This window comes from Rhodococcus artemisiae (genome assembly GCF_036327795.1).
Classification (GTDB): Bacteria; Actinomycetota; Actinomycetes; order Mycobacteriales; family Mycobacteriaceae; genus Rhodococcus; species Rhodococcus artemisiae.
In genome coordinates, this window is sequence record NZ_JAUTXY010000009.1 from 56,729 (window position 1) to 172,071 (window position 115,343).

105 protein-coding genes, 2 tRNA genes and 1 riboswitch (1 of these 108 cut by a window edge) are annotated in these 115,343 nt (G+C 65.8%); of the genes, 28 read left to right on the forward strand and 79 right to left on the reverse strand.

All coding sequences use genetic code 11. The annotated features are described in order from the left end of the window. The first annotated feature begins 21 nt into the window (after positions 1 to 21). A complete protein-coding gene (gene coaA / locus Q7514_RS18945; protein ID WP_330134820.1) occupies positions 22 to 954 on the forward strand; it encodes a type I pantothenate kinase in 933 nt (310 codons plus the stop codon). 33 nt (positions 955 to 987) lie between these two features. Here coaA and Q7514_RS18950 read toward each other — a convergent pair whose 3' ends face one another. Further along, positions 988 to 1,755 (reverse strand): isoprenyl transferase, encoded by a 768-nt coding sequence (locus Q7514_RS18950; protein WP_330134821.1) that lies wholly within the window; start codon positions 1,753 to 1,755, stop codon positions 988 to 990. A 156-nt stretch (positions 1,756 to 1,911) separates the two neighbouring features. On the opposite strand from Q7514_RS18950, the gene trhA reads away from it, so the two are divergent. Together trhA and Q7514_RS18960 are read left to right on the forward strand one after the other, a co-directional pair. Beyond that, positions 1,912 to 2,577 carry a PAQR family membrane homeostasis protein TrhA gene (trhA, locus tag Q7514_RS18955; RefSeq protein ID WP_330134822.1) on the forward strand — a complete coding sequence of 222 codons (666 nt, stop codon included), beginning with the start codon at positions 1,912 to 1,914 and terminating at the stop codon, positions 2,575 to 2,577. A 65-nt stretch (positions 2,578 to 2,642) separates the two neighbouring features. Beyond that, the gene (locus Q7514_RS18960) at positions 2,643 to 3,560 is read left to right on the forward strand and encodes a mechanosensitive ion channel family protein (protein WP_330134823.1); all 918 of its coding nucleotides are present in this window, start codon (positions 2,643 to 2,645) and stop codon (positions 3,558 to 3,560) included. Here the strand turns inward: Q7514_RS18960 and Q7514_RS18965 are convergent. Then, on the reverse strand, positions 3,557 to 5,656 hold the full coding sequence (locus Q7514_RS18965) for an ABC transporter permease (RefSeq protein WP_330134824.1): 2,100 nt from the start codon (positions 5,654 to 5,656) through the stop codon (positions 3,557 to 3,559). The genes Q7514_RS18960 and Q7514_RS18965 overlap by 4 nt on opposite strands. Before the next feature lie 142 nt (positions 5,657 to 5,798). Between Q7514_RS18965 and Q7514_RS18970 the strand changes: the two genes are divergently transcribed. Then, the gene (locus Q7514_RS18970; RefSeq protein ID WP_330134825.1) at positions 5,799 to 6,461 is read left to right on the forward strand and encodes a TetR/AcrR family transcriptional regulator; all 663 of its coding nucleotides are present in this window, start codon (positions 5,799 to 5,801) and stop codon (positions 6,459 to 6,461) included. Positions 6,462 to 6,491: 30 nt separating this feature from the next. Here Q7514_RS18970 and Q7514_RS18975 read toward each other — a convergent pair whose 3' ends face one another. From Q7514_RS18975 to mca, 3 genes are read right to left on the reverse strand one after another with little or no spacing between them, the layout of a single operon-like run. Then, positions 6,492 to 8,486 (reverse strand): thioredoxin domain-containing protein, encoded by a 1,995-nt coding sequence (locus Q7514_RS18975; protein ID WP_330134826.1) that lies wholly within the window; start codon positions 8,484 to 8,486, stop codon positions 6,492 to 6,494. A 19-nt stretch (positions 8,487 to 8,505) separates the two neighbouring features. Beyond that, complete coding sequence (locus Q7514_RS18980) at positions 8,506 to 8,823, reverse strand: hypothetical protein (RefSeq protein WP_330134827.1); 318 nt, start codon at positions 8,821 to 8,823, stop codon at positions 8,506 to 8,508. Beyond that, positions 8,820 to 9,698 (reverse strand): mycothiol conjugate amidase Mca, encoded by an 879-nt coding sequence (gene mca / locus Q7514_RS18985; RefSeq protein ID WP_330134828.1) that lies wholly within the window; start codon positions 9,696 to 9,698, stop codon positions 8,820 to 8,822. Before mca ends, Q7514_RS18980 begins: the two co-directional genes overlap by 4 nt. A gap of 157 nt (positions 9,699 to 9,855) precedes the next feature. On the opposite strand from mca, the gene Q7514_RS18990 reads away from it, so the two are divergent. Continuing rightward, positions 9,856 to 10,287, forward strand: coding sequence for a DUF4307 domain-containing protein (locus tag Q7514_RS18990; protein ID WP_330134829.1), 432 nt, complete (start codon positions 9,856 to 9,858; stop codon positions 10,285 to 10,287). 227 nt (positions 10,288 to 10,514) lie between these two features. Beyond that, a complete protein-coding gene (greA, locus tag Q7514_RS18995; protein WP_132471639.1) occupies positions 10,515 to 11,009 on the forward strand; it encodes a transcription elongation factor GreA in 495 nt (164 codons plus the stop codon). Positions 11,010 to 11,075: 66 nt separating this feature from the next. Here the strand turns inward: greA and Q7514_RS19000 are convergent, their stop codons facing one another. The 6 genes from Q7514_RS19000 to Q7514_RS19025 all read right to left on the reverse strand — a co-directional run bounded on the left by Q7514_RS19000 (position 11,076) and on the right by Q7514_RS19025 (position 19,487). Next, entirely contained in the window at positions 11,076 to 12,419 is a 1,344-nt protein-coding gene (locus Q7514_RS19000) for a C40 family peptidase (protein WP_330134830.1), read from the reverse strand. Between the two features lie 150 nt (positions 12,420 to 12,569). Then, positions 12,570 to 14,492 carry an SEC-C domain-containing protein gene (locus tag Q7514_RS19005; RefSeq protein ID WP_330134831.1) on the reverse strand — a complete coding sequence of 641 codons (1,923 nt, stop codon included), beginning with the start codon at positions 14,490 to 14,492 and terminating at the stop codon, positions 12,570 to 12,572. 29 nt (positions 14,493 to 14,521) lie between these two features. After that, a complete protein-coding gene (locus Q7514_RS19010) occupies positions 14,522 to 15,379 on the reverse strand; it encodes a siderophore-interacting protein (RefSeq protein WP_330134832.1) in 858 nt (285 codons plus the stop codon). After that, positions 15,369 to 16,004, reverse strand: a complete 636-nt coding sequence (locus Q7514_RS19015; RefSeq protein WP_330134833.1) for a TetR/AcrR family transcriptional regulator — start codon at positions 16,002 to 16,004, stop codon at positions 15,369 to 15,371. The genes Q7514_RS19010 and Q7514_RS19015 overlap by 11 nt, the downstream gene beginning before the upstream one ends. A gap of 13 nt (positions 16,005 to 16,017) precedes the next feature. After that, positions 16,018 to 17,763, reverse strand: coding sequence for an ABC transporter ATP-binding protein (locus tag Q7514_RS19020; RefSeq protein WP_330134834.1), 1,746 nt, complete (start codon positions 17,761 to 17,763; stop codon positions 16,018 to 16,020). Further along, positions 17,760 to 19,487, reverse strand: a complete 1,728-nt coding sequence (locus Q7514_RS19025) for an ABC transporter ATP-binding protein (RefSeq protein ID WP_330134835.1) — start codon at positions 19,485 to 19,487, stop codon at positions 17,760 to 17,762. Before Q7514_RS19025 ends, Q7514_RS19020 begins: the two co-directional genes overlap by 4 nt. 120 nt (positions 19,488 to 19,607) lie before the next feature. Here Q7514_RS19025 and Q7514_RS19030 point away from each other — a divergent pair, with 120 nt between their 5' ends. Next, entirely contained in the window at positions 19,608 to 20,603 is a 996-nt protein-coding gene (locus tag Q7514_RS19030; RefSeq protein ID WP_330134836.1) for an ABC transporter substrate-binding protein, read from the forward strand. Positions 20,604 to 20,676: 73 nt separating this feature from the next. Here the strand turns inward: Q7514_RS19030 and ilvA are convergent, their stop codons facing one another. The 11 genes from ilvA to Q7514_RS19085 form a co-directional block, all read right to left on the reverse strand. Next, positions 20,677 to 21,900 carry a threonine ammonia-lyase gene (gene ilvA / locus Q7514_RS19035; protein WP_330134837.1) on the reverse strand — a complete coding sequence of 408 codons (1,224 nt, stop codon included), beginning with the start codon at positions 21,898 to 21,900 and terminating at the stop codon, positions 20,677 to 20,679. Between the two features lie 50 nt (positions 21,901 to 21,950). Further along, positions 21,951 to 22,871, reverse strand: coding sequence for an LLM class flavin-dependent oxidoreductase (locus tag Q7514_RS19040; RefSeq protein WP_330134838.1), 921 nt, complete (start codon positions 22,869 to 22,871; stop codon positions 21,951 to 21,953). Positions 22,872 to 22,975: 104 nt separating this feature from the next. Next, positions 22,976 to 24,124, reverse strand: a complete 1,149-nt coding sequence (locus tag Q7514_RS19045; protein ID WP_330134839.1) for an RNA-guided endonuclease InsQ/TnpB family protein — start codon at positions 24,122 to 24,124, stop codon at positions 22,976 to 22,978. Positions 24,125 to 24,234: 110 nt separating this feature from the next. Further along, positions 24,235 to 24,990, reverse strand: a complete 756-nt coding sequence (locus Q7514_RS19050; RefSeq protein ID WP_330134840.1) for an ABC transporter ATP-binding protein — start codon at positions 24,988 to 24,990, stop codon at positions 24,235 to 24,237. A gap of 7 nt (positions 24,991 to 24,997) precedes the next feature. After that, on the reverse strand, positions 24,998 to 26,035 hold the full coding sequence (locus tag Q7514_RS19055) for a FecCD family ABC transporter permease (protein WP_330134841.1): 1,038 nt from the start codon (positions 26,033 to 26,035) through the stop codon (positions 24,998 to 25,000). After that, positions 26,032 to 27,060 carry an ABC transporter substrate-binding protein gene (locus tag Q7514_RS19060; RefSeq protein ID WP_330134842.1) on the reverse strand — a complete coding sequence of 343 codons (1,029 nt, stop codon included), beginning with the start codon at positions 27,058 to 27,060 and terminating at the stop codon, positions 26,032 to 26,034. Before Q7514_RS19060 ends, Q7514_RS19055 begins: the two co-directional genes overlap by 4 nt. A 27-nt stretch (positions 27,061 to 27,087) precedes the next feature. Then, a riboswitch (cobalamin riboswitch) is annotated at positions 27,088 to 27,212 on the reverse strand. Between the two features lie 112 nt (positions 27,213 to 27,324). Beyond that, a complete protein-coding gene (locus tag Q7514_RS19065) occupies positions 27,325 to 28,476 on the reverse strand; it encodes a cystathionine gamma-synthase (protein WP_330134843.1) in 1,152 nt (383 codons plus the stop codon). Between the two features lie 12 nt (positions 28,477 to 28,488). After that, positions 28,489 to 29,874, reverse strand: coding sequence for a cystathionine beta-synthase (locus Q7514_RS19070; RefSeq protein WP_330134844.1), 1,386 nt, complete (start codon positions 29,872 to 29,874; stop codon positions 28,489 to 28,491). Positions 29,875 to 30,004: 130 nt separating this feature from the next. Next, on the reverse strand, positions 30,005 to 30,856 hold the full coding sequence (locus tag Q7514_RS19075; RefSeq protein ID WP_054719427.1) for a Bax inhibitor-1/YccA family protein: 852 nt from the start codon (positions 30,854 to 30,856) through the stop codon (positions 30,005 to 30,007). 160 nt (positions 30,857 to 31,016) lie between these two features. Beyond that, positions 31,017 to 32,147, reverse strand: coding sequence for a class I SAM-dependent methyltransferase (locus tag Q7514_RS19080; protein WP_330134845.1), 1,131 nt, complete (start codon positions 32,145 to 32,147; stop codon positions 31,017 to 31,019). Beyond that, positions 32,138 to 32,500, reverse strand: coding sequence for a hypothetical protein (locus tag Q7514_RS19085; RefSeq protein WP_330134846.1), 363 nt, complete (start codon positions 32,498 to 32,500; stop codon positions 32,138 to 32,140). Before Q7514_RS19085 ends, Q7514_RS19080 begins: the two co-directional genes overlap by 10 nt. Before the next feature lie 160 nt (positions 32,501 to 32,660). Between Q7514_RS19085 and Q7514_RS19090 the strand changes: the two genes are divergently transcribed. Together Q7514_RS19090 and Q7514_RS19095 are read left to right on the forward strand one after the other, a co-directional pair. Further along, positions 32,661 to 36,158 (forward strand): protein kinase domain-containing protein, encoded by a 3,498-nt coding sequence (locus tag Q7514_RS19090; protein ID WP_330134847.1) that lies wholly within the window; start codon positions 32,661 to 32,663, stop codon positions 36,156 to 36,158. 18 nt (positions 36,159 to 36,176) lie between these two features. Continuing rightward, entirely contained in the window at positions 36,177 to 37,190 is a 1,014-nt protein-coding gene (locus Q7514_RS19095; protein WP_330134848.1) for a magnesium transporter CorA family protein, read from the forward strand. 16 nt (positions 37,191 to 37,206) lie between these two features. On the opposite strand, the gene Q7514_RS19100 is transcribed toward Q7514_RS19095, so the two are convergent. Next, on the reverse strand, positions 37,207 to 37,368 hold the full coding sequence (locus Q7514_RS19100) for a hypothetical protein (RefSeq protein ID WP_330134849.1): 162 nt from the start codon (positions 37,366 to 37,368) through the stop codon (positions 37,207 to 37,209). Between the two features lie 132 nt (positions 37,369 to 37,500). Here Q7514_RS19100 and Q7514_RS19105 point away from each other — a divergent pair, with 132 nt between their 5' ends. Continuing rightward, on the forward strand, positions 37,501 to 37,698 hold the full coding sequence (locus tag Q7514_RS19105; protein WP_054714554.1) for a CsbD family protein: 198 nt from the start codon (positions 37,501 to 37,503) through the stop codon (positions 37,696 to 37,698). 68 nt (positions 37,699 to 37,766) lie between these two features. On the opposite strand, the gene Q7514_RS19110 is transcribed toward Q7514_RS19105, so the two are convergent. Together Q7514_RS19110 and Q7514_RS19115 are read right to left on the reverse strand one after the other, a co-directional pair. Then, a complete protein-coding gene (locus Q7514_RS19110) occupies positions 37,767 to 37,961 on the reverse strand; it encodes a hypothetical protein (RefSeq protein WP_330134850.1) in 195 nt (64 codons plus the stop codon). A 50-nt stretch (positions 37,962 to 38,011) separates the two neighbouring features. Continuing rightward, entirely contained in the window at positions 38,012 to 39,472 is a 1,461-nt protein-coding gene (locus Q7514_RS19115; protein WP_330134851.1) for a SulP family inorganic anion transporter, read from the reverse strand. A 217-nt stretch (positions 39,473 to 39,689) separates the two neighbouring features. Between Q7514_RS19115 and Q7514_RS19120 the strand changes: the two genes are divergently transcribed. Continuing rightward, positions 39,690 to 39,836, forward strand: a complete 147-nt coding sequence (locus Q7514_RS19120; RefSeq protein WP_330134853.1) for a hypothetical protein — start codon at positions 39,690 to 39,692, stop codon at positions 39,834 to 39,836. Between the two features lie 5 nt (positions 39,837 to 39,841). On the opposite strand, the gene Q7514_RS19125 is transcribed toward Q7514_RS19120, so the two are convergent. Further along, the gene (locus tag Q7514_RS19125) at positions 39,842 to 39,976 is read right to left on the reverse strand and encodes a hypothetical protein (RefSeq protein ID WP_330134854.1); all 135 of its coding nucleotides are present in this window, start codon (positions 39,974 to 39,976) and stop codon (positions 39,842 to 39,844) included. A 710-nt stretch (positions 39,977 to 40,686) separates the two neighbouring features. On the opposite strand from Q7514_RS19125, the gene Q7514_RS19130 reads away from it, so the two are divergent. Next, complete coding sequence (locus Q7514_RS19130; protein ID WP_330134855.1) at positions 40,687 to 41,493, forward strand: replication protein; 807 nt, start codon at positions 40,687 to 40,689, stop codon at positions 41,491 to 41,493. 169 nt (positions 41,494 to 41,662) lie between these two features. On the opposite strand, the gene Q7514_RS19135 is transcribed toward Q7514_RS19130, so the two are convergent. Beyond that, on the reverse strand, positions 41,663 to 42,019 hold the full coding sequence (locus Q7514_RS19135; protein WP_330134856.1) for a MerR family transcriptional regulator: 357 nt from the start codon (positions 42,017 to 42,019) through the stop codon (positions 41,663 to 41,665). Between the two features lie 55 nt (positions 42,020 to 42,074). Between Q7514_RS19135 and Q7514_RS19140 the strand changes: the two genes are divergently transcribed. Continuing rightward, positions 42,075 to 43,313, forward strand: coding sequence for an MFS transporter (locus tag Q7514_RS19140; protein WP_330134857.1), 1,239 nt, complete (start codon positions 42,075 to 42,077; stop codon positions 43,311 to 43,313). 94 nt (positions 43,314 to 43,407) lie between these two features. On the opposite strand, the gene Q7514_RS19145 is transcribed toward Q7514_RS19140, so the two are convergent. Genes Q7514_RS19145 through Q7514_RS19155 form a run of 3 tightly spaced genes read right to left on the reverse strand, consistent with a single transcriptional unit; the run spans position 43,408 to position 46,953 of the window. Continuing rightward, positions 43,408 to 44,964 carry an AMP-binding protein gene (locus Q7514_RS19145; RefSeq protein WP_330134858.1) on the reverse strand — a complete coding sequence of 519 codons (1,557 nt, stop codon included), beginning with the start codon at positions 44,962 to 44,964 and terminating at the stop codon, positions 43,408 to 43,410. Positions 44,965 to 44,992: 28 nt separating this feature from the next. Next, on the reverse strand, positions 44,993 to 46,141 hold the full coding sequence (locus tag Q7514_RS19150) for a DUF5938 domain-containing protein (protein ID WP_330134859.1): 1,149 nt from the start codon (positions 46,139 to 46,141) through the stop codon (positions 44,993 to 44,995). Positions 46,142 to 46,152: 11 nt separating this feature from the next. Next, on the reverse strand, positions 46,153 to 46,953 hold the full coding sequence (locus tag Q7514_RS19155) for an SDR family NAD(P)-dependent oxidoreductase (protein ID WP_330134860.1): 801 nt from the start codon (positions 46,951 to 46,953) through the stop codon (positions 46,153 to 46,155). Between the two features lie 212 nt (positions 46,954 to 47,165). Here Q7514_RS19155 and Q7514_RS19160 point away from each other — a divergent pair, with 212 nt between their 5' ends. After that, positions 47,166 to 47,840, forward strand: a complete 675-nt coding sequence (locus Q7514_RS19160) for a TetR/AcrR family transcriptional regulator (protein ID WP_330134861.1) — start codon at positions 47,166 to 47,168, stop codon at positions 47,838 to 47,840. Positions 47,841 to 47,911: 71 nt separating this feature from the next. Here the strand turns inward: Q7514_RS19160 and Q7514_RS19165 are convergent, their stop codons facing one another. The 35 genes from Q7514_RS19165 to Q7514_RS19335 all read right to left on the reverse strand — a co-directional run bounded on the left by Q7514_RS19165 (position 47,912) and on the right by Q7514_RS19335 (position 84,905). Continuing rightward, on the reverse strand, positions 47,912 to 48,424 hold the full coding sequence (locus tag Q7514_RS19165; protein ID WP_330134862.1) for a nitroreductase/quinone reductase family protein: 513 nt from the start codon (positions 48,422 to 48,424) through the stop codon (positions 47,912 to 47,914). Positions 48,425 to 48,628: 204 nt separating this feature from the next. Then, positions 48,629 to 48,705: transfer RNA gene (locus Q7514_RS19170), tRNA-Leu, on the reverse strand. 98 nt (positions 48,706 to 48,803) lie between these two features. Then, positions 48,804 to 49,994: a lipase family protein gene (locus Q7514_RS19175; RefSeq protein ID WP_330134863.1), complete on the reverse strand. Its 1,191-nt coding sequence runs from the start codon at positions 49,992 to 49,994 to the stop codon at positions 48,804 to 48,806. Positions 49,995 to 50,103: 109 nt separating this feature from the next. Further along, a complete protein-coding gene (locus Q7514_RS19180; RefSeq protein ID WP_330134864.1) occupies positions 50,104 to 51,057 on the reverse strand; it encodes a Ppx/GppA phosphatase family protein in 954 nt (317 codons plus the stop codon). Then, positions 51,054 to 51,581: a DUF501 domain-containing protein gene (locus Q7514_RS19185; protein ID WP_330134865.1), complete on the reverse strand. Its 528-nt coding sequence runs from the start codon at positions 51,579 to 51,581 to the stop codon at positions 51,054 to 51,056. The genes Q7514_RS19180 and Q7514_RS19185 overlap by 4 nt, the downstream gene beginning before the upstream one ends. Then, positions 51,578 to 52,279, reverse strand: a complete 702-nt coding sequence (locus tag Q7514_RS19190) for an FtsB family cell division protein (protein ID WP_330134866.1) — start codon at positions 52,277 to 52,279, stop codon at positions 51,578 to 51,580. The genes Q7514_RS19185 and Q7514_RS19190 overlap by 4 nt, the downstream gene beginning before the upstream one ends. Positions 52,280 to 52,287: 8 nt before the next feature. Further along, a complete protein-coding gene (gene eno / locus Q7514_RS19195; RefSeq protein ID WP_330134867.1) occupies positions 52,288 to 53,574 on the reverse strand; it encodes a phosphopyruvate hydratase in 1,287 nt (428 codons plus the stop codon). A gap of 183 nt (positions 53,575 to 53,757) precedes the next feature. After that, positions 53,758 to 54,519, reverse strand: a complete 762-nt coding sequence (locus Q7514_RS19200) for a lytic transglycosylase domain-containing protein (protein WP_330134868.1) — start codon at positions 54,517 to 54,519, stop codon at positions 53,758 to 53,760. A 105-nt stretch (positions 54,520 to 54,624) separates the two neighbouring features. Further along, positions 54,625 to 55,632 carry a UDP-glucose 4-epimerase GalE gene (gene galE, locus Q7514_RS19205; RefSeq protein WP_330134869.1) on the reverse strand — a complete coding sequence of 336 codons (1,008 nt, stop codon included), beginning with the start codon at positions 55,630 to 55,632 and terminating at the stop codon, positions 54,625 to 54,627. A 72-nt stretch (positions 55,633 to 55,704) separates the two neighbouring features. Further along, complete coding sequence (locus Q7514_RS19210; protein WP_330134870.1) at positions 55,705 to 57,072, reverse strand: sugar transferase; 1,368 nt, start codon at positions 57,070 to 57,072, stop codon at positions 55,705 to 55,707. Between the two features lie 186 nt (positions 57,073 to 57,258). Continuing rightward, positions 57,259 to 59,166 (reverse strand): putative bifunctional diguanylate cyclase/phosphodiesterase, encoded by a 1,908-nt coding sequence (locus tag Q7514_RS19215; protein ID WP_330134871.1) that lies wholly within the window; start codon positions 59,164 to 59,166, stop codon positions 57,259 to 57,261. 12 nt (positions 59,167 to 59,178) lie between these two features. Continuing rightward, a complete protein-coding gene (locus tag Q7514_RS19220) occupies positions 59,179 to 61,359 on the reverse strand; it encodes an Rv1355c family protein (RefSeq protein ID WP_330134872.1) in 2,181 nt (726 codons plus the stop codon). After that, positions 61,356 to 62,177, reverse strand: coding sequence for a hypothetical protein (locus Q7514_RS19225; protein ID WP_330134873.1), 822 nt, complete (start codon positions 62,175 to 62,177; stop codon positions 61,356 to 61,358). The genes Q7514_RS19220 and Q7514_RS19225 overlap by 4 nt, the downstream gene beginning before the upstream one ends. Before the next feature lie 59 nt (positions 62,178 to 62,236). Then, the gene (locus tag Q7514_RS19230) at positions 62,237 to 62,662 is read right to left on the reverse strand and encodes a hypothetical protein (RefSeq protein WP_330134874.1); all 426 of its coding nucleotides are present in this window, start codon (positions 62,660 to 62,662) and stop codon (positions 62,237 to 62,239) included. Then, on the reverse strand, positions 62,659 to 63,123 hold the full coding sequence (locus Q7514_RS19235) for a GyrI-like domain-containing protein (RefSeq protein WP_330134875.1): 465 nt from the start codon (positions 63,121 to 63,123) through the stop codon (positions 62,659 to 62,661). The genes Q7514_RS19230 and Q7514_RS19235 overlap by 4 nt, the downstream gene beginning before the upstream one ends. A gap of 198 nt (positions 63,124 to 63,321) precedes the next feature. After that, positions 63,322 to 64,599: a glycoside hydrolase family protein gene (locus Q7514_RS19240; protein ID WP_330134876.1), complete on the reverse strand. Its 1,278-nt coding sequence runs from the start codon at positions 64,597 to 64,599 to the stop codon at positions 63,322 to 63,324. A gap of 102 nt (positions 64,600 to 64,701) precedes the next feature. Beyond that, a complete protein-coding gene (locus Q7514_RS19245) occupies positions 64,702 to 64,863 on the reverse strand; it encodes a hypothetical protein (protein WP_330134877.1) in 162 nt (53 codons plus the stop codon). 43 nt (positions 64,864 to 64,906) lie between these two features. Then, positions 64,907 to 65,755: a hypothetical protein gene (locus Q7514_RS19250; RefSeq protein ID WP_330134878.1), complete on the reverse strand. Its 849-nt coding sequence runs from the start codon at positions 65,753 to 65,755 to the stop codon at positions 64,907 to 64,909. Further along, positions 65,752 to 67,179, reverse strand: coding sequence for a KamA family radical SAM protein (locus tag Q7514_RS19255; RefSeq protein WP_330134879.1), 1,428 nt, complete (start codon positions 67,177 to 67,179; stop codon positions 65,752 to 65,754). The genes Q7514_RS19250 and Q7514_RS19255 overlap by 4 nt, the downstream gene beginning before the upstream one ends. Next, entirely contained in the window at positions 67,176 to 68,564 is a 1,389-nt protein-coding gene (locus tag Q7514_RS19260) for a flavin monoamine oxidase family protein (protein WP_330134880.1), read from the reverse strand. The genes Q7514_RS19255 and Q7514_RS19260 overlap by 4 nt, the downstream gene beginning before the upstream one ends. After that, positions 68,561 to 68,782 (reverse strand): acyl carrier protein, encoded by a 222-nt coding sequence (locus tag Q7514_RS19265; RefSeq protein WP_330134881.1) that lies wholly within the window; start codon positions 68,780 to 68,782, stop codon positions 68,561 to 68,563. Before Q7514_RS19265 ends, Q7514_RS19260 begins: the two co-directional genes overlap by 4 nt. Next, entirely contained in the window at positions 68,779 to 70,356 is a 1,578-nt protein-coding gene (locus Q7514_RS19270; RefSeq protein WP_330134882.1) for an AMP-binding protein, read from the reverse strand. Before Q7514_RS19270 ends, Q7514_RS19265 begins: the two co-directional genes overlap by 4 nt. A gap of 53 nt (positions 70,357 to 70,409) precedes the next feature. Next, complete coding sequence (locus Q7514_RS19275; protein ID WP_330134883.1) at positions 70,410 to 72,545, reverse strand: hypothetical protein; 2,136 nt, start codon at positions 72,543 to 72,545, stop codon at positions 70,410 to 70,412. After that, the gene (locus Q7514_RS19280) at positions 72,536 to 73,936 is read right to left on the reverse strand and encodes a polysaccharide biosynthesis protein (RefSeq protein ID WP_330134884.1); all 1,401 of its coding nucleotides are present in this window, start codon (positions 73,934 to 73,936) and stop codon (positions 72,536 to 72,538) included. Before Q7514_RS19280 ends, Q7514_RS19275 begins: the two co-directional genes overlap by 10 nt. Then, positions 73,929 to 74,738, reverse strand: a complete 810-nt coding sequence (locus Q7514_RS19285; RefSeq protein WP_330134885.1) for a polysaccharide deacetylase family protein — start codon at positions 74,736 to 74,738, stop codon at positions 73,929 to 73,931. Before Q7514_RS19285 ends, Q7514_RS19280 begins: the two co-directional genes overlap by 8 nt. Continuing rightward, positions 74,735 to 75,703: a glycosyltransferase family 2 protein gene (locus tag Q7514_RS19290; protein ID WP_330134886.1), complete on the reverse strand. Its 969-nt coding sequence runs from the start codon at positions 75,701 to 75,703 to the stop codon at positions 74,735 to 74,737. Before Q7514_RS19290 ends, Q7514_RS19285 begins: the two co-directional genes overlap by 4 nt. Further along, a complete protein-coding gene (locus Q7514_RS19295; protein ID WP_330134887.1) occupies positions 75,700 to 76,116 on the reverse strand; it encodes a hypothetical protein in 417 nt (138 codons plus the stop codon). Before Q7514_RS19295 ends, Q7514_RS19290 begins: the two co-directional genes overlap by 4 nt. Next, a complete protein-coding gene (locus Q7514_RS19300) occupies positions 76,106 to 76,912 on the reverse strand; it encodes an NAD-dependent epimerase/dehydratase family protein (protein ID WP_330134888.1) in 807 nt (268 codons plus the stop codon). The genes Q7514_RS19295 and Q7514_RS19300 overlap by 11 nt, the downstream gene beginning before the upstream one ends. Positions 76,913 to 76,915: 3 nt before the next feature. Then, positions 76,916 to 77,824, reverse strand: coding sequence for a glycosyltransferase family 2 protein (locus tag Q7514_RS19305; RefSeq protein ID WP_330134889.1), 909 nt, complete (start codon positions 77,822 to 77,824; stop codon positions 76,916 to 76,918). Positions 77,825 to 78,045: 221 nt separating this feature from the next. Next, positions 78,046 to 78,708: a MazG family protein gene (locus Q7514_RS19310; protein ID WP_330134890.1), complete on the reverse strand. Its 663-nt coding sequence runs from the start codon at positions 78,706 to 78,708 to the stop codon at positions 78,046 to 78,048. Between the two features lie 7 nt (positions 78,709 to 78,715). Then, on the reverse strand, positions 78,716 to 82,372 hold the full coding sequence (gene mfd, locus Q7514_RS19315; protein ID WP_330134891.1) for a transcription-repair coupling factor: 3,657 nt from the start codon (positions 82,370 to 82,372) through the stop codon (positions 78,716 to 78,718). A 94-nt stretch (positions 82,373 to 82,466) separates the two neighbouring features. Beyond that, positions 82,467 to 83,105, reverse strand: coding sequence for a PIN domain-containing protein (locus Q7514_RS19320; protein WP_330134892.1), 639 nt, complete (start codon positions 83,103 to 83,105; stop codon positions 82,467 to 82,469). A 23-nt stretch (positions 83,106 to 83,128) separates the two neighbouring features. Further along, the gene (locus Q7514_RS19325; RefSeq protein ID WP_330134893.1) at positions 83,129 to 83,458 is read right to left on the reverse strand and encodes a helix-turn-helix domain-containing protein; all 330 of its coding nucleotides are present in this window, start codon (positions 83,456 to 83,458) and stop codon (positions 83,129 to 83,131) included. 9 nt (positions 83,459 to 83,467) lie between these two features. After that, on the reverse strand, positions 83,468 to 84,106 hold the full coding sequence (locus Q7514_RS19330; RefSeq protein ID WP_330134894.1) for a ScbR family autoregulator-binding transcription factor: 639 nt from the start codon (positions 84,104 to 84,106) through the stop codon (positions 83,468 to 83,470). Between the two features lie 205 nt (positions 84,107 to 84,311). Further along, complete coding sequence (locus Q7514_RS19335) at positions 84,312 to 84,905, reverse strand: TetR/AcrR family transcriptional regulator (RefSeq protein WP_054715858.1); 594 nt, start codon at positions 84,903 to 84,905, stop codon at positions 84,312 to 84,314. Between the two features lie 211 nt (positions 84,906 to 85,116). Between Q7514_RS19335 and Q7514_RS19340 the strand changes: the two genes are divergently transcribed. The 5 genes from Q7514_RS19340 to Q7514_RS19360 all read left to right on the forward strand — a co-directional run bounded on the left by Q7514_RS19340 (position 85,117) and on the right by Q7514_RS19360 (position 89,264). Beyond that, positions 85,117 to 85,188: transfer RNA gene (locus tag Q7514_RS19340), tRNA-Gln, on the forward strand. Positions 85,189 to 85,269: 81 nt separating this feature from the next. After that, on the forward strand, positions 85,270 to 86,748 hold the full coding sequence (glmU, locus tag Q7514_RS19345; protein WP_330134895.1) for a bifunctional UDP-N-acetylglucosamine diphosphorylase/glucosamine-1-phosphate N-acetyltransferase GlmU: 1,479 nt from the start codon (positions 85,270 to 85,272) through the stop codon (positions 86,746 to 86,748). Further along, positions 86,745 to 87,722: a ribose-phosphate diphosphokinase gene (locus Q7514_RS19350; RefSeq protein ID WP_330134896.1), complete on the forward strand. Its 978-nt coding sequence runs from the start codon at positions 86,745 to 86,747 to the stop codon at positions 87,720 to 87,722. Before glmU ends, Q7514_RS19350 begins: the two co-directional genes overlap by 4 nt. A 72-nt stretch (positions 87,723 to 87,794) precedes the next feature. Next, a complete protein-coding gene (locus Q7514_RS19355; protein WP_330134897.1) occupies positions 87,795 to 88,424 on the forward strand; it encodes a DUF2461 domain-containing protein in 630 nt (209 codons plus the stop codon). Between the two features lie 183 nt (positions 88,425 to 88,607). Beyond that, positions 88,608 to 89,264 carry a hypothetical protein gene (locus Q7514_RS19360; RefSeq protein WP_330134898.1) on the forward strand — a complete coding sequence of 219 codons (657 nt, stop codon included), beginning with the start codon at positions 88,608 to 88,610 and terminating at the stop codon, positions 89,262 to 89,264. Between the two features lie 168 nt (positions 89,265 to 89,432). Here Q7514_RS19360 and Q7514_RS19365 read toward each other — a convergent pair whose 3' ends face one another. The 3 genes from Q7514_RS19365 to Q7514_RS19375 all read right to left on the reverse strand — a co-directional run bounded on the left by Q7514_RS19365 (position 89,433) and on the right by Q7514_RS19375 (position 93,289). Beyond that, complete coding sequence (locus Q7514_RS19365; RefSeq protein WP_330134899.1) at positions 89,433 to 90,497, reverse strand: hypothetical protein; 1,065 nt, start codon at positions 90,495 to 90,497, stop codon at positions 89,433 to 89,435. Between the two features lie 161 nt (positions 90,498 to 90,658). Continuing rightward, positions 90,659 to 91,603 carry an alpha/beta hydrolase gene (locus Q7514_RS19370; RefSeq protein WP_330134900.1) on the reverse strand — a complete coding sequence of 315 codons (945 nt, stop codon included), beginning with the start codon at positions 91,601 to 91,603 and terminating at the stop codon, positions 90,659 to 90,661. Positions 91,604 to 91,639: 36 nt separating this feature from the next. Continuing rightward, a complete protein-coding gene (locus Q7514_RS19375; protein ID WP_330134901.1) occupies positions 91,640 to 93,289 on the reverse strand; it encodes a flavin-containing monooxygenase in 1,650 nt (549 codons plus the stop codon). 209 nt (positions 93,290 to 93,498) lie between these two features. Here Q7514_RS19375 and Q7514_RS19380 point away from each other — a divergent pair, with 209 nt between their 5' ends. Continuing rightward, positions 93,499 to 95,769 (forward strand): ATP-binding protein, encoded by a 2,271-nt coding sequence (locus Q7514_RS19380; protein ID WP_330134902.1) that lies wholly within the window; start codon positions 93,499 to 93,501, stop codon positions 95,767 to 95,769. Here Q7514_RS19380 and Q7514_RS19385 read toward each other — a convergent pair. Continuing rightward, complete coding sequence (locus Q7514_RS19385) at positions 95,720 to 96,946, reverse strand: MFS transporter (RefSeq protein ID WP_330134903.1); 1,227 nt, start codon at positions 96,944 to 96,946, stop codon at positions 95,720 to 95,722. The two genes, Q7514_RS19380 and Q7514_RS19385, sit on opposite strands and share 50 nt — an antisense overlap. Before the next feature lie 254 nt (positions 96,947 to 97,200). Here Q7514_RS19385 and Q7514_RS19390 point away from each other — a divergent pair, with 254 nt between their 5' ends. Further along, on the forward strand, positions 97,201 to 98,034 hold the full coding sequence (locus Q7514_RS19390; RefSeq protein WP_330134904.1) for an AraC family transcriptional regulator: 834 nt from the start codon (positions 97,201 to 97,203) through the stop codon (positions 98,032 to 98,034). Between the two features lie 12 nt (positions 98,035 to 98,046). On the opposite strand, the gene Q7514_RS19395 is transcribed toward Q7514_RS19390, so the two are convergent. After that, positions 98,047 to 98,466 carry a cupin domain-containing protein gene (locus Q7514_RS19395; RefSeq protein ID WP_330134905.1) on the reverse strand — a complete coding sequence of 140 codons (420 nt, stop codon included), beginning with the start codon at positions 98,464 to 98,466 and terminating at the stop codon, positions 98,047 to 98,049. 176 nt (positions 98,467 to 98,642) lie between these two features. On the opposite strand from Q7514_RS19395, the gene Q7514_RS19400 reads away from it, so the two are divergent. Continuing rightward, complete coding sequence (locus Q7514_RS19400; protein WP_330134906.1) at positions 98,643 to 99,317, forward strand: hypothetical protein; 675 nt, start codon at positions 98,643 to 98,645, stop codon at positions 99,315 to 99,317. Between the two features lie 2 nt (positions 99,318 to 99,319). Continuing rightward, on the forward strand, positions 99,320 to 101,092 hold the full coding sequence (locus Q7514_RS19405) for a GMC family oxidoreductase N-terminal domain-containing protein (RefSeq protein ID WP_330135025.1): 1,773 nt from the start codon (positions 99,320 to 99,322) through the stop codon (positions 101,090 to 101,092). Positions 101,093 to 101,119: 27 nt separating this feature from the next. On the opposite strand, the gene egtD is transcribed toward Q7514_RS19405, so the two are convergent. The 4 genes from egtD to egtA are packed head-to-tail and all read right to left on the reverse strand — an operon-like array spanning position 101,120 to position 105,351. After that, entirely contained in the window at positions 101,120 to 102,076 is a 957-nt protein-coding gene (egtD, locus tag Q7514_RS19410; protein WP_330134907.1) for an L-histidine N(alpha)-methyltransferase, read from the reverse strand. Further along, complete coding sequence (gene egtC / locus Q7514_RS19415) at positions 102,073 to 102,822, reverse strand: ergothioneine biosynthesis protein EgtC (protein WP_330134908.1); 750 nt, start codon at positions 102,820 to 102,822, stop codon at positions 102,073 to 102,075. The genes egtD and egtC overlap by 4 nt, the downstream gene beginning before the upstream one ends. After that, the gene (egtB, locus tag Q7514_RS19420) at positions 102,815 to 104,122 is read right to left on the reverse strand and encodes an ergothioneine biosynthesis protein EgtB (RefSeq protein WP_330135026.1); all 1,308 of its coding nucleotides are present in this window, start codon (positions 104,120 to 104,122) and stop codon (positions 102,815 to 102,817) included. Before egtB ends, egtC begins: the two co-directional genes overlap by 8 nt. Positions 104,123 to 104,124: 2 nt before the next feature. Beyond that, positions 104,125 to 105,351, reverse strand: a complete 1,227-nt coding sequence (gene egtA, locus Q7514_RS19425) for an ergothioneine biosynthesis glutamate--cysteine ligase EgtA (protein ID WP_330135027.1) — start codon at positions 105,349 to 105,351, stop codon at positions 104,125 to 104,127. Positions 105,352 to 105,506: 155 nt separating this feature from the next. Between egtA and Q7514_RS19430 the strand changes: the two genes are divergently transcribed. The 3 genes from Q7514_RS19430 (at position 105,507) to pth (ending at position 108,267) form a co-directional block, all read left to right on the forward strand. Further along, the gene (locus Q7514_RS19430; protein ID WP_330134909.1) at positions 105,507 to 106,733 is read left to right on the forward strand and encodes an aminotransferase class V-fold PLP-dependent enzyme; all 1,227 of its coding nucleotides are present in this window, start codon (positions 105,507 to 105,509) and stop codon (positions 106,731 to 106,733) included. Positions 106,734 to 106,945: 212 nt separating this feature from the next. Continuing rightward, positions 106,946 to 107,548, forward strand: coding sequence for a 50S ribosomal protein L25/general stress protein Ctc (locus Q7514_RS19435; protein WP_054715479.1), 603 nt, complete (start codon positions 106,946 to 106,948; stop codon positions 107,546 to 107,548). A 146-nt stretch (positions 107,549 to 107,694) separates the two neighbouring features. Further along, the gene (gene pth / locus Q7514_RS19440) at positions 107,695 to 108,267 is read left to right on the forward strand and encodes an aminoacyl-tRNA hydrolase (RefSeq protein ID WP_330134910.1); all 573 of its coding nucleotides are present in this window, start codon (positions 107,695 to 107,697) and stop codon (positions 108,265 to 108,267) included. 6 nt (positions 108,268 to 108,273) lie between these two features. Here pth and Q7514_RS19445 read toward each other — a convergent pair whose 3' ends face one another. After that, positions 108,274 to 109,908, reverse strand: a complete 1,635-nt coding sequence (locus tag Q7514_RS19445; protein WP_330134911.1) for a fatty acyl-AMP ligase — start codon at positions 109,906 to 109,908, stop codon at positions 108,274 to 108,276. A gap of 205 nt (positions 109,909 to 110,113) precedes the next feature. On the opposite strand from Q7514_RS19445, the gene Q7514_RS19450 reads away from it, so the two are divergent. Both Q7514_RS19450 and Q7514_RS19455 read left to right on the forward strand, forming a co-directional pair. Beyond that, the gene (locus Q7514_RS19450; protein WP_330134912.1) at positions 110,114 to 111,808 is read left to right on the forward strand and encodes a peptide chain release factor 3; all 1,695 of its coding nucleotides are present in this window, start codon (positions 110,114 to 110,116) and stop codon (positions 111,806 to 111,808) included. 105 nt (positions 111,809 to 111,913) lie between these two features. Beyond that, the gene (locus tag Q7514_RS19455; RefSeq protein ID WP_330134913.1) at positions 111,914 to 112,534 is read left to right on the forward strand and encodes a hypothetical protein; all 621 of its coding nucleotides are present in this window, start codon (positions 111,914 to 111,916) and stop codon (positions 112,532 to 112,534) included. Between the two features lie 41 nt (positions 112,535 to 112,575). Here the strand turns inward: Q7514_RS19455 and Q7514_RS19460 are convergent, their stop codons facing one another. From Q7514_RS19460 to Q7514_RS19475, 4 genes are all read right to left on the reverse strand, one after another. Then, entirely contained in the window at positions 112,576 to 113,613 is a 1,038-nt protein-coding gene (locus tag Q7514_RS19460; protein ID WP_330134914.1) for an enoyl-CoA hydratase/isomerase family protein, read from the reverse strand. A 60-nt stretch (positions 113,614 to 113,673) separates the two neighbouring features. Then, positions 113,674 to 114,108, reverse strand: a complete 435-nt coding sequence (locus Q7514_RS19465; protein WP_330134915.1) for a VOC family protein — start codon at positions 114,106 to 114,108, stop codon at positions 113,674 to 113,676. 40 nt (positions 114,109 to 114,148) lie between these two features. Continuing rightward, positions 114,149 to 114,634 carry a nuclear transport factor 2 family protein gene (locus Q7514_RS19470; RefSeq protein ID WP_054715495.1) on the reverse strand — a complete coding sequence of 162 codons (486 nt, stop codon included), beginning with the start codon at positions 114,632 to 114,634 and terminating at the stop codon, positions 114,149 to 114,151. Between the two features lie 91 nt (positions 114,635 to 114,725). Beyond that, on the reverse strand, positions 114,726 to 115,343 hold the 3' portion of the coding sequence (locus Q7514_RS19475) for a TetR/AcrR family transcriptional regulator (protein ID WP_330134916.1). 33 nt of this gene lie beyond the right edge of the window; 618 of the gene's 651 nt are visible here — the last part of the coding sequence; the start codon falls outside the window, past its right edge; its stop codon occupies positions 114,726 to 114,728.

Consider the following 115,343-nt stretch of genomic DNA (forward strand, 5'->3'; position numbering starts at 1 on the left):
CGTCGTCGGAGGGACGTGCCGATGGCGCGTCTGAGCGAACCCAGCCCGTACGTCGAGTTCGACCGCAAGCAGTGGCGGACCCTGCGCAAGTCCACACCGCTCGTCCTCACCGAGGACGAACTCGTGGGGCTACGCGGGCTCGGTGAGCAGATCGACCTCGCCGAAGTCGCCGAGGTGTACCTGCCTCTCGCTCGTCTGATCCACCTTCAGGTCGCAGCACGGCAACGCCTGTTCGCAGCGACAGCGACCTTCCTCGGGGAGAAACACCCCGACCGCCAAGTGCCGTTCGTGATCGGTGTCGCGGGTTCGGTCGCCGTAGGCAAATCCACCACCGCGCGCGTGCTTCAAGCGCTGCTGGCGCGATGGGAGCACCATCCCCGCGTCGATCTCGTGACCACCGATGGATTCCTGTATCCGTCGAAGGAACTGATCCGCCGGAACATCATGCACCGGAAGGGATTCCCGGAAAGCTACGACCGGCGCAAACTGCTGCGTTTCGTCACCGAGGTGAAGTCGGGCTCCGAAGAGGTTGCAGCCCCGCTCTATTCACACATCTCGTACGACGTCATCCCCGGCCAGTACCACGTGGTACGGCAGCCGGACATCCTCATCATCGAGGGCCTCAACGTCCTGCAGACCGGCCCCCGCCTGATGGTGTCCGACCTGTTCGACTTCTCGATCTACGTCGACGCCCGCATCGAGGACATCGAGAAGTGGTATGTCGACAGGTTTCTCGCCCTGCGGAAGACGTCGTTCTCGAACCCCGACGCACATTTCCATCACTACGCGGGACTGTCCGATCGCGATGCGGTGAGCGCCGCGAAAGAACTGTGGCACTCGATCAACCTGCCGAACCTGGTGGAGAACATCCTGCCGACCAGGCCGCGCGCGACACTCGTGCTGCGTAAAGACGCCAACCATTCCATCAACAGACTTCGGCTCCGTAAGATCTGACCGACCCGGTCGTGCAGGATCCGACCGCTCCGGTCAGACCCCGAATCGGCGGTGCCTGGCCGCGAAGTCGCGGAGGGCGCGTAGGAAGTCGACACGCCGGAACTCGGGCCAGTACGCCTCGGTGAACCAGATCTCCGAGTACGCACTCTGCCACAGCAGGAAACCCGAGAGGCGCTGTTCACCGGAGGTGCGGATCACGAGATCCGGATCGGGCTGCCCCGAGGTGTAGAGATGGGAGTCGACGCCGTCGACGGTGACCGCGTCGATGAGATCATCACCCGACAGTCCGTCGGCCTGCTTCTTCCGCAGCAGCGCCTGCACCGCGTCGACGATCTCCTGCCGACCGCCGTATCCGACAGCGACGTTGACGTGCGTGCCGGTACGACCCGCGGTCCCGGCTGCGGCCTCACGCAACCGGGTTGCGTGATCGTCCGGCAGCAGTTCGGGAGTGCCGACGATCTTCACACTCCAGTTCTGATCCGGCGCCGAAATCTCTTCGACGACATCGGCGATGATCTCGAGGAGCGCATCGAGTTCCTCTGGGTCGCGACGGAGATTCTCGGTGGAGAGCAGATAGATCGTCGCGGTCTCGATGCCCGCGGCGTCGCACCAGCTCAGCAATTCGGCGATCTTGCGGGCACCCATGCGATGTCCGTGAGCGACGTCTGTGAACCCGTTCTCTCGCGCCCATCGGCGGTTTCCGTCGCACATCACCGCGACGTGTCGCGGATGTCGAGCGCCTTCGAGCTCCCGAAGCAACCGCCGCTCGTAGAGCCCGTACAGCACGCCACTGAGCCTCACCGCGTCATCACCACGTGAGTCACATTACGCCCACGAGTTGCCGCGGTTGCGTCGGTGGGCAACAACACTCGCGCGCTCCGCACACCTCCCGGTAGCGTGACTCCAACAAACCTACGCATCCGTAGGTTACTGACCGGTCGGGAAGGATCCGCAGGAATGACGGTCTTCGGAATCGACGAACTGCCCGTCAAACCCCGCATGCGCGGGTGGATCCACCTCTGGGCATTCGGGGCAGCGGTGGTCGCGGGAATCGTCCTGGTGGGCGTCGCCGCGGTGATGAATCCCGCTGCAACGTGGCCGACCGCGATCTACAGCATCACGGTGTGCGGTGTCTTCGGCGTCAGCGCCCTCTACCACCGCGTACATTGGTCCGATCCCCGACACCGGATATGGATGAAACGCGCCGATCATTCGATGATCTTCGTGTTCATCGCGGGCAGCTACACGCCGTTCGCGACGCTCGCACTGCCGCCCGAGACCGGACGCACCCTCCTGGCGATCGTGTGGACGGGAGCAGCGGGCGGTGTCGCGTTGAAGATGCTGTGGCCGACCGCTCCGCGATGGGTGGGCGTACCCCTCTACCTTCTGCTCGGTTGGGCGATCGTTCCCGTGGCCGGCGACCTCGTGTCCGAAGCGGGCGTCGCCCCGATGGTCCTGCTCCTCGTGGGCGGGTTGTTCTACAGCGCCGGAGCGATCCTCTACGCGACGAAATGGCCGAATCCGTGGCCGTCGACGTTCGGACACCACGAGTTCTTCCACGCTGCCACCGTCATCGCAGCGTTGTGCCATGCAATTGCGGTCTGGCTTGTCGTGTTCGCCTGAATCGTGGGATAGGACTCATCACACCTCGCCCCGCCGATGGTCACAGTTCGGTAACCTCGCGGGCAATGTCTATCTCGCTTCTCGCCTTCGAACTGACCGAAACGAATCGCGAGTGGCTGATCCACAAGCCGCTCTCGATCGTGAGTTACGTGGTCGTGGCAGTGGTCCTCAGATTCGTGCTGCACAAACTGATCGACCGAATGACACTGCCGCGCGATCCCGGCCTGCCGCCCAAGCGGTCGATTCTGCGTCCCCTGCAGGATCGCGCCGGAAAGCCCCTGGGCGATCCGGCCGCCCGCGAGCGACGCGCTCAGCGAGCACAGACCATCGGCTCCGTTTTCAAGTCGGGCGTGTCGATCATTCTGCTGACCTGGGTCGTCCTGCAGACCCTCGACACGCTCGGCTTCAACGTCGCACCGTTCATCGCGTCGGCCGGTATCGCAGGTGTCGCGCTCGGTTTCGGTGCCCAGAATCTCGTCCGGGATTTCATCTCCGGCATGTTCATGCTGCTCGAAGACCAATACGGAGTCGGCGACGTGGTCGATGTGGGCGACGCGATCGGCACGGTCGAATCCGTCGGCCTCCGCGTGACCACCATCCGCGACATCGACGGCACATTGTGGTACTGCCGCAACGGAGAGATCCTGCGCGTCGGGAACATGAGCCAAGGCCACGCGGTCGCGGTCGTCGATGTGCCGGTTGCGCCTACCGCAAACGTCGACCGCGCCCAGCAGGTCGCCTTCAGGGCGGTGCTGGACACGGTCGAACGTGAGGATATTGCGCCGTTCGTTCTCGAGAAGCCCGAGCTGCTCGGCGTGAACTCGGTGACCGCAGGTGCGGTGACCCTGCGCATGACGGTCCGAGTGCGCGCCGGCAAGCAGTGGGCGGTCCGGCGCGCGCTCACAGGAGCAGTACTCGAAGCGTTCGACTCCAGTGGCATCGAGTCCCCGTCGCTGATGCTCGCGCCGGTCGCCGGCTCCTAGGAGACCTCGACCGATTCCTCGGCGGTCTCCGTGGTCCTACGGCCACGAACGGTGTCGATCGCGATCACGCACAGAAGCGAGACGACACCCCAGATCACGAACGTCACCAGGTGTCCACCGACGCTGTCCGCGCCGAAGTAGACGATCGATCGGATGGATTCGACCGCCGCGGGCATCGGGAGAACGTCGTGCAGCACGCGGAAGATCTCGGGACTCATGTAGACCGACATCGCACCGTTCGATGCCGGTACCCCCAGGAACATCAGGACCGCGACGGCGGGGATGACGGCGAGCATGCCGAACAACCGGGTGAGGAACGTAGCGAACATCGACGTCGTGAAGATCGCCAGGACCCCGGTACCGAACAGCTGCAGGAAGTGCCCGTCGACAGCGCCGGTGAGCGGATCTGCGATCAGCCACACGACCAGCGACATGAACACCGAGAACCCGGCAGCGATCGGCAGCAGTGATTTCAGTCGCATGGCCGCCGGAGCGGCACTGTTGCCCACGACAGCGAGCATGAATCCGGACATGATCCAGCCCATCGCGACATACATCGCGACCGTGCCCATGGTGTCGGACCCCGGTAGCGGCGCGATGTCCTCCGTGGCGAGCGGAACCTGCTGGCCTTCGGCAACCTGCTGGAACGTCATCGAGACCACCTGCTGCTGGCTCATACCGGCAGACTGGTTCGTGATCAACGTCGCGGAGGGCGAATCGGCCGACGGCAACACGTAGGCGGCGACAACGCTGCGGTCTCGGACTGCGGCACGCGCTTCGTCGACGGACGCCGACGCACCGAAGTCGAACAGGCCGTCCATATTCTGCTCGAGACCTGTGACCGCTTGTTCTGCGACCTCCTCGGTGCCTGCCACCACCGTCACGGGCATCTCACGTGGGGCCGGCTTGTACATCGCACCGAGCATGATCGAGAACATCATCACGACCATCGCGAGCGGGAAAGCTCCGAGCGTGACGTATCGGACCCAGTTACGCTGCGGACGCGGGCCTGCGGTGAGCGAGGCGACTGTGATCTCGGGAGCGCCGGCATCCGGATTACGCTTGCGCTGGAGCGCATCGACACCGAATATCGCAGCAACAGCGAGAATCGCGCCGACGACCAGCACGAGTACATGTGAACCGAGCCCGACACCGTCGAAGTAGAGGACGGAGCGGAGCGCCTCACCGGTCGCCGGTGTGGGCAGGAAAGCGTGCAGTTTCACGTACAGCGACGGCAACGTGTAGATCGACATGCCCATGTTCGACGCGGGAACACCGAGCACCATGATGAAGAGCATCCCGACGATCACGGCCATCGGACCGAAGATCCGGGTGAGGAACAGCTGGACCGACCCTACGGCGAACACGGCAAGCCAGGAGATCCCCAGCACTGCTGCGGTATGACCTTCGATCGCTCCGAGTACGGGGTCGGCAACGAACCACACGAGCGCCGCGATCAGCGCGGACCAGCCGGCCAGGAGCGGAAACGCGCGACGTTTACGGAGCAGCTCGGGCGAATTGGACAGGGTGATACTCCACGGCATGTAGCCCGCGAGCATCAAGCCTGTTGCCATGAACATTGCAGCGAGGCCGGCGGTGTCGTGGTCGGGCAGCGGTGCGAGATCCTCTGCAACCAGGTCGAGACCCTGACCGAGCACTTGCGGTGCAAGCAGGCCGGTGACGGTGGACGACTGGGAGGCCCCTGCCGCACTCGCGGTGTAGACCGTGGCGGTTCCGGCGTCCGACAGCGACACGGCGCCGGCAACTTCACGATCGAAGACGAGATCACGCGCCTGTGCGTCGGTAGCAACGATCCGGACGTCGACGGCGTCGGGATCGGCGCCCTCGAGTGCGCGAGCGAAGTGCTCGGCCTGCTGGCTCGTGCCGGTCACCGCGATCGGGACGTTGTGCGGGGACGGGGCGTGCATCGCGAAGAGGTACCCCGTGATCATCATCCCCACCATGATGAACGGCATCACGAACATTGCGACGATGCGGCCGATCTGCTCTTTACGGGCGCGAGCCGGGTCGATTTCGGCGGACTCACCGTCGCCGGGCGGCCCACTGGCGGGTTGCTCGAGGGTTGTTGTGGACATCGGCGTACTCCTCGAATTTCTACGTTGCTTGACTTAAAAATGTTACGCTACGTGTCTTAAATCCTCCAAGATGCAAGACTGGTGACGTTCGTCCCACAACGCCGGAGGACGTGGGAACCACAAGGAAGAGACGGAAGCGGACATGGGCAGTTACGGCGATCGAGTTCGGCAAGCTCTACTCGATTCCGCGGAAGAGCTCTTCGCGCAACACGGCATCGACGCCATATCGAACCGTCGCATCGCGGAGCACGCCGGCAACTCCAATCACTCCGCGGTGAACTACCATTTCGGCAGCCGCGACGAACTGATCCGCGCCATGATGCTGCGCTTCAGCGAGGACACCCACGCGCGTCGGCAGGAACTCGTCGCGATACTCGGCCCGGAGCCCGGGCTGCGCGACCTGCTGAGCTGCCTGATCGTCCCCTTCACCGAACAACTGGCGTCGATGCCCGTCCCGAGCTGGCGCGCACGCTTCCTGAGGCAGATGCGGGCCGTTCCATCGATGACCGAAGCCGTGGCCGCGACCATCACGTCCGATCCCACTGTGGAGGACCTCATCTTCCGCACCCGCGCGCTGCTCACCGAGTGCCCACCTTCGGTACTCAGCGGCCGGTCCTGGATTCTCGGTCGGATCGTCACCGACAGCTGCGCGGACTACGAGGAGCGGCTCGACCGCATCGGCGACGAACCCAACTGGACGGGCTTCGCGAATTTCCTCATCGACGCGGCTGCGGGACTGCTCTCGGCGCCGGTGACCAGCGAAGGCGACTTCCTCGGAGCCCGCGCCACGCAGACCTGGGCTTGACGACCGCCACGCAGACCCCGGCTTGACGACTCAGGTTGTGGCCAGCACCTCACTCAGATCCGTCGCCGACGTGACCGGCCGATCGCACACGAACCCACGGCAGACATAGGCGGCGGGCGCTCCGTCGACCAGAGGCCGGTCGATGAAGAGGGCAGACGACTCCGGTGCACCGCCGACGACGAGCGATCCGCCCGGGGCCTCACGTCGCGCCACCTCGAGCAACTCTCCCCCGCCCACGACGGCCACCTGAAGCGGCCCGCGCACAGCGGCCTCGGCGACGGTGAGCCAGTGCCCCGACGCGCGCGGGGCCCGCTCGAGCAGGAGCGACGCGGCGCTCAACGAGGCATGGGCGGCCTCCGCGTAGCGGGCCCCGTCGTCTACCACCGCGGCCAACGTGAGCATCGCTTCGGTGATCAATGCCGCACCGGACGGAGTCGCACCATCGACGGGGTCGCGCGGCCGCGCCACGAGCTGTTGGGCATCGTGAGCGGTATCGAACCAGCTTCCCGGCCTGTCCGGATCGGCGAAGTGGGTCAGCGCGGTGTCCGCCAGCTGTCTGGCGGGGTCGAGCCAGCGCGCCTCGCCGGTGGCCTGGTACAGCGCGAGAAGCGCGGTGATCAGGGCTCCGTGGTCCTCGAGCACACCGGCGGGCGCACCCACCGATCCACCGAGCGACGCACGCCGCAGTCGACCGTCCACCAGGTGTGAACTCAACAGCGCGCGAGCGCACGCCGCGGCGGCATCGACCCAGTCCGGCCGTCCCGACGCAAGACCGGACTCGACGAGACCGGTGATCGCCAGTGCGTTCCAGGCGGTGACGACCTTGTCGTCACGACCCGGCTGCGGCCTGGCCAGCCGTGCCGCGAACAACCGGGAACACACGGAGTCGAAGTGCTCGGACTCGTCCGGGTCGGCGGGCAACTGCAGGACAGAGGTTCCGGCCTCGAATGTCCCGGCGTCGGTGACGACGAACAGCTCCGCAGCCCACAGACCGTCCTCGCTTCCGAGAACGTCGACGAGCTGCTGCGGCGTCCACGCGTAGGTCAGCCCTTCGACTCCGTCGGTGTCGGCATCGAGCGCCGACGCGAAACACCCTTCGTCGGTGCGCAGGTCGCGGAGCAGGAATTCGACGATGCCTTCCGTCACGCGACGCGGCACGGGCTCATCAGTGATCCGGGCGAGGTGCGCGTACGCGCGCAGGAGCAGCGCGTTGTCGTAGAGCATCTTCTCGAAATGGGGTACTACCCAACCCGAATCGACACTGTAACGGGCGAATCCACCACCGAGCTGGTCGTGGATGCCGCCGCGCGCCATGGCCTCTGCAGTGCGTTCGACGAGCCGCAGCGTCTCTGCTGCACCCGTACGTTCGTACCCGCGAAGCAGACCTTCGAGCAGGTTCGACGGCGGGAACTTCGGTGCGCCGCCGAAACCGCCGTGCACCTTGTCCTCGTCGTCCGCGACCGTTGCACCCGCCGCGTCGAGAAGCTCCGGGTCTACCGTGCGAGTGCCCGGGGGAAGGCCGCCGCTGCTGCGCGCGAGTTCGGCGACGATCGCGGCCGCAGCCTTGTCGACGTCGTCGCGGCGGTTGCGCCACGTGTCGGTGATCGCGCCGAGCAATTGGGTGAACGACGGCATCCCACCGCGCGGCGCGCTCGGGTAGTAGGTGCCGCAGTAGAAGGGTTCTCCGGCGGGGGTGAGGAAGCAGGTCATCGGCCACCCGCCCTGCCCGGTCATCGCGACCGTCGCGTTCATGTACACCGCGTCGATGTCGGGGCGTTCCTCCCGGTCGACCTTGATACACACGAAATCCGCGTTCATCACCGCCGCGGTGGCATCATCCTCGAACGACTCGTGCGCCATGACATGGCACCAATGGCATGCCGCGTAGCCGATGGACAGGAGGATCGGCACGTCCCGGTCGCGGGCCTCGGCAAGCGCGTCGTCGCCCCATTCCTGCCAGTGCACGGGGTTCTCGGCGTGCTGCCGCAAGTACGGGCTGAGGGATTCGGCAAGCCTGTTCGCCATTCCCCCACGTTACGTGCGGTCAGTTCTTTCCGGGGGCGCTGCGACGCCCGTTCTTCTCCACCTCGTCGGTCTCTCCAGAAGTCTCGTCGGACTTCGTGATGTTCACCGTGGTGGCGCCGCGATCGGTACCTTCGTCTACTGCCTGGTCGGCCTCGGGGCTGCTCGTATCGAACGTCTCGGGGAGGTTGCTCAGGCGCTTGTTCATATTCCAGATGAGCAGAGCGATGGCGGCGAGCAGCACCAGCACAATGGCCAGTCCGACCGGCGATGCCTTGCCGAACTCGGGGCCGGCGGGTTCCTGCGCAAGAACCTCGACTGCCAGCGTGCCTAACGTCATCTCACCTGTCCGTCCTCGATACCCGCGAACAGATCCGACTCGGGGATCGTCGTGGTGACGCGGGTCTTTGCCAACTCGAACTCCTCGGTCGGCCACACCTTCTGCTGTATGTCCAGCGGCACCGCGAAGAACGACCCGTTCGGATCGATCTGAGTGGCGTGTGCCCGAAGCGCGTCGTCGCGATTCGGGAAGTAGTCACCACAGGTTATCTGGGTGGTGACCCGTGCCATGAGATCGCCCTGCTCGGTGCGCCAGCGGCTGAGCCACTCTTCCATCGGGAACGGTTCACCGCGGCGTTCGTACTCGTCGCGGAACAATTCGATGCGCTTGCGGATGAAGCCGTGCGAGTAGTAGACCTTCTGCACTTCCCACGGCTCGCCGAGCTCGGGGTGATAGTTCGGATCGGCTGCCGCCTCGTACGCCGCCATCGACACCTCGTGGCAACGGATGTGATCGGGGTGCGGGTAGCCGCCGTTCTCGTCGTACGTGGTCATGACGTGGGGACGGAACTCCCGGATGACCTCGACGAGCTTGCGCGTGGGCTCGTCGAGCGGTACCACCGCGAAGCACCCATCGGGCAGCGGCGGCTTGGGGTCGCCCTCCGGAAGGCCGGAGTCTATGAAACCGAGCCAGCGATGCTGCACACCGAGGTGACGCGCCGCCGCCGCCATCTCCTCGCGACGAACCTCGGGCATGCGATCCCGGATGCCGGGCACGTCCATCGCAGGATTGAGGATGTCTCCTCGTTCGCCACCCGTGAGTGTCACGACGAGCACGTCGTTCCCCTCCGCCGCGTAGCGGGCCGTGGTGGCGGCACCCTTGCTCGACTCGTCATCGGGATGGGCATGCACGGCCATGAGCCGTAGTCCGCTCACGTGTTTCCTCCACCTCACCGTCGAATACATCTCGGGACCGGACAGCTACCGCCGGTGCGGGCCGTTCGGATCCCTCCCCTATAGTTCCACCTGACAACTCCCCCGTCAGCCGTGGCCCCACGGGAGCACCCGAACTTCGGCCTTGGCACGAAAGAAAATGATGACCGACACCGCAGAACAACCCCGCCGCAGCGCGAGATATCCGTCGAAAGCACGGACGGCTCGCGGTAAGAAGTGGGGGTTCACCGCCCTCGGCGTCATCGCGGGAATCGGCCTCGGGGTCGTGATGTTCCAGCAGTTCGGGCCCGCTGAGATCGAATACGAAGTGGTCGCGTTCGAGGTCATCGACGACGACACCCTCGACATCAAGCTGTCGGTCACGCGCCAGGACCCGTCACAGGAAGCTGTGTGCATTGTCCGTGCGCGATCGCGGGACGGCAGCGAAACCGGGCGGCGGGAAGTCCTCGTGCCGGCGTCGGACGCATCGACGGTGGTTCTGGATTCGACGGTCAAGACATCACAGCGGCCCGGCATGGGCGACGGGTACGGCTGCAGCTTCAACGTTCCGGAATACTTGCGCGCGCCCTGATCACAATGCCGTTACGCTGCGATTTCCGCGTGTAACCCGGATCTGGTGCTAGAATATGCGGATACACGGTTCCACCCATTGGGGCCGTGTATTGCTGCATCAGAGACAGTACGGCCCCGTTCGCCGCATTCCAGGGGGGAACGACGAGGGTCGTGCTGTTGCGGTCGTTGCGTATGCACGACTTGTCCACGGAGCCGGGGGCTCCAACCCGAAGGAAGTGATCGATGATGACCGAGACCCAGGTGACCTGGCTGACACAGGAGTCCCACGACCGTCTCAAGGCGGAACTGGACCAGCTCATCGCCAATCGTCCCGTCATCGCGGCCGAGATCAACGAGCGGCGTGAAGAAGGTGACCTCAAGGAAAACGGCGGTTACCACGCCGCCCGCGAAGAACAGGGTCAGCAGGAAGCACGCATCCGTCAGCTGCAAGAGCTGCTGAGCGCCGCGAAGGTCGGCGTCGCACCCACGCAGTCCGGTGTCGCGCTGCCCGGCTCGGTCGTCACGGTGTACTACGACGGCGACGAATCCGACAAGGAAACGTTCCTCATCGCGACCCGCGAAGAAGGCGCGCGCAACAGCGAACTCGAGACCTATTCGCCCAGCTCCCCGCTCGGCAAGGCCCTCATCGAGGCCAAGGTGGGCGAGACACGCGAGTACGCGCTGCCGAACGGCAAGACGATGAAGGTGACGCTGGTCTCCGCAGAGCCGTACCACGGCTGATCCCGACGTATACGCAGCGAGGTCCGGCCGGAATTTTCCGGCCGGACCTCGCTGCGTTCGCACTCGTCAGATGATCCGACGCGCCTTCATGTCGGGGAAGACCGTGCCGACCCGCACTACATCACCGGTGGTCGGTGCATGCACCATCTGGCCGCCGCCGATGTAGATCGCAACGTGGCCGGGCCCGCCGGCCTGCCAGTTACCGAACAGGAGGTCGCCCGGTCGGGCGTGCTCGAGCGGAATCTCGGTGCCCACATGCCACTGGGTTTCCGAGGTGCGGGGCAGGGTGATCCCTGTCGCCGCGTGCACCGCGTACGACGTCAGACCCGAGCAGTCGAAACCGCCGCCGGACGGCCCGTTGATGTTGCCGCCGCCCCAGACGTACGGAAGGCCCAGGAACTTGAAGGCGAGGTCGACGACGCGGTTGCCGACATCACTCGCACCACCGAGACCGAGGCCGAAGAAGGGCGACAGCAGTCGGGAGAACGCTGCCTCGGTAGCCCGGATCTTTGCGACGTACGGCTTGGTCTGGTTCTCGTAGTCGGGTGACCCGGACGGCATACCACCGGACCGGCGGACCGCACCCGCACCGGCGTTGTACGCCGCGATCGTCAGATCCAACGTGTCGCCCTGGACGAGGCCGCGCTTCTTCCAGTCGTCGATCTGCTTGTAGTTGTCGCACAGCAGGTTGCCGGACGCCATGACGGGATCTGCGATGCCCAGGATGTCGACCTTGCCGTCGCCGTCGGCGTCCTTACCGTACTCGCGCCACGTGCCGGGCATGAACTGCCCCGGTCCCTTCGCACCGACCGGCGATACGGGTGCCGTGGCTCCGAAACGGAAGCCGTTCTCGGCCGAGTACAGGGCCGCGAGGACGGGCGCAGTGATTCCGTCGCAGATTTCACCGGCCTTGCGCAGCCACGGAGCGAACACCGCGATCGCGCCGATGGGCGCCAGGCCCGTGCCGGGCAGGATCGCCGGAATCGACGGGAGCGTGACGCCACCGATCGTGGCGGTGGGTTGCGGGCCGAGCATCGGAGCCTGGGGTACCGGTGCGACGCCGAACGCATTCGGCCTCGATTGGGGTGCTGCCGGCGCGATCGCAGATTCCGGCCCGGACTCCGGCGGATGAAGCGCTTCGAGCGCCTCCTCGGGCAGGTGTGGCTCGATTGCCGCTGCGACCGAGTCGGTGGTGTCGGCGACTACCTGCTTGGCCTGGTCCTGCACCTGCTCGGGTAACGACGCGACAAAATCCTCGACCTGCTTGTCGGTTTCGGGGGCACCCGCCTCGAACGACTCGATCGCAGACGTCACCTGATCTTGTATCTCTGCTGGTATGTCCGCTCCCTGCACGAGCGCACTCGCTGCCGTGGCCACTGCCACGATGACCGCAGACGGGTCTACCGACATACGCAACCCCCACATCCCTCTTCGAACGACCCCAACCGTACTTGTGATACCGATCACGAGCACGGCTTCTGCTACTTGATATCACATATATTTAGGAACACGTTCTAGTTGTGCGCCGAGTGAGGTCGGTGTGACTGGAGGTACTCCCCGTTATCCGTCCGTTGCCTGCGCGGATAGGGAGAAATCGGTCAGCAACTCCACAAGCACGACGCCGGCGTACACGTCGACTTGCCCACTGTCACCGATCAGTCGGACGATCGCGTCGCTCTGCTCCTGAGTAACAGGTGTGGCAGCCCCCAGAATCCGCCAGGTGTCCGCGACCGGAACGACCCGCGCACACAACAGGCCGCCGACAGGGACGTCCTCGCCCACCTCAGGAGCGGTCAGGTTCCGCCGCTCGCCCGTTCGTATGTCGCGCAGCGTCAGCCCCTCCCCTACCCGGACGGCCTCGACCTCATGTACCGACCGCTCCACCGGCAGCCACCGCGCAAGAAGTTCACGTTCGTCGTCGGGCAGCAGGTGCCCACGCGCCTCCGCGAACTCGGCCAGCCCGCCGCCTTCACCGAGCATCACGTCGTCGAGCAACGGATCGGACAGCGCCTCGAACAGGTCGTCGTCGTTGTCGCTGTAGCCGCTGCGAGCCTCCGCAAGAGCGAAGCGATGGTCCCGCCACGAGACCTGCGTCATCTGCATGCAGGCCTTGAAGTACAGCCAGGGCGCGCGATCCTCCAGCGTGTACTCGGCCTTCCCGAGATGGCACGCCTTGTACTTACGACCCGACCCGCACCAGCACCGATCGTTGCGGCCCAGATCGGGGCGCTCGATGGGCTGGAAGGTCTCCAGCACCGCATACAGCGGGTGATCCGGGCCGTCGATGGACCGGCCCAGCAACGACAGCGCCCGGACCGCGTCCCCGCTGTCGGAGAGATACCGGGCGAGATCTTCGAGCGCCGGATCGAACTCCGAGTCCAGGTCCGTGGAACGCTCGAAGTAACGCGCCGCATCATCGACGCGAGCAGCGGTCTCCGCGGCCTTGCCCGCGATCCAGAACGCCGCCGCGGCAACCTTCCGCGGGCCGTGGTCCTTCATCCACAACGCGGCCCGTTCGATCGACGCCGGATCGATGGCCTGCTCGAGGAGTTCGTCGACGACCGTCATCGCCACATCGGTGTCGGCCAACGCCGCGAAGAGTCCGGACTTACCCTCCGCGAACCGCGACTCGAGGTCACTGTCGTCCCCGTCACTGATCGCATCGACCAGCGACGCGAACAGCACGACCCCCGGCACAGCCTCGACCGGGACACCGACCTGCTCGGCGTAGGAATCGACCGCGCTCCGCGCGAGATATCCCGCGAAATCGAACCCGGGCGGTGCCACGAGGCCGCCGGACACCTCGAGTCCCGCCGTCTCGATCTGTTCCGACAACGGCAGGGAGGGAACGGTGAACGCAGTGGGTACCTCGAACATCGCCGAGAACACCGACGACTCGAGGTACGCCGGGTCGCCCGACGCGAGCGACTCCCCCAGCACCGCGGCCAACTCGGGAACGGTGTCGGTCTCGGCAGTCGCCGGAGCGATCATCAATCCTGTCTCCGTCACGGTCGCGGAAACGAGGTCGCCGGGCGACAATTCGGCGAAGGCACCACGGGGAAACACGAGCGCCTCGTTGCCGAACGGTGCGAGGTCGGCGATGCCGCGATCCTCCAGCCGATCGGGTTCTCGGTCGATCTCGACGAGGTCGTAGTCCTCGTCGCCGGTCACGAACACGAGCAGCGGATGGATCTCGTCTACGGGGAGCACAGCGGACGCCACCTCGGCTTCGGTGAGCCGATGCGTCAGGACACGGCCTCCGAGGAGCTCGTCGAATGCGGCGTATCGGCCGTCGCTCAGGTACACCAGCATCGGATGATCGGGCAACTCATCGATGGGCAGGATCAGATCGTCCGCGGCGTCACCCGATGCGAGTCGCTCCCTGATCTCGTCGAGCGTGAGCGGGCCGTGCTCCCGAAGCAGGGGAAGCACGGCGGCGATCAGTGCATCGTCGGCGGCGAGGTCGTAGTCGAAGTCGGTCACGCGTGCGATCGTACGGGCCGGAAGCCCGGTCAGTCGTCTTCCTCGATCACCTCATGGTGATCGTGATCCGCCTTGCCCAGACGCCAGTACCCGTCGACCTTCGCGCGGCCCCGTGCAAGCCCCAGTTCGCGGGTGAGATACGAACGGATCGGCTTGATCGATCCCGCCTCGCCCGCCACCCACGCGAACATCTCCCCGTCCGGGAACTCGCACGCGCGGACCGCGTCGGCGAGCAGTGTCGTCGTGCCCGGTTCCGCCGAGCCGCGATGCAGGTACGTGAGCTCGACCTCTTCACGTCCCGGCGCAGTGAGTTCGGAGTGCTCGTCGGCGACTTCGGCGAAGGCCACCACTCTCGCGTCCGAGGGCAGCTCTTCGATCCACCTGCAGAGCGCAGGAAGTGCGGTCTCATCAGCCGCCAGCAGATACCAGTCGTACCCCGTCGGATAGATGTGCGAACCACGTGGTCCGAGCACACCGACCTCGTCTCCCGGCGCGGCCTTCGACGCCCAGGCGCCCGCGATTCCGTGGGAGTGGAGAACGAAGTCCAGTGTCAGCTCAAGCGATTCACGATCGAACGCACGGACGGTGTAGTCGCGGGCCACGGGTCGCGGCCCCTCTGACGGAAGACGCATCCCGTCCGGACCGATCTCGGGCATCGCGATGCGCCCGGTCGCGGCATCCGGAAAGAACAGCTTCACGTGGTCATCTGGAGCCATCGTCACGTATGGAAAGCCCTCCAACGCGGCACCTCCCACGACAATGCGACGCATCGTCCGCGAGAGATCCTCCACACGGACAACCTTCAGGATCCGCGGAGTCAGGTCATGCATGATCAGTTCGATCTCACCGCGCCCTTCGGTCACGGCCGGTCCGGAATCAGCGCTCATCGATCGTCCTCTCGTAGTGGACTGCGAATCCGTCCAGCAGGATCCGCAGCTGTCGGTCGAAATGATGTCGTGGTCGCGACAACCTGTCCTGTTCGACGGCACGCATCTCGGGTCCGAGAACTCCCAGGCGTGCGTCCAAGGCCTGTACCGCGCCCGGCCGCCGCTGGAATGCAAGCAGCAGGCCGTAATCCGCGGCGGCGGCGACGATGGCTGCGACGACTCCGCGTGCGTCTGCGAGGTCGAAACCGGCGTCAGCGACACGGAGCGCCACCCACTCGTTGCGGTGTACCGATGCAATGACAGGCCGCCCTGTTCTGGGCCAGGCCGCGAACAGTTCGGGATGTCCCTCGTACAGACGCCAGCGAACGTCGCACTCCTGCTCGAGCAGAGTGCGCCAGCCTCGGTCAGGATCCGGTCGTGGCGTCTCGGCGATGAGAAGTTCGAGGGCTCCGATAACGATATCGTCCTTGCTCTCGACATGCCGGTAGAGCGCCGCCGCCGAGCACCCCAACTGCTCGGCGATCCCGGTGATGGTGATCTCTCGCGGGGTCGCCAGCGCAGCACGCAGGATCACCTCGCGCGACAATCGGGCCTTCGGCCCTGGTTTGCGGGACGGAAACATCATCGCGTCGACACCGTCATTCCGGGGTTCCGGTGGTGACGATCGGCCGGTGCCTACGCGCAAGAGTCGCCTCGAAACCAGCGTAGCGTCCGCCGGCCGCCATCAGCTCGTCATGACTCCCGGCCTCAGTCACCTCACCGTGCTCGAGGAAGACGATGCGGTCGGCGTTCACGATGGTATGCAGACGATGGGCGATGACGAGAACCGTGCGATCGCGGCATAATTCGCTGAGAGCAGCAAGTATCGCCGCCTCGTTCTCGCGATCGAGTGCGGACGTCGGCTCGTCGAGGACGACGATCGGAGCACCGCGCAGGAATGCACGCGCGATCGAGACACGTTGTCGCTCACCACCGGACAGGGATGATCCGTGATCACCGACGCGGGTGTTCCACCCGTCGGGCAGCCGCTCGACGATGTCGTCGACCCGTGCCAGCCGGGCCGCACGTTCGAAGTCAGCGTCCGATGCACCGGGATCGGCAATGCCGATATTCTCCCGGATGGTGCCGTCGAACAGGTACACATCCTGGAATACGAGCGACACGCGCGCCATCAGGTCCGCCGTCGCCATCTCTCGAACGTCGACGCCCCCGACACGCACAGAGCCTGCTTCGACGTCCCAGAATCGCGCGACCAACCGCGCCAACGTAGTTTTCCCCGATCCCGAGGGCCCCACGACAGCGCACGTGGTGCCGGCAGGGACGTCGAACCCGACCCCGCGCAGCACCGCACGCCCCGACATGTACGAGAAGGAAACGTCATCGAATGCGAGGGAGTTGTCGTGCCCGGCCGGGACGGGGGCAGCAGGTTCGGGCAACGCAGGTACCCGGAGCAGGTCGCCCGCGTCAGCGAGGATCCCCTCTGCTTCACGGATGACACTTCCGGTCCGACCGAGCGCCGCGACAGCATCGACCAGCAGCGCCGCGAACAGGACCGCGCACACGGCAGATGCCACGGCGAGACTCTCGCCGTCGGCCCGTTGGAGAGCCACCACCAGAACACCGGAGAAGAACACACCCGTGCCGATCGCGAACAGCACGGCACCGACGATCGCACCACGAAAATACTTGGCCGCACCCTGGCGCACCTGGTCGATCGCAGACAACAGATCGGTATCGGCGTCACCCACCCGCCCGTATCCGCGTAGCACAGACTGGTTCTGCGCGAACTCGACGATCTTGCCGTTGATGTCCTCGGCGGCGCGTTCCTGGGCGGTTGTGGCGCTGCGCAACAACCGGATCGCGAGTAGGTACAGCCCCACGAGCAGCACGAGTCCGGCCGCTCCGGCGGCGGCAGTGGGCCGGTCGATCCACGCGAGCACGAACCACAGCGATGCGCCGAGCGCCATGGCGCGCAGATTGATTGCCATCACGCCATTGACCGTCAGTGTCAGTGCGTCGCCCGCATCGGTGACGATTCGCGTCAGGCGGTCCTGGTTCGCGGCACCGAACCACCCCAGCGGCAATGTGGTGGCGTGGTCGGCGATACGCCTCTGCAGCGCGGCCACGGACTCCGAGGTGTCGCGACGCCGCCGGGTGGTCACGACGTCCTGTGCCACCGTTGCCGTAGCGACGATCACCACCAGCAGTGCGGTCCACAACCACACGCGGGGAAAGTTGTCGGCGAACAGGTCGGTGATCAACGGCACCAACATCGCGAGCCCGACTGCCTCCAGTACCGCGACAGCGCCGGTCGCCACGAACGTGCGGCGCAATCGCACGACTGCTGCGGGGCCGATGGCCCGGCCGAGAGCGGTGAGCATCATCCTGCAGCCCCCGTCGTCGCGACGCCCGGTCGCCACATGTTCGCGTATCGCCCGCCTCGGTTCATCAGCTCGGTGTGAGTGCCGCGCTCGACGATGCGACCGGACTCCATCACCACGATCGCGTCGGCATTCACGACGGTCTCCAATCGATGGGCCACCATCAGCACGGTCTTGTCTCGGCTCAGTGCTGCGATCGCGTCCTGGACGAGGGATTCGGATTCGGGATCCGCCGCCGACGTCGCCTCGTCGAGAACGAGAACCGGCGGATCGGCGAGGATCGCCCGCGCGATCGAGATGCGCTGGGCCTCGCCCCCGGAGAACGAGACGTGTTCTCCTATGACTGCGTCGTATCCGAGCGGCTCTTCCAGGATCCGGTCGTGGATACGCGCCGCGCGCGCCGCCGCTCGGACCCGCTCGTCGCTCGCCGTCGGATCCGCGAGGCGGATGTTGTCGGCCACTGTTCGTCGCAGCATTCGCACATCCTGGAAGACGAATCCGATCAGCCGGTAGAGCTCGGCAGGATCCAACCGGCGGATGTCGACCCCGTCGACCGTGATCGCGCCTCCGGTGACGTCCCAGAATCGTGGCAGCAGGCGGGTCAACGTCGATTTCCCCGACCCGGAGGGGCCTACCACCGCGGTCACCGTACCGGGGGCCAGCTCGAGGTCTAGCTCGTCGATAACCGTTCTGCCCCTGTTATATTCGAATGTGACGCCGGCAAACCGGATGGTGATGTCGCGACGTGCGGCAAGTGTCCGATCTCCCGTCGGGAGTTCCGGGGTCGCGAACGCGCGGTCCAGCGACTCGGCGAGGGCACGACTGCGACTCACCAGCGTCCGCAACGTCGGCACAAGCCACACAGCGCGCGACACGATCCAGCACATCAGCAGGAAGGGGATGAGATCTGCCGGCACCAGCAGGTCGGTTGCGACGAAGACCACGCCCCACACCGTCGTCCAGACCAGGATGAACGACCACGACGAAAGGGTCAGCGGAAGGCGCCCCCGCCTGTCTCGGGCACGTTCGGTCGCGAGGTAGGAGCGGGTGTGCTGGTCGATGGCATCGACGAATCTGTCGTCAGCGAGGCGACTGCCCGAGAACACCTTCCAGACGGCCATGCCCTGGCCGAGTTCGGTTGCGCGCTCGCTCAACCCCCGAGCGGTGCGACGGTATTCCCGTTCGAGGTCGTTGGCTACCGGCGGGCGGTGGACCAGGAGTACAGAAGCGATGACCACCGGCAGGGCGATCACGATCGTGAACAGCGGGTCGATCCAGGCGAGATAGGAGATCGCGAGGATCGAGACGGCGGCGAACCGGGGTGCGAGCGGAATCGCTTCACCGATCAGCCCGGTCAGAGCGGCCACGTCGCTGCTCACGAGCTTGCGTAGTCCACCGCCGGTGACGCCGCCGAACCAGCCGAGTGGCACCCGCGCGAGATGATCGACCAGGTTCCGCCGTATCCGGTACTGGATGTCGCGACTCGCGCCGAAGCTGAGCGAGAACGAGCAACTGTGAACGAGCGGCGTCACCACCAGGGCCACCACCGCGGCCCACACCCAACCCCAGGGGACAACTCCGCCGCGGAGCAATTCCCGCGTCACCTCGGTTATCGCGATGAACGGAAGCACCGTTCCGATCGCACAGAACACCTGCAGCGCACCGGAGATCAAGAGGCGAACGCGTACCGGATACAACAGGTTCCGAAGGCCTGATCCCGCAGCCATTGGTTGCATGCACCTTCCCCGAACGACATTGATTAGGTTAACCTTAGCCAATTGCGAAACGTTTTCGCAATTACGCGCGTACATACGGTGCCGCGTTATCTTGTCCCCACGAGAGGTCCCATGTTCGCCACACGTTCACGCCGCAGATTCGGAGTCGGTGCACTGGTCGCCGCGGCAAGCCTGGCCATGATCCTGACCGGATGCAGCTCGCCCGAACCGGCCGAGACCGCACCGACGGAGGCTGCCGTCCGCACGGTGACCGACGGCTCCGGCGAGGTGGAAATCCCCGTCGACGTCGAGCGCATCGTCACCATCCATCACATCGCGACGCAGCCTTTGATCAACCTCGGTGTCGTCCCAGTCGGGCGCGGCGCCGTGGATGAAACGTCCGTCACCCCGGAAACCTGGGAACAGATCGAGGATGTCCCGGTGGTATCCAACGGGTCGGAACCCGACATCGAGCAGATCGCCACCCTCGAGCCGGACCTGATCATCGCCCACAACCGCATCGAGGACAGCGATCTGGCCCCGCTGCGCGAGATCGCGCCCGTCCTGGTGCTCGACATCGCCGGACCCGGTCGCGCCGACTGGCAAGGACGCGTCGAACTCGTCGCGCAGGCCCTCGGTAAGGAGGACACCTACGAACAGCTCGTCACCGACTTCGACGAGCGCACCGCACGTATCGCCGAAACACACCGCGCCGTCCTCGACACCGAGACCTTCGCGCTGCTCGGCTCCTGGAATGCGGGCACCTTCCACACCTACAGCAGCGAGAGCATCTGGGGAAGTGTGTTCACCAAGGCCGGCGCGCGCATCGCGCCCGCAGAGGAAGCCGTCGCAGGCGCGGAATCGGACGGTGAGGCCGAACTGAGCGTCGAGCAGCTTCCGGTCGTGCTCGACGGCACAGTACTGCTCCACGTGACGAACCTTCGCGGGGAACCGAATGCAGAACTCGAGGCCGTCATGGCCGAACCACTGTTCCAGGCGGTACCAGCGGTCGTCGCCGGCACCGTGCTCCCCGGCGGCAAGGACACCGTGGGCGGTTTCGAGGACGCGAACTACAACCTCGACCTGTTCGAGCAGGCGCTCACGACACTCGAGTCCCAGCAGGGTTGAGCTGCCGCCGAGCGCAGCACTGCGTCGACGGCGCTCGTTCGGCCCGGTCGTCCTCCGCGACGGCCGGGCCGGCCTATTCGATCTCCACCACGTACCCGGCATCGCGCAATGCATCGAGTACCTCGCTGCGGTGTTGCGCACCACGGGTTTCCATCGTCAACGCGACCTGCACCTCGTCGAGCGCAAGCTGCCCTGCCGTACGCGAATGCACGACGTCGACGACGCTGGCATCGGAGTCCCCCACCACGCTCAACAATCCGACCAGAGCACCTGGGCGATCCGGAATCGACACGCGCACAGCGAGGTATCGACCTCCTGCTCGTAGCCCATGCCCGATCACATGAGTCAAAACCAAGGGGTCGATGTTGCCGCCGGAGAGGATCGCGGCGACCGGACCGTCGAACTCCAGCCCAGCGGTGGACAGCGCAGCGACCGCAGCGGCACCGGCAGGCTCGACGATGAGCTTGGATCGTTCCATGCACAGCACCAGCGCCCGGGCAAGGGCATCATCGCTGACGGTGACGACCCTGTCGACGTGGTCCTGCACGAGCGGAAACGGCACGGAACCAGGCATTCCCACAGCAATGCCGTCGGCGACGGTGGACGTGTTCCGCGCTCGTTCGGGGTGCCCCGCGCGCAACGACCCGGGCCACGCGGCCGCGCCGTCGGCCTGCACACCGATCACCCGGACCTCCGGCCGAGTGGCAGCGAGCGCCGCTGCCACTCCGGCCAGCAGACCGCCACCGCCGGTCGGGACAACCACAGCGCTCACATCGGGGAGTTGTTCGGCGATCTCGAGCCCGACAGTGCCCTGTCCGGCCACGACATCCTCGTGGTCGTAGGGGTGGATGAACACTGCACCCGTGTCGGCCGCGAACTCCTGGGCCGCCACCAGCGCGTCGTCGATCGTCTGGCCGGCGAAGTGGACGTCGGCGCCGTAGGCACGGGTCGCGGCGACCTTCGGCAGAGCAGCGCCGACAGGCATGAACACCGTCGAGGCGATGCCGAGTCCGGTCGCCGCCCACGCGACTCCTTGCGCGTGATTCCCCGCGCTCGCCGCAACGACACCGCGCGCACGTTCGTCGGCTGCAAGTCTCGCGATCCGGTTGTACGCACCCCGCGGTTTGAACGAGCCGGTGTGCTGGAGGTTCTCGCATTTGAACCACACCGGGACGCCGGTACGTTCGGAGAGCACACGCGACGGCAACACCGGTGTTCTCCGCATGACGGGCGCGAGCACTTCCGCGGCCGCACGGATCTCCGGTTCTCCTAACCGCACCTGATCGAATGCACCCATCGCCCCAGGGTAAGGGACACGCTGCGCGAAGTCGCGATAGCGCGCTCCCCTCAGGACACGTGTGGCCGCACCGCATCGGCAAACTGTTCGAGACCGGCGACCTGCACGTGATACGGCAACGCCAGTGGGCGCGTGTGGATCAGCACGTGGTCGGCGAGTGGTAGGCCGGGATCGTCCGAGAACATCGCGATGAACGACTCGGCAGTGCCCACCACGGAGGCGCGAGGATCGTATGGTCGTCCCGCCGCCGAACGCGCCTGCTGTTCGAGCACCCGCAACTGTTCCACTCGTGCATCGTCGGGAGCGACGACGCACGGACGGGACAATGCCACGCGTCCGGACGCTCCCGACGCCTCGCGGTAACGTGCGATGAGTCCCGCGACGCGCGCATCCTCGTAGCCGACACCGCGCTCGTCGACATTGCGGCGACCGGCGACGAGCCCGAGCCCGCGACGTGCGGTGTGGTCGATGCCCGCTTCGCTGCCCGTGGTCACCCAGAGCCGCTCGGCGAACCCGGTGGTCTCGGGAACCACCGCACACCTCACCTCCTGAACACCGAGACCCGAGGTGGCACCGTGCAGTACCGCGTCGACCACATTCCAGTACCGGTCGTGGCGGGTGTCGTGATCGATGCCCCATATCTGTGATGTTGTCGGCGCCGACCCGCTGCCCAATCCCAACTGCAGCCTTCCCCCGGACAAGGCGTCGAGGACGGCGGCATCTTCGAGCAGCCGTCGGGGATCTTCGAATCCTGCGGCGATCGAGGCCGTTCCGAGCGCGATCGTCGTGGTTTCCCGGGCGATTGCCGCGAGCAGTACGAGCGGGCTGGGGACCGCCCCGCCCTGGTCACCGAAACGGTGCTGCGCGACCCAGAACGACTCGAACCCCAACTCCTCTGCGAGGCGTGCCAACCGGATCGCGTCGTCGATACTCCGGGCCGGAGACACATCCGTGTCGACGTGCGTGAGCACTCCCCATTGCTTGACGTCCTCCCGGCCGTGAACAACCCGAGATTCCTACCAGCGCCCGCTCGGCGCTTTCGGTGGGTTCCTGTTTCACAGGGACATACCTTCCGCTAGGCGGCAGGATTTACAGTCCCTCCGCAGGCGTTTCGCCTCTCCGCCCGTCCGGCGGCGAGGATGTTCTCGGCTGCATTCAGATCCCGGTCGTGGACCACACCGCACGCCGTGCAGGTCCACTCCCGCACCGACAACGGTTTCGGACCGTCCGACCCGCCGCACACCGAGCACAGTTGCGACGACGGGAACCACCGGTCCACCCGCTGGAAGGTCCGCCCATAGCGGGCGGCCTTCTCCTCGAGCAACCGGGTGAACATCCCCCACCCGGCATCGTGCACCGACTTCGCCAACCGCGTCCGCCCCAGGCCCGCGACACACAGATTCTCGACATACACCGCTTGGTTCTCGCGGACGATCGTCGTGGAGTGCTTGTGTGCCCAATCCTTGCGGGCGTCGGCCACCTTCGCGTGAGCTTTGGCGACCTCGAGGCGGGCCTTGGCCCGGTTCTTCGAACCCTTCTCCTTTCGGGACAGATTCTGCTGCGCCTTGCGGAGTCTGCGTTCGGCACGTCGGAAGAACCTCGGCGACTCGATCACCTTTCCATCGGACAGGACCGCGAACGTGGTGAGCCCGAGATCGATCCCCACCTCGGAGTCGAGTTCGGGCATCGGTTCGTCGGTGGTCTCCACCACGAACGACACGAAGTACCGACCCGCCGAATCCCTGATGACCGTGACGCTGCTCGGCTCGGACGGCAACTCCCGTGACCACGCCACCTTCAGCTCGCCGACCTTCGCGATATACAACGTGCCGTTCGAACGCAGCGAGAACCCGTTGCGGGTGAGCCGGACCGTCTGCCGGTTGTCCTTGCGGGACCGGAAGCGAGGCGCCCCGACCTTGCGGCCCTTCCGCTTCCCCGACAGAGAATCGAACCAGTTCCGATACGCGCGCCGCGCGTCCTGACAGGCTTGGACCAGCACCACCGACGCCACCTCGGCCAGCCATGCCCGCTGCGGGGTCTTCTTCGCTGCGGTGACCACCCACCGCTGCACGTCGGTGTCCGAGACCCTCACTCCCGCTGCGTACGCGTCCTGCCGGGCGCGCAGTGCATCGTTGAATACCACCCGTGCGCATCCGAACGAGCGGGCCAGCATGTCCTGCTGGCCTGGCGTCGGATACACGCGGTATTGGTATCGCAGTTGCACGCCCGCACCGTACAAGCAAGCACCGACACACACCGGTCGAGAGATCGGCTGTCCCGGCCGTGAACGGCCGGGCTTGCGCCGAAGATAGTGCGGTCATGGCAACACCTCTCTCACAGCGGCACCACCATCGGACTGTCGTCGCGCGGATGCCGCAGGATCTCGGCGTCCACGCCGTAGATCTCGGACAACAGCGCCGGTGTCACGATCTCCTCGGGTGTACCGATGCCCCACAGCCGCCCCGCGCTCATCACCGCGATGCGATCACAGAATCGGGCGGCAAGATCGAGATCGTGCAGCGCGACGAGCGCGGTCTGTGCCCGATCCCGGATCACTCGCATCAAGGCAAGCCGGTGGCGCAGATCGAGATGGTTGGTCGGTTCGTCGAACAACAGCACGGACGGCTCCCCTGCGAGGGCCTGCGCGACCAGGACACGTTGCCGCTCCCCACCCGACAGCCGAGCAAAATCCCGGTCGGCGTGGTCACTCATGTCGACAGCGTCGAGCGCTGCGATCACAAGCATCGCGTCGGTCTCGTTGTCTGCGTCGAACATTCCCTTGTGCGCCGCGCGGCCGAGAAGGACGACATCTGCGACCGTGAGCGGGAAGTCGGACGGAGTGGTCTGCGCGACGACCCCTGTTGTGCGACCGACGAATCGCACCGGACTCCGCCACACATCGCGCCCACCGAGGTGGACTGAGCCCGACGCGGGACGAAGAGCGCGATACGCGGTACGCAGCAGCGTCGATTTTCCGCTGCCGTTCGGACCCACCAGGGCAACGACCTCACCCGGAGCGACGTCGAAACTCACGTCGTCGACCAACACTCGCCCACCCGCGCGTACGGTGATGTTCTCGAATCTCAGCATCGATTCCTCACCGCCGTGATGTGCGGCGCAACAGCCAGACGAAGTACGGTCCGCCCACGAGTGCCGTGATGATGCCTACAGGAAGCTCCCGCGGAATCATCACGGTCCGGGCCACCAGGTCGGCACCGATCGCGAACGCGGCTCCGACCACGAGAGCGACGGGCAGCATCCGCCGGTGATCCGAACCGACCAGCATGCGCGCGATGTGCGGAATCATCAGGCCCACGAACCCGACCACTCCGCTCACCGCGACCAGGATCCCGGTCAGCAGCGTCGACAGCACGATCAACCCGAATCTCATTCGCCCGACATCGACGCCGAGCGCGGTCGCGCTCTCGTCTCCGGTGAGCAGCACATTGAGGCTTCGGCTGAGCGGCATCAGGGCGAGGCAAGCGAGAGCCACCCCGACGACGGGAAGGGCCAACGTGTCCCAGCGGGCAGCACCGAACCCACCGAGTGTCCACTGTAGGACCTGCCCGGCAAGACTCTGATCGGGCGAGGTCAGCACCATCAGCGATGTCAGTGCGCTCAGCACGGAGGATACGGCGACACCGGCAAGGACCAGACGGACGGGATCGAGCGGTCCGCGTCCCCGCGCCACCAGGAGCACGATCACCATCGCAGCGAGCGCCCCGAGAAACGCCGCGATCGGAAGCAGCACGGCCCGGCCGCCCAATCCGAATCTCAGGACCGCCACGGCTCCGACAGCCGCACCCGCCGACACACCGAGAATGCCGGGTCCTGCCAGCGGGTTACGGACGACCGCCTGGATCGTGGCACCGACGAGCGCGAGACCTGCGCCGACGCAGCCTGCAAGCAGAACTCGGGGCAGGCGGGTATCGGCGATGATCAGATCCTGGGATCTGGTCCAATCGGGGGAGATCACGGAGGGACCGAAGATCCGATGCCCGATGATGCGCCACGCCGTCGTCGCATCCACTCCGACCGACCCCGCCAGTACACCTACGGTGGCCGCAACGAGCAGGACGACGAGCGACACGGCGAGCACTACCCGGAAGCGGGCGCGCTGAGCCTGCCCGATCACCCGAACGAGGCAGGGTGGAACTGGCGTGCGAGATGTTCGACGCCGTCGATGGAATACGGGCCCGGCTGGAGTTGCGACAGCGTGATCGTCGGGAATGCCTCGTTGCGGATCGCTGTGGTGGCCGAAATCGCCGGTACCGCCATCAGGTCCGCGATCTTCGTCGTCACCGACGGTGACTGGTACTGCGGTGTGGTGCCTTCTTCACGTACCAGGATCACGTCGGGATTCCGTTCCGCGACCTGCTCCCACGACACGCTCATCCATCGCTCGGGGACGTCTCCGAAGATGTTGACGCCGCCCGCGGCTTCTATCAACGCGGTGGCCATGCTGTTCGCACCCGTCGTCGACGCCGTGTCGGTGCCGGACGCGTACAGGAACACTGTCACCGGTTCCTCATCGCCCACCCGCGACCGCACGTCGTCGAGTCGGGCACGGAGTTCGGCAACCGAGTCTTCCGCACGATCGGGGACGCGGAATATCTCTCCGATGGTGGTGATCTCGGCGAAGATATCGTCGATTTCCACCGGACCCGTGGCGCAGCCTTCAGGGTTCAGGTGGGTGTCGATGCCGACATCGCCGAGTTGTTCGCGGGTATGACCCGTCTTCTCGCTGAAACCGTCGGGGTAACCCGAATAGACGAAATCCGGGTCTGCGTCGATGAGCTGTTCCATGGTGGGCTGCTCGGACGAGAGGATCGGCACCTGCCCGTAGGCGTCGGTGTACTCCGGTGCGATCTCGCGTCCCCGCATGTACGCGGTGCCGACCATGCGGTCTTCGAGTCCCAGCTCGAGCATGGTCTCGGTGGCATTGGAGGTCAGCGTGACCGCGTGTTCCGGCGCCGCGGTGTACTCGGTGGTGATTCCGCAGTTGTCGAGATCGACGTACAGCTCCCCCGCTTCTTGCGCGCTGCCGGTGTCGTCGACCGCCTGACCGCACGCGGACACCACGAGAACGACTCCCGCAGTCATTGTGGAGGCCATCAGCCGGCGCATGCGGGCGCGCCGGTACCCCAGAGATGTGTGCACGTCGTTCCTTTCCGAGGTCACGCGCCTCGAAATCAGGAACGGACAGCTGGGCGCTCTGGCTTTCGGCAGAATGTGCTCTGCTGATCACAGTGGCGGGACCGCGCCGGGTTCACACCGGCTTCCCCCGTAACGCTGTCCGTTTCGGCTTGGTACCTCGGCAGCCTAACTCACCTGGCACCGACCGGATCCGGTCGGTGCGGCTCCACTCATGCGCGTGGCTCCCGGAGTTCTTCCGGGAGCCACGGCTGTATTCGACGGGTGGGACTACCCCAGTGCCTGCTCGATGTCGGCGAGGAGGTCGGCGGCATCCTCGATGCCGACGGACAGCCGCACGAGATCGTCCGGCACCTCGAGGGCCGAGCCCGCCGTCGACGCGTGGGTCATGGCGCCGGGGTGCTCGATGAGCGACTCGACGCCACCGAGCGACTCGGCAAGAGTGAAGATCTCCGTGCGCTTGCAGAAGTCGAGCGCAGCCTGGCGCCCGCCGGCGAGGCGCACCGAGATCATGCCGCCGAACCGGCGCATCTGCTTCGCGGCGGCCTCGTGGCCCGGGTGCGAGTCGAGACCGGGGTACAGGACCTGGGTGACGGCCTTGTGCCCGGAGAGCGCATCGACGATCTTCTCGGCGTTGTCGCTGTGCCGTTCCATGCGCACCGCGAGGGTCTTGATGCCTCGCAGGGTGAGAAAGGCGTCGAACGGCCCCGGGACCGCGCCTGCACCGTTCTGCAGGAATGCGAACGCGGTGTCGAGTTCTTCCTCGTCGGTCACCAGTGCGCCACCGACGACGTCGGAGTGTCCGCCGATGTATTTGGTGGTCGAGTGCAGCACGACATCCGCGCCGAGCGACAGCGGCTGCTGCAGGTACGGCGACGCGAACGTGTTGTCGACGACGAGCTTCGCGTCACCGGTATGCGCGATGTCGGCGAGTGCAGCGATATCGCCGATGTTGAGCAGCGGGTTGGTGGGGGTCTCGATCCATACGAGCTTGGTGTTCGGGCGCAGGGCCGCGCGCACCTCGTCGAGGTCGTTGACCGCGGCGGGCGTGTACTCGATGCCCCACTGCGTGAAGACCTTGTCGATGAGCCGGAACGTACCGCCGTAGGCGTCGTTGGGGATCACGAGGTGGTCGCCGGGCCTCAGCGCCGACCGCAGCAGGCAGTCGGTGGCGGCCATACCCGAACCGAACGCGCGCCCGAAGGTGCCGCCTTCGAGCGCCGCGAGGTTCGCTTCGAGGGGACGGCGGGTGGGGTTGCCCGTGCGCGCGTACTCGAAGCCGTTGCGCATCTCACCGACGCCGTCCTGGGCGAACGTCGACGACGCGTAGATCGGCACGTTGACCGCGCCGGTCTGCGGGTCGGGCTCGAAGCCTGCATGGATTGCGCGGGTAGCGAAGCCGTGCTGTGTGTTGTCTGTCATCTGAAATCTGTCCTATCGGCCTTCGGAGATGAAACCAAGCAGATCGTGGCGGGTGATGACGCCGACGGGCTTGCCGTCGTCGATCACCATGAGCGCGTCGGTGTCGCCGAACGCCTTCGTCGCGGAGGAGATCGATTCGCCGACACCGATGTTGGGCAGCGGCGGGCTCATGTGCTTCTCGACGGAGTCAGCGAGGTTGGCGCGTCCTTCGAAGACGGCGCTGAGCAGCTCGCGTTCGCTGACCGAACCGGCGACCTCACCGGCGGTGACAGGCGGCTCGGCACCGACCACAGGCATCTGCGAGACGCCGTATTCGCGAAGGATCTCGATCGCGTCGCGCACGGTTTCCGACGGGTGGGTGTGCACGAGTGCCGGCAGGTCGCCGGTCTTGCCGCGCAGCACGTCGCCGACGATGGAGTCGTCGGGCTTGCCGTCGAGCGGGGCGCGCAGGAAGCCGTAGGACGCCATCCACTTGTCGTTGAAGATCTTCGACAGGTACCCGCGACCACCGTCGGGCAGCAGGACCACGACGACGGCGTCGGGGCCTTCACGCTCGGCGACCTCGAGAGCCGCGACCATGGCCATTCCGCACGACCCACCGACGAGCAGGCCTTCCTCGCGGGCGAGGCGACGGGTCATCTCGAACGAATCGGCATCGGAGACGGCGATGATCTCGTCGGGGATGGCGGGGTCGTATGCGGCCGGCCAGAAGTCCTCGCCGACACCTTCGACGAGGTACGGGCGACCGGTACCGCCGGAATACACGGAGCCTTCCGGGTCGGCGCCGACGACCTTGACCTTGCCGCCCGACACCTCCTTGAGATAGCGGCCGGTTCCGCTGATGGTGCCGCCGGTACCGACACCTGCGACGAAGTGTGTGATCTTGCCGTCGGTGTCGTTCCAGATCTCGGGGCCGGTGGTCTCGTAGTGGCTCTCGGGACCGCCGGGGTTGGAATACTGGTTCGGCTTCCAGCCACCGGGGAGTTCACGGGCAAGCCGGTCGGAGACGCTGTAGTAGCTGTCGGGGTGCTCCGGCGGCACCGCGGTCGGGCACACGACCACTTCGGCGCCGTAGGCCTTGAGCACGTTGCGCTTGTCTTCGCTGACCTTGTCGGGGCAGACGAACACACACTTGTATCCGCGCTGCTGGGCGACGAGGGCCAGGCCGATGCCGGTGTTCCCGGAGGTCGGCTCGACGATCGTGCCGCCGGGCTTCAGTTCGCCCGAGGCCTCGGCCGCGTCGATCATCTTGACGGCGATGCGGTCTTTCGAGCTACCGCCGGGGTTGAGGTACTCGATCTTCGCTGCCACCAGCGCCGATCCGGGTTTGACCACCGAGTTGAGTTTGACCAGGGGGGTATTGCCGATGAGGTCGACGACAGAATCCGCGATGCGCATACCACCATGTTCTCAGACCGCGGTTGCTCGGGGCGTGGTACCCGTCCCGTATCAGGCGAAACGACCGGCCGGGCCGGACACCACAACGGCCGGACCACCCTGCGGATGGCCCGGCCGTGTGTGCTGGGAACTAGTCGCTCTGGAAGTAGCTGAGCAGTCGAAGGATCTCGACGTACAGCCAGACCAGGGTGACGGTGAGACCGAACGCCACACCCCACGCGGCCTTCTCCGGCGCCTGGGCGCGGATCAGCTGATCGGCTGCGTCGAAGTCCAGCAGGAAGCTGAACGCGGCGATGCCGATGCACACGAGGCTGAAGATGATGGCGAGAGCGCCACCGTCGCGCAGGCCGAGTCCGCCGTCGATGAAGAAGCCCGCGACCAGATTGCCGAGCGCGAGAATCAGGACACCGACGAGAGCGCCGACGATCATGCGGGTCAGCCGCGGGGTGACGCGGATCGCGCCCGTGCGGTAGACGATGAGCATGCCGAAGAACACACCGAACGTGCCGAGGACCGCCTGTGCGATCAGTGTCGAGCCACCGGCACCGCCGAACGTGATGTCGGTGAACATGAACGACAGCGCGCCGAGGAAGAAGCCTTCCGCGACGGCGTAGGCCAGGACGATGGCCGGGTTGTCCATCTTGCGGCCGAACGTCGCGACGAGGACGAGGGCGAGCCCGATCAGGCCGCCACCGATCACGAAGGGCAGCGCCAGGCCGGTATTGGAGTTGACGAGGACGTATGAGATCAGCGCCGTGACGGCGAGCACGCCGAGCGTGATGCCGGTCTTGGTGACGACATCGTCGATCGTCATGGACCGCTGATCGGTGGGGCGCGCCCACGGATCGGCAGGTGCATGCTGAGGCTGCCCGAATTGCTGGGTGGCCTGAGCGGCGCCCGCTGTCGCAGTGCCGAATGAGGCGTATCCGCCGCCCTCTTGCTTGGGCAGGTTGCGGAACACCGGATTACTGGTGGTGCGCACCGTGCACTTCCCTTCTGATGGTTCGCTTCTGTCCGTTGAACCTGGTTGTCCGTTGAACGAGGCAGCCGCGGCGATAGTTCCCGTCGCGGAGCGGACCGTCTTCGAGCCGCCGAGCGGACCCGCCTTCGATGCCGCGAAGCGACCCCGGACAAACCGGACTCTACCGGGTGCGGACCGATCGGGTCACGGTGAACTTACGGTTGCGACCTGCAACTGTCGTCCTACCGACCAGTTGTTGCAGGTTGCGGTGGTAGCCGAGATTGGAGTTGTGCACGGTCCACAGTTCGCCGCCGTCCCGGAGGATGCGGGCTGCCGCCTCGAACATCTTGACCGCCACCCCGGTGTGCACCGCAGCACCGACATGAAACGGCGGATTGCACACCACGACGTCGACCGAGGCCTCGGGAAGTGAGCCGGCGACGTCGTCGCGCAAGGTCTCGATGCGGTCGGCCAGACCGTTGGCGGCCGCAGTCGCAGAGGCCGACGCGACCGCCGCGGCAGAGTGGTCGGTTGCGATGACCCGCGCCGACGGGCGGTGTCGGGCCAGTTCTGCGGCGAGAATTCCGGAGCCGCATCCGAGGTCCACCGCGACATCGATGTCCCGCGGTGTCTGCCGCAGGAAGTCGAGAAGGTATCGAGTACCGATGTCGAGGCGCGGACCGGCAAAGACGGCCCCGTGCGCGACCACTGTCAGATCGAGGTCGGACAGCGTCTCGGTGACCGGATAGCTCGGCTCACCGGGAATCGGCTCTCGGGCCGTGAGCACCCTCGACTTCTGTCGGCCTCGTGACGCACGGACCTCACCGAACGAACGTCCGAGGACGTCGTTCATCGCCACGGTGATGTGCTTGTCCCGGCCACCTGCGAACACGGTCACGTCGGGCGACGCGTGCCGGGCGACGGCCTCCGCCATCTCGGTGAGAGCGCTCAGCGAGCGCGGCAACTGCATGAGTACCACCTGAGCCCCGGCGAGGAGCTCCGCGTCGAGGCCGTGGGACGTGAAGCGATCCGACAGCCCTTCCCGGTCGGCGTTCGCGGCCAATGCGCGTTCGGCGACGATCGAATCCTGATGAACGCGCATTCCGGACGCATCGTGTCGCGCAGCGGCGCCGAGGGTGAGCGCGCCGAAGTGGTCGTCGATCACGACGACGGATCCGTCGGGCGCGGCCACGAGCGCGGAGTCCGCCTCGTCGAGAATCAGGCGGTCCGCCGCGTCGACGGCAAGCAGATTGGGCGCTTCCACATCGGGGAAGCGCCGCAACCTGTCGAACAACTCGCTGTTTATGAGCACTGCCCCTTACCGGCGTCCTCGATGGCCTGGAGTGTGTCGGCCTGTTCTTCCTCACTCAGGTTCTCCCATTCCGGGAGCTGCTGCTGAGCTTCGGCGACTGCGGCCGCGGCCACCGTGCGATCCTGGCCCCATTCCTCGAGCTCGTCGAGGTACGGGAGCATTGCCGCGCAGTTGTCCTCGTAGCTGTCGCCGAGGTTCACCGCGGGGCTACTCGGAGTGCCGGACTCGGCCGATGCGGAGGTGCTCGTGGTGGTGGTGTCCTCGGTCGAGTCGGATGACTCTTCCGAGGATCCGCACGCCGCCGCAAGCAGGACCACGCCCGCACCGAGCAGCGCCGCGAGAGTCTTCTTCATGTGTGTGTCCACTTCTCGTCGCAGTGTCGTTTTAGTCCGGGTCGTCGGCTTCGTCGACGCGCCCCGGCGGCACAAAGGTAATCGAGGCCGGTGGAGCGATCGGCGCCGGGCGTGCACCCAGCGGGACTATCCTGGAGAAACACCTGAACGAGGCAGCACGATGACCGAAAACGACCCACTCGCCACCCGAGCCGCGCCGGTCCTCACCGCGAACGAGGCCGACACCGTTCGGGCACTCATTGCTGCCGGATTCACCGACCCGGAGGAGATCGGGCGAGGCGGTTTCGGTGTGGTCTACCGATGCCGTCAGGAGTCGCTCGACCGGACCGTCGCGGTGAAGGTTCTCAGCACCACCCTCGACCCCGACAACCTCGATCGGTTCCTACGCGAGCAACGCGCGATGGGCCGGTTGTCCGGTCATCCGCACATCGTCACCGTGCTGCAGGCAGGCACCGGAGACACGGGCCTGCCGTACCTGGTGATGCACTACCACCCGCACGACTCGCTCGAGGCACGGATCCGCCGGCACGGTCCGCTGGAATGGCCCGAGGCGATCGGTATCGGGATCAAGGTCGCGGGAGCGCTCGAAACCGCGCACCGCAACGACGTACTGCACCGCGACGTGAAGCCCGGCAACATCCTCATCACCGAATACGGCGAGCCGCAACTCACCGATTTCGGCATCGCACGGGTCGGTGGGGGGTTTCGCACGTCCTCCGGAGCCATCACCGGATCGCCGGCGTTCACAGCCCCCGAGATCCTGCGCGGCGACACTCCCGCCGCCGCAGCCGATGTGTACGGGCTCGCGGCCACACTCTTCTGTGCGATCACCGGCCACGCCGCCTACGAGCGTCGGGAGGGCGAGAAGGTCGTTGCCCAATTCCTTCGGATCACGTCGGAGCCCATCCCGGATCTCCGGGGCGGAGGGCTCCCCGATTCCCTGTGCGAAGTGCTCGAACGCGCCATGTCGACCGATCCGGCGGCGCGTCCCCAGTCAGCCATGGAGTTCGGTGAGGAGCTTCGGCAACTCGAAAGCAGCTTCGGTTTGCCCGTCGATGACATGGCATTACCCGAGGACGCTCCCCACAGGTCGGCTCACGACACGCTGTCCTCGACCGCCTCGACAACCGCTTCAGGAAGTCTCCCGTCGACATCGTTCACATCGCCGTCGACTTCCCCTGCAACTCGCTTCCGACCCCCGGCCGCGAACCGGCCACTCATCGACCGCAGCCGGCTGATCGATCTGCTGCGGGCAGGCCAGCGGCGCCGCCTCACCGCGATCCACGCACCCACCGGTTTCGGTAAATCGACTCTCGCGGCGCAGTGGCGCGACGTACTCGCGGACGACGGTGTGGAGGTCGCGTGGCTCGCCGTGGACAGCGACGACAACAACGTCCTGTGGTTCCTCACCCACCTCGTCGAAGCCGTCAAACAGGTCCGACCGCAACTCGGCCGCCAACTCGCACAGATCCTGGAATCACGCGGCGACGACGCCGAACGCTACGTCCTGAGCACCTTGATCGATGATCTGCACCGCGCCGGTGTCCACATGACGCTGATGATCGACGACTGGCATCGCGTGACCTCGTCCGAGACGATCGCTGCACTGGACTTTCTTCTCGAACGCGGATGTCACCACCTCCAGATCGTCGTCACCAGCCGCACGCAGGCGGGACTGCCGCTGAGCCGCATGCGGATGCGCGACGAACTCGTCGAACTCGATTCGAGCATCCTGCGTTTCGACATGGACGAGTCCGATTCGTTCCTCCGCGAGATCGGGGGGCTACACCTCGATCGCGAGGACGTGCAGGATCTCAACAAATCCACCGAAGGATGGGCAGCAGCACTGCAACTCGCGTCGTTGTCGTTGCGCGACAGCGAGGATCCGACGGGAATGATCGAGAACATCACCGGACGACACCACGCGATCGGCGAATTCCTCGCCGACAACGTCCTTTCCACACTCGAGCCCGAGATCTACGAGTTCCTGCTGTCCACGTCGATCACAGAATCCATCAGCGGCAGCCTTGCTTCGACCCTCACCGGGAATCCACGAGCGCAGGCCATGCTCGAGGAGATCGAACAGCGCGATCTGTTCCTTCGGCACATCGACGACGAACGGGTGTGGTTCCGATACCACCACCTGTTCGTCGATTTCCTCCGCCGACGTCTCGAGCGCGACCACCCCGAGGTGATCTCGAACCTGCACCGTAAGGCTGCCGCGTGGTTCGAGCGACACCACATGCTGCGCGAAGCGGTCGATCACGCACTGGCCGCCGACGACACACAGTTCGCGGTGGACCTGGTCGCCACCGACGGCATGTACCTGATGGAACACGGCCGAATGACGATGCTGCTGACGCTCATCGAGAAACTCCCGCCCCGTGCGGTATCGGACGATCCACGTCTCCAGCTGTCGTTGTCCTGGGCAAACGGTGCACTGCAACGAGCCGGCAAGGCCAGGGTTGCGCTGAGCGCTGCACGCGATGCGCTCGGACGGAGCACGCTACCTTCGGGTGAAACTGCAGAGCTTCGTATCGAAGCGGATGTCGCCGAAGCCGCGATCCTCATGAACGCCGACCATGTTGCGGACATCGACCGGCTCATCGAGCCGTGTCTGGCGGCCGCCGACACGCTGCGTCCGTGGGTCGTGGCCGCCGCCGCCGTCTTCGCGACCTACACGTCCATTTTCCGCTTCGACTTCGTCGGTGCAGCACGGTGGCAGGAATGGGCCGAACCGTATTACCGGGGCACCCAGGGGCCATTCGCCGGAATCTACGGGCGATGCCTCGCTGGGATCGCCGCAAGTGAACTACTCGATGTGGCGACCGCGGAGAAACACTTTCGTACGGCACTGCGCATCGCACGCCGAAGCGGCGGTGTGCACTCCCACGGCGGCCGTCTCGCTGCCGCGATGCTCGGAGAACTGCTCTACGAGCAGGGACGGCTCACCGATGCCGAAGCGCTCTTCGACGAAAGTGCTCAGCTCGGGATCGAAGGTGGCATTGCCGATTTCATGATCGCGCGGTTCGCCACTGCCGCTCGGCTGAAGGTGGCGCGCGGCGATCGCGCAGCCGCCGTCGCCCTGCTGGACGAAGGCCAGCGTGCCGCAGTCACCCACAACCTTCGGCGGCTGCGCGCCCGCGTCGACAACGAACGTGTGAGGCTGGGCCTGCCCACGGCGCCACGTGAACCCCGGAAAATGCCCGCGACCGATGCGCCCGATCCCGACGGCGTCACCGAGGTGACCGCACAAGTCGAGGACGCCACCGCGATCCGCCTGTTGTACAGCAGTGGAGACCCCGATTCCATTGCGCAGGCCGTCGAGTGGGCTCGGCTGTGGCACCGGCGCACCGCAATCAACGGACGACGCCGTGCACACCTGCAGGCCGCCCGGCTCCTCACCGCATGCCTGCACGCTCATGGAAGCCTCGAGGAGGCAGAACAGATACTCGCGCCGGCCGTCGAGATCTGCGGCGACCGCGGGATGCTCCGGTACCTCGTCGACGGCGGAGCGCACGTCGTCGACGTGCTCGCGTCGCTCCGCGACAGGTTGCGTGAGGATCGATGGCCGAAGGACTGGCCCGTCGTCGACGCAGCGTTCCTCGACGAGATGCTGCGACTCACCGAAACCGGAGAAACCAGCACCGAGCTCTGAATACGGCACACTTCGAGCATGGCCAGTCTCCCCGGAGGTGTACGTACCCGATTGTGGCGCGACGGTCTGCTCGTCGCAGACGATTTCCCCCTCGACGACGTGTCCGAGCACCTGACGGACGATCGAGCGCTGGTGTGGGTCGACCTGTGCGACCCCGGACACGAGCAGCTGAGTGCGCTGGCCGCCGAGCTGACGTTGGACGAGCATGCGGTCGAGGACGCCATTGCACGCGGCGAACGCACCAAGACCGCCCGCTACCCCACCCACACGTTCCTCACCGTCTACGCGACTCACCTCGAACGGCCCTCCGGCGCAGTCGGGGGAATCGAGTCACGCTTACGCACCACGCGGGTGTCGGCGTTCGTGCTGCCACGCGGGGTCGTGACAGTGCGCCGCGGAGGACCGTTCGACCTCGACGAGGTCGTGAGCCGATGGGACGATCACGCCGATCTCATTCAGTACGGAACCGGCGCACTCCTCCACGGGTTGCTCGATGTGATCGTGGACGGCCAATTCGACACCATCCAGGCCCTCGACGATGCGATCGAGACCATCGAGGACGGGCTGTTCGGCGATACGGCCCCGACCCGCGCGACCCAGCACCGCATCTACCGACTCCGGAAGGAGCTGGTCCAGCTCAGACGTGTCGTGCTTCCGATGCGCGAGGTCGTCACCGCGATCATGCGGCACCGCGCCGACCACGGCAACAATGCAGAGCTCGACGGCTGGTACACCGATCTGTACGACCACGTGATCCGGGCGACGGAATGGACCGAATCATTACGCGACATGGTGACCACGGTGTTCGAGACCAATCTGTCGCTGCAGGACGCCCGCCTGAACACCGTCATGAAGAAACTCACCGGATGGGCTGCGATCATCGCCGTGCCCACTGCTGTCACCGGGTGGTACGGCATGAACGTTCCGTATCCGGGGTTCGGCCACGGGTGGGGTGTGCTCGTGAGCAGTGTCGTCATCGCGGGATCGGCGGGCTTGCTCTACCTGGTGTTCAAACGACGCGACTGGCTCTGACCGATGCAGCGCGCGTTCAGATCAGCGCGAGAATCAACACAACGATCAGCACCACCACGAGGAGCGCTGCGATCACCCATGTCACGGAGTTTCGGCGAGCGCCGGAATCACTACCGACGAGTTCGGGGTCCGCGTCGGGTGCGCCGCCGATCGGATCGTCTTCGCTCGGTTGAGACATGTCACCTCCTGCATCCCGCGGGTACTCAGGCAGTCTCGCACGCGCACGCCCGACGGGTGGATGTTTGCGCTCCGGCTGGTCGGGTATGCGGAGACGGCACGAAGATTCCATCGGCAATCACGAGGAGGATCGATGGCCGACTTCATCGACAAGGCCAAGCACAAGGTAGAAGAAGCGACCGGCAAGGCCAAGGAAAAGACAGGCAAGGCCACCGACGACCGCGACCTCGAGGCCGAAGGCAAGGGCGATCAGGCGTCGAGCGGCCTCAAGCAGGCCGGCGACAAGGTCTCCGACGCTGTGGACGACGTGAAGAACGCGTTCAAGAAGTGAAGTAGCGAGAGTCCCCATACGACGGTAGGTGCCAGGGATTCCCGGCACCTACCGTCGTGTCGGCCCGCCTAATCCGAAGTACCCTCGGTGCTGTCGAAGAAGTGCCAGGTGCCGTCGTTCTCGTGCTGCGCTTCCATTCGCCAGCCGAGCTCGGTGTTGTCGGCCCGCACGTCCACGAACCACGCGTGCGCGTCGTCGGCGCTTGCGATGTCCTTCGTGTCCACTACATCACCATGGGGATCGATCACTCTGTACGTTGCCATGTCGTCGGGCTTCCCGGCGGGGGCGACGACCAAACCTCGTACTGCCCGGGTCAGGTGCCGAGGCGCCCGGAGAGCAACTCCACGCGATGCAGGCTTGCCCCGTCGAGACCGACGATCTGCGCGGTCTTCCCCCTCTCCGAGTACTTCTGGAGCACCGAGTCGAAGGTCGCGACCGTCGACGCGTCCCACACTTCGGCCCCGGTGAGGTCGATGACGACGCGGTCCGGGTCGTGGGCGTAATCGAACTGGTAGACGAGGTCGTTACTCGACGCCCAGAACAGCTGACCCGACACCTTGTAGGTGCGCACGCCGTCGGCGGCGTCGACCGCCTCCACCCGCGTCATGTGCGCGACCCGGCGCGCAAACGCCACCATCGCGGTGAGTACGCCCGCGACGACGCCGACGGCGAGGTTGTCGGTGACCAGGGTTCCGATCACCGTCACGAGCATGACCAGCGTTTCGCTGATCGGCATCAGCTTCAGGGTGCGCGGGGTGATGCTGTGCCAATCGAACGTGGTCACGGCGATCACGATCATCACCGCCACGAGCGCTGCCATCGGGATCGCACCGACCACATCACCCACCGTGACGCACAGCAGAAGCAGGAACAGGCCCGCGCAGAACGTCGAGATGCGGGTCCGGGCACGTCCTTCCTTGACGTTGATCATGGTCTGGCCGATCATCGCGCAGCCCCCCATTCCGCCGAACAGGGCTGCGGCACCGTTCGCGACACCCTGGCCCCACGCTTCACGGGTCTTGTCGGAATGGGTGTCGGTGATGTCGTCGACGAGCTTCGCCGTCATCAGAGACTCCATCAACCCCACCAGCGCCAGGCCGACCGCGTACGGCGCGATGATCCCGAGAGTCTCGACTGTGAACGGCACGTCCGGGATCATCCATACGGGGAAGCCCCCGGGCAGCTCGCCCTGGTCGGCGACGTCCGGAACATCCACGCCGAACAGCACCACGATGCCGGTCAGCACGATGATCGCGATCAGTGCGGCCGGGACAGCTGTGGTGAGCTTCGGGATGAACACCACCATCGCGATACCGAACGCAACCAGCGGGTACACGAGCCACGGCACATCGAACAGATGCCCGAGCTGCGCGCTGAAGATGAGGATCGCCAACGCGTTGACGAAGCCGATCATCACCGAACGCGGAATGAAACGCATCAGTCGCGCGACACCGACCAATGCCAGCACGATCTGCAACGCGCCCGCCAGCCAGACCGCGGCGATCAAGTAGTCGAGCCCGTGCGACGCCACCAGTGGGGCGATGACCAGGGCCGTCGCGCCCGCAGCCGCCGACACCATCGCCGGGCGTCCGCCCACGAACGCGATCGTGATGGCCATGACGCACGATGTGTACAGCGCCACCTTCGGGTCGACGCCCGCGATCACCGCGAACGAGACCACCTCGGGAATCAGCGCCAGGGAAGTGACCAGCCCGGCGAGGATTTCGGTGGTCAACCTCCGAGGCGAGCGGAGAGTCGAAAGGACGGTATTCACCGCTGAAGTCTAGGCACGCCCGCCGTGGCGTCGCGCGTCACCGCGGTGCCGGGTGTAGAGTTGGACCATCGACCGGTTCGCGACATCCGGACATCTTCCCCGATACGGACCTCGATGATCATCCCCCGAGCTGCACGCTCCTGGTTCTGCGTACCCCGCACCCGCGTGTACCTCGTCAACACCTGTAGTGATCGAAGCAGTACCCGAAAGGACCCATATGAGCCAGAGCACCGAAGACACCGGCCCGCTGTTCCTGCAGCCGGTCAATCCGAACCAGCCCGAGCCCGAAGTAGTGGAGGCCGAGCACCAGACTTCACCCGAGCCGTTCGACTACACGTCGATCTTCTCCTCGCGCGGAGCCTGAACCACCTATCTCCTCGCAAACTCGGCGAGTGCCTCCGAAACCGCTTCGAGGCGCCCGTCGTTCCGCTCGCCGGCTGCGGTGAGTACGTCGATGTGGTTGTAGCCCGACAACACGACCGGCACGTCGTCCGGATGTTCCACCGGCAGTGCGATACCTCCGCTGCCCTGCAGCGTGAGAATCGGATGCCGCGCGACCCCGTCCCTGTGGATGTGATGCGTCGCGAACGACCCCGCCGACGACAGGGCCAGATCCGACGGCAGCGGGGGGCGATGCTTTCGAATGCCCCCGCCCCCTCGAGAATTCCGGGCTGAGCGACGAAGCTGGGGCCGGCGTCCGACGAATTGACCGGCCCGTCGGCCGATCTCCAGCGAAGGTAGGACAGGCGATCGCACTGTTCCGGTCGCGGGCCGACGTACCCCGGCAGCGGCGCGGGAATCGTGACCGCCGAGCCGATCACCTCGCCGGCGAGCGGCGCTGTGGAGGTGTACGCCGTCTCGGTTCTGCCGTCCCGAGCGGAGGCATGTGGGGAGATGCCGGCGGCGAATGCCGTTGCAGTCGCGAGAACCACCCGGATTGCACTGCTGCCCATCGCCGCCCGTCGCCATACGGCGGCACAAGCAAGGCCCGCAGACAGAAACACCAGTTCGGGAGGCTGCTTCCGTCCGCAGACGTTGTGGTTGTGCGGTACGGATTCCAATGCCGCCCCGATCAGCGAATCCACGCACTCTGCGATGTTCCGTAGACATCGCGTGCGACGCTGTGCCAAGATCATCGCCACAAATAAAAAGGTGCCCGCCGCGAGCTTGGACCCTCGCGACGGGCGTCGTCCGACTTACCAAAGGAGTCGAACGTGGCACAGCTTACCCATGCCCGATTACAGGGCGGAATCAGACGTGGCCCACGCCTGGCCGACAATTTCACTGTCCTCTCCAACACCGTCATCAACGACGACCGGCTGAGTTTTCGCGCCAGGGGCCTGCTCATCATGTTGCTCAGCAAACCTGCCGATTGGCACATCCGCTCCGAGTCGATCGCCCGCCACTCCCCCAGGGAAGGCCGCGACGCCATCCGCACCGCGATGCGCGAACTCGCCGAGATCGGGTATCTGGTCATGGAGAAGTTCCAGGACGAGCGTGGCCGGTGGATCACGATCCAGACGATCTACGAGGAACCTCGCCGCGAAACCCCCGTTCCGCCGAGGCCTGGGAAACCGCCCGCCGGAACCGCCGACATCGGAAAGCCAGTCTCTCTTACAAGTACTCGGAAACCAAGGACCGAAACGAACAACGACGTGGTGGCGTCGTCGACTCGTCCTGAAACAGACGACGACCGCGTCCTCGACGCCCTCGAAGCCGCCACGATCTCCGCGGGCCTGATGGCCTCGTTCACCAGGATCAAACCGCCGCAGCGATGCGAAATCCTCGCCCTGGCGGCCCTGCACGGTGTCGACGCTCTCGCATCGGCCGCGAGAATCGCTCACCGACCGGCGAATCCGACGATGCATGTGCACGGGTGGCTGCGCCTGTGGCGCGCACTGCCCGCACCCCGGATGCCTTTGCCTCCCAGGTGCGGGCTGTGCGACGAGTACGGCTGGCTCGACGATGACGAACACGGACGCGCTGTCCGGTGCGGTTGTCGCGTGCCGGTTGCCGCTTGACTCACGCCACGCTGACGACACCACCGCACGACGTGGTCGGAATGCTCCACAGCGGAATGCTGTTGACGGCACTCACTGGGCACACGTACCCGCTCCGCAGACACGAACAACGGTTCGACAGAGTGTTCGTGTCTGATCTGGTCGCGGGTGTCGTCGCGGTGGAATTGATTCAGGTTTCGCCACTTTCGTCGACAAGGTGCGCGAGTGCAGCACGACTGGTACTCAGGCATGCGATCTTCGCGTCGAGGTCGACTATCTGCTCGCGAATCATGTCCGCCAGGACGGCATCACAACTCGGACCCCAGCCCACGGCACCACTCTGCTTGTCGAGGACGATTTTGATGAACCGCGTCGGCACGCCGGAACGGACCAGGGACCGAACCATCTCGGCCGTGTACACGTCCTCCTCCGAGTACTGCCGATACCCGTTGCCGGCACGGACGGGTGCGAGCAAACCCTGGGTTTCGTAGTACCGCAGCATCCGCGTGGGCACACCTGTGCGTTCGGAGAGGTCGCCGATCTTCATGCGCGCACCTTTCGCTCTTGACATTCACATTGATGTCAATGTTTACCGTCCTCCAATGACCGAGACAACGCAACACTCGACAAGAACTCCGGGCCGCACGAGCCCAGCCGGCGTCATTGCCGTACTCACCCTCGCAACGCTGGCGACCGTCACGGTGGAACTGGCGCCGTCCGGTCTGCTGCCGCACATGAGCACCGATCTCGGGGTGCCGCTCGGCGCCGTCGGCCTCCTGGTCACCGTGTGGGCGCTGACCATCGCGCTCGGAAGCATTCCCCTGGTCCGGGCCACTTCACGCATACCTCGGCGGACTCTGCTGTCGGCCGCCCTTACGGTGACCGCCGTCGCGAACGCCGCCACGGCACTCGCACCGAACTTCCCCGTCGCGTTTCTCGGGCGTCTGGTTGCCGCAGGCGCACACGGCCTCTTCTGGGCACTCGTCGTGACATTCGTGGCAAGCCTCGTGCGACCGGAGAAACTCGGCACCGCACTGTCGATCGTCCTGGCAGGACCCGCGTTCGCAGGCCTGGTCGCGCTCCCGGCGGCGACGGCAGCGGCGGGCGCCGTGGGGTGGCGGCCGACGCTCCTTGCGCTGTCGGTCCTGCTACTCGCGATCGCGACCGCCGTATGGGTGGTCGTCGGGGGTCCTGAGGGCAGCTCCGATGCGCCGGAACGACCGGGGCGGTGGGACCACAGCGCGCGACAAGTCCTCACCGTGGCGGTCGGTGGCAGCCTCGTGATCGCCGCCCACTTCGCCGTGTTCACCTACATCGCGCCCATCGTTGTCGACCTCGGTGGCTTCGCCCCGAGTTCGATCGCCGCGATATTGCTCGTCTTCGGTGTCGCCAATGCGGTGGGAGTCGTCGGTGCCGGGGTGGTGTCCGACCGTTATCCACACGCTGCCGCACCGGCCGCCGCTGCGCTACTCGCCCTCGGAGTGCTGATACTTCGACTCGGAGGCAACGTCACCCCGGTCTTCGCCATCGGCGTCGTCCTTTGGGGAATCGCCACCGGTGCCTTTCCGCCGATCCTCCAAGCGCGGGTCTTACGCGTGTCGACCGTGGCGTTCCGTCCGCTCGCCGGTGGGGTCGTCATCACCGCCATGAACCTCGGCATCGCAGCGGGAGCACTGATCGGAGCGACGCTGCTCAGCTCGGGAGCCGGAACGGTCGTGATCGCAGGTTTCATCGCCGCATCGTCGGGTGTGGCCGTGCTGCTATTCACAGGATCCCGACGTGACAGCTCGACCAGCGGCGGATCCGCGACCGAAGATCCCGCCGCAGATCTTCCGGCCTGACCGTCAGAAGTTCTGCCATCGACAACTCGTGCCCGGCACGCCTGCGATCGAATCGCCAACGCATGCACCAGTGAAATCCTGGCTCCGGCCCGATTCAACGCCCGGTTGTCGACGTGAAGCTCGCCTTGATATCGGTCTTCAGCACCTTGCCGACCTTCGAGCGAGGAAGATCCGGCCACACCTCGATCTGCTTGGGCGCCTTGACCGATCCGATGCGTTCCTTCACGAACGCGGTGAGCTCTGAGGAATCGACGTGCTCGCCGGGTTGCGGTTGCACCACCGCGACGACGCGTTCCCCCCACTTCTCGTCGGGCAGGCCGATCACCGCACAGTCCTGGATCGCGTGATGCGCGAGGATCGCCTGCTCGACCTCGGTGGAATACACGTTGAAGCCGCCGGTGATGATCATGTCCTTGGCGCGGTCGACGATGAACAGCAGACCGGACTCGTCCAGATAGCCGATATCCCCGGTGTGGTGCCAACCGAACCGGCCTGCTTCCTCTGTTGCCTCGGGATTCTTGTAGTAGCCGGCCATCACTAGCGAGGAGCGCACCACGATTTCTCCGCGCTCACCGGACGGAAGCAACGTTCCGTCCTCGGCCATCACCGCGACGGTCACGAGTGGGGACGGACGACCGGCCGACGACAGAACCTCGGTGGCGATCGATCCATCGGACCGGCGGTGTTCGTCCGGCGGCAACACCGAGATCATCATCGGCGCCTCGGTCTGCCCGAAGAGCTGCGCCATCGGACCTATCCGTTCGAGCGCCTCGGCGAGCCGAGTCGGGCTCATCGGCGCCGCTCCGTACCAGAAGCACTGCAGGCTCGACAGATCCGTCCTATCCAGATCAGGATGGGAGAGCGCCATATAGATCAAGGTCGGGGGCAGGAACGTGTGGGTGACCCTGCGTTCCGGAACAAGTTCGAGGAATCGGCCGACGTCGGGGCTGCGCATGATGACGATCTCGCCGCCGCTGGCCAGGACGGGGAAGCACAACACCCCGGCTGCGTGGGTGAGCGGGGCCAGCGCGAGGTACACGGGGTGTGCACCGCGAGTCGGGAACGGATAGCTCATCAGCGTGAGCGCCGTCATCGTCTCGAGATTGGTGCCGGTCAGTAGCACCCCCTTCGGTTTGCCCGTGGTACCGCCCGTACCGACGATCATCGCGAGGTCTTCCGGCGCGAACAGATCGGGAGCGTCATCAGGGCCGTCGTCCGAAGCCCTGAATTCGTCCCAGCTCAGCGAGTTTCCGTCGGATTCGCCATCGAGCTGCACCCACGTGTGGATCCCGGGAAGATCCGCTCGGATCTTGTCGACGAGCTCGCGATAGGCCGATGCGTACAACAACACCTCGCAGTCGAAGCGGTCGAGGATCTCCCGGTTCTCGGCCGCCTCGTTGCGCGGGTTTATCGGGCACCACACTCCCCCAGCTCTGCTGATCCCGAAGACACACGCGAACGCGAGCGGATCGTTGCCGGACAGCACGGCGACCTTGCTTCCGGGCTGCACGCTGCGGGCAACCAACGCACGTGCAACATCGTCGGCGAGACCCCGGACGGTGGCGTACGTCCAGGTGTCGCCGTCGGTCGTGAAGCACGGCCGGTCCGGCCCGAGTGAGGCGCCCTTGTCGAGGTAGTCGACTATCCGCATCGAGTCCTCCATCCGATTCAGCAGTTTTTCAGTAGTCCTGAACGGTCAGAACAGGTTTCGAAACCAGACCGAAGCTGCGCAGCACTCCGAGCAGTTCGTGGTGGCCGAAAGCCTGACAGCCGCTGGCGAAGCCCACCCGCTTCGGCGGCTGTTGCACAAGCCAGTTCGCTGCGAACGCCTGCAGAAGTCCGGTCTGCTTGTAGTTGCTGTTTCCGTGGATCACGCAGTGGGCCCGCCCAAGTGGACCCGACGCGTGCACCGAGTCGAGAGACTTGTTGACGCGAGGGTTCTCGCGGGGAGGCATGACATCCATGACCTGACGCGCCGTTGCCGTCAGGGCTGCGTCACGGTCCTCGGGTGACATGTCCTTGGTTGCCTCGAGAGCCTGCGCAACGATCTGCGGAACCCCGTGCATCAGTGCGGCGTTGAAGACTCCACCCTGTGCCTTGACGTTCGCGACGCGCGGGTCGCGGCGGAACCACACCGGGTGCGACGTCCCGCCCCACGGCAAGGACTGGGCAAGTTCGTGCTGACCCGGTACGACGAGCGGCACAAGACCCTGCCCCGGATCGAACGGCACGTATTCGTTCTGCTCGAGGTAGTGCGCGGCCGACGTCGCGGCGTTGACGAGGATGGTGCGGGTCGACGCGATGGTCGGGCTGCCACCCCAGAACACTGCGATGTCGAGGGTGTCGAGTCCCGGCGTCTCGAGACACAATTGGGCCGCGATCTCCCCGATGCTGTACATCTGTGCGATCCCCGGGGCGAGCAACAGTCCGGCCGCCCCGAAGTCCGCTCCGTACTGCTTCTCGCAGGTGATGAGCCAGTCCTGCTCACCGGTCGTATCGGTATAGTGCGCGCCTGCGGCCAGGCATGCCTGCACCACCTCGGGGCCGAGATCGGAGAACGGTCCGACGGTGTTGAGGACGACGCCGGCATCGCGGAACAGGTCGGTCAACGCCTCCACGGTGTGCTCGACCTGCACTACCTCGTAATCCGCTGTCTCGATACCGGGAACGTTGGTTCGCATCGATTCGTCGATCTTGCCCTTGTCGCGGCCGGCGGCGACGAACGGGATACGGAACTCGCGCAGGAACTCACAGACAAGTCGGCCGGTGTATCCGGAGGCGCCGTAGACGACGACGCGGCGGGGCGATTTCGATGTCGGCGTACTCACAGGTCTCTCCCTCACATTCCCATTCCGCCGTCGACCGGAAGGCCGGCGCCGTTGACGAATCGCGCTGCGTCGGACGCGAGGAACACGACGGCGTCCGCCATGTCCTCGACAGTTCCCAGTCGCCCGGACGGGGTCAGATCGACGACGGCGCCCACCGCTTCCTCCGCCGAGCCGAACAACCCGAGTGTCGCCATATCGTTCGCGAGTCCTGCACCCATCGCCGTCGGCACGAGACCGGGATAGACACAGTTGACGCGGACGCGGTAGCCGAGCTTGCCGCTCTCCATCGCCGCCACGCGCGTGAGCCGGTCGACCGCAGATTTGGTTGCCGAGTACACCGAGATCCCGGGGAACGCAATCGTCGCCGCCACAGAGGCAACGTTCACGATCACGCCGCCGTTTCCGGCGGACCCACCCGGTCGCATTGCACGCAAACCGTGTTTGAGCCCGAGTGTGGTACCGAGGACATTGACTTCGAGCATGCGACGGATGTCGTCGGAGGCGACCTCGGTGAGCAAGCTCGAGATCTCGATGCCCGCGTTGTTCACCAGGATATCCAGACCGCCGACGGCCTCGATCGTCGCCGCGATCGCCCGTTCCCAGTCCGATTCCTCGGTGACGTCGAGGCGAGTGAAAGCATGCTGCTGCCCTCCCGAGGGAAGATCGGCTGCAGTCTTCTCACCGCTGTCCTGAATGTCGGCAATCACGACACTCGCACCTGCCGACGCGAGCGCGCGGGCCATTCCTTCACCGAGGCCCTGGGCCCCGCCGGTGACCAGGGCCTTGCGCCCGGTCAGATCGAACACGGTCATCGGTGTCTCCTCTGGTGTCGTAACTCTGCCGGACGGTTCGCGGGATATCGGGCCGTGATGCGGCCGGGGGCGCCTCATCGAATGCGACCGAGAACGTGGTGTGAGTCACAGCGTTGCTCAAGTCTTGACGACTGTCAAGACTCTTCTGGTCAATCGGCCTGATGTTTCTTGCCAAGTGTCACGAACTCGACCGGTCGCCTACACTGGCAGCGATGAACCCCGTGGCAGCGCCCGCCGAGCGGTCCTTTCGCAATCGGCAGGACAAGTACGACGAACGTCGTGTGCAACTGGCCGAGTCCGCCCTGGCGACCCTCGGCGAGCTGGGCTACGCCCGCACATCCCTGCGCGAGATCGCGCAGAACTCGCCGTTCTCACACGGAGTGGTGCATTACTACTTCAAGAACAAGACCGCGCTGATCCTGCACTGCGTCCGCTATTACAAGTCCCGGTGCATGACCAGATACGACGAGATCGTCGACACTGCCTTGACCGCAGACGAACTGCGCCGCGGTTTCGCAGACAAACTCCTCGAGACCTTGCGCACCGAGGCTCCGATGCACCGCCTCTGGTACGACCTGCGCAACCAGGCCATGTTCGACCCCGAGCTGCGCGAAGACGTATCCGCGATCGACAACGGACTGTGCGACATGATCGACCGCGTCCTCACTCGCTACGCCGAACTGTCGGACGCGGTTCCGCGGTACGACCGCAACGTTGCGTACTCGATGCTCGACGGCATATTTCTCGCTGCCCTGCTCGAGCACCTCATCGAGCGCGATGCCCGTACGGAAGCCGGTGAAACCGATGATGCGTCCGCGACGGAGTCCTCGGACCGGTTGCGGGACAAAGCGTTCACACTTCTGCCGGACCTCGTCGCCGCGCCCTGACCGGCCCGGACGGTCCGTTTGGCGAGTGCCTGCCAGGGCGCGCGGTGCGACGAGGAGGTCTCGGGGAGCGCTCAAACCTCGCTGTCGAGGGTCAGTACGACCAGCGGCATGGGCCGATCGATCTTGGACTGGAAGTCCGCCAGCAGGGGGTTGTTGGCCAGCACCCAGGTCGCGAACTCGTCGTAGTCCGCGCCTTCGAGCACCTTGCCGGTCGCTTGGTAGGTCTTGTCCCGGAGCTCGATAGTGACCTGCGGATCAGCCTTGATGTTGTACCACCAGGCCGGGTACTTGTCCTCGATGAACGAGCTCACGTACATGGTGTCGCCCCGGTTCAGAGGACCCAGTGGAGTCGTGTGCCGCTTGCCGCTCTTGGCTCCCGTGGTAGTGAGCAGGATGAGGTCCCCGCCAGCGTAGGCACCGCCCACCTTGCCCGAGTTCTCCCGGAACTCCTTGATCACGTCATCGTTCCAGTTGGCGATGCTGCCTTCCTGGTCCCAAGCCTGGTTCCACGGCGCGTTCGGATCGTCGTAGTCGGTGATGTCGGTCTGATCCGGCTGTCCTGCAGTCGAGTGTGTTTCGCTCATGATTCGAGTGTGTCGCGGATATAGGACAACTATCGTCCTAAAATGAGGTGACGTTCACTGCGGTGCAGACACGCGCCCGCTCCCCGACGACGCGGCGGCGCGATTCCGATCTCACACCTGTCTGAAAGTATTGGTGGACAACATCATTGATCTGACCGGATGGCACGCGCTGATCTCTTGGCGCTTGGACCTTCGGCGGTTCGATGGTGCCCCCAGTCGGACTCGAACCGACACTGTGCGGATTTTAAGTCCGCTGCCTCTGCCAATTGGGCTATGGGGGCCGACTGGATCACCCTAGCGGGTGGCAGACGTCCGCTCGGAGCGAGGCCGTGGATTCACGGCCTCGCTCCGAGCAGACATGTGTCGGTATCGAATGCGGTCAGCAGCTGGTCGGCGCCGGCTCGCCGCGGAACCGGGCATCGATGTACTCGTAGGCGTCCGGGAAGCCGACGACGGCGGTCGTCATGTGCTCGGCGATCTCGTACGGCACGAAGGTCAGTGGCGCACCCTCCGCGCAGTAGCGCCCGGCAACCTCTTCGACCGAGTCGAAAGGTGTGAGCCCGTCCAGCGTTCCCTGCCACAGGTAGACGGGCGCGGTGGGCACACCGTCGAAATGACGCAGGCTGTTCTCCCGCAAGATCTGACGCACTTCCGGGCTGCCCAACAGGCTGGTGCTCACTGCTACCTCAGCGGCACTGCGGAAGGCTCCGTGGAAGAGCAGGAAGCGTCGGCACTCGTTGCCCGTCCAGTCACGCAACCACATGCCCGTCTCGTTGAGTTGATCCGAGATCGGCAGACGTTCCTGGTACTCACGCTCGAGTCCGATCGCAGCGGCGAAGGCCAGGCCGAAACCGGGATGCGGTTCGAGCCCGAGGCCGTCGGCCATCTGCTCGAGGTCGGCGGGAATGCCACCCGCCACCACCGCGGCCAAGTCCAGCTCCGGCGCGTAGGTCGGTGCAAGAGCCGCAGCCCACGCGCTTGCCATGCCACCACCCGAATATCCGGCCAGCGCGACCGGGCTCTCCTCCAGGCCGAGCTCGGCGACATGTTGTACCGCGCGCACGCTGTCCAGCGTGATCATGCCGCCCAGCTTCGCTGCGCCGTAGGCACCGGTGGGGCCGAGATGGTCGGGGACCGACACCGCCCAGCCACGTTCGAGGCCCAACATCATTCCGGGCGATTCCTGCAGCTCCATATTGAACAGCGAGCGTGAGGGGGCGCACTTGGTACCCAGCGAGTTGATGATCGCCTGATATGACACCAACGGCGGGTTCTCGACACCACGGGGCAGCAACACCGTGGTGACCCCGAGGATGGGGTTGCCCAGCGAGTTGGTCGACCGGAACGCGACCTGCCAGCCGTCCGAGTTCGGGTACATCCACGTATCTATACGGCGCGTGCGGACGACATCACCGGGCTCCTTGGCGTCGAGGTCGGCAGGCGCGAGATAGAACGGATCCGGATCAGGATCCGGGTACATCGGATCGGCCGCCGCGACAGGCGGCACACTCATCCCCACGAGAATGGCCCCGAGGACCGCTGCCATAACCACGCCGAACCTTTGTCGCATGAGTATCCCTCCCGATTACCGCAGCATCAGCGCCAACCGCTCTATACTCACGCCTCGCCGGATCGTTACCGGATGGTCTCATTTGTCGGTATTCGCGACCAGATTCTGTCTACTGCACGATGGAAAGGGCGATTCCGTCCAGGATGTCGTGCTCGCTCACAACAAGTTCGGTGATCCCGGCACGTCGACCGAGCTCGTCGGCGAGCACGGTGGTCACGATCGAACCACCACCGATGACATCGACGCGACCTTCATGCATGGGCCCGAGTGCCGCACGCTCGGTGCGGGTCGCGGCGACGAGCCCGTCGCACACTTCCTTCAACCGGTCGAACGGGACCGACGACAGGTGAATCTTCGCCGGGTCGTACACGTCGAGGTCGTGGGCGAGCGCAGCCAATGTGGTCATCGTCCCCGCGACACCCACCCAAGTGTGTGCCTCCTCGACGGGAACGTGTTCGAGCGCTTCGGCGATCTTCTCCCCCGCGACCACGCGCGCAGCCGCAACCTGGTCGGCGGTGGGTGGGTCGTCGTGCAGGCACCGCTCGGTCAGGCGCACGCAGCCGATATCGGTGGAATATGCCGCATGCACACCGTTCTCGTCGCCCAGCACCACTTCTGTGGAGCCGCCACCGAGGTCGACGACGACGAACGGCCCCCTGGCCGGGTCGAGTTCACCCACCGCGCCGGTGAACGACAGGCGTGCTTCCTCGTCGCCGGTGATGACTTCGGCTTCGGCACCGGGGATGACCGCGCCGAGTACCTCGCGGGTCATCGCGAAGAAGTCTTCACTATTCCGGGCGTCGCGGGTCGCGGACGTCGCGACCATCCGCACGGCGGTGGCGCCGGTCTCGCGGATGAGGTCGGCGTATTCGACGAGTGCGACGCGGGTGCGTTCGATCGCTTCGGGTGCGAGTCGACCCGTCGCGTCGACACCCTGCCCGAGTCGCACGACCTTCATGAGCCGGGTGACGTCGGTGAGGGTCCCGTCGTCGGCGATGTCGGCGATCAGCAGGCGGATCGAGTTGGTGCCGCAGTCGACGCCGGCGACACGAACAGTGCTCACTGGGACTCTCCGCGCAGCTCGGCGTAGGTCGGCCAGTCGGCGGGAATCGCGGTACCGCGCAGCCCGGCGTCGGCGGCGAGCGCCACCGATTCGTCGCCGAGCGGATTGACTCCCGGTCCCTTCGCGAGCGAATGCGCGATGAGCACGTGCAGGCACTTGACGCGGTCGGGCATGCCGCCGCCGGTGAAGTCTGTGCCGAGGGATTCGATGGCGTTGCGTTCGTCGAGGTACGACTCGTGGGCGCGCCGATACGCGGCGGCCAGGTCGGTGTCGGTGCCGAGCCGCTCCGTCATCTCCCGCATCACCCCGGCCGATTCCTGACGACTCGCCTCGGCGGTGAGCCGGGGGTCGGTCAGGTAGTAGAGCGTGGGGAACGGGGTGCCGTCGGGCAGTTTCGGTGCGGTCTTGACCACCCCGGGTGCGCCGTCGGGGCTGCGGTAGGCGATGGCAAGGACACCTCGTGGTTCACGCCCGAGCTGGGCGGCGACGGCGTCGAGGTCTTCCTGCGGAACGGGAGCGGTCACCCGGGGATATCTCCTGGTTCTGGGGGTGCCACGGGCATGCGCTGCGGCACCGGGTCGGTGTCGGGTTCGGGTGGCGGTTCGACCACCGAAAGCCACAGGTCGCTGTACCAGGCGCCGGTGGACGGTGCTTCGGGTTCCTTCTCCTCGTCGACGAGAGTCACGTCGCCGGGCAGCTGGACCTGGTAGGGGATGTCGCCGGGCATCACGAAACGCAGTCGCTCGCGCGCTTCCGCACGAATCCAGGCGGGATCCTCCATGTGCGTCTTCTGCTCTTCGAGCGCAGCAATCTCGCGTTCGAGCTGCTCACGTTCCTGCGCGATCTGATCGGCTTCCGAGCGTTGACTGACGTAGGTGCGCAGCGGCACCGCAAGCGTCAATGCGAGTCCGCACACGACGAGCGCGAGGATCACGGCACGTCCGGTGGACAGTCCGAGGATGGTGCGTTCGGTGCGGGGGTTGCGTCCGTCGCGGGGAGCTCCGACGCGGGTGGGCCGCGCACGGCCCGCGCTGCCACGTCCACGACGGGACGAATGAGCGGGGTCCTCTCGACCAGCGGGACGTGCGCCCGCGGTCTCGGGACCGACATCGGCCGGTGCGGTAGATCCCGAAGGACGGGTCCGACTGGGACGACGGGCCCCCACCGCACCCTCGGTGCGGCTGCGGCGGGCGCCGGGTCGGGATCTACCGCGCTGGCTCATACCTGACTTCAGCCCTCGATGTTGAAGCGCGGGAACGCGAGCTCGCCGGCATAGCGGGCAGCGTCGCCGAGCGACTCCTCGATGCGCAGAAGCTGGTTGTACTTCGCGACACGCTCGCTGCGCGCCGGGGCACCGGTCTTGATCTGCCCGCTGCCCACGGCCACGGCGAGGTCGGCGATGGTGGTGTCCTCGGTCTCACCCGACCGGTGGCTCATCATCGTCTTGTAACCGTTGCGGTGCGCGAGGTCGACGGCGTCGAGGGTCTCCGTCAGAGTGCCGATCTGGTTGACCTTCACCAGCAGCGCGTTCGCCGCACCCTTGACGATGCCGTCCTCGAGGCGCTCCGGGTTGGTGACGAACAGGTCGTCGCCCACGAGCTGGATCTTGTTGCCGATCTTTTCGGTCAGCGCAATCCAGCCATCCCAGTCGTCCTCCGACAGCGGATCCTCGATCGAGACCAGCGGGTACGCCGAGAGCAACTCGTCGTAGAAGTCCGCGAGCTCGTCGGCGGTGCGGTTCTTGCCCTCGAACGCGTAGCCGGTGCCCTCGGTGAAGAACTCGGTGGCGGCGACGTCCAGTGCGAGCGCGACATCGCTACCGAGCTTCAGACCGGTCTTCGCGACGGCCTCGCTGATCAGGTCGAGTGCTTCCTTGGTGCCCGCAACATCCGGCGCGAATCCGCCCTCGTCGCCGAGGCCGGTGGCCAGTCCCTTGCTCTTGAGCACCGACTTGAGTGCGTGGTACACCTCGGTGCCCCAGCGCAGGGACTCCTTGAACGTGGCGGCACCGATCGGCGCGACCATGAACTCCTGGACATCGACGCCGGTATCGGCGTGAGCACCACCGTTGAGGATGTTCATCATCGGCACGGGCAGGATGTGGGCGTTCGGGCCGCCCAGGTAGCGGTACAGCTCCAGACCGGAGGTCTCTGCACCGGCCTTCGCGACCGCGAGGGACGCACCGAGGAGGGCGTTCGCGCCGAGACGGCCCTTGTCGGGGGTGCCGTCGGCGTCGAGCAGTGCCTGGTCGACGGTGCGCTGTTCGGTGGCGTCGATGCCGATGATGGCCGGGGCGATCTCGTCGAGGACGGCCTCGACGGCCTTCTCGACGCCCTTGCCGTTGTAGCGATCGCCGCCGTCACGCAGCTCGACAGCCTCGTGCTCGCCGGTGGAGGCACCGGACGGTACGGCAGCGCGAGCGAAACTTCCGTCCTCGAGCAGCACCTCGACCTCGACTGTGGGGTTGCCACGGGAGTCGAGGATCTCGCGGGCTCCTACCTGCTCAATGATGGCCACTGGCTGATTCTCCTTCGATGGACTTCACGCTGCGGGGTCTGCACGCTGGGGACAGCGTAACCGCCACGACCAGGCAGTGAAGCACGGGCGCGCCGCCCAGGACAGTTACGGCGCGCCACCCAGGACAGTACGGCGCGCCGCCCGGAGCGGTGCGGGAGCGTCGACTCGGCCGCAGGGTCGGCATCACGGCTGCACACCCACGCCGTATGCGGCGGCGCGGTCGCGCACCAGCGCGAGATACTCACCCGAGAGGTTGTAGGCCATCAAGGCCCTCGTCCAGCCTTCCGGAGTGGTGAGGTCGCCGCCGCGATCGCACAGGTAGCGCCCCGCGGTGAGGGCCGCGTCGTCGATGTTGTCGGGATCTGCGACACCGTCGCCGTTCGCATCGGCACCCCAGCGTTTCCAGGTCTCGGGGATGAACTGCATGGGTCCCATCGCCCTGTCCAGAATCGGGTCGCCGTCGAGTTCTCCCCCGTCGGTGTCTCGGATCTCCGCGAGCCCGGGCCCACCGTCGAGCGGGACTCCGCGAATCTCAGGTCTCGCGGTCCCGTCCTCGTCGAGGCTCGCTCCCCCGTGCCGCCCGTGATTGCTCTCGACGCTTCCGATACCCGCGAGGGTGGTCCAAGCCAATCCGCAGCCGGGATTCGTTGCGGCGAGGACGGCCGCAGCGTGCCCATATCCCTCGAGCGCGATGACCGGGATGCCGAGGGTGTCGGCCTGAGGTTCGGCCCAGTCGCGCAGGAGGGCAGAGGTCCGGCCCGGCCCCTCGAAATCGATCGGCGGCACGGGCGCGCCAGGGCCCGGCGGAACACCGTCGGGAATCTCTATTCGCGGTAACTGGGGTGAGCGAAGATTGGAACCGACCGCGATGATCACCACCACTACCAGCGCGCTGAAGAGGAGCAGCGGCCAAGCGGAGCGACGACGTCGTGGAGCGGGATACACATCTCCATCTTCCACACGCGCGCACAACCGCAGGTGAATGCGCCTGCGCGGGCGATCACGAAGATCACCCGCGCAGACTCGGACGGTGGAAGCCCCGAGGGGTTATCAGGCTCCCACCGCGAGAGCAGCGTCCTGTCCGGACGCAGTCTTCATAGTTGCCCTCGACACCGACCACGCTTCCCACGCGCTGCCGACGATGTCGTCGAGGTCGTGGCGGGCGTGCCACCCGAGTTCGGTGCGGATCCGGTCGGCATCGGCGACCACGCTGGCAGGGTCGCCGGGCCGGGGGTCTTCGATCCGCCAGTCGAACGGCACGCCACTGGCTCGGCGCGCCGCGCGCATCACGTCGAGCACGCTGGCGCCGCTCCCGCACCCGACGTTGAAGACGGCTGCCATGGGAGCAGTGTCCATGGTGTCGACGACAGTGGCGTGCGCGTCGGCGAGGTCGGTGACGTGGATGTAGTCGCGGATACACGTGCCGTCAGGGGTGTCGTAGGTGTCGCCGAACACCGATGGCGGCTCGCCACGGTCGATAGCCTGGAACACGCGGGGAACGAGGTTGTGGACCCCGCGGTCCGCGAGTTCTTTGTCGCCGGCACCGGCCACGTTGAAGTAGCGGAGCGCAGACCAGCTCAGCCCTTCTGCGGCGGCGATATCGCGAAGCAACCACTCGCACATGAGTTTGCTTCTGCCGTAGGGTGATTGGGGAAGTGTCGGAGCATCTTCCGTGACCGTACCGGCGCTCACAGCGCCGTACACCGCGGCACTCGACGAGAACACGATCCTGCGTACCTGTAACCGCACCATCGCGGCGAGGACGCTCTGCATGCCATGAACGTTCTGCCGGTAGTAGTAGGAGGGGCGAGTGATCGACTCGTCGACGGCTTTCCGGCCGGCCAGGTGCACCACACCGTCGATGTCGTACATGTCGATCACGTCCATCAAGAAGTCGGTGTCGAGGACGCTTCCCACTTCGACGGGCACACCGGCCGGGAGCAGTTCCGGATGCCCGGCCGAGAGGTCATCCACCACCACGACATCGCGGCCACCCGATATCAGGGCGCGCACGACATGGGTGCCGATGTATCCCGCGCCTCCGGTCACCAACAACATAGCTTCCACCCTTCATGTCGGGAGAGTTGTACGTATCGAATGGTCTTCCTGCCCGGTTCGATTCGACCGGGGTCAATAAGTCCTGTCGCCACGGACGACGACACCGAAAGTTCTGCACAGGATCGAGAGATCCATCGCGAAGGACCAGTTCTCGATGTATCGGAGATCGGCCCGGGCCGCTTCCTCCCACGAGAGGTTGTTGCGTCCGCCGATCCGCCACAATCCGGTGAATCCCGGTTTGACGACCAGGCGACGCGCTCCACCCCCATCGCCGTACCGCACCGGTTCGGAGCCCACCGGTGTCCGCGGGCCGACAAGCGCCATGTCGCCGCCGACCACATTGAACAGTTCGGGCAGTTCGTCGACGGAATGCCGGCGAAGGAATCGGCCGAGCCACCTTGACTCGAGATCGCCGCGAAACGCGTACATGGCGAAGGTGCGGCCGTCGCGTCCCACTCGGTCATGCCGGAGGAGTACCGGCCCTGGGCCGTCGAGACGGATGGCAGCAGCGACGAATACGAGAACGGGCGAAATGACGACGAGAATCAGCAGCGCGAACACTCGGTCGACGATGTTCTTGACGACCCATACCGGGCCGCTGTATCGAGGGGCGCTCATCTGCAGGAGTGGAAGACCTGCAAGGGGCGAGATGTACAGGCGTGGCCCCACGACATCGATGAGAACCGGGGCGACGAGCAGGTCGACTCCGACGCCCTCGAGTTCCCGCTCGAGCTTCCGCATTCGCGCGCAGGAGCACCTGTCGGACGGGAGCAGCGCAACCGCATCGAACTTGTGCACCTCGGTGACCCGGATGATGTCGGCGTCGGTTCCCAATACCGGAACGTCGTCGATCGCCACGGGTGATCCGCGGGGAACGGGAGGAGCATCTTCCTCCGGCACGGGCGCGAGACAGACACCCTCGACCTTCCAACCCGATTCCTCCGATCCATTGGTGCGGCTGACGAGTTCGTGGATCTCTTCCGCATTCCCGACGACAAGGACGGAGCGCAGGTACCGACCATGCCTTCGAGCACGCAACACCATGATCCGCAGTACTTTTCGAGCGGCGAGGGTTAGTACCAGTGCGAGTGGTAACGCCCCGAAGATGTAGGCCCGGGCCTGATCCGCACCCAGCGAATATGCAAGGATGGCCGCTGCCGCCACCGCGTAGAGATAGGCGCGGACGATTCGGCGATACTCTTCCAGTCCTGATCCCAGAATTCTTCTGTCCCAGACTTTCTGAACTGAAATCGACAACACGGTGACAACGGTGCAGACCACGAGCACGGCGACTCTCTGCCCGTCGGCGAGGCCCGCGGTCGGGTGGTATCCGACGGCGACGATCAGGTTTGCCAGAGCGAGACAGAGCAGGTCGCAGCACAGCACCGACACTTCGTAACGACGCTCCCACCTCGCGGGACGAACGATACGATCGGACACGATCCTTCGGGGTGCCGTGAATGCACGAGCCGGAGCTATCGGATCACGTACCGGTGCGGCGACTGCAGCAAACTCGCCGATGCGCTTGTACATCAAGGTCACCCCTGTTCGGAGCCGTCGGACCCCCGACTCTCAAACCGTACCTTGAGACTGTTTTATTCGCAATAACAAACTGCAAGTTCGGGACTATAGCGCGACATCCCCGAGGAACATTCGGCGGGAGTCGTTGCTGTCGACATTCCAGGGAAGCGTGAGTGCACCGACCTCGAGCAGTCGCTCGATATCCTCCGCCCCCTTCGGCTTACTCATCAGGAATCCTTGTGCACGAACACAACCCACATCAAGGAGGTAGCTCACCGCACCCACGGACTCGACACCCTCGGCGACCACGTCGAGTCCGAACGATGCAGCCAGCCCCACGATCGAATCGATGATGACCCGGTCACCTTCGCTTCGGTCGAGGTTCTGCACGAACACCTTGTCGATCTTGAGAGTGTCGACCGGCAGAGACTTGAGATGCCCGAGGGAACTGTATCCGGTTCCGAAGTCGTCGATCGCGATTCGAACCCCCAACCGCTCGAGCTTCGCGAGTGTGGATCGCGTGCGCCGCAGATCGCCGACGACCACATTCTCGGTGATTTCGAGGCACAGTTCCGAACCGAGAAGACCGTACTGTTCGAGGACCTGCTTCACATAGACGTCGAAATCCAGGGAGACCAACTGGACCGGCGACACGTTGACACTCATGACCAGGTCGAGCTCTCTGAAATCATGTTTCCACTGCCCCAGCTGTGCGCATGCGGTGTCGAGCACCCAGGCGCCGAGTTCCCCTGCCAGATTGGTGGATTCGGCGACCTCGATGAACTCGAGCGGCTGCAGCTTCCCCAGTACCGGATGGTTCCATCGCACGAGCGCCTCGAGGCCGAGGATCCTTCCGGTGCGCAGATCGACCTCGGGTTGGTATTCGAGCATGAGGTGGTCGTCGTCTATCGATGTGCGCAGGTTCATCTCGATGATCGTTCGCCGCTCGCCCCGGTCGTTCATGTCCTCGGTGAAGACGCCGACGCTGTTCCCGCCCTGTGCCTTCGCAGACATCATTGCCTGGTCTGCCCGGCTGAGCAGTGTCACCGACTGGATCTCACCGGGCTCCCCCAGCGCAACTCCCACACTGACACCGCGCCCGACCGTCTGGCCGTCGAGGGCGACGGACTCTCCGACGTGTTGCAACATCGCTTCTGCACGAGCGGTCACCTGGTCGAGTGTTGCGGGGCCGTCGAGTACCACCACGAATTCGTCGCCGCCCAGCCGCGCGACCATGTCGTCACGGCCGTTTCCGTCCGACAACCGTTGAGCGATCCGGCATAGATATGCGTCGGCTGCACGGTGACCGAGAAAGTCGTTCAGTGCCTTCAATCGGTCGAGGTCAAGGAACAGCACTCCGACGGACCCGAGCCTGTCTGCACGTAGTCGGTCGTCGAGGTGCTCGAACAGGGCGCGCCTACTCGCAAGCCCGGTCAGCGCATCGTGGTAGGCCGCGTACCTCAGATCTTCCTCCGCACGGATACGTGCCTGTACCTGGGTCAGCAGTGCGGCAATCAATTTCAGTGTGGTGACCTCACTGTCGTTCCAGGCCCGATCGCCCTCTTTGATCAGGCCCAACGCGCCGGTCGTGACCTGGCCGGATACAAGAGGCACGGCTGCCACCGACACATTCGGCATCCCGGATCCCTCGAAGATTCGGTGGCCGTACCCTTCCCAGTCCGGGTCGGCGGATTCCATGACACGCGGACGACTCAACAGGGGTTCTTTCATCACTGCAGATGCCGCGAAGATGGGGTCCGCTTCGTGGAAGTAGATCACCCCCAGCGGGTCGGGATCCGGAATCACCGCCCTCGGCGGCCATTCGGCGACCAGACGCGTGGCGCCGACGTCATGGTCGTTGTACCGGAGAAAGGCGGTATCGACGCCGAAATGTTCGACGAGTTCGCGGAGCACGTCCCGTGCCGCGACGACCTGGGTGGCGGCGTCGGCAGGCATCAGGTGCGCGGCGACGCGCGTGACGAGTGCATCCAGTGTGTGCTCGGTGCCGTGCATCGCCGTCCTCCGTCAGCCCAGTTCACTCTGGTGGATGTACCGAACGCGGTCGGGACGACGGCGGCTGCGATCCGGCGCGTACCGAGCCCTCCCGATCCTCATCACGAGTGCAATTCGGTCGTCGTCCGCGACGCCCAGCGACACGCCGAACTTCTTGCGTAACGCGTCGAGGGAACCTGCGTGCCGATGCGAGAGCCGATCCAGGTCGGCGAGAGTGTCGGCATACATGAATATCGGCGAGACCGGCTGGACCGCCAGCCCGAGGGCCTGCGCGCGCACCCACACGCTTTCGACCACTGTCCCGGCGTGCACGTAGTCGCTGGCAGCGCCTCCTTCGGTGAGGACCACTACCAGGGCTGCACTTCCTCGTACCCGGTCTCTCGTGATGCGCCCCAGTCCGCCCCCGAGGTCCCAATCGTCGAGCTGGTCGAGAACGTCGTCACGCAGAACCACATCGAGCATCGCGCTCTCCGCCGCGTCGAGCCCGAGTGACTTCACTTCGATGCCGCTGTCGGCGTCCTCGCTGTTGTGCCAACGTAGTTCACCGACCATGTCCCGCCTGAGTTCTCGGGTCAGGTACCGGATTCGATCCGACTCTGCCAGAATCTCGGCGCTCTCCTCGAGTGTTCCGGGATCGGTCACGACCCGGATCCGGCCGCTTTCCAGTGCTGCTGCGTCATACAACGCCGTGACCTCGCCGCCGGTGAGAACGCGGTCGTGGGTGGGATGCCGGTTCGTCGCACGCGCGAGCACCGGACCGTACAACTCCGAGAAGTGAGGATCGGCCCCGTCCCCGAACTCCAGCGTCGCGACAGGTCGATTCTGATCGATCTCGGCGGTGGAAGGCACACTCACCCGTCCGAGGATTCCGTGGGCCGCGGCGGCGACCTTCGCATTGAACAGAGCCGCTCCGACCGCGATACAGCTGCCACGGTGGCGCAGGTCCATCAGTACCGGGGCAGGCTCCGGAGCGATCGCAAAGACGAGCCGTCGAGGTTCGACGGTGATCGACCAGGGTTGACTGTTGCCTCCGGACGGTGCCCGAATCGCGGCGTGGACCATCGCCTCGACGGGCTCGTCCGGCACCGGTTGAACATTCGGTTGCGCCGGTGTCTCGGTCGCGTGGGCAGCCGGAGACTCCAGGCGCTCGAGAAGTACGTCGAGGTCGACCCGACCGCGTCCCGAATCCACCTTGTTCCCGAGCACAATGTGCCGGATCACCGCTGCGATCGTTGCGCCGCCGAGTGCCACGTCGCTTGCCAATTGCGGCCAGGCTTCGAGTGTCTCGTCGATCTCCAACATCGAGGCGGCCAACCGTGTCGACAGTTCGCCGGTGCCGAGGATTCGCAGCACGTGCGGAACCTTGTCTCGACTCGACAGCTCCGAAAGAGCCTCGACATCGACGTCGCCGAGCAGACCGTGGAACGGTAGGCGCTCGGGTTCGAGGTCGAATCGCTCGACATCGATCAGCCCCCTGTCGCTGGTATGCATCACGACGGGGATTCGCCTTCGTGCCGCCTCCACTCTCAACAGCATCTTCACGTCCAGGGAGTCGCACTCGTCGACCAGGACATCGACACCGTCGAGAAACTCGCTCACGGTACGCGGGACGACGCCGTCGCACCACACCCTGACAGGCAGGTACGGGTCCGTCTCTGCGATCCGCCGCGCGGCGACCACCGCCTTGTTGATTCCCAGATCGAGCAACGTGCCCGGCACCCGGTTCAGATTGGACAACTCCAGCACGTCGAAGTCGGCCAGCCGAATCTCACCGCAGACCCCTTCGAGGGCGAGGGTGTGCGCCACCGCGTGCCCGACACTGAGACCGACGATCCCGGCTGTCACGGACTCGAGCCGCTCCTGTTCGGCAGCGGTGATCTTGTTCCGGTTGCGATCGAGACGCAGTCTCCGGAACGACTTCGGTCCGAGCACCCTGATCGCAGTACTCCGCCACGGGTAGTACGCCCATCGTGGGGTCTCGTCACGAGCGGCTCCGGCCCCGAGTCGATGGAGGCCCTCACGCTGTTCCACCAGGCGATCGACCAGCACGACCCCGGCCTCGTCACGCAGTCGCTCGAGCTCGTCCACATGGTCCGGGCGGTCCTCGGACAGAAGCACGGCGGAGTGTGCTTCGTGGTCGCCGTGCCCCGCATCTGCGATCGCACCACCGGGAGCAACCGGCCCGGCGCTCATCCGACCTCCGAGCTCAGGAGTTTCTCGAGTTCACGAGTCCGCTCGCACGACCCGCTCTCCCGCACATCCCAGAGGAGAAGGCGTGTCCGGTACCGCGAATCCGGATACGGACACGGTGGAATGTCGTCGATGATCCGAGCACCGCACTGCGTCCACATCTCCAGTGCGTTGTCGGCAGCAGTGCCCACGAGATACCGGGCGCCCAGGAGCTCCATGCAGTAGGTCGTGGTACGCGCAACCGCGGCACTCAGTTGCCGTCGCCGCGGTACTCCGGCAGCGACCCAGCCCATCTTGGACTCGACCAGACCGTGCGGCAGACACTCGCCGAGTACTCGGCGGATCGCAGAGCGGTGTACCGGATCGGACCACTCGACCATCGGGTGCGCGTCGTCGGCACTCCGATAGGGCCCCAGTGCCCGTGACCCGCCGACCACCACACCGTCCGCGTCGAGCGCAGCGAAGAAATACGTAGTGGAGCCACCGTCGATGATCTTGTCGTACTCGATCGCGACTTCGACACCGTACTTCCGGTACGCGGTGAGCGCCCCGGACACGAGCTCCGACCACAGGTCCGGCTCCGCGGACGGCGACGCTGCGACGAATCGATATCCCGAATCCTCGTCGTGGAACTCGAGAGTTCGTCCCGCGAACAACGGAGACTGCCTTTCGACACTGCGGTCCATATCGGCCTCCGATCGGTGGCCGTCCACCGCATCGGACAACCTCACCTCGGACGCCCGCGCGTCGACGACCCTGACGAGTCGCCGTTCGCGCTCGCCCACGACCGGTGACAGGGTTACACCGATATGGTCACCCATCCCTGCACCACTCGTCACCGTTACCGGATTTCTGAGGCAGAATCATGCTGGCGGAGTGATCATCCGAGGGACACATACAGGTCGGCTTCACCGTGCTCCGGAAGAACGAGTATCTCTTCCGTGAAGGCTCGCGTGATCTCGCCCCTCTTGTCCGCCGCCTCGACCTGATCCCACAGGTCCTCGCACGGGTTGGGTGATGCACCGTCGGGAACGAACCGCGCTGCGTACTTTTCGGACACTCTGACCAGCGAGTCTCCGATCACCAACTCGTCGATGTTGTCGCAGCGATATCCGGCGACGGCGGACCATCCTGCTTCGGGGTGTCGGACGTAGGCCACCGTCACGTCCCGGACACCACGGTCTCGGAGTCGCTCCAGGGTGAAGGTCATCAGGTCTGCGGCACGGCCGAGTACCCCGGGCGCAGCCCCCGGCACCACAAGCCCACCGACCCGGTATGGGCTGACCTTGACAATGGCGAATGTCATTGCAGTTCACCGCACTTCGTGGATTGCACTGCCACGTAGAGATCGACCCCGAACGCATGCGGATAGTATTCGAAATCGCCGGTGAACGTCCGCTCGATCTCACCACGACGCTCCGCCTCCCAGATCTCTTCCCACAACTGGGAGAAGATCTCGGCGAAATCGTCGCCCGTCACAGAGAACTTTGCGTACGTTCCCGCAGGTAGGCGGGAGACCATATAACCGGGAGGCACGTCGTCGAGCGATTCGCAGCAGTACCCGACTGTCTGAATGTAATAGGAACCGACCTCCTCGGCGTAATCCGTGTAGGTCGACGCGAGTGGCCCCGAAGTCTGCCCGTTCAGGACTGCGAACCACGCCTTCTCCAGATGCGGGTCACGCACTTTGCCGAGCGCCCGTCGTGGACTTCTCACCGGCAGGCCTGCAACGAGGGTTTCTTCACGATCGATCAATCGAAACGGCATCGGGTGTACCTCCATGCAGCACGAACTTCCTCCCCGTGCGCGCGCTGCCCGACCCCTCGCACGCAATACCGGACGCTTTGAGACTAGGTGCAAAATCTGCCGGTTTCAAACATTCACGAAAACCAACTTGAAGATTTTTTTCTCATCATTGCCAAACACCAAGATCAGCTTCTGGCGCCGAGCACAGGAAACGGTTTCCTAACGCTGCCCGGCAGCACCGGCCCACGCCCGGGTGGCCGTCAACCACCGGGTCTCGTAGGCCGACATCACGATCTGCCGGCCGTCGACGGCGACAGTGGTCCGCTGGTCGGTGGTATTGACGATCACGCGCGCAAGGTGGGATTCGAGCGCGACCACTCCACTCCCCAGTTCCAGCTTCTGCCGATCGACGGTCGGTGGGAACCACCGGACGAAACGCTGGAGAACGTCCAGAAACGGCAGCGGCCGACCGCCGTCTCTGGCCCAGGTGTCCGTCCACAGGCAGGACGCGCACTCCTGTCCCTGCGGTCGTGGGCTCCAGTACAGGACGGTGTCCGCGCCACTGCTCGCGAATTCGATCATCGCCGCGATCCTCAGCGCGACCTGGTGGTCCCAGGACCAGCCCGGTTGCGTCGGCTCGACGTACCACTCCGGCCACCAGATCGGCAGATCGACCTGCTTACGGAGCCACGTGTCGACCGCGGCGAACTTCTGAACAGCAGTGAACTCGTCCGGCGCCCCCTGCGCCGTGGTCGCGTGCGCGTCGACGGCGACGAAATCGGCGCCGTCCCGGTGCTGGTTCCAGAAGGTGAACGCGTCGAGGTACCTCTGATCCACCGCTCCCCACGCCCCCTGCAACTCCGAAGAAGTACCGGGCGAACCGGGCGCCTTGCTCGCGAACTCGACATACGGTCCGCCCACCTGATTGGCCGGATCCACCGCCTTCACCGCGTCGTACACGGCGTTGTAGAGGTGGGTGTACCCCTCGGCATCCCACCGATTGAGTTCGTCGTCGAAGAATCCCTTGAACTCGTTCCAGACAAGGAAATGGCGCACGTACGGATAGCGCCTGGCCACAGTGGCACTCAGTGCTGCGAAGTCGGCGAAATGCTCGGGATACGGAGCGGCTTCGAGCCGATCCCAGTCCGTCTCCCCTCGCTCGCCACCCTTCATCCAATCCGGGGCGCAGCACAGCACGATCACCGGAGTGCCGCCACTGTGGCGAATGAAGCTCATCCGACGGTCGAGACTGCGGAAGTCGTACACGCCGGGTGACGGCTCGGGATTGTCCACACCCCAGCCCATGATGGCCTGGGCCTGCACCATCGGCACCGACCCGATCGCAGCCTCGGCGGTGGCGACCGCAGCGGGTTCACCGTCGTCCGCACTGAACTGCGTGTGGGTGAAGCCCCAGCCGGGCGTCTCGCTGTCGCCTGCCCGGCTGGATAGAAGTATTTCGGGGGACACCAGGTACACAGCCAGCGTCAACGCAGCCACGGCAATGACCGCGGGCAACCGGATGACGGCACATCGTCGGTGCCCTCGCCGCCCGCCCGGCACCACTAGACAGTGGTGCGTCATGGTCCCGCGTCCTCACTGTCATACATGCGTCGACCCGTGCGCCGAGTTCTTGAAGACGCCCTGCGGGATCCGTGCGCGAAGGCCCAGGAGCAACGCGACGACGACTGCGGTCAAGGCGAGAAAGACAGCGCCCACGGCAATCGCGGCTATCAGGATCACACCCGTCAGAATCTCGATCATGGCTCTCCGATTCCCTTCTCCTCGTGCGCTTTGCGCACCCGAACTACCAAGGTATGCACACGAGTTCGCTGTAGAGGTCGTCGATCTGCGCAGGCTCCAGGTCGGTACTGCGGTACATCTTGGGCCAGCTGTCCAATTCGAACGACAGCCGTGGCCTGCGCTCGATCGTCCGCAGCTCGGCAAGCGTCGCCACAAGTCCGTGCCGCACCAGCAGGTGCCGCGTCACCGGCATCAGGGCACGATGGAACAGGTCCGGGTTGCTCACGTGCAGAGCAATGGCAAATACCGGTACGCCCTTGTACCGACATTTCCGGTACATGACGTAGCAGGACTCCCCGCCCCGGATCACCACCAGGTGACACGCGGCAAGCGCCTGTGCGTGATCGCGATAGAGCCCGAGCTCTGCACCGGTGAGCGTGCGCTCGATGATCCGCGGATCGGAACTGACCCTCGTTCGCGAGAACGGGGCCGGCCACGGGAAGTGGGGAACGAGCGCCGCGGACGTATCGAGAAAACGGAACCTACGCCAGGCCAATATCTCCCGAGGCCCGTCGTCGGGAGACAGCACGGTGAAGTGGTACCCGTCCTGGGCCAGCATTGCGTCGAGCAACGACATACTGCGCGATCGGTACTCGGACAGCACACACCACGATCCCATGTTGCAGAACCGCTCCACTCGCCCCTCGACCCGTCGCTGCGAGTAGAGAGCCAGCAATGTGCCGACGACCTTCGGCCCGTCGCGCAGCATGAATCCGTGATTGGGAGCGGCCACCTCCCACGGCACCGTCGAGCAGGCGGACTCCCAGGGAACTCGGTCATTGTGATTGAGGCGAAGGAACTCCGCCACCGACGAGAGGTCGGCATCGGTGATCGGGGTCAGCTCGACAGTCATGGCGCTGAGACCGTTCCGGAAATGTCGCAGGGAACGGTGCACGCATTCCGCCACCACTTCTGTCCGGACACGGGGAGCGTGTCGATCGGGTCGTAGTAGGGATAGACCCGGTTCAACGCGTCGATATCTCTGCCGTCCAACCCGGTACGATAATTCTTGCTCCAGTGCGAGATACCGCGGATCCGGTCGTAGTAGACCACCTGGTGAACCCATCGCTTACCGACGAACGGTACATCGCACACGATTCGCGGCGTCGCGAATCCCGGTAGGTAACCCATCATCTCCTGCTGCAGTTGCTGCGCCTCCCACAGCGCGACCCTCCAGTGCTCGGCGTTGGGAATCATGTCGCACATGTAGAAGTAGTACGGCAGGATGTTCGCTTCGCCCTGCAAGGCGAAGCACAGGTCGAGCAGGTCGGTGGTGGTGGCATTCACCCCGCGCAGCAGCACTCCCTGATTACGCACATCCCGCAGACCGGCGTCGAGCAGCGCCCGCGTTGCCTCCGCGACCAGCGGAGTCACCGACTGCACGTGGTTGATGTGAGTGTGCAATGCCAGGTTGACGCCTCGATCCGCGGCGGTGCGCGCCACGCGGGCCACTCCGTCGACCACCTTGTCCTGCAGCCAGTGCTGCGGCAACCCTGCCAGCGCCTTCGACGCCAGGCGGATATCGCGAATGGTGTCGATCTCGAGCAGTTCCGTGACGAAGGCTTCCAACCGCGGCCAGGGCAGGTTCGCTACATCGCCACCGGAGACCACCACATCTCGCACAGACGGTGTGGCGCGCAAGTAGTCGAGCATCCGCTCCTGCCGGTCGGCGGGCCGCAGATCCAGCTTCGCCTTACCGACCGTCGGTGTGGAATTACCGACGAGATCCATCCGTGTGCAATGACCGCAGTATTGCGGACAGGTCGACAACAGCTCGGCAAGAACCTTGGTCGGGTACCGATGGGTCAGGCCCTCCGTTGCCCACATATCACTCTCGTGCAACGAATCCCGCTCGGCGTACGGATGTGAGGTCCATTCGGGGTCGCGATCGCTGAGCACAGGCAACATGTAGCGACGAATCGGATCGGCATAGAAGGCCTCGGTGAATCCGCGGCGTTTCGCGCTCAGCGGGGTCATGGTGTTCAGCATCTGAGGCGGTAACAGCATCGACATCGTCGCCTGCTCCTGCTGATCAGCAGCGAGGTCGGCGTAGAACTGTTCGTCGAGCAGGTCACCCATCACCGCGCGCAGCTGCACGATGTTCTTGACGGAGTGTGCGCGCTGCCATTGCGCATCGCGCCACTCGGACTCGGTGACGGCCGCCCACCCCGGGAATCGTCGCCAGTCCGGCTCTGTCAATTGCTTGCGCACATACGTGTACGGCTGGTCGGTGGCGTAGGCGAATGCGGTCTTCTCGGGTTCGATGTACGTGGTCATCGTGATGCAACCTTCCTCGAATCGGTCTCCGGGATTCCGGTCGAGATCAATTCGGCAGCGACACGTCGGCCGGACCGGATCGCCCCTTCCATGAGCCCGAAGAACTCCAGGCTCGTTTCGGTGCCTGCCCAGTGCACTCGGCCATGGGGCTCGGTCAGGCTCGGTCCGAGCCGCACCCAATCGCCCGGGCCGAACAGCGCGGCGTAGCAGCCTCTGCTGTAGGTTTCGGACAGCCAATCGGTCACCGTGCACTGCAATGGCGACGGCAGTTGCGGGAACAGCCGGCGAGTGTGGGCCGATGCCGCCTCTATCTGCGCCTCTTCCGGCAGTGCGGAAAAGGTCGATGCCGCGGCACCCGTGACGAATCCGGTGAGTACACCGACAGATTCGTCCGTAGGGGAATCGTCGACGGTAGACAGCAACGGACCCTCCGCACTGACGGACCAGCCCGACAGGCCACTCTCACGCCACATCGGCGCCGGGTAGCTCAGGTGCACTTTCACGGCACACCCGCGGCCGGTGGCCGACGTCGCTCGCGGCGCGGGCAGGCCGGGCCGGAACTCGATCTGCTGGGCGAGCAGAGGTGGGACGGCCACCACGACACGGTCGGCCCGATACGCCGTCGACACCCCTTCACCGTCCGGACCACAGTCCACCACGACCTTGTCCCCGCCCTGGTCGATTGCGCGGACCGGACGACCCAACCGCACTCGGTCACCGAGTCGGTCGGCGAGTGCCTCGCACAGGAGGTGCGAACCTCCGTCGACCCGCCATTGCTGTGCCCCACCCTCGAACGCGTTGAGGTAGCGAATCCCGCCGCCGGACGACAGGTAGAAAGCCATGTGCAGGACGGAGATCGACGCGGGGTCCGCTGCCATCATCTCGCCGAGGAACAACGGAAGGAACGTCTGCGCGTCCGGATGATGGATCTCCTCGGCCGCCCAGTCTGTAACCGAGGTCCGGTCGAGGCGTTCGGCGTCCGGGCTCAGCCACGGCGCATCGGTGCGCACGGACTTGACGACGTCGTCGAGCCGATCGAACAGATCACCGAGTGCCACAGCACCCAGTGGGGGCACCCGGCCCGCGGTGGTCGTGCGCTGACCCGACATCAGGAACGTGCTCTCCCCCGTCATCTCGGTGGACGCCAGGCCGAGTCCGTATTCGCGCAGCTGCGCGAGAAGCTCGGTGTGCCGCACACCCAGATAGGCGGCACCACCATCTGCCGAGACACTCTCGGACACCGGAATGCCGTGCATCCGGCCACCCACACGATCCCGTGCCTCCAGGACCGTGACGTCCGCGCCCGCCGCCACCAGATCGACCGCGGCGGTCAGCCCGGCCAGCCCCGCACCCACCACGACGACTCGCATGCGCAGCCCGTTCATGGCGCCACCGCAGTCACTTTGGCGAACAGCCCTTCCGCCGAGGGATCCTCGAGGAAGTCGTCGTACGGCAATTCGATGCCGAAATCGCGGGCAATCGCACTGAGCACCCGGGTAGCCAGAAGCGAATCTCCTCCGAGTTCGAAGAAGTCGGATCGGGCATGCACGTCAGGCGTCTCGAGGACTCGGCGGAAGATCTGGACAATGTGGTCGGCACTCATCGTTCTTCTCCTTTGATCTCATAGTTCAGTGCGGCACGCTGAGTCGCCGACCGATCGATCTTCCCGCTGGCCGTGTATTCCAGTCGGGAAACGAAATGGATTCGGGCAGGGACGAATTGGCTCGGCAGCCGCTCGCGCAGGAAACGCTTCAACTCGACCGGGGTCGGAGTCGTGTCCCCTGCCGGAACCACATAGGCGGTCAGCGACATTCGTCCGAGCAGCAGTTCCCCGACCACCACAGCGCCCGCCACGGCGGGATGGGTGTTCAACTGCGCCTCGACCTCCGCCGGATGCACCCGGACGCCGAGCACTTTCAGTTGGTCGTCGATGCGGCCTCGCGAGAACACCAGCCCCGTGTCGCTGCGGGTGGCGAGGTCGCCCGTACGGAACCATCGGGTGGGCCCCGTTCCGTGATCAGCGACGGGAAACCCCGCCACCGTATGCTCCGGCATCCCCTGGTATCCGGTGGCCAGCGAGGGACCGGATACCAGGAGTTCACCGTCCTCGGTGACATGATCATGCACGTGAGGTAGAGGGCGCCCGAGCGGCGCGTCGGTGTCGAGTGCCGCAACCTCCGGTTCGGTGCCCGGTCCGCTCAGCTGTACCGCGTGGGTCACCATCGTCGTCTCCGTGCACCCGTAGGTGTTGAGCAACACGACGTTCCCGACGGGTAGGTCGCGCCACTGCCGCAATCGGGTCGGATCGACACGCTCACCGCCGATGACCACCAATCGGAGGCTGTCCGGCAGACCGATCTGCTCTTCGTGCAGGTAGAGCACGAACTCGTGCCAGTACGCGGTCGGCAGGTCGATCATCGTGATCTCCTGCTCGGCGAGCATCCGAACGAAGGGCCGGAACGATCCCCTGTGGGCTGCATCGTCGAACACCACGGTTGCGCCGGCGATCAACGCGGGCAACATCTCCTCCAGGCAGGTGTCCCAGCCGAGAGAGGCGAATTGCAGCACGCGATCGTCGGGGGTGAGGTCGAAGAGGTCGCGCAACGCGCGCACCGTGACGGTCAACGCATGCCGTGAGATCGCGACCGGCTTCGGCGCTCCGGTGGAACCCGACGTACACAGCACATACGCGGGATCGTCCGGGTGCCAAGACAGATGCGGAAGATCGCCGTCCACTGCGACCGGGTTGCCGAACGTGCCGATCCGCAGGGTGTCCGACTCCCAGGTGTCTCGGTCGGTGTCGATCACGTGCTCCACTCCGAGTGCCGTGGCGAGTGAGCGCTTGCGACCCGAGGGAAGAGCCGAGTCGATCGGGCAGTAGGTGGCACCGGCCTGCAGAATTCCGAGCAGGTGCTCCACCACGGTGGGTGCGTGCGACACGACCGCACCGATCCGGCCGGATCCCCTGTGTGTGCCCGGTCCGGTCGCGCGGTACCTTGTTGCGGTGGAGCGGACCCGCTCGGCGAGGTCCCCGTAGGTGATCACGGACCCGTTGTGCACGAGGGCCGCATGTCCGGGTAGATCCTGCGCCGCGGCGACGAAGTCCGTCACCACGTCACCGGCGATATCGATGTCGGCGGGAGCGACACCGGGTTCGGAAAGAGTGTTGTGAGACATGGTTTCCTCGTTATCTATGGATTTCGGTTGCGGGGCGATTCGCTCCTTCTTCGTCATGACGTCAACATGACGAAACGCTCGAGGACAACGAGCACGAATCCGATGAGCAGCGGCACTACGGCGAATGTGAGTGGACGCAGACGTCTGTATTCGTCGGGGACGAGGCGAAGGCGCCATGCCTCACGCACGCCCAAGGTGCCCACCAGCAGCACCAGGAACGCCACGCCGACGCCGGTCCACGGCGTGAGCCACACCTGCACTCCGGTGGACATCAACTCCTTGTGGTCGGCTTCGGCCTCCGGAGGCCAGTCCAGTGAGTAGACCGTGGCGTCCTGGTTCTCGACGACCGCCCGGAGCCCGGGCGCGGCGGCGAGCGCGTCGCGGAACTCGTCGCCCCAGCCCAGGGGATATCCCTGGCCGAGCTCGACGAACGACTCTTGGTTTCGCGTGGTGATCAGGTAGGTGTCCGGTCCCTTTTCGCGGAGGGCCTCCAGCACGCCCGTCACATCGTCCGGATCGAGCGGCGCCATCGTGTTCGACCAGTGGACGCGTTCCACGTCACGGTAGCCGAGCGGCATGAACGGTGTGGAGTTGAGCTCGGGGACTGCGGTGACGTAGAGGAAGCGCACGTCGTCGTCGGCGGTCCGGTCGTAGATCGAGCCCACCGCGCTCACCGCACCGCTGTCGATCCGCTCGAACGGCTCGTTGCCGTATCGGGTGATGAAGAAGGAGAAGAGCATGACCAGTCCGAGGACGCCGGCCGCGCACCGCGCGAGGAGCGACGGCCTCGACACCGGGCGAGGAAACAGCGCGAGCGCGACGAGCACCGAAGCGGGGGCAAGTGCGAACAGGTAGACACGCAGCGCCATTTCGCCGCCGTAGCTCTGCATGAAAGCCAAGCCGATCGGAGCGGCGATCAGGACGAGGAGCACACGGTCCTCGATCCCACCCCGGCGCCGTCGGAGCAGGCCCACTCCGGCGATCACGAAAACCAGGATGGTGGTGAGCATCCGAGCGCGCACCACCCATTGGTGTTCGGGGTTTCCGAGGCCCGCCCGAGCCGAGATGTTCGCGGACACCGTCGACCCGACGTCTCCGACTCCGCTCATCACCTCACCGAAGTGACCACCCCAATACGCCTGGGTCATATAGCTGATCCAGGCGACGACGATCACGACGAGCAGCACGGGGAGCCCCCTGAGTGCGCATCGCCGCGCGACGACCAATCCGGTGACACTCATGATCATCGCGAAGGGGGTCAGCTGGTGGCAGACGGTGGCTGCGGCGAACAGACCCACCACGACGGCGAGGACCACGACACGTTCAGACCGGGCGGCGTTCCTCGGCGGCAACTCACCGCGCGAGGCGTCACCCCAGAGCCATCGCCACAGCCTGCTTCGAGGGCGCAACGGCCACGGCACATCCCCCGACGGTGAATGGGGCGTCCGGAACCAGATGACGAGAAAACCCACGAAGAGCAGGTAGAGCAGCAGCGCGAAGCCCTGCGGCGAGAAGTAGTCCTGCCCGATCCAGTTGAGTAGGCAGAAGAACATCGCCGCCAGCCACTTCGCCTGCCATGACATCCGGAGCGGGCTCATCAGCAACCCGAGTGCGACGAGATACAGCAGGTTGGTGACCACCGAGGCAACGGACACAGCGGCGTGCAGGGCCGCCAGGTCCCCCGAGCCGCCCCAGAACGCGGCGAGCGCGAAGAAGCCCGGCCAGGACCATCGGGCGTCGAGGTCCGGTGCCGTGGTCCCGGTTCGGGCGATGTATTCGACGAAGCCGATGTGAACCCAGCTGATCGGGAATCGTGGCTCCGCCTCCAGCAGCAGGGTGATGCCGTGCAACATGAGCACGAGCAGGACCAGGTGGATGCCGAGTAGCCAGATGTACGGCCGAGCCAGCGACAACGTCCCGATGAAGCCGAGGACGAGGAGGCCCGGTCCGAGCAGGGTCGATACCGTCAGCACCGAGATCAACCCGAGTCCGGTCATTGCTTCGAGATCGACGCCGCGCAGCCCGCCGAGGTAGAGCACGACCGCCGCGATGGGCGCGATACAGAGGATCACCACGGACAGACGCTGCCGACGGTTCGGCGGCAGCGACAGCCGCACTCCGATCTCGGGGGTCCGTGGAGCGGCCTCCGCCGGATCCGGCAGGCGCTTGTCTGCGTCGATCAGGGACATACGGACTCCTCGTATGTCTCGATCTGAGGGGCGGGCTGTGGGCGCCACCGCAGGAGCTTCCCGAGATCCGGAAGTACTGCCAGCATCGCGACGAATTGACCGAGCAGCACCGCAACCCCCACGGCGGTGAGTCTCGGATCGCCGAACTGCGCGAACACCTGGTGGTACTGCTGTAGGAGGACGACCAGGCCCAGTACGGCCGTGGCCCGAAGCGACTGAACGACGATGATCCGCCGGCTGCGGGTCCGTGCCCGAAGCGTGCCGAGGTAGATGTCCACCACCGCGCTGGACAGGCTGGCGAGGGCCAGCAATTGCAGCAGTGGCACCGCGTCGAGGTATCCGTCACCGAGCAGTCCCATGGCGTACGGAGCCGCGAGGCCGACCACGACGAAGCCGACGACGAGGAGACCCAGGGTCCTGGTGAGCGCGGCACGACAGTAGTCGGCCAAACGAGAAGGGGCGCAGACCCCTTCCACTGCGAGGGACACTGCTGTGTTGACCGCGACGAGATTCATCATGTTGGCGATGGCCCAGGCCAGGAAGAAATACGCGTACGTATGCGGAGCAACCCGCAGCGCCACCAGGACTGGGACGAGGAAGATCGTTCCGTACTGGAGCAGCGCACCGAAGTAGTCGGCGGCGAAGAACCGGCCGACCTGTGCGGCTCGCACCGCGACGTCGTGCGTCGACGTGCGCACATACCGAGGCAGGAGTCTGCCGAAGATCAGCAGGTTCACCGGGAACACAACGATGAACATGGAAATGATCCAGGAGAAGAACACTCCCGTGCGGGGCATCGATTCGGCCAGCAATACGAGCAGACACAGCTTGACGACGGCGAACGCCGCGTTCCACACGGGCACCCAGACGGCTACCCGCAGCCCGGTCAGGACACTGTCCTGCACCGTGATGATGCTCGCGACCACCGCCGCGGAGATGAACCACAGGCGCATGTTCGGCTCACGAAGGATGTCGTAGGCCGGCCCCCCGAGAAGGTCCAGTGTGAAGAGCAGCGCCACGGCAAGGACGGCCACCACGCCGGAGGTGAGGAGATAGACGAACACGACGACGTGGACGGTGCGCTTTCCGGTCTTCGGTATGAAGCGGTTCAGCGTGCCCGCGAAGTTGGCCGACACCAGTCCGGTCAACAGCATCAGCGCAGAGATCGCGGCAGATCCGCGACCGACGTCGGAATCGTCGTAGTAGTGCGCGGCGAGGATCCAGTACCCCAGACCGAGTGCGCCGGTGATTCCGGTGTTGAGGACCAGTGCGTAGGTGTTCCGCAGGAAGAGCGAACCGTTACCCCGACCGCTGACCGGCCGATCGCCCCCGCGACGGCCACCTGCGGGACCGTCCTCGGCGGCGTCGATCGAGATCGCGGTCTCAGCCATGCTGTACGACCCGTTTGCCTGCGCGCCGGGCGCCGCGCACGGTCGCGTATCCCGCCGTCAGCACGCGGTCCCGCAGGTAGAAGCGCTTGTCGCCGCTCATGATCGACGCGAAGTCGTTGTCGTCGGTGCTCCGGCGGATGGTCAGCCGCGGGATCATGAACGGGTCGCCGGAGGCGGTGGCGCGAATGTTCCGCACGGACGCGGCACACCGATAGCCCGCGGCTCTGGCAGCGACACGCACCCGGGGAGTCGAGTAGCCGAAGGGGTACGCCAGTGAGCGGACCGGAGTGCCGACACAGTCTTCGAGAAGGATCCTGCCGATCCGAAGTTCTTCGCACAGCGCAGCATCCGCGCACTGATCGAGTTGGGCGTGGCTGTGACTGTGGGCCCCGATTTCGACTCCCGCCGCGGCGAGTTCCCGGACCTGCGCCCAGTTCAGCATCGGCCCCAGTGGATGCCCGGCAGCGTGAGAGCCGGCGTCGTCGATCCAGCCGCTCGTGACGAACACGGTCGCCGGAAAGTCGTGGCTCCGGAGGATCGGCCATGCGACCTGAGCGAAGTCCGCGTATCCGTCGTCGAATGTGAGCACCACCGGTTTCTCCGGCAAGGGCTTGCCGTTCACCAGTGCATCCGCGAGGTGGGAGAAGGTCAGCCCGGTGTAGCCGTTCTGCGCGAGGAAGGTGACCTGCCGATCGAGCGCGCCGGGATCGACGGAGAGACGACGTGTCGCGGCGGTGGGATTCTCCGACACCGAGTGGTACATGAGCACCGGAATCGACTCGTTCATGATGCCCTCGTTCATGATGCTTCCGTCGTTGCCGGTCGCCGACGGAGCGGTACACCGCCGCGCGCATAACCCGCTGCTGCGGCGAGCAATCCGACCGAGATGGCGTACGATCGCTCGATCCCGGCTCGTTCTCCGCGGAGTGCCTCCCCTATCCCACGCACCATTCCTCGGGTGAGTGTGCGAGTGGTGTAACTCCTCTCGGCCGAGAGTCCATCCGTGACACCCACGCTGCGCGTCACGGCAGCCTTGGACAGCCCTTCGGCGAAACAGCGGGAGCGGAAGTAGGAGAAGGTCTCCCGCGCCGCCGGTACGCGATGCCAGATCACCGACTGTGGCTCGAAGACGAAAGTCCATTCGGGTCGATGTTGGCGAACCCGGATGCAGAACTCCGTCTCTTCGCACCCCAGCGGTCGTCTCTGCTCCGAGGTACGGCCGATGTGGCTGGGGAATCCCCCTGCCACCGAGAAGACCTCACGACGGAAGGAGGCGTTGCCGCCCAGTAGGTTCCGGACTACCCCCGGCTCGCGTCCGGTGAACGTACAACCCAGAACCCAATCGAACTCTTCCGGAAACCACCGGGGCCGCTCGGATTCCCAGGCCGGCAGGGTGGTGCCTCCGACGCCGACGATGTTCTCGTCGATGTAGGCGGCACGGAAGTGCCTGAGCCAGTCGGGGTGAGCCACTGCGTCGTCATCCAAGAAGGCCACCACGTCGCTGGTGGTGACGTCGACGCCGGTGTCCTTGCCACCGGACAATCCACGTTGCTTCCGGTTCTCGACGACGGTCACGTCGGGCAGGGCAGCCCGGAAACGTTCGTACAGATCGGGATTGTGGTCGACGACGAGGACGATTTCCTGCGGTGGCGTCGTCTGATTCCGCACCGATTCGACGGCAGCGAGGGTGTCGTCCCAGCGCTCGAGAGTGTATGCGCAGATCACCACGTCCATGGTCATGCTGCGCGGAGGTGTTGCGGCGGTCATGAAACTTGGCCCTTCGTGTGTGGAAGCGAGTTCCGGTCGTTCGGCACCAGCCACACCAGGGCCGCGACGAGGCCCACTGCGACCACGCCTGCGCGAGGCGACCACGTATCGGCCGACAACATCGTCTGCACGACCAGAACGTTGATGACGAGGGCACCGGCGGCGCCGACGACGAGAGCGAGTACGGCGTTGACGCCGGGCAGCAGCCGGGCGATCGCGATCAGCGGTGCCGCAACGACGAACGACACCACCCACAGTCGACCCGAAAATCCTGAAGGATCGGGAAGGTTCACGGCGACTGCCACTCCCCCGAGTGCCGTCACCGCTGCGGCAAGGAGGCGGTGTTCGAGACGCACTGCTCCTCGCGGCGTCCTGATCACCGCGCGGACGCGCCCGGGGGTGTCACGAAGCACGACGGACTTCCTCTCCCTCCGGGTGCAGGCCGACCGCCGCAGTCCACCCGAGGTCCCCGCCCACATCTGTGGCGATCTGCTGGCTCGCACCGGCTCCGATGTAGTAGGTGCCCGTGACCGAGACGGGGGCCCGGCCGGCGCGGACGAGTGCCTCGACGGCGTCGGCGACGCAGATGCGGTCCCGGGTGAGATCGGCTTGTCCACCGTCTTCCTCGCCCGGATCGTAGACGTCGGCGAACGCCAGGCAGATCGGTGCCAGCCCGTACATCTCCGCATATGCGCTCAGATAGACTTCGCCCGCGAGTTTCGCCGCTTCGTAGGGTGATCGTGGAGCGACCCAAGAGTTCTCCATGTCGGATACGAGTCTCGTGGTGCTGCACCCGACGGCGAATCTGCCGGGCCACGGAACCGGACGGCCCGATGCTGCGTAGACCACTCTGTGCACTCCGGCCCGCCGACTCGCTTCGCAGAGATTGATCGTTCCGAGCACGTTGATGCGGGCATCGAGTTGCGGATCGGAGAATGACACTGCGGGGTCCGTCTGGGCGGCGAGGTGGAATACGACTTCCGGATTCGCTCCGGCCACGATGCCGATCAGCTCGGGTGTCCGAATGTCACGCTGCACCAGGCTGAATCGACCCGCGTTCGGATCCCTTCGGATCATGACATCGTCGAGATTTGCGGTGGTGCCCGAACTGAGATCGTCGACTCCGACCACGTGGTGACCCTCGGCGAGGAGTCTGTCGACCAGTGCGGACCCGATGAACCCTGCGGCACCGGTGACCAGTGTCCGCACGGTTCATTCTTTCGCGAGTTCGGGGGCGCCGCCGTGGGACAGGGCCTGGGCGAGGTAGCCGGACATCCCGGACTTGTGTCCGCGGAGGACGGTGCGCAGCACCCTGATGCCGTCACGGACCGCGTGGAGGTTCGATTTTCCGGACCGCCGCGGCATTTCCAGGCTCGGTACTTCCACGACCCGCAGACCACCCTGCATCGCGTGCACCACCATTTCGGCCTCGATCTCGAAACCCGACGCGGAGAGGGACAACAGCTCCAGGTAGCGACGATGGAATGCGCAGAAGCCGTAACACAGGTCGGTGAGTTCGGCGTCGTAGAGGGTGTTGAAGACGGTCAGTAGGAAGCGGTTGCCGAGGCGACGGAAGGGAGTGATGTCGAGTGAACCGCCACCCACGATGAACCGTGACCCCTTGACGAAGTCGTATCCGTTGTTGAGGAAGTGCAGATAGTGCCGGATCTCCTGGGGCGCCATGCTTCCGTCGGCATCCATCATCACGATGATGTCGCCGGTCGCGGCCAGGAATCCGGTTCTGAGCGCGCTGCCCTTGCCGGTTCCTTCCTGGGGCACGACCTTGATGTCCGGTCGGCAACTGTTGGCGGTGATGAGAGTCGAGTCGGTCGAGTTCCCGTCCACCAGGATGATCTCGCTGATCTCGTCGGCGATCTGCTCGAGCACCCAGGCGATGTTCCGTCCTTCGTTCCTGACCGGGATGATCAAACTGACGGTGGGCGTCTGCGTGGGGACAGCGGTGTCGGCCCTGTCGTAGTGTGCACCGTCGTGGCGTGCACTGTCTGCGATGCCGCCGGAGGGTCGTGTGGGGCTTCCCGGCCGGAAATGTTCGGTTGGGTCGACCATCCGTGCGGGTGATGCTCCGGTCGCGAGGCCATTGGGCGGGCGTACCTGGGTCATGCTGGACTCCGATCTGCTCTCTGGGCACGGCGCACTTCGGCGCGTGTGGCATATCCCGCTTGTCCGAACCCGACATTCGTTGCCAGGAGTTTGCCTACCCGGTAGTTAACCTGTCGTGAGTACGATAGTAAGGCATAAAACAGCATCCAGGTTTGTTTTAAAGCGATAAATATTCCTTGAGCTTCTTCGCCCGAAGAGGCGCGAGGTCGCCGGCCCTGAACTCAGCGACGCCAGTGGCGGCGCCACGCCTCCGCATCGAGGAGGGGAGTGCCCTGATCGTCACCGCCCGCCGCAGACTTCTCGGCCGCACGGATCGCAGCGGCGAAATCCAGAACCACGCCGCGAAACGACGCCTCCGTGTCGCCGGACTCGCCGACGCGGACACACCTGAGACCATCCGGCACGAGATCGTCCGGCACCCCTGCCCGTCGCGCCCGCTCGAGCACCTTGTCGGCCAGTGCCAGAGCCGGCTGCGCCATGGCGATGCCATCGAGGCACGACGGTCGCGATTTCTCCACCGCCTTCGCCGCCTCCCATGCCGCTTCCTGTTCGGCGACGTCGAGCGGACCGGTGTGTCCGTTGGTCAGATGAGGGCTGCGCGCAGCCAGCTTCGCGACGAGTGTCGCGGCCACATCATCGACGCTGAACCGTCCCGAAGCTTCCGCGATCCGTGAGTGGAACAGCACCTGCAACAACAGGTCTCCGAGTTCTTCACGCAGGGAGTCGGGATCACCGGAGTCGATGGCGTCGAGAACCTCATAGGTCTCCTCGACCAGATACCGCCTCAGACTCTCATGTGTCTGAGTGACTTCCCAACCACCGAAGGACCAGAGCCTGTCCATCACCTCGGCGGCTCTGCTCAGCGCGTCTCCCCTGTCCGTCATCGCCGGCTCAGACCTGCGCCCCGGACTCGACCCGCAAATCCACCGACCCCTGCGGCTTCCCGTCCATCGCCAGCAGGAAATCGGCGATGAACTGGAGCAGTTCGACGTCGCGCACGCGGTCGGACGCGATTCCCCCGGTCCGCGGCAGCGGCAACTGAACGGTGCCACTGGTGGCACGGTACTGCGCCGTCGGGTAGAGGCGCTTGAGTCGCATCTGCTTCGAGTCCGGAAGCTCCATCGGAGAGATCTTCAATTGTGTACCGGTGACCGCCACTTCCTCGAGGCCGTACTCACGCGCGAGCAACCGCAACTTCGCGACCGAGACGAGTCGGCGCACCTCCTCGGGCAGCGGACCGTAACGGTCGACGAGTTCGTCGATGACCGCACTGATGGCTGCGTCGTCGGTGGCGGCGGCGAGTTTCCGATACGCCTCGAGCCGCAGGCGGTCGGAGGTGACGTAGTCGGCGGGGATGTGTGCGTCGACAGGAAGATCGACCCGCACCTCCTTCGGCGCCTCGTCCGTCGTGATCGGCGTGCCGTCGGCGGCGGCACGGAAGGCCTCGACTGCCTCACCGACGAGCCGCACGTACAGGTCGAAGCCGACACCCGCGACGTGGCCGGACTGCTCGGCACCCAGTACGTTTCCGGCGCCGCGGATCTCGAGGTCCTTCATCGCGACCGCCATACCGGCTCCGAGATCGGAGTTCTGCGAGATCGTCGCGAGCCGGTCGTACGCCGTTTCGGTGAGCGGCTTCTCGGGCGGGTAGAGGAAGTACGCGTAGCCGCGCTCGCGTGAACGCCCCACCCGCCCGCGCAACTGGTGCAGTTGCGACAGGCCGAGCGCGTCGGCACGCTCGACGATGAGAGTATTGGCGTTGGAGATGTCGAGACCGGTCTCGACGATCGTCGTACACACCAGCACGTCGTATTCGCGTTCCCAGAATCCCTGCACGGTCTTCTCGAGGGTGTCCTCGTTCATCTGCCCGTGCGCCACCACGACCCGCGCCTCGGGGACGAGTTCGCGAATCTTCTTGGCGGCCTTCTCGATCGAACTGACCCGGTTGTGCACGTAGAAGACCTGACCATCGCGCAGCAACTCGCGGCGGATCGCCGCCGCCACCTGCTTGTCGGCGTAGGCACCCACATACGTGAGGATCGGATGCCGCTCCTCCGGCGGAGTGAGGATCGTCGACATCTCGCGGATTCCGGCCATACTCATCTCGAGTGTGCGCGGGATCGGCGTCGCGGACATGGTGAGTACGTCGACGTGAGTGCGCAGTGCCTTGATGTGTTCCTTGTGCTCGACGCCGAAGCGCTGCTCCTCGTCGACGATGACGAGGCCGAGGTCTTTCCAGCGCACACCGGTCTGCAGGAGGCGGTGGGTGCCGACGACGATGTCGACCTCACCGTCGGCCATGCCTGCGAGGACCTCCTTGGATTCGCCGGCATCGGTGAAGCGGCTCAAGCCCTTCACCGTCACGGGGAACGCCGCCATGCGTTCGGTGAACGTCTGGAGATGCTGCTGCGCGAGCAGGGTCGTGGGCACCAGCACCGCGACCTGCTTGCCGTCCTGCACGGCCTTGAATGCCGCGCGCACGGCGATCTCGGTCTTGCCGTAGCCGACGTCGCCGATCACCACGCGGTCCATCGGCACGGGCCGCTCCATGTCGTTCTTGACCTCGGAGATGACCGTGAGCTGGTCCTGCGTCTCGGTGAAGGGGAAGGCGTCCTCCATCTCCTTCTGCCACGGGGTGTCGGGGCCGTACTGATGGCCGGGCGAGGCCTGACGCGCCGCGTACAGGCGCACCAGCTCGCCGGCGATCTCCCGAACCGCCTTACGCGCCTTACGTTTCGTGTTCGCCCAGTCGGACCCGCCGAGCTTGCTGATGGCGGGTAACTCGCCGCCGACGTAGCGGGAGAGCTGATCGAGTGATTCCATCGGGACGAACAGGCGGTCGCCGGGCTGGCCGCGCTTGCTTGCGGCGTACTCGATCACGAGGTATTCACGGCGTGCACCACCGACGGTGCGTTCGACCATCTCCACGAACCGGCCGATTCCGTGCTGATCGTGGACCACGTAGTCGCCGGCAGTCAGTGCCAGTGGGTCGACCTGGTTACGACGCTTGACCGGAGTCTTGCGGCCTTCCGCTGCGGTGACGCGGTTACCCGTGAGGTCCGCTTCCGTGACGAGGACCAGGCCCGGCACCTGGTTGTCGCCGTTGCCTGCAAGGACGAGCCCCTCGTGCAGCGCACCCTTGATGACCCCGACCTGCCCACGGACGGGCTCGGCTCCGGGTTCGAGCTCGGCCGCGGGGACCTCGTTCTCCTCGAGCCGCTCGAGAATGCGCAGCCCGGTGCCGGTACCCGCGACCACGATCGCGGCTCGCCCTCCTGTGGTGACGTGCGCGCGCAGGTTCACGAACAGCATCGACAGCAGATCCTCGGAGCCGCGCACCTCGGGAGCCGACTGCACCTCGAGTACCGTTTCGGTGTCGGATCCCGAGGCGAGCGGTGAGAGGGTCCACCACGGGGTGCCGCCTGCCTGCGCGGTTTCGCGGACCTGCCGCAGCGACCGGTACGCCGACGCCGCGAGGTCCATCGGCTTACCGTCGATCCCCTTGAGGTTGCTCGCGTCCAACGGTGCCGCGCCGCCGATCGATGCGGCCGTCCACGATGCCTCGAGGAACTCCTGGCCGGTGCGCATCAGGTCGGTCGCGCGGGTCCGTACCTTCTCCGGGTCGCACAGCAGCACATGTGTGCCGGACGGCAGCACATCGGTGAGCAGTTGCAGTTCGCCGGGCTGCAGGACGGGCAGGAGCGCTTCCATACCCTCGACAGGAATGCCTCCCGCCATCTTGTCGAGCATCTCGACGAGCGAGGCGTCGGCCGGATTGTCCTTCGCAAGCTGCGCCGCACGTTCCTTGACGCTCTCGGTGAGCAACAGTTCCCGGCAGGGAGTGGCAATGACGGTGGACACCTCGACGTCGGTGATCGAGCGCTGATCGGCGACGGAGAACGGGCGCAGCTCGGTGACCTCGTCGCCCCAGAAGTCGACGCGGACCGGATGGTCGGCGGTGGGCGGGAAGACATCGAGGATGCCGCCGCGGACGGCGAACTCGCCGCGTTTGCCCACCATGTCGACGCGCGCATAGGCGAGTTCGACGAGCCGCTCGACGAGGGTGTCGAAGTCGTGTTCGGAGCCGACCCGCAGGGTGACCGGCTCGATCTCACCGAGGCCTGGGGCCATGGGCTGAACGAGCGAGCGCACCGTCGCGACGATGACGCGCAGCTCGGAGCCCAGGTCGCGGTCGTCGGGCCGCGCCAGCCGGCGCAACACCTGCAGTCGCTTGCCCACGGTGTCGGCGCTCGGCGACAGCCGCTCGTGCGGCAGCGTCTCCCACGACGGGAACTGCACGACGGACTCACCGAGCATCTCCGCAAGCTCGGCGGTGAGATCGTCGGCCTCGCGACCGGTGGCGGTGACGACGAGCAGCGGAGCCTTCTCGGCCAGCGCTGCGGCGACGAACGGACGTACGGCGGGCGGCGCGACCAGCGCTTGTTCGGCGGATCCGGCGAGTTCGGCGACCTTGCGGAACTGGTCGTCGGCCAGCGCGATCCGCGCCAATCCGGACAGAGGGGTGGCGGCCGGGGACACAGCGGACAAGGAAAGCGCTCCTGGGTGTGAGACGAAGACCGTGACGAGTCTATGCCGTGGGGGCGACAAGTGCGGACGGCCAGGTCCTGGCGCCGGCCCGGCGCTACCCGAACCGCGCCTCGTCGGCGTAGGCAGCGAGGAGACCGGCACTGCTGGCACCGAGCGCCCGGCCCGCCCATTCCGAGAGTCGGCCGAGCAGTTCGGCGTCGGTGGGAGCGTGCGCCTCGGACGTATCGGGGGGCTCGGACGTATCAGGGGGCTCGGACGTATCGGGCCGAGGTGGCAACCAGCGGCGACGCACCATACGCAACAGGGTGCGCTGCGCGGCCTCGGGAGCCGCGTCGAGAACGAACGTGACGAATGCGTCGACGGTCCACGGTTCCACATCGACCTGTTCGAGGGCGTCGGCCAGAGAAGGCGTCTGGGTGACCACGGCGTCGGCGTGGGAGAGCAACGCCACCGACATCATGTGCGTCTCGGCGGGGTCGACGACATACGGCACTTCCCTCAGCACGGTCGCCGGCCACGTCACGCGCGCCTCGGGGAATGCGCGCTCGAGTTCGGCGAACAGGTAGTCCCGTGTCGCGCGCGACAGATCCGCAGGCAACCGGCGGTCGACCTCCGCGATGATTCCGTCACTCCAGAAGGGTTGGCAATGGCCGTCTTCGGCGAAAGCCAACGCGACGTCACGAACCCGTGGTCGGACCAACGCGGTCGCCCCCAAGACCACCCGAACCGGCACGGCCGTCCCCCTTCCCGAAGTCGTCAGAACTCGTCGTACAGACCTTCGCGGCGTGACAGTTCGGCGAGACTGTCGAGCACCTCGGTGCGGATCCGGCTCTGTCTGTCGGCGAGGGCCAGTACGTCGGCACGCGACACTCGGCGGTGCAGGCCGTGGAATTCTGCGGGCAGGGCACCGGTGTCGATCAACCGTGCGACGTGATGCCGCGAACTGCCGAGGACGTCCGCTGCCTGCCGGACGGTCAACAGGGCGGGTACCGCCGAGAAGGTGATCGCGGTGTCCGGTCCGAGGTCGTCGATGACGCGCGCAAGTGCGCTCGGGGCCTGCTTCGCGTCGAAGGGTCCGAAGTTCACAGCGCGACCTTACGAGACGCGCAACCGTCGCGAGACGAACTGCAGGAAATAACCGAGCTTGTCTGCGGGGACGAGCGCGGGCAGCAGGATCGACCACATCGATTCGATCTGCTCGGTCAGTTGCTCGGTCCTGTCGAGCGCAGCGGACACCGTGCGGGCACCGATCAGAGACTGCAGGAGGAAATACGCCAGCCCCTCCACGTCGATCGAGGGTTCCAGGTCGCCTTCGTCGTGGGCGCGCTGCATGAGGTCGAGCATGGAGTCGAACCACGAACCGAACGGCGCGACCTCGTTGCCGTGGTAGTCGCCGATCTCCACGAGCAGCCGGAACATCGCCCGTACGATCCGGTCGGATTCGGACATGCTGGCGTTGAGGACGGACACCTCGATGGCGGTTTCGAGTGCGGGTGCGCGCTGTTCCATTTTGCTGCGCGCCGCGACGGCGAACCGCTCGCAGCCTGCATCGATCACACCGCGGGCAAGTTCTTCCTTGGAACCGAAGTGGAAGTACAGCGCACCTTTGGTGACGCCCGCCTCGTCGATGATCTCGTTGAGGCTCGCATTCGCGTACCCGAGCCGTACGAACACTTCCGCTGCTCCACCGAGTACAGCTTCGCGCGTGACTTCCGCCCGAACCTGGCGCGCCATTCCGCCTCCTCGTCGAACGACCGTGTCAGTTGAGCGAGTAAACCCAACGGCAGGTACGAAACCGGCCAGTCTGCCTCATGCAGACCTGGATGTCATCCGCATGGGCGACATCTTGGTTACCGTAGCACCACCGGACAGACCGCACGTATGTGACCATGGTCCCGAAACAGACACGATGCGGCGAACAGGCGGTCGGACGCGATGCTCAGTCGGTTCCGAGCGTCGGATCGGCCTCGAGGCGCGTCAAACCGTTCCAGCACAGGTTGACCAGATGAGCTGCCACCACTTCCTTCGAGGGGGTTCGCTCGTCGAGCCACCACGTGGCCGTCGTCGCGACCATGCCCACCAGCGCCTGCGCATACAACGGCGCGAGCTCGGGATTCAGACCCCGCCGTGAGAAGTCTCCGGTGAGCAGCTGGCCGACCTGGCGCATGGCCTCGTTGAGCAGACTCGAGTAGGTGCCCTCCTCGGCCGCCATCGGCGAGTCGCGCACGAGAATGCGGAAACCCTCGGTTCGCTCCTCGATGTACGTGAGCAACGCGAGCGCGGCACGCTCGACGCGGACGCGCGAACGATTGCGCGTCAAGGATTCGGTGACCATCGACATCAGGATCGTCATCTCCCGATCCACGACCACCGCGTAGAGACCTTCCTTACCACCGAAGTGCTCGTACACCACCGGCTTGGACACCTGCGCCCGCTGCGCGATCTCTTCAATGGACGCACCCTCGTAGCCGCGTTCCGCGAAGAGCGCGCGGCCGATCTCGATCAGTTGCTCTCGCCGCTGGGTACCGGTCATGCGGATGCGTGGATTCCGTTCGGCCGGAGGTTGCGATGATCGCGACACCTGACTCCTTCTCCCGCCGGCACCACAGCGGTACCCGTCGTTCGGTTTGTTCCGAACCACCCTAGCGATACCCGCGATATCCGCCCCACATTCGACGTCCGTGCGGTGTCATGCGAAGATCAGGGGCGCATGCCCCGGGGTTCGTGCTCCGGGGGTGTCGCAGTCCGCCGTGGTGTAATCGGCAGCACCTCTGATTTTGGTTCAGATAGTTCAGGTTCGAGTCCTGGCGGCGGAGCGGGGACATTTGCCGGAGCCATCGTGCTCCAGTGCGCGCGTCGTCGGGGCGTGTGCACGCACGCCGCGCCGAGGGAGCTACATGCAAGTGCAGACCGCGATGATCGTCCTGGCCGCCGGAGCGGGAACGCGAATGCGATCCAAGACACCGAAGGTCCTGCACACACTCGGCGGCCGCACGATGCTCTCGCACTCCCTGCATGCCGCGGCCGCCGTCGATCCGACCCACCTCGTCGTGGTGGTCGGTCACGAACGGGAACGCGTCGAGGCTGCCGTCGCCGACATCGCGAAAGAGCTCGGACGCACCATCACCGTCGCGATCCAGGACGCCCAGAACGGCACCGGCCACGCCGTCCAGTGTGGTCTGACGCAACTCCCCGAGGACTTCACCGGGACCGTCGTCGTGACTGCGGCCGACGTGCCGCTGCTCGACGCCGACACCATCGACGACCTGCTCGGGACACACGCCGATCCCGAGCCCGCAGCGGTCACGGTCCTGACCACGACGGTGACCGAACCCACCGGCTACGGCCGCATCATCCGTACCACCGACGGCGACGTCGCCTCGATCGTCGAGGAAAAGGACGCGACCGCCGCCGAACGCGCCATCACCGAGGTCAACTCCGGTGTGTACGCATTCGACGCCGCCCGGCTGCGGACAGCGCTCGGCGAGCTGAGCACCGACAACGCACAGGGCGAGCTGTATCTGACCGACGTGATCGGTATTGCGCGTGGCCACGGCGATGTGGTCCGCGCCGTGCACACCGACGACGCGGTACGTGTCGCCGGCGTCAACGACCGCGTGCAGCTCGCCGCACTGACGGCCGAACTCAACCGGCGCATTCTCGAGCGCTGGATGCGCGACGGCGTGACCGTCCTCGACCCGTCGACGACGTGGGTCGAGGTCGAGGTCGTTCTCGCCCCCGACGTGACCCTGCATCCGGGCGTCCAACTCTGCGGCCGCACGGTGATCGCCGAGGACGCCGAGATCGGCCCCGACACCACGCTCACCGATGTGCAGGTGGGTTCGGGAGCATCCGTGATCCGTACCCACGGATCCGGATCGTCGATCGGCGCTTACGCTACGGTCGGCCCGTTCACATACCTGCGCCCCGGCACCGAGCTGGGTGCACACGGCAAGCTCGGCGGGTTCGTCGAGACCAAGAATGCGCAGATCGGCGCCCATTCGAAGGTCCCCCACCTCACCTATGTGGGCGACGCCGAAATCGGCGAACATTCCAACATCGGCGCCTCGAGCGTGTTCGTGAACTACGACGGCGTGGAGAAGTACCGCACCGTGGTCGGATCTCACGTCCGCACGGGCTCCGACACGATGTTCGTAGCACCGGTGAACGTCGGCGACGGGGCCTACACGGGTGCCGGAACGGTGCTGCGTCGCGACGTTCCGCCGGGGGCACTGGCGGTGTCGGGTGCGCCACAGCGCAATATTGAGGGGTGGGTCCAGCGAAACCGCGCTGGGACCGCGGCTGCAGAGGCAGCGTCGCAAGCAGAGCAAGCAGAGCACGAAAACGAGCGTCAGAAGGACGGCCAGGACCAGTGACCAATTGGATCGACAACCAGAAGAACTTGATGCTCTTCTCCGGCCGGGCACACCCCGAGCTGGCAGAGCAGGTCGCTAAGGAACTCGGCGTCCCCCTCACCCCGCAGACCGCCCGCGACTTCGCCAACGGCGAGACCTTCGTCCGCTTCGAGGAGTCCGTCCGCGGCTCCGACGCGTTCGTGCTGCAGAGCCACCCGTTCCCGCTCAACGAGTGGGTCATGGAACAGCTCATCATGATCGACGCGCTCAAGCGTGGTTCCGCCAAGCGCATCACCGCGATCCTGCCGTTCTACCCATACGCCCGTCAGGACAAGAAGCACCGCGGTCGCGAGCCCATCTCTGCCCGCCTCATCGCCGACCTGCTCAAGACTGCCGGTGCCGACCGCATCATCACGGTCGACCTGCACACCGACCAGATCCAGGGCTTCTTCGACGGCCCGGTCGACCACATGCACGCGCAGGGCCAGCTCGCCGAGTACATCCGAGGCAAGTACGGCGTCGACAACATCGCCGTGGTCTCCCCCGATTCGGGCCGCGTGCGTGTCGCCGAGAAGTGGGCCGACACCCTCGGTGGCGCTCCCCTGGCCTTCATCCACAAGACCCGCGACCCGCTGGTGCCGAACCAGGTGAAGTCGAACCGCGTGGTCGGTGAGGTCGAGGGACGCACCTGCATCCTGATCGACGACATGATCGACACCGGCGGCACCATCGCCGGCGCCGTCAAGATCCTGCGTGAGGCCGGCGCGAAGGACGTCATCATCGCCGCGACGCACGGCGTGCTCTCCGACCCCGCCGCCGAGCGTCTCGCTGCATGTGGCGCTCAGGAGGTCATCGTCACCAACACGCTGCCGATTCCGCCGGAGAAGCAGTTCGACTCGCTCACCGTGCTCTCGATCGCTCCGTTGCTTGCGCAGACGATCCGTGAAGTGTTCGAGAACGGTTCCGTCACGTCGCTCTTCAACGGCGTCGCCTGACACCCGGATACCGCCACACGGCACACTGCGGGTACCGCTACAAGGCACACTGACACAAGGCACACTGACGGGATGTTCTCAGGGTTTCCCGTCTCGGCGCTCGACTTCTACGAAGATCTCGAGGCCGACAACAGCAAAGCATTCTGGGCCGCGCACAAGGCCGTCTACGACGATTGCGTGCGCGGCCCGATGCTTGCCCTGCTCGGTGAGCTCGAAGACGAGTTCGGCCCGGGCAAGGTGTTCCGTCCCTACCGCGACGTCCGGTTCAGTAAAGACAAGATCCCGTACAAGACACATCAGGGCGGCTACGTCGCGACCGGGCAGGGCGTCGGATTCTACGTCGAGATCAACGCCGCAGGCCTGCGGATCGCCGGAGGTTTCTATCACGGCAGCTCGGCTCAGCTTGCTGCCTTCCGGTCTGCGATCGACGACGAGCGTCGCGGCACCGAACTCGACAAGATCGTCCGCCGCATGAAGCGCGCCGGCTACGAGATAGGTGGCGAACAGCTGAAGACCCGCCCGCGCGGGTACTCCGCGGATCATCCGCGCATCGAACTATTGCGGCACAAGGCCCTGCACGCCGGCCGCACCGACGTATCACCCCCGTGGCTCGACAGTGCCCGAACGCTCGACGAGGTTCGCAGTTCGTGGCGCGCCTTCCGCCCGCTCGTGCAGTGGCTCAGCAGCGCCACGGCGACCTGACCTCCGAGCAAACCGAACGGTATGCAAATGCCGTGCGGCGCAGATGCTTTGTCGTCATTTTCACGCCACCCGGCCGTCACCGCACGTCCACGGATGATCTTCGTCACGCCGTCGGGGAACGCCGCAGGTCGGATCGGACCCCGGCCGACGAAGCCCGCGGTGTTTGACCTAAGGTGGCTCCTCGTGATCGACGCGCAGACTCTCGAGGCCCCCATGGAAACCCCGACAAATCGGATTGCGCGGCGGTGGTCGCCCGGCGCTTGCGTCTGGTGCGGCGACACCGACTCGGTCGAAGAGTTCCGAAACGAACCCCGTTGTGCCACTTGCGTCCGCCATGAATCCGTGATCGACGAGGCCCGGCGGTTCATGGGCACCTACGGTCTGCGTCCCATCGGCGGGACCCTGCAGTCGGACGACGAAGAAGAGTACGAGTACAGGGTCGCCGCACGCGATGCGCGCCGTGCCCTCAACGACATTCGACTCGACGAGCAGCCGGACCCTGCACTCGTCCGCAAGGCTCTGCGTCCCCGCGCTGCAGCCATCGTCGCCGACAAGCCCGCGGCGACGAAATCGAGTTCCGCGTCGGGCTCGTCGTCGTCGACTCCGCGTCGTACCCCTGCCGCGGCCGCAGCGACCACGAGCGTCGATCTGGACGAGATCCAGAGCCGCGCACTCGCGTTGCTCGATCAGCTCTCCACGATCGATGCACAGCTCGCGTTGGTCGCCGAGCAGTCCGGCCTCGCAGCCCGTGCTCGTCGCAGCGATCTCGAGAAGCAGAAGGCGACGGTGCTGCGCACTCTCGCTGCACTGGAGAAGGCTCGGCTCAGCGCCGCGAAGTAGAGCAATCACCACGTGGGTCTCGGGCGTTTTCGATCACATGCCCGACACCCACGGAACAGGCGGGTCCAGTGAGGGCACGACGGCGAGCCGTCAAGTAAGGGCACGACGGCGAGCCGTCAAGTAAGGGCACGACGGCGAGCCGTCAAGTAAGGGCACGACGGCGAGCCGTCAAGTAAGAGCACCGTCGGCGATGTCGACGGTGAGCGGGACGAGGTCGTCGCAGTTCGGAGTGTCGCTCATCAGGACCACCGCGGGAACGTTGCGGCCGCTCGACCTGTTGTAGCGCTCCGCGCCCGGCCGATTGGTATCGATCACCGATTCGATCGGCGCCGCGATCCGGCAGGAGTCGCCTGTCTCGCTGACGTGCAATGTCAGGCCCTCGAACACCACCTCTCGCGTGTCGTCGCCTTCCGGCGGCGCGAATTCGGGTTCGAGCCCGTAGTGGATGCTCCATGTCGTCGGCGCGGCTCCCTCCTGGTGCTGAGTGAGGACGCACCGGTACGGGTCGCTGTCGATCTGCCACCCGACCAGCTCTTCCGGCGCGAAGTTGGCGACGATCTCGCAGGGGTCGGCCGCCGCCAGCCGGATTCGACCCGGGCCGCTCGTCGGCCTCGCCGGTAGCGAGGGCACGAGTGTCAGTGTCTCCGAGAGGGTATCCGCCGCGACCGCGCACACCGGTACGCTTTCCCCGCTCGAATCCTCGGAGCGGTGCTGCGTGACCGCGATCGTCGCGAACCGCGTAGGTGGTACTGCGTCGGCCGTCACTGTGACGGGGATGTCGAGCGCGAACGTCAGTGTGCAGCCGAGGGAATTGTTGTGCGTGGTCGGGCTCCGGTAGACCTCGGTGTCGCCGAACGACCAGTCGCGCTGACCATCGGTATCCGGAACCGGCGACAGGTCGATGGTCACTTCCAGCTCGTCGTGCTTGGCTCCCCCCGACGGATGCGCGACGGCGGTGCACGTGTCGAGTGCTTGTTGCGGCCCGAACTGACGCACTTCGCCGTAGCCGGCAACCACCGATTCCGGGAGCAGGGCGCATGGATCGAGCCGTCGTAGCCTCTCCGCGACCTCGAGCAGCATCTTGTCGGACGGGTCGATCGAGCGACTGTGGGTGTTGGGGGCGAGGTAGTCGACGTGAGCGGCCGGGGTCTCGACCGGAGTCCCGGCCAGGACTGTCGCGCATCCCGTCAGAGCCGACGGCACGGCGACGCACGCGACGACGGCAGCAGCCATCGAACGCGTTCCTCCCCGCACCCCGACCACCGACTTCCCAAGTAATCGTCAACCAATTGTCAAGGCCGACCCAGCCAATCTACGTCATTCCGCGAAAATCGGCCCCGCTCGGCGCGCGGCACATCGCACGCCGAGCGAGGCGTTCACCGTGCGGCCCGGGGTCATCTCACTGTGCTGGGCGCCGTGACCGATCTGACGTGGTCACACACCGCGGCGAGGACCTCACTGCTACGCGGCACTGCTCCTGACATCCAGAAGACACCGTGGACGAGCCCATCGAATCGGCGCACTACGGAGTCGACCCCGGCGTCCTGCAGCCTCGCCGCATAATCTTCTGCTTCATCGCGGCCGACCTCGTACTCGTTGGTGAGCACGAGTGCCGGTGGAAGCCCGCTGAGATCGTCGGCGCGTGAGGGTACGGCGTACGGGTTGCTCGCGTCACCGGGTCCGGCCAGATAGTGATTCCAGAACCAGTCCAGACCTGGCTTCGTGATGATGTAGCCGTCCGCATATTCGCGGGTCGACGGGAAATCGGAGTTCGGATCGATCACCGGATAGATCAGCACCTGCCCGCGCAACCGCGGCCCACCCTCGTCGCGGGTGCGCAGCGCCGTCACGGCTGCGAGGTTGCCTCCGGCGCTGTCGCCGGCGAGCACGATGTTGTCCGGGTCGCCGCCGAAGTCCGCGATACGAGCAGCAACCCAGATCAGTGCGGCGTAAGCGTCGTCGGGGGCGGCGGGAAAAGGATGTTCCGGCGCCAGTCGGTACTCGGCGGACACGACGATCGCACCCGTCCCGTTCGCGACGGCGCGGCACGGCTCGTCGGCGACGTCGATGCTGCCGCCGATGAAGCCACCACCGTGCAGGTAGAGGACGACAGGCCGCGGTCCCGTGCCTTCGGGAACGTAGATGCGCAGTGGCAGGTCGCCGACTTCACCCGGGTAGCTGAGGTTCTCGACTCTCGCGACGTCCTGCGCGGTGGCCTGGAGACCGGTGAAGGTGTCGACCACACCGCGTGCCTGCTCCACGGAGAACTGCTCGAATGAGGTGAATCCCTGTGAGTTCAGTGCGTCGATGAGCTGGGATACGTGTTCGTCCAGAGCCATGGGAACTCCTTCGTTGTTCGGTGACGGTGATGGGAATCAGGAAGCCAACGATGTGCGGTTCGAGTCCGCACCGGTGAGGACGAAGCCCTCGTACCGGCGCTCCACCACCTCCGCGCACTTGGCGCGGTAGGTCGGTGCGCCACCGAGATACACGAGGCACACCCGCGGCTTGCCCGGGATGTTCGCTCCCATGTACCAGGAGTCGGTGTTCGGCATCAACGTCGCGCTCGCGAGCTCGGCGCAATGCTCGACCCATTCGTTCTCCGCGTCGGCGAGCGGTTCGATCGTGTCGAGATATTCGGCGTGCAGATTCGCGATGGCGTCAGCCGCGAAATCCACGTGGTCCTCGATGGCCAACGGCATGTTGTAGAGCACGGACGGCGACTGCGGTCCTGTGATCAGGAACAGGTTCGGGAAGTCGTGCATCATCAGTCCGAGGTAAGTACGGGGGCCGTCTGCGAACTTGTCGTCGAGACGGAGTCCGTCGCGTCCGACCATGCCCATCGCCAGCAGCGGACCGGTCATTGCATCGAATCCTGTGGCGAGGACGATCACGTCGAGTTCGTGCTCGACGCCGCCGGTACTCACACCGTCCGGGGTGATCTCGTCGATCGGCGCGTTCTTCACGTCGACGAGGGTGACGTTGTCGCGGTTGTAGGTCTCGTAGTAGTTCGTCTCGAGCGGCGGGCGCTTCGTGGCGTACGGGTAGGTGCTCGGTGCAAGGAGGTTTGCGACCTCGCGGTCGTTCACTCGCTCGTGGATCCGCTCGCGGATGTACTCCGACACGGTGTCATTGGCTTCCTTGTCGAACAGGATGTCGCGGAAGCTGTCGATGAACAGGCGGAATCCACCGGCGTCCCATCGCTCGTCGAAGACCCTGCGCCGATCCTCCACGGACACTGCGAGTGCGGAATCCTGGACCTGGTCGTACGGCACACCGAGAAAGTGGTTGCGTGCAGCGTCGCGCAGTTCCTTGTAGTTCGCCTTGACCTGCGCTGCTTCGGCCTCGTCCGTGGGTGCATTGCCGATCGGCGTCGCGTAGTTCGGGGTCCGCTGGAACACCGTGAGATGCCCGGCTTCCTTCGCGATCTCCGTGATGGCCTGGATACCACTCGAGCCGGTGCCGATGATGCCCACGCGCTTGCCGGTGAAGTCGACACCCTCGTGCGGCCAGTTTCCTGTCAGGTAGACCTCGCCTGCGAACTTGTCGATTCCCGGGAACTCCGGGGTCTTCGGCACCGACAGGTTGCCGGCACCCGAGATGAAGTAGCGGCCGGTCACGGTCTCACCGTTGCTCGTCGTCACCGTCCAGAAACGAGCCTCGTCGTCCCACACCACCGACTCGATGCGGGTCTCGAACGTGATGTCCTTACGCAGGTCGAAACGATCGGCGACGTGGTTCAGATACTCGAGAATCTCGGGCTGTGCGGCGAACTTCTCACTCCAACGCCACTCCTGCTGAAGTTCCTCCGAGAAGGAATAGGAGTAGTGCACCGATTCGATATCCACGCGGGCGCCGGGGTACCGGTTCCAGTACCACGTCCCTCCCACGTCGTCTGCCGCATCGAAAACCCTGGTCGACAGGCCCATCAGGTCGCGGAACTTGTGCAGCGCGTACAGCCCGGTGAAGCCGGCGCCCACCACGATGACGTCGACATCGGGGGTCGCGGAACGGTGGAACGGCATATCGTGGCTCCTCGTGTAGTGCGGTGGAGAAGGTCGAGGACAACCATGACGCGGATCACACGTCCCCGGCGCGGGGCGAATCACCCCCTTCACTACCTGTGTTACCCGTCACATCGCGTGCGGTATGTTCGGCCACGTCCCCGAGAACAACCCAGGAGCCGGCGCTGCCTTCGCACACATCCCCGCATAGATCCAGGACGAGCAGGTCCATGACCAGCTTCGTCGGGCGTCGACACGAGCTCGACGCTGCCCGCGCATGCCTGCAGCAGGCTCGGCTCGTCTCGCTGGTCGGCCCCGGAGGCGTAGGCAAGACCCGGCTCGCCGAGGAACTCGTCGAACGCACCGGGCGGGTCTTCCGCGACTCCTCTGCATGGATCGACCTGGCACCCGTACGCGATCCGGGTGCGGTCGCGGCTGCTGCAGCGTCGGCCCTGGGGGTGACCGATCAATCGAGCAAGCCGGTGGCCGACAAGCTCACCGACCAGCTGAGCGGCCGACACATGCTCATCGTCATCGACAATTGCGAACACCTGCTGTCGCCCGTCGTCGAATTGGTCGCCACCCTCCTCGCGGCTGCGCCGGAGATCCGGATCGTCACCACGAGCCGTGAACCACTACGCATCGCCGGCGAGCAGATCTACGACCTGCCCCCGCTCTCCCTCCCGGAGCAGTCGGAGCACTACCGGGCAGCCGACGTCGCCCACTACGAGGCGGTGTCGCTGCTCGTCGAGCGCGCCCGCAACACGGTGGCCGATTTCGAACTCACCGACGCCAATGTCGTTGCAGTGGTCCAACTGTGCCGCCGCCTCGATGGAATCCCCTTGGCTATCGAACTCGCCGCCGCGAAGCTGCGGTCACTCTCCCCCGCCCAGCTCGTCGAACGACTCGACCGCCGTTTCGCCCTGCTCACCGGCGGTGATCGGAGCGCACTGCCTCGTCAGCAGACTTTGCGTGCACTCGTCGATTGGAGCTACGAATTATGCTCCGGCCCAGAGCGTTCCCTGTGGGCACGGTTGTCGGTGTTCGCGGGCGGGTTCGATCTCGACGCCGGGGAGGCCGTGTGCGGGTTCGGCGATATCCCCTCGGGCGACGTCATAGACCTGCTGGACCGGCTGGTCGCGAAGTCCCTCGTGCTCGTGGACCGGTCGTCGGATCCGGTTCGCTACAACCAGCTCATGACGGTGCGAGAGTACGGAAGCGAACTGCTCGAGGCGGCCGGCGACACCGACGTCCTCTACCTCCGACACCGCGACCACTTCGCTGCTCTCGCGTCGCGGTCCGTCCGAGATTGGTGTGGCCCGGACCAGTCCGGCCTTCTGGCGCAGTTGCGAGGCGACCACGCCAACCTCATGGCCGCACTCGACTGGTCGCTTCGCACGCCCGGCGAGGTGCCCGTCGCAGCCGAGTTCGCAGTCGCGTTGCGCTATCACTGGATAGCGGGTGGCTACCTGTCGTACGGTCGGCGCCGCGTCGAGCATGTCCTGGAACATCTGACCGATCCGGTGCGTGAGCGCGGTGACGCACTGTGGGTCGCAGCGTGGATTGCACTGATTCAGGGCGACCGCGACGCCGCACACCGCTACCTGGACGAATGCTCCTCTCTCGCCACCGCCCTCGGCGATACTGCCCTCGGTGCGCACGCCGATCATTGGCTGGGACTACACGAACTGTTCAGTGGTCACACCGCGCAGTCGATCGAGCTCTACCGTGCGGCGATCAGGGTCCATCATGAGAACGGCGACCCCGCGTCGACGCTCACCGCCGAGTTCCAGCTCGCCATGGCGCAGTGTTACGAAGGTCTCCACGACGAGGCGCTGACGACCTGCACCCGAGTGTTCGAGCTGGCAGATCGATACGGGGAGAAGTGGAATCGCGCCTACGCGTTGTGGGTATCGGCCCTCGTGCACGTCCACCGGCGCGACACCGCAGCCGCGGTGGATGCCGCGCAGCAGGCTCTGCGGATCCAGCAGCATTACAAGGACAAGATCTGCACTGCGCTGTCCATCGAAGTCCTCGCGTGGGCCGCGGTCGCCGATACCGACGCCGAACTGGCGGCCCGCTTGTTCGGGGTCGCCGCAGTCGTGTGGACGCGACTGGGCACCACTGTGGCGGCGTTCGGCCCGCACACCGCCGACGATTCGCATGCCGCCCGCGACGCGGCCCGGACGGCCCTCGGCGACCACGTGTACGAAAGGCTTTCGTCTCCGCCGGACGACATGACAATCGATCAGGCCGTCTCGTTCGCCCTGGGTGAGCGCACCACCGCACCGAATCGAGCGGCCCAGGACACCTCGCCGTTGACCAAACGGGAGTTCGAGATCGCACGGCTCGTGGCCGACGGGATGAGCAATCGTGCCATCGCCGACAAACTCGTCATCTCTCCCCGCACAGTCGACGGGCACGTCGAACGGATCCTCGCAAAACTCGGCGTCACGTCCCGGACACGGATCGCGACGTGGGTGACGGCTCACGACGGCTGAGTCTCAGGTCGATCCACCACAGCACCGCGGCGCATCCGCCGAGAAGCGCCCCGAGGATGCACACGCCGGTCCATTCCGCGAGCGTCCATGCGAGCGCGCCGAGCGCTGAACCCGATGCCGCCCCCACGAAATAGGTGGTCATGTATACCGAGTTCAGACGCGACCTGGCGTCCGGGTCGAGTCCGTAGATGATGTTCTGGTTGGTGATATGGATGGCGTTGAGTGCGAGGTCGATGGCGAGCATGCCCACCACGAACCACCACAGCGACGACCCACCCGCGGCGAGCGCACCCCACGACGCAATGAGCACGACGACACCGACCGCCGTGGTGGTCGGCCCGTAGCCGCGGTCGGCCAGGCGTCCCGCGGTGTTCGCCGCGAGTGCCCCGGCTACGCCGGCCAGGCCGACGAGTCCGATCTCCAGTTCGCCGAGTCCATGCGGAGGCGCCGACAGCAGGAACGCCATGGTCGAGAACAACACGCTGACCGACGCATACGAGATCGCCCCGAGCAGTCCCCTCGTGCGGAGGCGCGGATACGTCCGCACGAGGGTGGCGAGCGAACGGAGGATTGCGCCGTAGCTCTGCTGTCCGGCGGTGGGTGTGCTCGCTGGTAATACCCGCCACAGTGCGATGGCCACGATCACCATCGCGCCCGCCGACACTCGATACACGGTGCTCCAGCCGCCGAATTCGGCGAGGATCCCCGCGATGCTGCGGGCCAGCAGGATGCCGACGAGAAGACCGCTCATCACGGTGCCCACTGCTCTACCTCGCCGTTCCGGTGCCGCGAGGGTCGCCGCGAACGGCACGAGTACCTGCGCCGCGACCGAGAACAACCCGGCGATCGCCGTGCCCGCCATGAGTACACCGATGTTCGGAGCGAAACCGCTGATCGCCTGCCCGGCCGCGGCCGCGAACATGAGGGTGACCGCCAGGCGCCGCTGCGGAAGCATGTCTCCGAGCGGCACGAGGAACATCAATCCCAGTGCATAGGAGACCTGCGCGATCGTGACGGTCGACGCCGCCGCCGAATGGGTTGTGCCGAGGGCCTCGGTGATCGACTCGAGCAGGGGCTGATTGAAATAGTTACCGCCCGCGCACAGCCCGGTCGCGACCGCCATCAGCAGAAGGGCGGGCGACGCGAGGGTGGGACGGGCCGGCATGGTTCCCAACATTGCCGTGTCCGGACGGTCTGTCCAACCGGGCCTCGCCGCTCCGTGGCGTGGTCGTGCGCCGGCGAGGCGTCAGGCCACCGGCTCGGCGACCTGCCACTCATGGAGGGGTAGGAGGATGCCCCCCATAGCCGCCGGCCAGGTCGGCGATGATTCCGCTGTACCGCGACGACGCCGCTGCCGACGACGCATCCGGGTCCTGCCCGAGCGCAGGTATGGAGACGGCCGCTGGCGACGCTCGTGCGTAGATTGATGGGGTGAGTGTGGGTTCAGCGATACGTGTGACAGCGCAGCCCTCCCCGGCGTTGCGCGGGTACGTCGTGTCGTATGACGGTTTCGAGCAGCACGGGTTTCCACCTGGCATTCACCGGGGAGCACCGGGGCGCTATCTCACGCTTGTCGTCTCACTGTCCGAGCCGATCCAAGTCGTTCCGGTCGAGGGATGCACGGTTCGCGACGGGCGGTTCGATGCCCTTGTAGGTGGCCTGACTTCGAAAGCCGTCGCGATCGGGCACGACGGTCGTCAACACGGCGTCAAGGTGTCGCTGACTCCAATGGGAGCCCGAGCCGTCTACGGGATGCCCGCGGCCGCCCTCGCGAACGACGTGGTCGACCTCGGCCGCATCCTCGGCGGACTCGGTCGTGAACTCACCGAGCGGAGCCGCGAGGCTCGCTCGTGGCGTGAGCGGTTCGCCGCCGTCGATGACGTCCTCTTGGCGGCGGTGCGCGGTCACGACACGAGCCCAGCGGCACGTGCTCCCATCCGGCCCGAGGTCCGCGAGGCATGGCGGCGACTGTCGAGCTCCCGCGGCGCAGTCCAGATCGGATCGTTGGCAGCCGAACTCGGATGGAGTCGACGCCACCTGACCAGGCAGTTCCACAGCGAGATCGGCCTGACACCCAAAGAAGCCGCACGTGTTCTGCGCTTCGAGCACGCCTACGTCCTCGCCACGGCAGGTACCCCACCCGCATGGTCCACAATCGCTTCGGCGACCGGATTCGCCGACCAAGCCCACCTCGTCCGGGATTGGCGCGACTTCACTGGCCTCACCCCGACCGCCTGGCGCGGCAGCGAACTACTCGCTCACTAGCGCCGTCAACGGTCAGCGGCCCCGGTGCTCGGTGCCGAGCCCGGGAGTGATCGTGAGGATCCGAGCGTCGCCGTGCGCGTCGACCGCGTGCCATACGCCGGCAGGGTTGACGGTGGCCTGACCCGGACCGAGAGTCACCTGCTCGGTCCCATCGCCGATCTCACGTACGACGGTGATCGCGCCGCGGATACACACGATCACCTCCTCACCTGCCGGGTGCCGCTCCCAGTGGTTCCCTCGGCCCTGCTCGTCGATGAGGACGACGAGCCGGCCCTCGATGCCGTCGTCGGCGACCGCCGCCGCGTAGGCGTCGAGGGTCGCGGGTTCGAACGTGAACCCCTCGACCGGTCGGGATCGGCATCCGAGACCGAGGTGCACAGGGGTGGATAGCAGGTCTACGGCAACGCGGGAGTCTGTCAACTGAAGGTTCATGCACAACAGGGTGTCAACGAGGTCCCTGCCGGTCTTGAAGAAATGAGACCATCACGCTGTGCCGGGTTTGCTCGAACGGCCGACCGGTCACTGCTCGCCGACATGGCTTCGGAACGGCGTTCACTGAGATCCACAGAGAAAGTCCGTAAGCTTCGCCCGGACCGGGAGGGAGTGACGTGGAGACGAATGCACTGTGGAGTCGACGACGATTCCTGGGGGGTGTCGTCGCGACCGGCGCGGCACTGACCGGCGTGGCCTGGTCGTTCGCCGGTGAGGCTACCGCACAGCCGACACCGTCGAGCCCCTCCGTCCGCGACACGATCAACGGCATCCTCGCGTTCGTGGCGCCCGGCCACGACCCGTACTCGCAGCATCAGGGCGTGTCGACCGAGGCACCAGGCGGAGTCACACCGGGTGCCGCCGAGACTCTCGAACGCACCTTCGACCTCGCCGTCCCGATCCCCCTGATAGACATGCTCGGCATAGCTGTCACGGGCTCCGCTGCAATCGCCGCGCTGGTCGACCTGTTCGCGGTGACCGCCGAACCGGCATCCGTAGCGGGACCGTTCGCATCGCCATTCGCGAACCTGTCGCACGCCACCAAGGCGCACGTCTTCGAACTCCTCGACACCGAGCCGCAGTTCCCCGGTCGCCCCATCGAGTACGCGGTCAATGCCATTCCCACGCTCGCTGCGTTCGTCGCCTACTCGGAGGTCTCTGCATTCGATGGCGAACTCCGTGCCCTGACCGGCCGCCCGGTGGGCTGGGAGCTGACCGGATACGACGGCGTCAGCGACGGGTGGGACGAGTTCCAGGGCTACTACGGCGGCGTCGATCGAGCGGAGGGATGACGTTGACCGATGTCATCGTGATCGGTGCCGGTGGTGGCGGGCCGGTCGTCGCGAAGGAACTCGCCGCACGGGGTCTCGACGTGCTGGTTCTCGAGTCCGGGCCACGCTTCGACGACCCGGAGAACCAGTGGACGCACTTCGAGAACGACGCGAACAACCCGATCACCGGGTTCCTCCGCGAAGGCCCCGGCGACAGATCCGAGGGGCCGTGGCTGCGCGACCTACCGCAGAACTCGTTCGTGTGGCAGGTCTCCGGTGTCGGTGGCGCGACGCTCCACTACTTCGGTAACTCGCCCCGCGCGATGCCAGGCGTGTTCGAAGGATACGACGGCGCCGACCGCGACATGTACGACACCGAGCACCTGTTCCCGTTCGGATACGAGGAACTGCGCCGCTACTACGAGTGGGTCGAGGCGACACTGCCCGTGCAGACCGCGCCGATGGGCACGAAGGAACAGGTGTTCCTGCGAGGTGCCGCAGCGATGGGTCTCCCCCACCAGACGTCGCTCGATACCACCGGGCCTGCGCATCGCGCGCAGCAGAACGCGATCCTGCAACCCGGCGGCACGGCCGGGCGCACCCGCGACCCCGCCCTGCTCCATCACCCCCAGGCCCGCGGCTGCACGATGTGCGGGCACTGCTACCAGGGCTGCTATCTTCCGCTGGGCGCACCGCGAAATCTCAAGGCCCGCCGCTCCACCGACAACTCGTACGTGCCGATGATGCTCACCGCCGACGCGTGGTCACCGAACGGTAGACCTGTAACACTCATGACCGATGCCGGAGTCACGAAGATCCTCGTCCGCGAGATCTCCGGCGAGACGGTCGCGCACGGCGTGCGATTCCGGACGGCCGACGGCGAGGAGCACGAAGCGGAAGCGAAGGTCGTCGTGCTGGCCGCGGGCGCAATCGAGTCGCCGCGGCTGTGGCTCAACTCGGAGCTCCCCGACCCGGGCGACTGGGTCGGTCGCGGCCTGACCGACCACCACATGGACGCGGTGTTCGGTGTTTTCGACGAGTACACAGGCGAGACGCGCGGTGCCGGTTCCAATGCGCGCGTAGACATTCCGGGACACGGCGCGATCGAGCAAGTGGGAATGCCGCCCGCGCTGCTGGCGTACTCGCTGGGCTACAGCGACTCGGGTATCCATGGCTACGGCCGTGCAGGCGGCGTGGTCGATGCTGCGGGAGCCGACAGCCTCGGCCGGTTGGTCGGTCGCGATCTGCTGACCACCCTCTCCGACGCCGATCGGGTGCTGGGCGCACTCGTGATCACCGACGACGACGTCGAACCCGGAAACCGCGTGAGCGTGCCCGGTCTGCTGCCCTCCGACGAGCACGGCGTGGTGCCGCGCGTGACGGTGAAGCACCGCGCGAGATCCGACCGCACCCGACGCAACCGGGAGTACTGCACCCGCAAGGCGGTCGAGTTGATGCGAGCGGCGGGGGCGAAGTCTGTGCATCGCTGCGACTGGCCGCCGCTGATCCTGCACGCACAGTCGAGCATGAGAATGGGTGCGGACGAGAAGAATTCGATCCTGGATTCCTCCGCGGAAGCACGCTGGGTCAAGCGGCTCTACATCGCAGACAACTCGGCGCTCCCGAACAGCCTCGGTGGCCCCAACCCCACGCTGACCACACAGGCCCTCGCGACCCGCACCGCCGAGAAGATCGTAGAGACGTACTTCGGCGGCGTTGGATGGGTGGGCCGCGAGAACCCGGTCTCGTCGATCGACGATCGGGTCACGCATGCGGTGGTCTCGCGCGGGTTGTAGACCGGAAGGCGACCTTCCTCCGGAGCGTCATCGACGAGATGCGGCGAACAGCGCGAACCTCCCGTCGGGATCGACCCATTCGCGCCGGACGGTGAAGCCTGCCTCGTCGAGTTCTCTTCCGATGCCGTCGAGCCGGAACTTCGCAGAGATCTCCGTGCACATCTGTTCTCCCGCAGCGAAGCTCAGTTCGAGATCGAGTTCACGGACGTGCACCGTCATCGCCTCGGTCGCCTCGAGTCGCATCTCGATCCATTCGTTCTCCGCGTCCCACACGGCACGGTGCACGAACTTGTCGGGATCGAAATCGGCGTCGAGCCTGCGGTTCACCACGCGCAGTACATTGCGGTCGAATTCGGCCGTCACACCAGCGGCGTCGTCGTACGCCGGGATGAGGACATCGAGATCGACAACCAGGCCGGCGCCGAGCAGCAGCCATTCGTCGGTGTTCAGGATCGTCCCGAGGTGAGAAAGGAACTCGACGCGTTCCGCGGGCGCGAAGTTGCCGATCGTGCCGCCGAGGAACGCAACCATGCGGTGTCCGCCTGCAGGCAGGTGTTCGAGGGAACCGGTGAAATCGCTGACCACGCCGCGCACTGTGAGCTCCGGGTAGTCGACGGACAGACGACGCACCGCCGCGCTCAATGCGGGCTCGGACACGTCCTGCGGTACATACGTATGGATGTACGGTTTCAACGCGTCGAGCAGCACCCGGGTCTTCGCCGACGAGCCCGACCCCAGCTCCACCAGCATCTCAGGTTTCGCCGCCTCCGCGATATCCGCGGCATGCTCCTGCAGCAGCGCGAATTCGGTTCGGGTGGGGTAATATTCGGGCAGCAACGTGATCTGATCGAACAACTCGCTCCCCCGCTCGTCGTACAGCCAAGTCGGCGACAGACGTTTCGGGGTGGAGGTGAGGCCACTTCGCGCATCAGCACGCAGTGTCTCGTCCAATTCTTCGGGCGTGATGAACACGTCGATGGTCACGTAACGGATACCTCCAGGGGAGTGACGACGAGCTTGCCGGGGATTGCGTTGACGAGGTGCTTGTCGGCGACTTCCTGCCAGCGCGGGTCGTCGTCGAAACGTTCGGAGCTCACGATCGCGACGTTCTCGTCCACGAGCGTCCACAACGAGTGATACCACGCCGTCGCCCACATACCGCTCCCGTTGCACAGCAGCATGTTCAAACGTGATTCGGGCGCTCGCGCGATGACGTCGTGGACGAGTGAGATGAGCGCGGGTTCCGGTTCGGCCGAACGGAGTCGCGAACGCAACAGCATCCACAGCGCAGCGGAATCGGTGGGGGCTTCCAGTTCGAGCAGGTCTGACACCGGAAGATTCTCCGCGAGTTCGACCAGCGATCCGGGCCAGCCGCGCACCACACCGTTGAGGCTGAAAGCCCAGCGCCCGTCCGAGAACGGTGCACTGGCACTACGTTCCACCGGCATCCCTTCCGTAGCGGACCGGAGAGCGATCATCACGGCTTCGGACCGGATGGTGGGCAGCCCTTCGGTCACGAACGGATCGGACCAGACCGGCAGGGACGAGCGGTATCGGCCGAGGACACCGACGTCCGACCACCAGGCGACGCCGAAACCGTCGGCGTTGACAGTGCCTCCGCCACGCATGTCGGTGGGCGCCCACGATTGCCGCATGAGGGAATTCGGGCCGTCGGTGAGCAAGGACTCAACCGACTCGACCGGGCCGAGATATCCCAGGTGCCTACACATCAGGGGCCTCGGCCGACTCCGGCACATCATGTGCGAGGCGCAGTCCGGCGAAGATCTGTCGGCGGATCGGGTGGTCCCAGTTCCGGAACGTTCCGCGGCACGCAACCTGATCGGTCCCGAAGGACCCACCGCGGAGCACACGGAAGTCGCCGCCGAAGAACACTTCCGAGTACTCCCGGTACGGGAAGGCACGAAAGCCCGGGTACGGGTCGAAACCCGATGATGTCCATTCCCACACGTCACCGATCAGCTGATGCACGCCGAGCGGAGACGCCCCTTCCGGGTAGGCACCCACCACTGCGGGACCCAGGTGTCGCTGGCCGAGATTGGCGTGTTCCGGACCGGGGTCGTCGTCCCCCCACGGGTACCGCCGACTGCGTCCCGTCTCCGGATCCCACCGCGCGGCCTTCTCCCATTCCGCCTCGGTGGGAAGACGCGCGCCCGCCCAGCGCGCGAAGGCATCGGCCTCGTGGAAACACACGTGCACGACGGGCTCGTCGGGATGCACAGGCACTCCCCGTCCGAAACTTCGTCGCCACCAACGCCCGTCGACATCGCGGTTCCAGAACTGAGGCGCCTCGAGGCCCACGTCGCAGCGGTGCGCCCACCCCTCGTCGCTCCACAGATCGCTGCGCCGATATCCGCCGTCGTCGATGAATCGGGCGAAGTGCCGGTTGGTCACGGGCAGGGTGTCGAGCGCAAAGGCGGGCACGTACACCCGGTGCACGGGCTTCTCGTTGTCGAGCGCCCACGGGTCGTCCGTGGTGCCCATCTCGAACTCCCCCGCCGGGATCAACACCCGCTCGCGCTCCGGGGGTGTCGCCTCACGGGGCGCCTCCGGGGCGTCGAGCAGCGGAGGTCCGGCACGCAACTGGTGGGTCGCGAGCATCGTCTCGTCGTGTTGTTGCTCGTGTTGGGCGATCATCGAGAAGACGAAACCGTCGCGGGTGAGTTCGTCGTCGAAGCTGTTGCTCTGCAGTACTTTCTGTGAAAGCGTACGCACCTGCGCCGCGTATCGGCGCGCGTCGTCCGGGCCGAGCAAAGGAAGCGCGGTCCGGCTCGCCCGAGGATGCAGGAACGCGTCGTAGAGTTCGTCGATCCCCTCATGCACCGAGCCGCGCCCCGCGACTTCACGCAGAAGCCAGCGTTCCTCCTGATTCGCGATGTGCGCGAGGTCCCAGACCAGAGGGCTCATCAGCGGCGAATGTTGCTGCGTCAGTTCGGAATCGTCGATATCTGTAAGCGCATGTGTCCGTGCACGAGCGCGTTCGAGATCACGTTCGAGACGGTCGCGCAGCATCCTCACCGTTCGGCCACCCCCGGCAACTGCCCGCGCATGCAGCGTGCCGCGGCGGCGTCGAGCGCCGTGGTGAACCTCATGTCCGGGGACGACTCCGCAGCCAGAGACAACAATCCCACTGCAGCGGCGCGTAATTCGACGGCGGCAAGCCCTTGCTGCGCAGCATCGGACCAGAGCTGACGGACAGGTTCGGCGATCGCCGATGCTTCCGCCATGACCTCCGGGCTCCTCAGTAGAGCTTCGATGGTCGCGATCGGCACCTGCCACAGGTCGCCCGGCTGTGCGTCCAGATACCGGACCTCGAGATGCCCGCACGGGCGCACCGGCGGGAACAATGTGGTCAGGTGATAGTCGAGGTCGGCGAAAGTAGGCCGGCGACCGAGCTCGTCGTCGAGGCTCCCGTTCAGCCACTCGGCGAACGAGGCACCGGGAGGTGCGTGCCACTCGGGGCCGGCCGATCGGACACACAGCAACGGGGCGTCGAGCGCCCAGGCCGGATACTTGTGCGGGTCGGCCACCATCGCGGTGCGCTCGGGATCGAGCGACAGCCAGGTACGCATCCGCTGCGACACCCACACGCCTTCCGGTGCGCCCCGCAGCGCGGGCGAACTCCCGAACGCGGCAATCAATGCGGGGCCGATCGCGTGGAGCAGCTCCCAGCGACGGGCGAGGTCGGCGTCGTCGGCTCCCGCATCGACACTGACCTGCACCGCGGCCGTGCTGTTCATCATCAGCCGCCCGAGGGGCCCGATTCGGTCGAACCGCAATTCCATCGCGGAGTATCGCGGCGTGCGAAGCAGGCGCTGGGGCGGCCGGATCTCGTCGGTCGCGCAGTCGAGCATCGACACCGCGCGGCGCGCAAGCAGCGATCGCAGCATCTTCGCGTCGGCAACCAGACGATCCACCGTCTGCCGAGCCGACGTACAGGGCACGCTCGCCAATTCCACCTGCCCGCCCGGCTCCAGACTGACCGCGCTGCCCGACGGGAGCGGGCGCGCCGACGACGACGGCGCAATGGCCTTCGGGGCGTGAGGTCCGAGTGCCTCGACGATCGACGCGAGCTCCGGCCGCGACGCGGTTCCGTCCGCACGGGCCGTCAGCCATTCGAGTTCCGCGCCGATCAGCCGCGGTGGGCCGAAGCGGAAGCTCACCCGACGTACGTACTCCTCGGCGGAGGCACGCGGACCGAGCTCCCTGTCGGCACGCGGCATCGCCGCGTCCATCGCCATCACCACTCGATCCACCCTCCTCTGTCGGTGGGCCAGGTCACTGAGCGAGCCTAACGCGCGCATCCCCGCAACGCCCGGAGAACGCTCCGGCGCCACACCGACCACACTAGATTCGGCCAGTAGATCGTGCCGACAGGAAATGGAGGCCCACTTCCATGCTCGATGTGCAACAGGCCCGCCGCGACACACCCGGCTGTTTCGAACGGGTGTTCCTCGACAGTGCGGGGTCCTCACTCCCTCCGACTCCGGTCGTCGACACCGTCGTTGCCCACCTACTACGCGAGGCCGAGGTCGGTGGATACGCGGCCGCCAACGAGCGACTCGGCGATCTGGCCGAAGTGAAGGCCTCCCTCGGACGGTTGTTCGGGGTCGACGCTACCTCCGTGGCGTTGTCCGACAGCGCGTCGCGGGCATGGACGTCCTTCTTCTACGCGGTGCCACTCGAACCGGGCGACCGCATCCTGCTCTCGCAGGCCGAGTACGCGGCCAACGCCGTCGCGGCACTGCAACGGGCCCGTGCCACAGGCGCGAGCGTCGAGGCGATTCCTTCCGACGACGCGGGACGCATCGACGTCGAGGCACTGCGCGAGCTGCTCGACGAGCGCGTCAAACTCGTCTCGGTGGTGCACGCACCGACCAACGGCGGTCTCGTCAACCCGGTCCGCGAGGTCGCCGACGCTGCGCATGCCGTGGGTGCGCTGGTGTTGCTCGACGCGTGCCAGTCGGTGGGGCAACTGCCCGTGAGCGTGCCCGAACTGGACGTCGATGCGCTCTCGGGCACCGGCCGCAAATGGGTGCGCGGCCCACGAGGCACCGGGTTCCTCTATGTGCGACCTCGGTTGATCCCCGACCTCGAGCCGGCGATGATCGATCTGCACAGCGCAACGTGGACGTCCCCCGACACGTACGAACTCGCACCCGACGCGTCGCGTTTCGAGATGTGGGAGACCGACGTCGCGGCCAGGCTGGGGCTCGGCTCGGCCATCGACTATCTGCTCGACCTCGGGATCGATGCCGTGGTGGAGGCCATCGGCTACCGCGCCGAACACACCCGCGACGGGCTCGAACGGATCCCGGGTGTCACTGTGCACGATCGCGGCGCGCCGCTCGACGGGCACGATCGCGGTGCCCCGCTCGACGGGCACGATCGCGGTGCCCCGCTCAGCGGGATCGTGTCGTTCACCGTCGACGGCGTCGAGCCGACTGCGGTGCGCGACGCGCTCGCCGCGCAGGCGATCACCGTCACCGTCAGCTCACGCAGCTCCACCCTCCTCGACATGTCACAGCGGAAACTCGATGCCGTGGTGCGTGCGTCACCGCACTATTTCGTCTCCCCTGCCGACGTCGATCGCTTCCTGGTCGCGGTGCGTTCACTCACATAGCGAGGCCCGTTCGCGTTGCGCATTCGGATCCGGTAAAGTATGCCGAGTTGTCTCGGCGAGGGTGAACCGCGTAATCGCTGGCTCACCGTGATCGACGCGGCTGCGGCTCCGTCAGGGCGTAGAAAATCGCTCCACTGCCGCGCGTGTCCGGTCCCGCATTCGTCGAGAAGACCGACCCCGTGAGAGTTCACTAGCGTAGGAGCCGTTGCACCATGTCCAACGAGAACCGTCTCGTAGCCGCTGTCCGCACCGAGTTCGGCAAGGGCGCCGCCCGCCGCACCCGTCGTGCCGGCCAGGTCCCCGCCGTCCTGTACGGCCACGGCACCGACCCCAAGCATCTGTCGCTTCCCGGCCTCGATTTCGCTGCCGTTCTGCGTAACCACGGCACCAACGCCATTCTGACCCTCGACATCGAGGGCACCGAGCAGCTCGCCCTCACCAAGTCGGTCACCACGCACCCGATCCGCCGTAACATCGAGCACGCCGACCTGCTCGTGGTGAAGAAGGGCGAGAAGGTCACCGTCGAGGTTCCCGTCGTCCTCACCGGCATCGCGGGCTCCGGTGCGCTGGTCGTCCACGAGGTCAGCACGATCAAGCTCGAGGCCGACGCTCTCAGCATCCCCGAGGAGATCTCGGTGTCGATCGAGAGCGCTCCCATCGGCACCCAGATCCTCGCCGGAGGCATCGAGCTTCCCGCGGGCTCGACCCTGCAGGACGATCCCGAGCTGCTGATCGTGAACATCGTCGAGGCCGCTGCTCAGGCGAACGCCGAAGACGCAGCAGCCGACGAGACCGAGGAAGCAGAAGAGGCCTGAGCCTGACCTGCTTGAATCTTTCGGGCACAGTGAAGTCTTTCGTGCGGCGCGTCATCCTTCGGGGTGGCGCGCCGCACGTGCGTTCTGCCGAGCAGAACCCAGCCACACATGATGCAGCCACACAAAGTTCGAGGGAGAACCTGCACGTGAGCGAGGACACCGCGCTCGTCGTGGGGCTGGGAAACCCAGGCCCCAAGTACGAGACCACTCGACACAACATCGGTTTCATGGTTGCCGATGTGCTGGCCGACCGCGTCGGCGGGAAGTTCAGCGCACACAAGAAGAGCAACGCCGAGATCGTGCAGGCCCGCCTCGACGGACGGCAGGTGATCGTCGCGAAGCCCCGCACGTACATGAACGTGTCGGGTGGTCCGGTCGCAGGCCTGGCCAAGTTCTTCTCGGTGTCGCCCGCGAACATCATCGTGATCCACGACGAACTCGACCTCGATTACGGCACGATCCGCCTCAAGCAGGGCGGCGGCGAGAACGGACACAACGGTCTGCGGTCCACGTCCTCGGCGCTGAGCACGAAGGACTACCTGCGAGTGAGGATGGGGATCGGCCGGCCGCCGGGGCGTCAGGATCCGGCGGACTTCGTACTGAAGCCCTTCTCCTCCACCGAGCGCAAGGACCTCGGGGTGTTCTGCGAAGAGGGCGCCGACGCCGTCGAACTCCTCCTGGAACTCGGCCTCGAGGGCGCCCAGAACCGCATCCACTGACCGGTATCAGTGGTGAAGCAGCGATGCCGATGTGCCGCGGCGCAGCTTGCCCGACGACGTCTTCGGGATGTTTCCCGGGCCGAGCACTGCAACCGTGCGGGGACGCGCCCCTACCTCCGCGCACACCGCGTGGACGACCTCGTGCTCGATACGGTGCACTTCGTCGAGGTCGTCGATGAGGTTGGTTTCGACCGCCACCGCGAACGATTCCCGCTTGTCACCCGCATCCAGCCGGATCGCGACGGCATTGCCCGGTCGCACCCCGGCCACACTGCACGCGGCCCGCTCGATATCGGTGGGATAGATGTTGCGTCCGCCCATGATGATGACGTCCTTGACTCGGCCGCACACGACGACAAGACCCTCTTCGGTGAAGTAGCCGACGTCGCCGGTGTCGAGCCAGCCTTCGCTGTCCTGCGCGGGTACCGGCCCGTCGACCGTGACGTATCCGTGTGTGACGGCCTTGCCGCGTAACTGGATGATTCCGACCCCGCGGGTGGGGAGTTCCTGCCCGTCGTGCCCCACGACCCGGCCTTCGAGTCCGGCGACGAGGTGCCCGAGCGTCGGCATGCGACGGGCATTCGAGTGGGCCGACGGCACGGCCATTCCGCCCGACTCGAGCAGATCCGGGTCGACGACATCGAGCACCTGTCCGTGACCGGGGTCGGGTACCGACACCGCCAGCGTCGTCTCCGCCATCCCGTAGACAGGGGCGAGGGCCGTGGGGTCGAGCCCGAACCGGGCTCCCGCCTCCGCGAGAGCGTTCATCGTGTCGGGGTCGACGGGTTCAGCGCCGTTCCACATCCATTTGACCGACGACAGATCCACCGCGCCGTCCTCGGCCCGAGCGAGCTTGCGCGCCAGGAGTGAATACGCGAAATTCGGTGCAGCCGTGACAGTCCCACGATATTTGGCGATGAGCTCCGCCCACAACATCGGCGACCGCAGGAAGTCGAGCGGAGTCACGGAGACGACCTCGCCACCCAGCTGCATGGGGACGCTGAGGAATCCGACCATTCCCATGTCGTGGAACAGCGGCAGCCAGCTGATCATGACGTCGTCGTCGAGCGAGAACTTGATGCGTTCGAACATCGCGTACGCGTTGACGTAGAAGTTCTCGTGCGTGATCTGCACGGCCTTCGGCGAACCGGTGGATCCGGACGTCAGCTGCTGCAGCACGACGTCGGACTCCGCGGTCTCGACCGGGTCGATCGCCCTGCCCGCGCGCAGTTCCGAGGTGGTGACGACCTCGATGCCGCGCTCCCGGAGGAGCGGCTCCGCGATGTCGAACGGAGCACCGAGCACCACGGTCTGCGCGCCGATCATGCGCAAGACGGTCTCGGTGTCGCGCGTCCATCCGTCGAGATCGGTGCGCGGAGTGGGCTGGTGCAGCATCGTGATGCTTGCACCGCGCATCCACACGCCCTGACAGATCGGGGCGATGTCGACGGGAAGTCCGGCCAGGATCGCGACCGCGTCGCCCCGTGCGACCCCACCGGCTGCAAGGCACCCTGCCATGCAGCGCGCCTGCTCATGGATCTGTGGCCAGGTCTGCCGACGCGGCGAGTCCGGCTCGCCGGTGATCAGACCTCGTGTGCTTTCGCGCCCCGTCGCATACATCTCATCAGTGAACCTGCTCACGAAACACTCCTCGTCCCGATACGGCCGAGCCTTCTGGTGGCGAAATCCCGGCCCCACGAATCAGAGTGACCTCGAATCGGGCAACCGGGGACCCTCTCCTGGGAAACGTGATCGAATCTCAGGGAAAACGACACCGAATCGCCTAGTAACATGGACGAGTTGCCTGCGATAGTCCCCCACCAGAAGTTTCGAGAGGTTTCCCGCGTTGAGTACCCCGCCCGCCTCCGCCAGCGAATCCACCAACGCAGCGAAGCCCGCTTCGTCGAACGAAGTCCGTTCCGAAGCGCTGCGGCGGCGGACGTTCGCTGTCATCTCCCATCCGGACGCCGGTAAGTCCACACTCACCGAGGCCCTCGCATTGCACGCGAAGGTCATCTCGGAGGCCGGCGCCGTCCACGGCAAGGCGGGCCGCAAATCCACCGTGTCCGACTGGATGGAAATGGAGAAGGCCCGCGGTATCTCGGTCAGCTCCACCGCGCTGCAGTTCAACTACGCGTCGTCCGAAGCACCGAAGTCCGTTGACGGTGTCGACACCGTCAACGTCATCAACCTCGTCGACACCCCTGGCCACTCCGACTTCTCCGAGGACACCTACCGGGTGCTCACTGCCGTCGACGCGGCCGTGATGCTCATCGACGCCGCGAAAGGCCTCGAGCCGCAGACGTTGAAGCTGTTCCAGGTGTGTCGCCACCGCGGCATCCCGGTCATCACAGTGATCAACAAGTGGGACCGCCCCGGTCAGACACCTCTCGAACTGCTCGACGAAATCGACGAACGGATCGGGCTCACCCCGACGCCCCTGTTCTGGCCGGTGGGCATCGCAGGCGACTTCCGCGGCCTGCTTCGGCGCGGTCTCGACGACCACGCGGGCGAAGCCGTCGAATACATCAAGTTCACGCGCACCGCGGGTGGCGCGAAGATCGCCCCCGAGGAGCACCTGACCCCCGAGGTCGCGCTCGAACGCGAGGGCGACACCTGGGCCGAGGCCGCCGAGGAATCGGAACTGCTGTCGGCGAGCGGACAGGATCACGACCAGGAGCTGTTCCTGGCGGGCCAGACGTCGCCGGTGATCTTCGCATCCGCGATGCTCAACTTCGGTGTCCGCCAGATCCTCGACACCCTCGTCGCGCTCGCCCCGCCGCCGCGGGCCCGCCTGGCCATCGACGACACACCCCGCGAGGTCGACGACCCGTTCAGTGCCGTGGTGTTCAAGGTGCAAGCCGGAATGGACACCGCCCACCGCGACCGCCTCGCCTTCATGCGTGTCGTCTCGGGTGTGTTCGAACGCGGCATGGTCGTCACCCACGCCCAGACCGGCAAACCGTTCGCGACGAAGTACGCACTGACCGTGTTCGGACGCGAACGCACCACCGTCGAGAACGCCTATCCGGGCGATGTGGTCGGTCTGGTCAACGCCACAGCCCTGGCCCCCGGCCACACGCTGTTCGTCGACAAGAAGGTCGAGTTCCCGCCCATTCCGTCGTTCGCACCCGAGCACTTCGCGATCCTGCGGGCCGAGAGCGCGTCGAAGTACAAGCAGTTCCGCAAGGCCGTCGACCAACTCGATTCCGAGGGCGTCGTACAGATCCTCCGCAACGACATCCGCGGCGATGCGTCGCCGGTGATGGCGGCGGTCGGCCCCATGCAGTTCGAGGTGGTCGCGGCACGAATGAAGGCCGAGTACAACGTCGACCCGAAGATCGAGCCGCTCGGATACGCGCTGGCGCGCCGCACCGATGCGGAGTCGACCACCGAACTCAACCGTCAGCGCGGCGTCGAGGTGTTCGAGCGGTCCGACGGTGTGTTGCTCGCACTCGTCAGCGACAAGTGGCGGCTGCAGTACATCCAGAAAGAGCTCCCCGACCTCACCCTCGAGCCCTTGGTCGCCGCGACGGATTGATCCGTCAACAGTAAATACCGGACATACGGGGTGACGCGGACACCCTCCTCCTGGTAATTTGCTGCCGTCGAGCACGCACGCTCGGGTGATTTCAGGAGCTTTCCAATGAACGACGATGCATCGTCCGTGCCGTCGGGAGAACTGCCGAAGGGCGGGACGACCGAGACCAGCGCCACCGAAGCCGGGCAATCCCGGTCGGGTGGGCGGTCGAAGGCCCCGAAGCGGTCGGGCACCTTCGTCTACCCGCTGCCGAGCACGCCGCTCCCGAGCAGCACACCGATGACGGTACTCACCGCAGGTGACACACCGGGTGTGCACGCGATCGACCGCAACCCGGCCGGCGGGGTGGGCGCCGGAACCACGAACGAAGGGACGTCCTCGGTGACGAGCACCAGCACCAACGGCAGCACGACCAGTACCAACGGATCGAGCGCCGAGGTCTCCGGCATGGCCGGCACACCCGGCACCGCCTCGAAGTCCGGTGCGCCCGCACGCCGTAACTCGATGGGTGTCGCGTCGGTGCGGATCGCTGCGCGTCTGGCCCACGGCGAGCTCGGCTCACGGTCGTCCCACGGAATCGACCCGACGATCGACACCGACGAACTGCTGCAGCTTCTCGGTGAGTATCTGGTGGCAGGCGGTCTCGAGAAGCCCGAGATCCACGCGACGCTCGGTGGTCAGCCGATCGTGGTGGATCTGCAATCACCGCACCGCTTCACTCGCTGATCCACTCTGGGCCCCTGCACCGCTCAGGGCCGCTGCACCGCTCAGTCGAACAATGCGGCGATGGTCTTCGGATCGACCTCCTCGACCCGCGAGGGCGTCCAGCGCGGTGAGCGGTCCTTGTCGACCAGCGCTGCGCGCACACCTTCCGCAAAATCCGGGACCGCGCTGATACGCACGGCCACCCCGAGTTCGCGAGCGAGGCATTCTTCGAGGGTGCTCTCGGCACCGCGCCGCATCAGTTCGACCGTGGCACACACACTGGTCGGCGACAGGGCGCGCACCGCCGCGAGCGTCCGCGCGGCCCATTCGGCATCGATACGGGGGTCGGTATCGGTGAGCCGACCCAGCATGTCGTCGATCGTTCCGTCTCCGAAGACGGTCTCGATGTCGGCGAAGCGCTGTTCGAGCTCGGATGCCGGTGCGGGCACGACGAACTCGTCGAGGGCGGCCTGCCACAAGCCCGCGCGGATGCGTTCGGCAAGATCGTCGACGCGATCGCTGGGAACGAAATGGGTCGCGAGGCCCACTGCGAGCGCATCGCCTGCCCCGATCCGAGCTCCCGTCACAGCCAGGTACATCCCGACCGCGTCGTAGCGCACGGCGGTACCTCTGAGACGGGGAAGAAAGTGACTCGATCCGACGTCCGGGATGAAACCGATCGCGGTTTCGGGCATCGCGAACGATGCTTTCTCCGTCACGACCCGCACCGCGCCGTGCACCGAGATTCCGAGTCCGCCGCCCAAGGTGACGCCGTCGAGAAGCGCGAGATACGGCTTCGGGTAGGTGGCCACGAGCTGGTCGAGTCGATACTCGGCGGCAAAGGATTCGCGCACTGTGTCGAAGTCGCCGGCCAGCACCGATTCGCGGGCAGGCTTGATGTCGCCACCCGCGCAGAAGGCCCGGTCGGAGCGGCTCGTGACCAGCACCGCCGTGACGGTGGGGTCGTCGCGCCACTGCAGCAAGGCAGCGTGCATGTCTCGGATCATCGACCCATCGAGCGCATTGAGCGCTTCGGGCCGGTCGAGCTGCACCTCGCCGACCCCGTTGGCGACGTGTGTGCGGATGAACGACTCTTTCACGGGCCGGAGCCTACCGGTCGCGCACGACAAGCGTGACCTGTGCACGCAGGTCGACGGATTCTACGGCTCGCCGGTCGCCGGACTCCCGGTGAGCGGACCGACAAGCATCCACCGATGCCCGAACGGGTCGATCAATGTGGCATTCCGGTGACCGTGATTCTCCGAGATCCACCGTTCGACCCTCCCGCCGGCGGCGCGGGCACGTTCGAGGACGGTGTCGGTGTCGGCGACCGGAAGCATCAGGCTCACGGACGTCGCTCCTCCGGCCGGTGCGGTCAGGCCCATCTCCGGGAACTCCTCCGCGAGATACACCATGCCCGTCGGGAAGCCCAGTTCGGCGTGGCCGAGCCTGCCGTCATCCATGAAGATCGGCTCGCCCTGCAGCGTTGCACCGAACGCGCTTGCATACCAGTCGATTGCGTCGCGGCCGTGCCCCACCGTGAGATACGGGATCGCGCCGGCCGGAGGAAACACCGTGTCGTCGGGGGTCACCATGGGCACCTCTCCTTTCGGACGTCTCACCATCTCATGCGATTCAGGACGCGCGCGGAGGCTGCTGGAGCATTGCCCATCGGTTGCTACTCAGCCGGAACGAGGGCATGTCCGCGAGGGATACGACCGTCTCCCAGTTTCGTTCGTATCCGGTGTGCGCGATCCGCCAGGCACCGTCGTCGCAGCGGACGTACCGATCGTGGTAGTACGCCGACCCACGCAGGATCATGCCGTCTTCCGGAACGATGACGGTGTCGGCGAGCAGCCATGTTCCCGTTGCTGTTCGGCCGCTCTCGTCGATCCGGATCTCGGGGTGACTGCAGTGGTGTTCTGTGACCATGTGGAGGCCGAGTGTGTTCTCGAGGAAGTTGATGAAGACGTCGCGGGATTCGAAACTGAGATGTTCGCCGTATACCGCAGTGGCCTCGGGTACGAGGGTGTCGGTGAGTTCTTCCCAGTTCTTCGTATCCAGAGTTCTCGCGTAGCGATACTTGACCTGCGCAATCTGCTCCATTGCCTCCAGATCCATCGCTGATCTCCCATCACCGTGTACCTGTTGCAAGGCTATCCCGGATCACGGCCGGACGATGTCCGAATGAAAGACCCGCCGGTCAGCTCTATTACAGTTCGATTACGCTCTGGCTCTTGTGTTTCGGATCGGACACCGTCCCGGCACCGTGCAGCGCTCCGACGACCACCTCGACGATGCGGTCCGCGTACGCGTCGTCGTCGCTCGGCGCGGGGTCGGAGAGCCCGAACAGTGCGTGACTGAGTACCGCCCCGGTCACGATCTCGAGCAGGAGGGTGACGGAGGTTCCGGGATCGAGTTCACCGCGTTCGACCGCACGATGCACGATGGTGCGCGCCGCGAGGATCCGACTGCGATTGAGCGTCCGGGTCAGATGGGCGAGCAACTCCGGATTGACTCGCGAGTCGAGCGCCACGCGCAGACTGACGAGGCCGGATGGCGTGCGGTACCCGTGCAGGAGTTGTCGCGCGAGTTCGGTCAGATCGGAACGCAGCGCGCCGGTATCGATCGGGACCGGCAGTGGGCTGCGGGCCTCGAGCGCCTGGACGAGAAGGTCGTCCTTGGTATCCCACCTCCGGTACAGCGCGGCCCGCCCTACACGGGCCCGGCGCCCCACGGCGTCGAGGGTGAAGCCGCGCCAACTGGTTTCGGCATACACCTCGAGCACGGCATCGAAGACTCGGTCCTCGAGGTCGGCGTCGCGTGGCCT

Coding starts and splice junctions, on each gene's coding strand:
- coaA (WP_330134820.1), top strand. CDS start 22: ATGGCGCGTCTGAGCGAACCCAGCCCGTACGTCGAGTTCGACCGCAAG.
- trhA (WP_330134822.1), top strand. CDS start 1,912: ATGACGGTCTTCGGAATCGACGAACTGCCCGTCAAACCCCGCATGCGC.
- Q7514_RS18960 (WP_330134823.1), top strand. CDS start 2,643: ATGTCTATCTCGCTTCTCGCCTTCGAACTGACCGAAACGAATCGCGAG.
- Q7514_RS18965 (WP_330134824.1), bottom strand. CDS start 5,656: ATGTCCACAACAACCCTCGAGCAACCCGCCAGTGGGCCGCCCGGCGAC.
- Q7514_RS18970 (WP_330134825.1), top strand. CDS start 5,799: ATGGGCAGTTACGGCGATCGAGTTCGGCAAGCTCTACTCGATTCCGCG.
- Q7514_RS18975 (WP_330134826.1), bottom strand. CDS start 8,486: ATGGCGAACAGGCTTGCCGAATCCCTCAGCCCGTACTTGCGGCAGCAC.
- Q7514_RS18980 (WP_330134827.1), bottom strand. CDS start 8,823: ATGACGTTAGGCACGCTGGCAGTCGAGGTTCTTGCGCAGGAACCCGCC.
- Q7514_RS18990 (WP_330134829.1), top strand. CDS start 9,856: ATGATGACCGACACCGCAGAACAACCCCGCCGCAGCGCGAGATATCCG.
- greA (WP_132471639.1), top strand. CDS start 10,515: ATGACCGAGACCCAGGTGACCTGGCTGACACAGGAGTCCCACGACCGT.
- Q7514_RS19000 (WP_330134830.1), bottom strand. CDS start 12,419: ATGTCGGTAGACCCGTCTGCGGTCATCGTGGCAGTGGCCACGGCAGCG.
- Q7514_RS19010 (WP_330134832.1), bottom strand. CDS start 15,379: ATGAGCGCTGATTCCGGACCGGCCGTGACCGAAGGGCGCGGTGAGATC.
- Q7514_RS19015 (WP_330134833.1), bottom strand. CDS start 16,004: ATGATGTTTCCGTCCCGCAAACCAGGGCCGAAGGCCCGATTGTCGCGC.
- Q7514_RS19020 (WP_330134834.1), bottom strand. CDS start 17,763: ATGATGCTCACCGCTCTCGGCCGGGCCATCGGCCCCGCAGCAGTCGTG.
- Q7514_RS19025 (WP_330134835.1), bottom strand. CDS start 19,487: ATGGCTGCGGGATCAGGCCTTCGGAACCTGTTGTATCCGGTACGCGTT.
- Q7514_RS19030 (WP_330134836.1), top strand. CDS start 19,608: ATGTTCGCCACACGTTCACGCCGCAGATTCGGAGTCGGTGCACTGGTC.
- ilvA (WP_330134837.1), bottom strand. CDS start 21,900: ATGGGTGCATTCGATCAGGTGCGGTTAGGAGAACCGGAGATCCGTGCG.
- Q7514_RS19050 (WP_330134840.1), bottom strand. CDS start 24,990: ATGCTGAGATTCGAGAACATCACCGTACGCGCGGGTGGGCGAGTGTTG.
- Q7514_RS19065 (WP_330134843.1), bottom strand. CDS start 28,476: ATGACAGACAACACACAGCACGGCTTCGCTACCCGCGCAATCCATGCA.
- Q7514_RS19070 (WP_330134844.1), bottom strand. CDS start 29,874: ATGCGCATCGCGGATTCTGTCGTCGACCTCATCGGCAATACCCCCCTG.
- Q7514_RS19085 (WP_330134846.1), bottom strand. CDS start 32,500: ATGAAGAAGACTCTCGCGGCGCTGCTCGGTGCGGGCGTGGTCCTGCTT.
- Q7514_RS19090 (WP_330134847.1), top strand. CDS start 32,661: ATGACCGAAAACGACCCACTCGCCACCCGAGCCGCGCCGGTCCTCACC.
- Q7514_RS19095 (WP_330134848.1), top strand. CDS start 36,177: ATGGCCAGTCTCCCCGGAGGTGTACGTACCCGATTGTGGCGCGACGGT.
- Q7514_RS19100 (WP_330134849.1), bottom strand. CDS start 37,368: ATGTCTCAACCGAGCGAAGACGATCCGATCGGCGGCGCACCCGACGCG.
- Q7514_RS19105 (WP_054714554.1), top strand. CDS start 37,501: ATGGCCGACTTCATCGACAAGGCCAAGCACAAGGTAGAAGAAGCGACC.
- Q7514_RS19110 (WP_330134850.1), bottom strand. CDS start 37,961: ATGGCAACGTACAGAGTGATCGATCCCCATGGTGATGTAGTGGACACG.
- Q7514_RS19120 (WP_330134853.1), top strand. CDS start 39,690: ATGAGCCAGAGCACCGAAGACACCGGCCCGCTGTTCCTGCAGCCGGTC.
- Q7514_RS19135 (WP_330134856.1), bottom strand. CDS start 42,019: ATGAAGATCGGCGACCTCTCCGAACGCACAGGTGTGCCCACGCGGATG.
- Q7514_RS19140 (WP_330134857.1), top strand. CDS start 42,075: ATGACCGAGACAACGCAACACTCGACAAGAACTCCGGGCCGCACGAGC.
- Q7514_RS19145 (WP_330134858.1), bottom strand. CDS start 44,964: ATGCGGATAGTCGACTACCTCGACAAGGGCGCCTCACTCGGGCCGGAC.
- Q7514_RS19155 (WP_330134860.1), bottom strand. CDS start 46,953: ATGACCGTGTTCGATCTGACCGGGCGCAAGGCCCTGGTCACCGGCGGG.
- Q7514_RS19160 (WP_330134861.1), top strand. CDS start 47,166: ATGAACCCCGTGGCAGCGCCCGCCGAGCGGTCCTTTCGCAATCGGCAG.
- Q7514_RS19165 (WP_330134862.1), bottom strand. CDS start 48,424: ATGAGCGAAACACACTCGACTGCAGGACAGCCGGATCAGACCGACATC.
- Q7514_RS19175 (WP_330134863.1), bottom strand. CDS start 49,994: ATGCGACAAAGGTTCGGCGTGGTTATGGCAGCGGTCCTCGGGGCCATT.
- Q7514_RS19190 (WP_330134866.1), bottom strand. CDS start 52,279: ATGAGCCAGCGCGGTAGATCCCGACCCGGCGCCCGCCGCAGCCGCACC.
- galE (WP_330134869.1), bottom strand. CDS start 55,632: ATGTTGTTGGTGACCGGAGGCGCGGGATACATCGGCACCCATGTCGTG.
- Q7514_RS19215 (WP_330134871.1), bottom strand. CDS start 59,166: ATGCACGGCACCGAGCACACACTGGATGCACTCGTCACGCGCGTCGCC.
- Q7514_RS19220 (WP_330134872.1), bottom strand. CDS start 61,359: ATGAGCGCCGGGCCGGTTGCTCCCGGTGGTGCGATCGCAGATGCGGGG.
- Q7514_RS19225 (WP_330134873.1), bottom strand. CDS start 62,177: ATGGGTGACCATATCGGTGTAACCCTGTCACCGGTCGTGGGCGAGCGC.
- Q7514_RS19230 (WP_330134874.1), bottom strand. CDS start 62,662: ATGACATTCGCCATTGTCAAGGTCAGCCCATACCGGGTCGGTGGGCTT.
- Q7514_RS19235 (WP_330134875.1), bottom strand. CDS start 63,123: ATGCCGTTTCGATTGATCGATCGTGAAGAAACCCTCGTTGCAGGCCTG.
- Q7514_RS19245 (WP_330134877.1), bottom strand. CDS start 64,863: ATGATCGAGATTCTGACGGGTGTGATCCTGATAGCCGCGATTGCCGTG.
- Q7514_RS19250 (WP_330134878.1), bottom strand. CDS start 65,755: ATGACTGTCGAGCTGACCCCGATCACCGATGCCGACCTCTCGTCGGTG.
- Q7514_RS19255 (WP_330134879.1), bottom strand. CDS start 67,179: ATGACCACGTACATCGAACCCGAGAAGACCGCATTCGCCTACGCCACC.
- Q7514_RS19260 (WP_330134880.1), bottom strand. CDS start 68,564: ATGAACGGGCTGCGCATGCGAGTCGTCGTGGTGGGTGCGGGGCTGGCC.
- Q7514_RS19265 (WP_330134881.1), bottom strand. CDS start 68,782: ATGAGTGCCGACCACATTGTCCAGATCTTCCGCCGAGTCCTCGAGACG.
- Q7514_RS19270 (WP_330134882.1), bottom strand. CDS start 70,356: ATGTCTCACAACACTCTTTCCGAACCCGGTGTCGCTCCCGCCGACATC.
- Q7514_RS19275 (WP_330134883.1), bottom strand. CDS start 72,545: ATGTCCCTGATCGACGCAGACAAGCGCCTGCCGGATCCGGCGGAGGCC.
- Q7514_RS19280 (WP_330134884.1), bottom strand. CDS start 73,936: ATGGCTGAGACCGCGATCTCGATCGACGCCGCCGAGGACGGTCCCGCA.
- Q7514_RS19285 (WP_330134885.1), bottom strand. CDS start 74,738: ATGAACGAGGGCATCATGAACGAGTCGATTCCGGTGCTCATGTACCAC.
- Q7514_RS19290 (WP_330134886.1), bottom strand. CDS start 75,703: ATGACCGCCGCAACACCTCCGCGCAGCATGACCATGGACGTGGTGATC.
- Q7514_RS19305 (WP_330134889.1), bottom strand. CDS start 77,824: ATGACCCAGGTACGCCCGCCCAATGGCCTCGCGACCGGAGCATCACCC.
- Q7514_RS19310 (WP_330134890.1), bottom strand. CDS start 78,708: ATGACGGACAGGGGAGACGCGCTGAGCAGAGCCGCCGAGGTGATGGAC.
- Q7514_RS19330 (WP_330134894.1), bottom strand. CDS start 84,106: ATGGCGCGCCAGGTTCGGGCGGAAGTCACGCGCGAAGCTGTACTCGGT.
- Q7514_RS19335 (WP_054715858.1), bottom strand. CDS start 84,905: ATGACCGGTACCCAGCGGCGAGAGCAACTGATCGAGATCGGCCGCGCG.
- glmU (WP_330134895.1), top strand. CDS start 85,270: ATGCAAGTGCAGACCGCGATGATCGTCCTGGCCGCCGGAGCGGGAACG.
- Q7514_RS19355 (WP_330134897.1), top strand. CDS start 87,795: ATGTTCTCAGGGTTTCCCGTCTCGGCGCTCGACTTCTACGAAGATCTC.
- Q7514_RS19365 (WP_330134899.1), bottom strand. CDS start 90,497: ATGGCTGCTGCCGTCGTCGCGTGCGTCGCCGTGCCGTCGGCTCTGACG.
- Q7514_RS19370 (WP_330134900.1), bottom strand. CDS start 91,603: ATGGCTCTGGACGAACACGTATCCCAGCTCATCGACGCACTGAACTCA.
- Q7514_RS19375 (WP_330134901.1), bottom strand. CDS start 93,289: ATGCCGTTCCACCGTTCCGCGACCCCCGATGTCGACGTCATCGTGGTG.
- Q7514_RS19380 (WP_330134902.1), top strand. CDS start 93,499: ATGACCAGCTTCGTCGGGCGTCGACACGAGCTCGACGCTGCCCGCGCA.
- Q7514_RS19385 (WP_330134903.1), bottom strand. CDS start 96,946: ATGTTGGGAACCATGCCGGCCCGTCCCACCCTCGCGTCGCCCGCCCTT.
- Q7514_RS19395 (WP_330134905.1), bottom strand. CDS start 98,466: ATGAACCTTCAGTTGACAGACTCCCGCGTTGCCGTAGACCTGCTATCC.
- egtC (WP_330134908.1), bottom strand. CDS start 102,822: ATGTGTAGGCACCTGGGATATCTCGGCCCGGTCGAGTCGGTTGAGTCC.
- egtB (WP_330135026.1), bottom strand. CDS start 104,122: ATGCTGCGCGACCGTCTCGAACGTGATCTCGAACGCGCTCGTGCACGG.
- egtA (WP_330135027.1), bottom strand. CDS start 105,351: ATGGCGATGGACGCGGCGATGCCGCGTGCCGACAGGGAGCTCGGTCCG.
- Q7514_RS19430 (WP_330134909.1), top strand. CDS start 105,507: ATGCTCGATGTGCAACAGGCCCGCCGCGACACACCCGGCTGTTTCGAA.
- Q7514_RS19435 (WP_054715479.1), top strand. CDS start 106,946: ATGTCCAACGAGAACCGTCTCGTAGCCGCTGTCCGCACCGAGTTCGGC.
- Q7514_RS19455 (WP_330134913.1), top strand. CDS start 111,914: ATGAACGACGATGCATCGTCCGTGCCGTCGGGAGAACTGCCGAAGGGC.
- Q7514_RS19465 (WP_330134915.1), bottom strand. CDS start 114,108: ATGGTGACCCCCGACGACACGGTGTTTCCTCCGGCCGGCGCGATCCCG.
- Q7514_RS19470 (WP_054715495.1), bottom strand. CDS start 114,634: ATGGATCTGGAGGCAATGGAGCAGATTGCGCAGGTCAAGTATCGCTAC.